90 protein-coding genes (1 of these 90 running past the window's edge) are annotated in these 115,343 nt (G+C 36.8%); 61 read left to right on the top strand and 29 right to left on the bottom strand.

Annotation, left to right across the window (positions count from 1 at the left end):
* The 5 genes from H5084_RS06190 to H5084_RS06170 form a co-directional block, all read left to right on the top strand.
* Positions 1 to 778, top strand: the 3' portion of a protein-coding gene (locus H5084_RS06190; protein WP_182689901.1) for a LysR family transcriptional regulator. The gene continues 149 nt to the left of window position 1, outside the view; 778 of the gene's 927 nt are visible here — the last part of the coding sequence; its start codon lies off the left edge, out of view; it ends in the stop codon at positions 776 to 778.
* A gap of 257 nt (positions 779 to 1,035) precedes the next feature.
* Complete coding sequence (gene moeA / locus H5084_RS06185; protein ID WP_182689900.1) at positions 1,036 to 2,283, top strand: molybdopterin molybdotransferase MoeA; 1,248 nt, start codon at positions 1,036 to 1,038, stop codon at positions 2,281 to 2,283.
* Positions 2,284 to 2,671: 388 nt separating this feature from the next.
* Complete coding sequence (gene aroG, locus H5084_RS06180; RefSeq protein ID WP_182689931.1) at positions 2,672 to 3,724, top strand: 3-deoxy-7-phosphoheptulonate synthase AroG; 1,053 nt, start codon at positions 2,672 to 2,674, stop codon at positions 3,722 to 3,724.
* A 156-nt stretch (positions 3,725 to 3,880) separates the two neighbouring features.
* Entirely contained in the window at positions 3,881 to 5,281 is a 1,401-nt protein-coding gene (locus H5084_RS06175) for a cobyric acid synthase (protein ID WP_259396689.1), read from the top strand.
* Positions 5,282 to 5,283: 2 nt separating this feature from the next.
* Complete coding sequence (locus H5084_RS06170; protein ID WP_182689899.1) at positions 5,284 to 6,261, top strand: Solitary outer membrane autotransporter beta-barrel domain; 978 nt, start codon at positions 5,284 to 5,286, stop codon at positions 6,259 to 6,261.
* Positions 6,262 to 6,360: 99 nt separating this feature from the next.
* Here the strand turns inward: H5084_RS06170 and pdxH are convergent, their stop codons facing one another.
* Positions 6,361 to 7,014 carry a pyridoxamine 5'-phosphate oxidase gene (gene pdxH / locus H5084_RS06165; RefSeq protein ID WP_182689898.1) on the bottom strand — a complete coding sequence of 218 codons (654 nt, stop codon included), beginning with the start codon at positions 7,012 to 7,014 and terminating at the stop codon, positions 6,361 to 6,363.
* A 224-nt stretch (positions 7,015 to 7,238) separates the two neighbouring features.
* Here pdxH and H5084_RS06160 point away from each other — a divergent pair, with 224 nt between their 5' ends.
* The 4 genes from H5084_RS06160 (at position 7,239) to H5084_RS06145 (ending at position 9,167) form a co-directional block, all read left to right on the top strand.
* Entirely contained in the window at positions 7,239 to 7,805 is a 567-nt protein-coding gene (locus tag H5084_RS06160) for an elongation factor P hydroxylase (RefSeq protein ID WP_028867745.1), read from the top strand.
* Between the two features lie 47 nt (positions 7,806 to 7,852).
* Positions 7,853 to 8,302, top strand: coding sequence for a low molecular weight protein-tyrosine-phosphatase (locus H5084_RS06155; RefSeq protein ID WP_182689897.1), 450 nt, complete (start codon positions 7,853 to 7,855; stop codon positions 8,300 to 8,302).
* Positions 8,303 to 8,309: 7 nt separating this feature from the next.
* Positions 8,310 to 8,714, top strand: a complete 405-nt coding sequence (locus H5084_RS06150; protein WP_182689896.1) for a thioesterase family protein — start codon at positions 8,310 to 8,312, stop codon at positions 8,712 to 8,714.
* Positions 8,715 to 8,873: 159 nt separating this feature from the next.
* The gene (locus tag H5084_RS06145) at positions 8,874 to 9,167 is read left to right on the top strand and encodes a PilZ domain-containing protein (protein ID WP_028867748.1); all 294 of its coding nucleotides are present in this window, start codon (positions 8,874 to 8,876) and stop codon (positions 9,165 to 9,167) included.
* A 106-nt stretch (positions 9,168 to 9,273) separates the two neighbouring features.
* Here H5084_RS06145 and H5084_RS19925 read toward each other — a convergent pair whose 3' ends face one another.
* Positions 9,274 to 10,083, bottom strand: coding sequence for a 4'-phosphopantetheinyl transferase superfamily protein (locus H5084_RS19925; RefSeq protein WP_182689895.1), 810 nt, complete (start codon positions 10,081 to 10,083; stop codon positions 9,274 to 9,276).
* A 239-nt stretch (positions 10,084 to 10,322) separates the two neighbouring features.
* Entirely contained in the window at positions 10,323 to 10,625 is a 303-nt protein-coding gene (locus H5084_RS06135; RefSeq protein WP_028867749.1) for a DUF496 family protein, read from the bottom strand.
* Between the two features lie 266 nt (positions 10,626 to 10,891).
* Between H5084_RS06135 and H5084_RS06130 the strand changes: the two genes are divergently transcribed.
* Positions 10,892 to 12,271: a PhoH family protein gene (locus H5084_RS06130; RefSeq protein ID WP_182689894.1), complete on the top strand. Its 1,380-nt coding sequence runs from the start codon at positions 10,892 to 10,894 to the stop codon at positions 12,269 to 12,271.
* A gap of 319 nt (positions 12,272 to 12,590) precedes the next feature.
* Here H5084_RS06130 and H5084_RS06125 read toward each other — a convergent pair whose 3' ends face one another.
* Complete coding sequence (locus H5084_RS06125; protein WP_182689893.1) at positions 12,591 to 14,141, bottom strand: hypothetical protein; 1,551 nt, start codon at positions 14,139 to 14,141, stop codon at positions 12,591 to 12,593.
* Positions 14,142 to 14,431: 290 nt separating this feature from the next.
* Positions 14,432 to 15,346: an AEC family transporter gene (locus H5084_RS06120; RefSeq protein ID WP_182689892.1), complete on the bottom strand. Its 915-nt coding sequence runs from the start codon at positions 15,344 to 15,346 to the stop codon at positions 14,432 to 14,434.
* Positions 15,347 to 15,904: 558 nt separating this feature from the next.
* Between H5084_RS06120 and H5084_RS06115 the strand changes: the two genes are divergently transcribed.
* Entirely contained in the window at positions 15,905 to 16,429 is a 525-nt protein-coding gene (locus H5084_RS06115) for a phosphoribosyltransferase (RefSeq protein WP_182689891.1), read from the top strand.
* Positions 16,430 to 16,658: 229 nt separating this feature from the next.
* On the opposite strand, the gene H5084_RS06110 is transcribed toward H5084_RS06115, so the two are convergent.
* The 3 genes from H5084_RS06110 to H5084_RS06100 all read right to left on the bottom strand — a co-directional run bounded on the left by H5084_RS06110 (position 16,659) and on the right by H5084_RS06100 (position 19,556).
* Positions 16,659 to 17,855, bottom strand: coding sequence for an MFS transporter (locus tag H5084_RS06110; protein ID WP_182689890.1), 1,197 nt, complete (start codon positions 17,853 to 17,855; stop codon positions 16,659 to 16,661).
* Between the two features lie 453 nt (positions 17,856 to 18,308).
* Positions 18,309 to 18,926 carry an RNA methyltransferase gene (locus H5084_RS06105; RefSeq protein WP_182689889.1) on the bottom strand — a complete coding sequence of 206 codons (618 nt, stop codon included), beginning with the start codon at positions 18,924 to 18,926 and terminating at the stop codon, positions 18,309 to 18,311.
* Positions 18,927 to 19,196: 270 nt separating this feature from the next.
* Positions 19,197 to 19,556 (bottom strand): DUF2750 domain-containing protein, encoded by a 360-nt coding sequence (locus tag H5084_RS06100; RefSeq protein WP_028867754.1) that lies wholly within the window; start codon positions 19,554 to 19,556, stop codon positions 19,197 to 19,199.
* 193 nt (positions 19,557 to 19,749) lie between these two features.
* Between H5084_RS06100 and H5084_RS06095 the strand changes: the two genes are divergently transcribed.
* The 6 genes from H5084_RS06095 (at position 19,750) to H5084_RS06070 (ending at position 27,212) form a co-directional block, all read left to right on the top strand.
* Positions 19,750 to 20,940, top strand: coding sequence for a site-2 protease family protein (locus H5084_RS06095; protein ID WP_182689888.1), 1,191 nt, complete (start codon positions 19,750 to 19,752; stop codon positions 20,938 to 20,940).
* Between the two features lie 412 nt (positions 20,941 to 21,352).
* Positions 21,353 to 22,264, top strand: a complete 912-nt coding sequence (cysD, locus tag H5084_RS06090; RefSeq protein ID WP_182689887.1) for a sulfate adenylyltransferase subunit CysD — start codon at positions 21,353 to 21,355, stop codon at positions 22,262 to 22,264.
* Between the two features lie 46 nt (positions 22,265 to 22,310).
* On the top strand, positions 22,311 to 23,720 hold the full coding sequence (cysN, locus tag H5084_RS06085; RefSeq protein WP_182689886.1) for a sulfate adenylyltransferase subunit CysN: 1,410 nt from the start codon (positions 22,311 to 22,313) through the stop codon (positions 23,718 to 23,720).
* A gap of 68 nt (positions 23,721 to 23,788) precedes the next feature.
* The gene (locus tag H5084_RS06080; protein ID WP_028867164.1) at positions 23,789 to 25,516 is read left to right on the top strand and encodes an SLC13 family permease; all 1,728 of its coding nucleotides are present in this window, start codon (positions 23,789 to 23,791) and stop codon (positions 25,514 to 25,516) included.
* 104 nt (positions 25,517 to 25,620) lie between these two features.
* On the top strand, positions 25,621 to 26,253 hold the full coding sequence (gene cysC, locus H5084_RS06075; protein ID WP_182689885.1) for an adenylyl-sulfate kinase: 633 nt from the start codon (positions 25,621 to 25,623) through the stop codon (positions 26,251 to 26,253).
* On the top strand, positions 26,253 to 27,212 hold the full coding sequence (locus H5084_RS06070; protein WP_182689884.1) for a DHH family phosphoesterase: 960 nt from the start codon (positions 26,253 to 26,255) through the stop codon (positions 27,210 to 27,212). The genes cysC and H5084_RS06070 overlap by 1 nt, the downstream gene beginning before the upstream one ends.
* A 107-nt stretch (positions 27,213 to 27,319) precedes the next feature.
* Here the strand turns inward: H5084_RS06070 and H5084_RS06065 are convergent, their stop codons facing one another.
* The 3 genes from H5084_RS06065 to H5084_RS06055 all read right to left on the bottom strand — a co-directional run bounded on the left by H5084_RS06065 (position 27,320) and on the right by H5084_RS06055 (position 30,106).
* Entirely contained in the window at positions 27,320 to 27,841 is a 522-nt protein-coding gene (locus tag H5084_RS06065) for a tellurite resistance protein (protein WP_182689883.1), read from the bottom strand.
* A gap of 87 nt (positions 27,842 to 27,928) precedes the next feature.
* Complete coding sequence (gene radA, locus H5084_RS06060) at positions 27,929 to 29,341, bottom strand: DNA repair protein RadA (protein WP_028867168.1); 1,413 nt, start codon at positions 29,339 to 29,341, stop codon at positions 27,929 to 27,931.
* Positions 29,342 to 29,443: 102 nt separating this feature from the next.
* A complete protein-coding gene (locus tag H5084_RS06055) occupies positions 29,444 to 30,106 on the bottom strand; it encodes a regulatory protein RecX (RefSeq protein ID WP_028867169.1) in 663 nt (220 codons plus the stop codon).
* A gap of 199 nt (positions 30,107 to 30,305) precedes the next feature.
* Here H5084_RS06055 and H5084_RS06050 point away from each other — a divergent pair, with 199 nt between their 5' ends.
* Both H5084_RS06050 and H5084_RS06045 read left to right on the top strand, forming a co-directional pair.
* Entirely contained in the window at positions 30,306 to 30,965 is a 660-nt protein-coding gene (locus H5084_RS06050; protein WP_028867170.1) for a 7-cyano-7-deazaguanine/7-aminomethyl-7-deazaguanine transporter, read from the top strand.
* Positions 30,966 to 31,054: 89 nt separating this feature from the next.
* Positions 31,055 to 31,264 carry a hypothetical protein gene (locus H5084_RS06045; RefSeq protein ID WP_028867171.1) on the top strand — a complete coding sequence of 70 codons (210 nt, stop codon included), beginning with the start codon at positions 31,055 to 31,057 and terminating at the stop codon, positions 31,262 to 31,264.
* Between the two features lie 21 nt (positions 31,265 to 31,285).
* Here H5084_RS06045 and H5084_RS06040 read toward each other — a convergent pair whose 3' ends face one another.
* Both H5084_RS06040 and H5084_RS06035 read right to left on the bottom strand, forming a co-directional pair.
* Positions 31,286 to 32,023: a hypothetical protein gene (locus tag H5084_RS06040; RefSeq protein WP_182689882.1), complete on the bottom strand. Its 738-nt coding sequence runs from the start codon at positions 32,021 to 32,023 to the stop codon at positions 31,286 to 31,288.
* A 47-nt stretch (positions 32,024 to 32,070) separates the two neighbouring features.
* Complete coding sequence (locus tag H5084_RS06035; protein WP_037070683.1) at positions 32,071 to 32,346, bottom strand: DUF2960 domain-containing protein; 276 nt, start codon at positions 32,344 to 32,346, stop codon at positions 32,071 to 32,073.
* Between the two features lie 251 nt (positions 32,347 to 32,597).
* Between H5084_RS06035 and H5084_RS06030 the strand changes: the two genes are divergently transcribed.
* The 5 genes from H5084_RS06030 to H5084_RS06010 all read left to right on the top strand — a co-directional run bounded on the left by H5084_RS06030 (position 32,598) and on the right by H5084_RS06010 (position 37,438).
* Positions 32,598 to 34,322, top strand: coding sequence for an AMP-binding protein (locus H5084_RS06030; RefSeq protein ID WP_182689881.1), 1,725 nt, complete (start codon positions 32,598 to 32,600; stop codon positions 34,320 to 34,322).
* Between the two features lie 326 nt (positions 34,323 to 34,648).
* Positions 34,649 to 34,786 (top strand): DUF3149 domain-containing protein, encoded by a 138-nt coding sequence (locus H5084_RS06025; protein ID WP_166369210.1) that lies wholly within the window; start codon positions 34,649 to 34,651, stop codon positions 34,784 to 34,786.
* Positions 34,787 to 35,262: 476 nt separating this feature from the next.
* Positions 35,263 to 35,541, top strand: coding sequence for a peptidylprolyl isomerase PpiC (gene ppiC / locus H5084_RS06020; RefSeq protein ID WP_166369212.1), 279 nt, complete (start codon positions 35,263 to 35,265; stop codon positions 35,539 to 35,541).
* A 460-nt stretch (positions 35,542 to 36,001) separates the two neighbouring features.
* Entirely contained in the window at positions 36,002 to 36,889 is an 888-nt protein-coding gene (locus tag H5084_RS06015; RefSeq protein ID WP_182689880.1) for a J domain-containing protein, read from the top strand.
* A 129-nt stretch (positions 36,890 to 37,018) separates the two neighbouring features.
* Positions 37,019 to 37,438, top strand: coding sequence for an isoprenylcysteine carboxylmethyltransferase family protein (locus tag H5084_RS06010; RefSeq protein ID WP_182689879.1), 420 nt, complete (start codon positions 37,019 to 37,021; stop codon positions 37,436 to 37,438).
* Positions 37,439 to 37,541: 103 nt separating this feature from the next.
* Here the strand turns inward: H5084_RS06010 and cydC are convergent, their stop codons facing one another.
* From cydC to H5084_RS05995, 3 genes are all read right to left on the bottom strand, one after another.
* Entirely contained in the window at positions 37,542 to 39,356 is a 1,815-nt protein-coding gene (cydC, locus tag H5084_RS06005; RefSeq protein WP_182689878.1) for a heme ABC transporter ATP-binding protein/permease CydC, read from the bottom strand.
* Positions 39,353 to 41,218, bottom strand: a complete 1,866-nt coding sequence (cydD, locus tag H5084_RS06000; RefSeq protein WP_182689877.1) for a heme ABC transporter permease/ATP-binding protein CydD — start codon at positions 41,216 to 41,218, stop codon at positions 39,353 to 39,355. The genes cydC and cydD overlap by 4 nt, the downstream gene beginning before the upstream one ends.
* A 90-nt stretch (positions 41,219 to 41,308) precedes the next feature.
* The gene (locus tag H5084_RS05995; protein ID WP_182689876.1) at positions 41,309 to 41,824 is read right to left on the bottom strand and encodes a MarR family winged helix-turn-helix transcriptional regulator; all 516 of its coding nucleotides are present in this window, start codon (positions 41,822 to 41,824) and stop codon (positions 41,309 to 41,311) included.
* A 160-nt stretch (positions 41,825 to 41,984) separates the two neighbouring features.
* Between H5084_RS05995 and H5084_RS05990 the strand changes: the two genes are divergently transcribed.
* The 3 genes from H5084_RS05990 (at position 41,985) to H5084_RS05980 (ending at position 45,269) form a co-directional block, all read left to right on the top strand.
* On the top strand, positions 41,985 to 43,445 hold the full coding sequence (locus tag H5084_RS05990; RefSeq protein ID WP_182689875.1) for a catalase: 1,461 nt from the start codon (positions 41,985 to 41,987) through the stop codon (positions 43,443 to 43,445).
* A 233-nt stretch (positions 43,446 to 43,678) separates the two neighbouring features.
* Positions 43,679 to 44,200 carry an ankyrin repeat domain-containing protein gene (locus tag H5084_RS05985; RefSeq protein WP_182689874.1) on the top strand — a complete coding sequence of 174 codons (522 nt, stop codon included), beginning with the start codon at positions 43,679 to 43,681 and terminating at the stop codon, positions 44,198 to 44,200.
* A 403-nt stretch (positions 44,201 to 44,603) separates the two neighbouring features.
* The gene (locus tag H5084_RS05980; protein ID WP_028867181.1) at positions 44,604 to 45,269 is read left to right on the top strand and encodes a cytochrome b/b6 domain-containing protein; all 666 of its coding nucleotides are present in this window, start codon (positions 44,604 to 44,606) and stop codon (positions 45,267 to 45,269) included.
* 234 nt (positions 45,270 to 45,503) lie between these two features.
* On the opposite strand, the gene H5084_RS05975 is transcribed toward H5084_RS05980, so the two are convergent.
* Complete coding sequence (locus H5084_RS05975) at positions 45,504 to 45,953, bottom strand: cytochrome c (RefSeq protein ID WP_182689873.1); 450 nt, start codon at positions 45,951 to 45,953, stop codon at positions 45,504 to 45,506.
* Positions 45,954 to 46,516: 563 nt separating this feature from the next.
* Here H5084_RS05975 and H5084_RS05970 point away from each other — a divergent pair.
* Complete coding sequence (locus tag H5084_RS05970; protein ID WP_037070685.1) at positions 46,517 to 47,164, top strand: hypothetical protein; 648 nt, start codon at positions 46,517 to 46,519, stop codon at positions 47,162 to 47,164.
* Positions 47,165 to 47,544: 380 nt separating this feature from the next.
* On the opposite strand, the gene H5084_RS05965 is transcribed toward H5084_RS05970, so the two are convergent.
* Positions 47,545 to 48,036, bottom strand: coding sequence for a MarR family winged helix-turn-helix transcriptional regulator (locus H5084_RS05965; RefSeq protein ID WP_028867184.1), 492 nt, complete (start codon positions 48,034 to 48,036; stop codon positions 47,545 to 47,547).
* A 342-nt stretch (positions 48,037 to 48,378) separates the two neighbouring features.
* On the opposite strand from H5084_RS05965, the gene H5084_RS05960 reads away from it, so the two are divergent.
* From H5084_RS05960 to H5084_RS05945, 4 genes are all read left to right on the top strand, one after another.
* Positions 48,379 to 49,269, top strand: a complete 891-nt coding sequence (locus H5084_RS05960; protein WP_182689872.1) for an EamA family transporter — start codon at positions 48,379 to 48,381, stop codon at positions 49,267 to 49,269.
* A 227-nt stretch (positions 49,270 to 49,496) separates the two neighbouring features.
* Positions 49,497 to 50,090: an NADPH-dependent FMN reductase gene (locus H5084_RS05955; RefSeq protein WP_028867186.1), complete on the top strand. Its 594-nt coding sequence runs from the start codon at positions 49,497 to 49,499 to the stop codon at positions 50,088 to 50,090.
* A gap of 368 nt (positions 50,091 to 50,458) precedes the next feature.
* Positions 50,459 to 51,124, top strand: a complete 666-nt coding sequence (locus tag H5084_RS05950) for a YceH family protein (RefSeq protein WP_028867187.1) — start codon at positions 50,459 to 50,461, stop codon at positions 51,122 to 51,124.
* Between the two features lie 622 nt (positions 51,125 to 51,746).
* Positions 51,747 to 51,911: a hypothetical protein gene (locus tag H5084_RS05945; RefSeq protein ID WP_245600347.1), complete on the top strand. Its 165-nt coding sequence runs from the start codon at positions 51,747 to 51,749 to the stop codon at positions 51,909 to 51,911.
* A 128-nt stretch (positions 51,912 to 52,039) separates the two neighbouring features.
* On the opposite strand, the gene H5084_RS05940 is transcribed toward H5084_RS05945, so the two are convergent.
* Complete coding sequence (locus tag H5084_RS05940; RefSeq protein ID WP_182689871.1) at positions 52,040 to 53,899, bottom strand: cation:proton antiporter; 1,860 nt, start codon at positions 53,897 to 53,899, stop codon at positions 52,040 to 52,042.
* A 532-nt stretch (positions 53,900 to 54,431) separates the two neighbouring features.
* Between H5084_RS05940 and H5084_RS05935 the strand changes: the two genes are divergently transcribed.
* Positions 54,432 to 55,910, top strand: coding sequence for a GGDEF domain-containing protein (locus H5084_RS05935; protein WP_182689870.1), 1,479 nt, complete (start codon positions 54,432 to 54,434; stop codon positions 55,908 to 55,910).
* Positions 55,911 to 56,209: 299 nt separating this feature from the next.
* On the opposite strand, the gene acnA is transcribed toward H5084_RS05935, so the two are convergent.
* Positions 56,210 to 58,942, bottom strand: a complete 2,733-nt coding sequence (gene acnA / locus H5084_RS05930; RefSeq protein WP_182689869.1) for an aconitate hydratase AcnA — start codon at positions 58,940 to 58,942, stop codon at positions 56,210 to 56,212.
* 557 nt (positions 58,943 to 59,499) lie between these two features.
* Between acnA and trxC the strand changes: the two genes are divergently transcribed.
* The 12 genes from trxC (at position 59,500) to H5084_RS05870 (ending at position 84,844) form a co-directional block, all read left to right on the top strand.
* The gene (trxC, locus tag H5084_RS05925) at positions 59,500 to 59,931 is read left to right on the top strand and encodes a thioredoxin TrxC (protein ID WP_028867189.1); all 432 of its coding nucleotides are present in this window, start codon (positions 59,500 to 59,502) and stop codon (positions 59,929 to 59,931) included.
* A 464-nt stretch (positions 59,932 to 60,395) separates the two neighbouring features.
* Positions 60,396 to 61,994, top strand: a complete 1,599-nt coding sequence (locus tag H5084_RS05920) for a CRTAC1 family protein (RefSeq protein ID WP_182689868.1) — start codon at positions 60,396 to 60,398, stop codon at positions 61,992 to 61,994.
* A 120-nt stretch (positions 61,995 to 62,114) separates the two neighbouring features.
* Positions 62,115 to 62,831 carry a DUF6796 family protein gene (locus H5084_RS05915; RefSeq protein ID WP_028867191.1) on the top strand — a complete coding sequence of 239 codons (717 nt, stop codon included), beginning with the start codon at positions 62,115 to 62,117 and terminating at the stop codon, positions 62,829 to 62,831.
* 1 nt (position 62,832) lies between these two features.
* Entirely contained in the window at positions 62,833 to 63,222 is a 390-nt protein-coding gene (locus tag H5084_RS05910) for a hypothetical protein (protein ID WP_028867192.1), read from the top strand.
* Positions 63,223 to 63,503: 281 nt separating this feature from the next.
* A complete protein-coding gene (locus H5084_RS05905; RefSeq protein WP_182689867.1) occupies positions 63,504 to 64,340 on the top strand; it encodes a helix-turn-helix domain-containing protein in 837 nt (278 codons plus the stop codon).
* Between the two features lie 39 nt (positions 64,341 to 64,379).
* Positions 64,380 to 72,590, top strand: coding sequence for a type I polyketide synthase (locus tag H5084_RS05900; protein WP_182689866.1), 8,211 nt, complete (start codon positions 64,380 to 64,382; stop codon positions 72,588 to 72,590).
* A 2-nt stretch (positions 72,591 to 72,592) separates the two neighbouring features.
* Positions 72,593 to 75,481: a PfaB family protein gene (locus H5084_RS05895; RefSeq protein WP_182689865.1), complete on the top strand. Its 2,889-nt coding sequence runs from the start codon at positions 72,593 to 72,595 to the stop codon at positions 75,479 to 75,481.
* Positions 75,482 to 75,490: 9 nt separating this feature from the next.
* Entirely contained in the window at positions 75,491 to 81,526 is a 6,036-nt protein-coding gene (locus tag H5084_RS05890) for a beta-ketoacyl synthase N-terminal-like domain-containing protein (RefSeq protein ID WP_182689864.1), read from the top strand.
* A gap of 11 nt (positions 81,527 to 81,537) precedes the next feature.
* Positions 81,538 to 83,193: a PfaD family polyunsaturated fatty acid/polyketide biosynthesis protein gene (locus tag H5084_RS05885; protein ID WP_182689863.1), complete on the top strand. Its 1,656-nt coding sequence runs from the start codon at positions 81,538 to 81,540 to the stop codon at positions 83,191 to 83,193.
* 68 nt (positions 83,194 to 83,261) lie between these two features.
* The gene (locus H5084_RS05880; RefSeq protein ID WP_182689862.1) at positions 83,262 to 83,690 is read left to right on the top strand and encodes a VF530 family DNA-binding protein; all 429 of its coding nucleotides are present in this window, start codon (positions 83,262 to 83,264) and stop codon (positions 83,688 to 83,690) included.
* A gap of 23 nt (positions 83,691 to 83,713) precedes the next feature.
* On the top strand, positions 83,714 to 84,178 hold the full coding sequence (locus H5084_RS05875) for a GNAT family N-acetyltransferase (RefSeq protein ID WP_182689861.1): 465 nt from the start codon (positions 83,714 to 83,716) through the stop codon (positions 84,176 to 84,178).
* 162 nt (positions 84,179 to 84,340) lie between these two features.
* A complete protein-coding gene (locus tag H5084_RS05870) occupies positions 84,341 to 84,844 on the top strand; it encodes a VF530 family DNA-binding protein (protein ID WP_182689860.1) in 504 nt (167 codons plus the stop codon).
* A gap of 115 nt (positions 84,845 to 84,959) precedes the next feature.
* Here the strand turns inward: H5084_RS05870 and H5084_RS05865 are convergent, their stop codons facing one another.
* Together H5084_RS05865 and H5084_RS05860 are read right to left on the bottom strand one after the other, a co-directional pair.
* On the bottom strand, positions 84,960 to 85,559 hold the full coding sequence (locus H5084_RS05865; protein WP_028867200.1) for a hypothetical protein: 600 nt from the start codon (positions 85,557 to 85,559) through the stop codon (positions 84,960 to 84,962).
* Between the two features lie 474 nt (positions 85,560 to 86,033).
* On the bottom strand, positions 86,034 to 86,609 hold the full coding sequence (locus tag H5084_RS05860) for a DUF2057 family protein (protein ID WP_028867201.1): 576 nt from the start codon (positions 86,607 to 86,609) through the stop codon (positions 86,034 to 86,036).
* A gap of 237 nt (positions 86,610 to 86,846) precedes the next feature.
* Between H5084_RS05860 and H5084_RS05855 the strand changes: the two genes are divergently transcribed.
* On the top strand, positions 86,847 to 88,100 hold the full coding sequence (locus H5084_RS05855) for a dicarboxylate/amino acid:cation symporter (protein WP_310735736.1): 1,254 nt from the start codon (positions 86,847 to 86,849) through the stop codon (positions 88,098 to 88,100).
* 257 nt (positions 88,101 to 88,357) lie between these two features.
* A complete protein-coding gene (locus H5084_RS05850; protein WP_028867203.1) occupies positions 88,358 to 88,543 on the top strand; it encodes a putative motility protein in 186 nt (61 codons plus the stop codon).
* Between the two features lie 177 nt (positions 88,544 to 88,720).
* Here H5084_RS05850 and fbp read toward each other — a convergent pair whose 3' ends face one another.
* A complete protein-coding gene (fbp, locus tag H5084_RS05845) occupies positions 88,721 to 89,725 on the bottom strand; it encodes a class 1 fructose-bisphosphatase (RefSeq protein WP_028867204.1) in 1,005 nt (334 codons plus the stop codon).
* A gap of 541 nt (positions 89,726 to 90,266) precedes the next feature.
* Positions 90,267 to 91,559 carry a DEAD/DEAH box helicase gene (locus H5084_RS05840; RefSeq protein ID WP_028867205.1) on the bottom strand — a complete coding sequence of 431 codons (1,293 nt, stop codon included), beginning with the start codon at positions 91,557 to 91,559 and terminating at the stop codon, positions 90,267 to 90,269.
* A gap of 520 nt (positions 91,560 to 92,079) precedes the next feature.
* Here H5084_RS05840 and H5084_RS05835 point away from each other — a divergent pair.
* The 7 genes from H5084_RS05835 to H5084_RS05805 all read left to right on the top strand — a co-directional run bounded on the left by H5084_RS05835 (position 92,080) and on the right by H5084_RS05805 (position 99,708).
* Positions 92,080 to 92,451 (top strand): periplasmic thioredoxin of cytochrome c-type biogenesis, encoded by a 372-nt coding sequence (locus H5084_RS05835; protein WP_182689859.1) that lies wholly within the window; start codon positions 92,080 to 92,082, stop codon positions 92,449 to 92,451.
* A gap of 222 nt (positions 92,452 to 92,673) precedes the next feature.
* The gene (locus tag H5084_RS05830; RefSeq protein ID WP_028867207.1) at positions 92,674 to 93,012 is read left to right on the top strand and encodes a hypothetical protein; all 339 of its coding nucleotides are present in this window, start codon (positions 92,674 to 92,676) and stop codon (positions 93,010 to 93,012) included.
* Positions 93,013 to 93,020: 8 nt separating this feature from the next.
* A complete protein-coding gene (locus H5084_RS05825; protein WP_182689858.1) occupies positions 93,021 to 94,181 on the top strand; it encodes an HD-GYP domain-containing protein in 1,161 nt (386 codons plus the stop codon).
* A 198-nt stretch (positions 94,182 to 94,379) separates the two neighbouring features.
* Positions 94,380 to 96,590 carry a Tex family protein gene (locus H5084_RS05820; protein ID WP_182689857.1) on the top strand — a complete coding sequence of 737 codons (2,211 nt, stop codon included), beginning with the start codon at positions 94,380 to 94,382 and terminating at the stop codon, positions 96,588 to 96,590.
* A gap of 14 nt (positions 96,591 to 96,604) precedes the next feature.
* Positions 96,605 to 97,390, top strand: a complete 786-nt coding sequence (locus tag H5084_RS05815) for a tRNA (adenine(22)-N(1))-methyltransferase TrmK (protein WP_182689856.1) — start codon at positions 96,605 to 96,607, stop codon at positions 97,388 to 97,390.
* Positions 97,391 to 97,595: 205 nt separating this feature from the next.
* Complete coding sequence (locus H5084_RS05810) at positions 97,596 to 98,765, top strand: sensor domain-containing diguanylate cyclase (protein WP_182689855.1); 1,170 nt, start codon at positions 97,596 to 97,598, stop codon at positions 98,763 to 98,765.
* Between the two features lie 343 nt (positions 98,766 to 99,108).
* The gene (locus tag H5084_RS05805) at positions 99,109 to 99,708 is read left to right on the top strand and encodes a DVUA0089 family protein (protein WP_028867211.1); all 600 of its coding nucleotides are present in this window, start codon (positions 99,109 to 99,111) and stop codon (positions 99,706 to 99,708) included.
* Between the two features lie 189 nt (positions 99,709 to 99,897).
* Here the strand turns inward: H5084_RS05805 and H5084_RS05800 are convergent, their stop codons facing one another.
* The 3 genes from H5084_RS05800 to H5084_RS05790 form a co-directional block, all read right to left on the bottom strand.
* The gene (locus H5084_RS05800; protein ID WP_182689854.1) at positions 99,898 to 100,653 is read right to left on the bottom strand and encodes an SDR family NAD(P)-dependent oxidoreductase; all 756 of its coding nucleotides are present in this window, start codon (positions 100,651 to 100,653) and stop codon (positions 99,898 to 99,900) included.
* Positions 100,654 to 101,227: 574 nt separating this feature from the next.
* Positions 101,228 to 102,253 carry a putative metalloprotease CJM1_0395 family protein gene (locus tag H5084_RS05795; protein ID WP_182689853.1) on the bottom strand — a complete coding sequence of 342 codons (1,026 nt, stop codon included), beginning with the start codon at positions 102,251 to 102,253 and terminating at the stop codon, positions 101,228 to 101,230.
* Positions 102,254 to 102,331: 78 nt separating this feature from the next.
* Positions 102,332 to 102,604: a hypothetical protein gene (locus tag H5084_RS05790; protein WP_182689852.1), complete on the bottom strand. Its 273-nt coding sequence runs from the start codon at positions 102,602 to 102,604 to the stop codon at positions 102,332 to 102,334.
* A 312-nt stretch (positions 102,605 to 102,916) separates the two neighbouring features.
* Between H5084_RS05790 and H5084_RS05785 the strand changes: the two genes are divergently transcribed.
* Positions 102,917 to 103,465, top strand: a complete 549-nt coding sequence (locus tag H5084_RS05785; RefSeq protein WP_182689851.1) for an NUDIX hydrolase — start codon at positions 102,917 to 102,919, stop codon at positions 103,463 to 103,465.
* Between the two features lie 122 nt (positions 103,466 to 103,587).
* Here the strand turns inward: H5084_RS05785 and H5084_RS05780 are convergent, their stop codons facing one another.
* Both H5084_RS05780 and H5084_RS05775 read right to left on the bottom strand, forming a co-directional pair.
* On the bottom strand, positions 103,588 to 105,618 hold the full coding sequence (locus H5084_RS05780) for a diguanylate cyclase (protein WP_182689850.1): 2,031 nt from the start codon (positions 105,616 to 105,618) through the stop codon (positions 103,588 to 103,590).
* 214 nt (positions 105,619 to 105,832) lie between these two features.
* Complete coding sequence (locus H5084_RS05775; RefSeq protein WP_182689849.1) at positions 105,833 to 106,477, bottom strand: DUF2913 family protein; 645 nt, start codon at positions 106,475 to 106,477, stop codon at positions 105,833 to 105,835.
* Positions 106,478 to 106,809: 332 nt separating this feature from the next.
* On the opposite strand from H5084_RS05775, the gene H5084_RS05770 reads away from it, so the two are divergent.
* The 6 genes from H5084_RS05770 to H5084_RS05745 all read left to right on the top strand — a co-directional run bounded on the left by H5084_RS05770 (position 106,810) and on the right by H5084_RS05745 (position 115,265).
* The gene (locus tag H5084_RS05770) at positions 106,810 to 107,739 is read left to right on the top strand and encodes a patatin-like phospholipase family protein (RefSeq protein ID WP_182689848.1); all 930 of its coding nucleotides are present in this window, start codon (positions 106,810 to 106,812) and stop codon (positions 107,737 to 107,739) included.
* A gap of 46 nt (positions 107,740 to 107,785) precedes the next feature.
* The gene (locus H5084_RS05765; RefSeq protein WP_028867219.1) at positions 107,786 to 108,328 is read left to right on the top strand and encodes a DUF1415 domain-containing protein; all 543 of its coding nucleotides are present in this window, start codon (positions 107,786 to 107,788) and stop codon (positions 108,326 to 108,328) included.
* A gap of 270 nt (positions 108,329 to 108,598) precedes the next feature.
* On the top strand, positions 108,599 to 112,426 hold the full coding sequence (locus tag H5084_RS05760) for an ATP-binding protein (protein ID WP_182689847.1): 3,828 nt from the start codon (positions 108,599 to 108,601) through the stop codon (positions 112,424 to 112,426).
* The gene (locus H5084_RS05755; RefSeq protein WP_028867221.1) at positions 112,419 to 113,042 is read left to right on the top strand and encodes a hypothetical protein; all 624 of its coding nucleotides are present in this window, start codon (positions 112,419 to 112,421) and stop codon (positions 113,040 to 113,042) included. Before H5084_RS05760 ends, H5084_RS05755 begins: the two co-directional genes overlap by 8 nt.
* On the top strand, positions 113,042 to 114,286 hold the full coding sequence (locus tag H5084_RS05750; protein WP_182689846.1) for a hypothetical protein: 1,245 nt from the start codon (positions 113,042 to 113,044) through the stop codon (positions 114,284 to 114,286). Before H5084_RS05755 ends, H5084_RS05750 begins: the two co-directional genes overlap by 1 nt.
* A 94-nt stretch (positions 114,287 to 114,380) precedes the next feature.
* Positions 114,381 to 115,265: a hypothetical protein gene (locus tag H5084_RS05745; RefSeq protein ID WP_182689845.1), complete on the top strand. Its 885-nt coding sequence runs from the start codon at positions 114,381 to 114,383 to the stop codon at positions 115,263 to 115,265.
* The last annotated feature ends 78 nt before the right edge of the window (positions 115,266 to 115,343 follow it).

Raw genomic sequence — 115,343 nt, 5'->3', positions numbered from 1 at the left:
TCGTAAATCGCGTCCGATCCGTTTTACTATTTCTGGGCTCCGTATATTAGAACTTGCAGACCAAGTGTTGCCTCAAATTCGTCAAGCAGAACGGGATCTTTCACGTTTCGCTTCCGGTGATGCAGGGCGTTTACACATGGCAATTGAGTGTCATTCCTGCTTTCAGTGGTTAATGCCCGCCATTGATAAGTTCAGGGATAGTTGGCCAGAGGTAGAATTAGACTTTTCCAGTGGTTTTAGTTTTTTACCATTACCGGCATTAAAGCGAGGTAATTTAGACTTAGTAGTAACCTCAGATCCACAACAAATTCCCGGCATCACTTATATTCCATTATTTAGTTACCAATGTATGTTGGCGTTAAGTCGCCACCATCGCTTGGCAAACAAAACCTACATCAACGCTGAAGATCTGAGCGAAGAAACATTAATTACTTACCCTGTTGAAAAAGAACGATTAGATATTTTTAATGGTTTCTTAATGCTGGAAGGCGTATCGCCAGCCAATATTCGTCATGCAGATATGACCTTGATGATGTTACAACTAGTGGCAAGTGGCCGTGGTGTTGCCGGTTTACCCGATTGGGCATTATTTGAGTATTTACAAAAAGATTACGTGGTTGCTCGTCGTTTAGGCAAAGAGGGCGTCTGGAAAACCTTATATGCAGCAGTACGAGAAGAACAACAGTCTTTGGCATTTATTGAGGATTTTATCTCAACGGCTATCGATAGTTGTTTTGAAAACTTGAAAGGAATAAAAATGCCTTGCTCAATTTACTAGGTGAACCATTATAGTTTTAGGGTTAAGAGCTTAGAGTTAAGCTAGTAGGTTTAAAATTAAAAACAAGGATATTACAGGGTTGGATTTGGCAGCGTTTTTTAACCTGTAAATAAATGAATAAAAAATAAACACTTAACATCCTTTATTCAGTTTAATTGATCTAAAAGGCATTTATTTCAGTTGTTCAATTGCACGGGACTGTAGAAAAAGACACAATAAAATTACTGCTATTTAACTAATTAAAAGAGTAACCCGATATGAGTTGTTGTGATGTAAAAGGCTTGATGCCGCTCTCTGATGCACTACAAAAGATGCAAGCGTCCCTCACTAATGTGTGTGAGAAAATCGTTTTACCTTTGCCTGAGGCGCTAGGTTTTACCCTGAGTGAAAATATAACTTCAGAAAAAAATGTCCCTGCATTTAATAATTCTGCAATGGATGGTTATGCATTACATGCTAGCGATTTAAAAAATTGTGATACGGATAATCCCGTGCACTTGACCCAAATTGGAAAATCGTTTGCGGGTGCACCTTTTGCCGGTAAAACGCCTAAAGGCAGCTGTATTAGAATAATGACCGGTGCCGTTGTGCCTGATGACCTAGATTGTGTGGTGATGCAAGAACGCACTGTGGCAGAAGGTAAACAAATCACCTTCAACCACGCACCTAAACAACATAATAATGTACGTTTTGCTGGAGAAGATTTAAGTATTGGTCAAGCAGTATTACAACAGGGACATAAATTAACGCCTCGTGACATTCCATTACTTGCTTCATTAGGTATTGCTACCGTTGCTGTATACCGTCAATTAAAAGTGGCGGTTTTATCCTCGGGTGACGAATTAACAAGTTTAGGTGAGCCATTACAACAAGGGCAGATATACGACACTAATCGTTATAGTATTATGGCTTTATTATCACGTTTAAATATTGAAATAATTGATTTTGGTATTATCAAAGATGATTATGAAGCCATTAAACAGGCGATGGTCAGTGCTGATCAACAAGCTGATGTTGTGATCACTAGCGGTGGTGTATCTGTTGGTGAAGCAGATTTCATTAAAGAAGTGCTCAATGAAATTGGTGAAATCGGTTTTTGGAAACTGGCTATTAAGCCCGGAAAACCATTTGCCTTTGGGAAGTTGAAAAACAGTGTCTTTTTTGGGTTGCCAGGAAATCCCGTTTCAGCTATCGTGACTCTATACCAATTAGCAGTGCCAGCAATGGCAAAAATGAGTGGTGAAGTCGTTAAACCCGCTATTCGCTTTAATGCAATCTGTACCGATACATTGTCTAAAGCACCAGGAAGAACTGATTTTCAGCGCGGGAACTATTCTGTCAATGAACAAGGCCAATTAGTTGTTAATACAACCGGTAATCAAGGCTCTGGTGTGTTTAGTTCAATGAGTCTGTCAAATTGCTTTATTGTGCTTGAGCAAGACCGTGGCAATATCAGCGTAGGTGAAACAGTGGTGATTGAACCGTATAGTCCTCTGATGGATTAATACGTTTAAAATGCCACCAATATAACGATAAAAAAGACCAACGCCATTAATCATGTGGAGCAAGTAGCATTGGGGGAGATAAGCAAGTTTTAAGGCTATATTTTATAGCTTTTGGTGGGGTAATACAGTTAACCCATGAAAAGAGGAACAATCATAAACAATGAAGTTTTTAGTGATTATGCCATTTATAAAAATGTTAGTAGCTTGCTTGTTTATTTACTCCGATAAAGTTGATTATTATAAACAACATCGTTGCTTGATTATTGATGGTATTGGTACAAAAAATACAAAGGCATAAAAGAGACTTATATCCGTAAATGCAACGGGTATATTTAATGAAAAATATATTAAATACTAACTATAAGCACAATGATGTGCCTCAGGAAAAATTATGATCAAAACAGATGACGTGAATATAACTGCAATTAAAGAACTATTACCCCCTATTGCGCTTTTAGAGAAATTTCCAGCTACATCTGCAATCAGCCATACGGTTTCTGATTCACGTAAAGCAATTAGCAAAATTTTAAGTAACCAAGATGACCGTTTATTAGTGATCATCGGACCATGTTCAATCCACGATACAGAAGCAGCGCTTGATTACGCAGCGAAATTAATGCCGTTACGTGAAAAATATAAAGACTCTTTAGAAGTAGTAATGCGCGTTTATTTTGAAAAACCACGTACGACTGTTGGTTGGAAAGGTTTGATCAATGATCCTGAAATAAACGGCACGTTTAATATTAATAAAGGCTTACGTAAAGGTCGTAAACTTTTATTGGATATCAATGCAATGGGCTTACCTGCTGCGACTGAATTTTTAGATATGATCACACCGCAATATGTTGCTGATTTAATGACATGGGGCGCAATCGGAGCGCGTACTACAGAGTCACAGGTTCACCGTGAATTAGCCTCTGGTTTATCTTGCCCAGTTGGCTTTAAAAATGGTACAGACGGCACTATTAAAGTGGCCGTTGATGCAATTGGTGCTGCTAATGCTTCTCACCACTTTTTGTCTGTTAATAAATTTGGTCATAGTGCAATTGTTGAAACAGCAGGTAACCCTGACTGTCACATTATTTTGCGTGGCGGTAAAGCGCCTAACTATAGCGCTGAAGACGTTGTCGCTATCAAAAAAGATCTTAAAAAATCAGGATTAACTGAAACATTAATGATTGATTTCAGCCATGCAAACTCAGAGAAAAAATTCGAAAATCAAATGAAAGTTTGTACCGATGTTTGTGGTCAAATTGCAGCGGGTGACCGTGCAATTTCAGGTGTTATGGTTGAAAGCCATTTAGTAGAAGGTCGTCAAGATCTATGTGAAGGTGTTACGCCTACTTACGGTCAGAGTATTACTGATGCATGTATTGGTTGGGATGCAACTGAGACGTTATTAGCACAATTATCTGAGGCTGTTATCGCTCGTCGTGGTTAAGGACGTGTTAACGCTTATTTAAAGCACTGTTTAGACAGTGCTTTTTTTTGTCTTTTAAACTTAATCCCAAGCAAATACCCACTTGGTTTTAGATAATTGACTGAGTCGTTTGTGATTTTTATTCTTAATTTATGAGACTATTTGCAAGTGAGTGAAATGACAGTACCACAAAAACCGATCATGATTTTAGGCTGTACCAGTGATGCGGGTAAGTCGTTGATCGTGACGGCTATTTGCCGATTATTAGCTAATAGAGGTATCAGTGTTGCGCCTTTTAAAGCACAAAATATGAGCAATAATGCCGCTATTACTGAAGACGGATTAGAAATAGGGCGAGCGCAATATCTGCAAGCATTGGCTGCAAAAGCGAAACCATCAGTATTAATGAATCCTATCCTATTAAAACCAAGTGCCGACACATTTAGCCAAGTGATTGTGAATGGCAAGGTCGATACTGAAATTTCCAATATGCCGTGGATGGCAAGAAAAAAACTATTATGGCCAAAAGTAATACAGTCACTTGAATCGTTACAATCACAATACCAACAGGTTGTGATTGAAGGGGCTGGTAGCCCCGCAGAAATAAACTTGCGCGAAGGCGATATCGTTAATATGAGTGTTGCATTAGCTTGCCAAGCAGATGTATACCTTGTTTCAGATATTGATCGCGGTGGATCTTTTGCTCATTTATTGGGTACTTGGGCATGTTTAGCTGAAGAAGAACAAAAACTGATCAAAGGGTTTGTATTGAATAAGTTTCGAGGTGACCCTAAGTTGTTAGGTAATGCAATGGACTGGTTAGAGGAAAAAACTGGTATTCCTACTGTCGCTAACTTGCCTTATCACCGCCATCAATTACCCGAAGAAGATAGCTTTAGGTTAGGCACAACTTGGCAACAGGGCGCAATTAATGTTGCACTGATATATTATCCCTATGCATCCAATATGGATGAGTTTGATGCGTTAATTTATCAAGATGATATTAACTTAGTTCCAATACAGTTAAATCAAGATTTATCCGTTTTTGATGCTGTTATTTTACCCGGTAGTAAAAATAGTGGTAAAAGTCTGCATTTTTTGCAACAAACAGGTCTAGACAAGACCATTAAGACATTTGCAGAGAGTGGTAAATTAGTACTTGGTATTTGTGGTGGTTTACAAATATTAGGGGATGAAATTAAAGATCCTTTGCAATTAGAAGATGGTGACAAAAGGGCACTTGGTTTAATTGGGCTAACAACAACCCTCGCACCTAATAAGGCAACACAGCAGAGAAATATAGATTGGTTAGGGCAAAGTATAGAAGCATATGAAATTCACCATGGTGCAAGCCAACTATTAAATGATGCAGTAACTCCTTTTATCAGTGATAATATTGGCTGGCAACAGGGTAATATTTATAGCTCTTATTTACATGGATTATTTGATAATGCTGTCTTTTATAATTGGTTTATGCAACAGCTCGGCGCAGCACAAAATGGTATTAGTTGGAAAGCACATGTTGATAAAGAATTGGATAAATTAGCATTAATGTTTGAACAGCATGGGTGGTTGTAGTCTTGTATTTTAATCGTTATTTAAAAATTATTTCCCCTTTAATATTTGCATCTAGCTTAACGGCGCCTGCTTATGGTGAATCATTAGGTGTTGCAGTGCGTTCAGTAGAGCAGGCATTGGCGATTGCTACGCTGATGTCCGATAGTGAAGCACTTACTTTTGGGTTTGCAAATGTAGATTTAGAAGTTGAAGATCCAGGCTTTGGGAACGAAAAAAGCACCAACCTTAAAAATAGCTTGGACGTGTTTGTGATCCCTTATACCTGGGATTTAGAGCCTAAAAGTAAAGCTTGGGATCATGCTATAACGATACGTGCTTTTTACATTGCTTCTAAACGAGACAGCCAGTTATTTAGTGAAGTGAGTGATAAATTAAAGCAAAATACCTATGGTATTTACGGTAATTATTCTCAGTTTTACCATGTTACTGATCAATGGTATGTCACTTCTGCCTTAGGCGCACACCTCAGTTATTATAAGAACTCTTACTCTTACGGCGATGGTTTTCCAGAAGAAATAAAAGCAGAATTGGATAATATTGCATTTAATGTCACCACCTTGGCCTTAATTGCTGAACCAGAAGTAGGCATTGGGTATGAAAGAGATGAGCAATGGGGAAAATGGCGAGCACATAATCAAATCAATTACATTTATGGTCATGGTCTCTCTGGTTCAATTGATAAACCAAGTAGTATTAATCCTGAAGGATGGCGTATTACCAACGGGGTTGAGTTTACAGTTAACGTACCTGAATTATGGGGGGTTAATGACTTTATCACGGTCGACTTTAAGCGAATTGATTTAATGGGCGACTTAGAGGCCATGGCTGATAATGGCTACTATTATGAAACCACTGTCGGTTGGGTAATAGATACCCAAGATAAAATTCCATTTTTGGACAACATCGGGATTGGACTATCAGTCAATTATGGCAGTTCAATCAGTGGTGCGACCTTAGTACTGTATTGGAATGAAGAATAACCTTATGCTTTGATCTTATTACTTTGCTCACAAATAATGATTGTAAGCAAAGCAACATGGCTAACAAACCTGTCTAAGGCTTGAGTTAGGAGCTAATGTTTATGGGTTAAGACGAGTAATAGCCCATTTACCATCTATATTTTTATATACAAAGCGATCATGTAAACGGTCCGCTTTACCTTGCCAAAATTCTATTGATTCTGGAATAACTCGGTAACCTCCCCAAAATTCAGGCAATGGTACTGGTTCACCTTTAAACTTTTCTTCATAATATTTAACGGTATCGACTAATGTTTGGCGCTCATTAAGTTCTTGGCTTTGTCTTGAAGCCCATGCACCTATTTGACTACCACGGCCACGAGAATGGAAATAATCTTCAGATTCTTGATGGCTAACTCGCTCAATTCGACCCTCTATGCGCACTTGGCGTTGTAGCATATTCCAATGAAATAACAGAGCTGCAAAGGGGTTTTGTTCTAATTCGCCTGCTTTTCTACTGCCGTAATTAGTAAAAAACACAAAACCATGTTGATCCACTTCTTTTAATAACACCATACGAGATGAAGGACGACCTTCGCTAGTAGCAGTTGAAACAGACATCGATTCAGGCAATACAATACCCGTTGATTCCGCTTCTTTTAACCACGCCTTAAAAAAAGCAATAGGGTCGTCAGTAGTGGTTAATGCTTTATTTTCAATTAAAACACCTTGCCCCAAGGTGAATGCACAACGAAGTTTAGTGAGTAATGACATAGCGTATCTTAATTAGTTAGATTGAAAGAGATCTGAAGTGTATAATTTGTATTTAACCTTGTCGAACTTAATGTCTTTTTCCTGATAACTAAGTTTGAACATTTATCTCTTTATTAATTAAACACATTAATGATAAGTAAATACTGGCGTTCATGATCTCACTTGCGCTTGTTTTTATTGCTCATTATTGAAGTCACATACAATTGAACGAGAATTTTTAGTGCATGCCTAAGTTTTTTAATGAAGCATTTTCAAGCGAAGATATTATTAATATCTTTAATCAAACCTTTTACACTTCTCACCAGACTAAATTAGTACTGGGTGGCAATGAACCACTATACCAACCCGCTAATGAACAATGCGATCACCACCAAATCATTTTTGCCCATGGTTACTTTTCCAGTGCTCTTCATGAAATAGCACATTGGTTAGTTGCTGGTGATAAACGCCGCTTACAACTTGATTATGGTTACTGGTATGAACCCGATGGGCGTGATCAACAACGGCAAGCTGAATTTGAAAAGGTTGAAATAATGCCTCAAGCTATTGAATGGGCATTATCAGTGAGCTGTGGGCTTGAGTTCGATGTCAGTAGTGATAACCTAAGTGGTATTGTTATCAACCGTTTAGCTTTTAAACAAAAAGTATATCAACAAGTATTAAAGCTATTAAGTAATGGCTTTTCAGCACGCACTAATACCTTATTATTAGCATGTCAGCAGCACTATAGAACACCTGATTTAAGTGTTGAAGATTTTGAATACCAAGGTATGTATCAATTAGTGAATTAAATAAGAATTTTTAAAATTAGTTATTACTTGAATTTTAGAGGCTCAACATGAAAATATTAATCGTTTGTCTAGGTAATATCTGTCGTTCCCCAACAGCTGAAGCAGTGCTAAGGGCAAAAGCTAAAATGCGTGAGATTGATATTGAAGTCGATTCTGCGGGCACTGCTGATTATCATCAAGGTAAAGGACCGGATAGTAGGGCCAAGAAGGCAGGTGAGAAGCGTGGATACAGTTTTCGAGGGATTACTTCTCGTCCTGTCACAATTGAAGACTTTGCCTACTTTGATTATATTTTGGCTGCAGATAAACAAAATAAATACGATTTATTAGCACGTTGTCCATTACAATTTAAAACCAAAGTGGATCTGTTCTTAAGCATGACCGAAGTTCAAGAAACTGAAATTCCAGATCCCTATTACGGTGGCGAGCAAGGTTTTGAATTAGTATTAGATCTGTTAGAAACCGCCAGTGACCAATTATTAGATAAAATAAGTTAATCAATCTATGAGCAATAAAACCTACCACCATGCTGTGCAAATTTATTATGAAGATACCGACCACTCTGGCGTGGTATATCACCCAAATTTTTTAAAGTATTTTGAACGTGCTCGTGAACACGTCATCGATAGTCAAGTACTTAATAAGTTATGGAATGAACAAGGGATCGGTTTTGCTGTTTACAAAGCAAATATGATTTTTCAAGATGGGGTGGAGTTCGCTGAAGTCTGTGATATTCGTACTCACTTTGAAATTGAAGGTAAATATAAAACAGTGTGGCGTCAGGAAGTTTGGCGACCTAATGCAGTTAGACCCGCTGTGATTGGTGATATTGAAATGGTCTGTCTGGATAAAAACAAACAACTTCAACCACTACCATTAGCTATTATTAATTTATTATACAAAGTGTGATCAAAGTTTCTAATACTGATTTAATGCTTAAACTTTTTCGTTGATCTCACTTTATAGGTAAAAATTTATATCAATGTTATCTTTCTCCCAAACAGCATGGATTATACTTGCGAAAATATTTTTTATAGGTAATTTTGTGATTTTATAAAGGAGAGGAATATGTATTTTGCACAAAATGATCAACGATCATTTCATAGAATGGAACTTAACTTACCTATTAAGATCATTAAAGGTGAGATTGAATATGCAGGAATTTGTATCGATTTAAGTAGTACCGGAATGCGTATTTCTTTTTCTGCTGACTTGCTAAAAACGGATGATACGGTTCATATTCAATTGAACACCGGTGATGAACGTTTTCCTCCCCTTGATGCAGAAGCTAAATTAATTCGTGTGACTGAAATTGGACCTAGTAATTATACTGCCGCTGTTGAGTTTTTATCATTAACTTAATAACGACCCATTGCCTATCGTATGTTTATTGCGGTTAGTATTGATGCTTATTAATAAGCTCTGGATCATAGTGATTGATTTATAGGTGCTTGTTTATAGGTATTCATTAAATGCCAAGTAAAGAAGTCGCATCGCGATAAACAATAGTTTGATTAAGTTTACTTGAACGACAGATAGACATGGTTTGTTGTTTAAAAGAAGTGTGATAAAACTGCCACGGTGCATCTTTACTCAAGGGATAATGTGAATTGAAATTTATTGCAATGTTATCCTTTAAACTCAATTGTTGAATATCGTTCGCCACGTATTCTGATGCTTCACTTTTGTCACTAGGCGCGATGCCAGTAAAGCTAAAATAAAACGTATCTAAACCTAAACTAATCCCTACACCCGTTGCTTTTACGAAGGCTTCTTTCAATGTCCAACATCTGAAAAATTGTTGCTGTTGTTCCATTCCAGTTAATTTACTTAACTGTTGATGTTCTTGTGCTGCAAAATAACGTTTAGTTATCGTCGGAATATTAACTTTACGCAGTGGATTTTCAATATCACAACCAACTTCATCGCCAATACATACTGCCATAATAATGAGCTGATTATTATGGCTTAGGTTAAAACGTATATCATTGTTGTTATTAATCAGTGCTGGTTTCCCCTGTGAATTACGGACAAATTGTAATGCAATGGGTGAACTATTTGTATAGTGAGATAAGACTAAGCGACATAATGAGCGTGTAATTAAGGCAGTATGTTGAGCCACTTTATGCTTATATTTTAATAATTTTTCATATTCTTCTGTTGTCAGCAGACTAGTTAAAAACGTGATTGATTGTTCAGACAACTGGGTAGGGTCAATAGACCATAAATCAATATGATCAGTTTTTAAGGTACGTAAATTTGAAGTAAAAGTATCCACGGAGTAGACCTGTTAGATAAAGGCAAGCGTTCTATAGCTTATTAACTCTTAGCTTAGCATAAAAAAATTCAGCTTAGGATAAACAACCTCAGCCCTCATTTTGAAATATACAGCTAACATGCCATGATTAATGACTAGAGAGCGGTAACACATTGGTCATTAAAACTAGTTAACTTACTTTACTAGAAATGAAAAAAGATAGCTAAGCTATCTTTTTTCCGGTCAAGCCAACAAGTTATTTATTTAGTTGGTTCTGGACGCTTGAATGAATTAATTTTCTTATTCACTTCACGACGTTCTTTAGATAATTCAGCACCTGTGATGATATGGTCATCAACACGATCTTCGTAATCTGACTGCATATTCTTGATGATATTAACGATATCTTCGTGCGTCATGCTAGGTGTGATGTATTCAGATAAGTTTGTTAATAGATCAACACGTTTGCGATTATCACGGATTTTCTTTTCATTATCAATGATTTCGCGTTTTAACTTATTTTTACGGCGTGTATTTTTTACTAATTCTAGAACGTTACTCATTTATGACACCTTTTGATTTATATACTTAATGACAGTTACATAATAACAAATAGATCTATTCGTTAAAATCAATTAAGAAATTAATGATTTATATTAATAACTTAATTATACGCAGCATAAACATTTACGAAACTGATTTTTTGATTTAAATGTCGAAAATTGCAAATTATTAGAAGTAACAATAATTTATTGTAATTAATTATTCTGTAATAAAAATGTCATCCTCAGCTGTTTATATGAAAGTTCACTTACCTGAGGAGCAAAATATGATGGACGTTGTACGTAAATACTATCTACTTGATACGAACGTTTTATTACATGAACCTTTAGCTATTTATTCCTTTCAAGAACACAATGTTGTTATTCCTATGACGGTTTTAGAAGAGTTAGATCGCATTAAAGATAGACAAAAAGATGTCAGTCGTGATGCTCGAGTGGCGATCCGCTGTTTAGAAAAAATATTCCAAGATGCAAGTTCTGAACAAATCTCACAAGGAGTAGCAATTGATCATAAAGGCATGCTCTTAGGGGGAATGATTTCTATTTTTGCTGACCACCATGCTTCTTTTATGCAAGAAGCTTTCTCTGAAGATGAGCCAGATAATCGAATTATTAATGCTGCTTTATATCTGCAACAAAGCAAAGCCCCTGCAAAAGTCGTATTAGTGACCAAAGATATTAATATGCGCTTAAAGGCAAAAGGAGCTGGGCTTAAATGTGTAGAGGATTACCGAACTGACCAACTGATTGATGATGTGCATTTATTGAGTAAAGGTTATCAAGAAGTGGAGGGGGCATTTTGGGAAAATATAAAGCAGTGTGAAACCTTCAATCGTGGTGAAGATACCTACCATCAATTGACCTCTGATAAAATAAACGATCCCTATCCGAACCAGTATATTGTGGATGATAAGTCTCAATTTGTTGGTAAAGTGACAGATCATCTTAAAGATAATATTGAGTTATTAGATATCGGTTTTGAACGTTTAATGGGACAGCAAGCTTGGGGAATTAGCCCTAAGAATATTTATCAAGGCATGGCGCTTAATGCACTCTTAGATCCAACCGTAGATTTAGTGATTTTAACTGGACCTGCCGGCTGTGGAAAGACATTATTAGCGGTGGCTGCTGCGTTAGAACTTGTTATTGAAAAGAAGCAATATGACAAAATAATTGTTACACGCAACACCCCCGATGTGGCTGAAAATATCGGTTTTTTACCTGGTACAGAAGAAGAAAAAATGATGCCATGGCTTGCTTCTGTTACCGACACTTTGGAAGTCTTACATAAAAATGATAATTGCAGTGCAAGTTCAGTCAACTACATCATGGATAAAGCGAATATACAATTTAAGTCGGTGAATTTTATGCGTGGGCGAAGTATTCAAAACAGTTTTGTTTTACTTGATGAGTGCCAAAACCTAACCGCCTCACAGCTTAAAACTATTATCACTCGCTGTGGAGAGGGCACTAAAATTGTATGCTCTGGTAATTTAGCACAAATAGACAGTAATTATTTAACCCCTGTCACTTCAGGTTTAACTTATATCGTTGAGCGTTTTAAACAATTCGAAGGCAGTGCAAATATCTACCTTAATGGTGTGATCCGTAGCCGTTTAGCAGAGTTTGCTGAAGAACATTTGTAGTAGGCATTTAGCTGTTGCCATATCGCTAAATGTACAAAAGGAATAATTTCGTATCTTGAATGTTAGTACGAAATTGTTCTGCTTATTTATATGGTTAAGGTTTTAGTTTGACATTTAACACATTGATTAAAGAATCTAGAACACTACTTTGAAATTAAACACGTCTTTGACGCATATCCGGACTTTAGCCCATAAAACTAGCCACGTAGGAGTAATTTAGTTAAGATTTTTGATAGCAGATTGAACCATAGATGAACAAAAAGTACATCGATGGTTCCATAAAAAGAAGGCTCAGATTTAGGTAGAGCGAAGGTTCTGATTATTTTTGAATATCTATTTTTTCCGAAGTTACTTTTGGTATCATCTTAAAAGATTTCTGCTTTATTTGTTCGACTACAATTTTCTTTATTTCTACAGGAAAAGTGTTGTTGACTGCTGGCGTACTGATAACCTGCAGTTTGTTACAGGGATGGTTGGTAATACTACCAATTTGAGGGTTTACGATAATCAAGCGTTCAATCAGAGCATCATAATAAGCTATGTCTTTAGTTTTACAGTTGATTCCATCCTTGACTCCCAGTTGGTCTAAGCGTCCCTTTATTGATCGTGTTTGTGTAAGTTGATTCTCACGTTCTGCAATCGGCATTACGCAATCATATGTAGGGCGTCGTAAATTAGAGTTGTTTGGAATTGACGCGTAATAATCTTCTTCTGTCCAATCTTTTTGCGCTAAATCAATTCGCCAACCTTTTGCTTCAATTCGTTCTGTCTGATTATTGGTTAGATATTTCAAATCAGCTTCTAGCTCTACAATCACCGATGGGTCGCTCATATATTGTGGGATATAGTTAGCACTGTTAGGGTTATTTTGCTCACAATAATTTGGGTTGGAGCCTCCACCTGCAAGTATAGGTTGAATGCTTTGGTCAACTTTCCTTGAGGTTGGCCACGATCCATTCGAAGGATAAAGTTTTGGTACTATAATCAACCGAAAGTCATCATCAACTTCTTCAGTAACTAACATGTCATAACTGGCTGTTTCCAGTTTTTTAAAAATAAATGCACCATCATCTAGATGAGGTGGACGAAGAGATTCGCGGATAGTATCAGAATTAATTATCCCAATGTTGTTCATTGCCCGAATCCATGAATATGTCAACCCGTCTAAATCTGATAGGTGTGTACCCCAATTTCGACCACGGAGAGCGTGATAAATGTCTTGGCCACTCATCTCAGACATCGCCAATTCGCTCATAGAAACACGTCTGCTATCAAGTTCATTCAAGGGAGTTTGATTATGATGTGCAGTAAAATCGCAAGCTAGATTAACGGTGGTACACCCATTTAATGGTAGAGGACCTGGATTGATCTGACGATTCAGAGTTCCTCGGTATTTTTCCAAAATATCGGAAGGGTTGAGACCAATTGTATTGGAAGCATTCACTTGAGCGTAGATTTGAGTATGTGACCAAGGGTTAGAATTATTTCTAGTAATGGATACGTACTTTTCACCAAATCCGATAATAAAGCCATCATTATCGCAAACCTTACCCAGGTTGGGTTTTGTACTATCTTCGACTATTTCAGGGTAATAGGTTGCACTTTCTCCTATGGCTTCATTTGGTGACCAGCTATTAGGTAGTTCATGGTGAATTTGGGTTATTTGGTGATGGCCAGTGAATATGACTACATCCTGTCCGCGGTCATATTCTTGAATTTTGATATCCCATCCATCGCTGTTGCACGTATATATTGTTTCTTTTTCAAGGATAGCAGAGGGATTGTTAGGGTCGACAGCATTTGCTGATTGCAGGGCTAAAAGAGGAAAAACTGAGAGTACGGTTAAACATTTTAGATATAATTTTATCATTATTTAATCCTTTAATTTACCATTTACTAATTGAATATATTTCATGGCAAAATAAAGTCAAATAAAAGTGCTGTAAAAAGCAGGGCCTGTATAAAAAAATTCAAATAGTAAACTGTCAGATACTATTTAATCAATTTAACGGATTAAACTATAGACACATGAACTTTAAAACTAACTAGCATTGGTGAATTAATGTATAGCCGTTAACATTGCTAGTTTTGAACACGCAGCAATTTTGATCGAATATCTATAGTTAGCCTCTTTCAATGAACCTGTCTACATCGCCTATTTTAAAGTAACAGCATACCTAACAGTGGCATGAGAATAAACGCGAGTAAGGTTTGCATAGTGATAATGGAAGCCATTGATTCGATATCTCCTCCTAATTGTCTAGCTAATATATAAGAAGAGGGAGCGGTAGGCGTTATAAACGCAATAAGTAAAACGGCTGCTGCAACGCCATTAAGGCCAGTATAGGTTATGAGCGCGACTGCGATTAATGGCTTAAACCCAAACTGTATAAGTGATGAGCATACAATCCCTTTGAAGTGGCCATTGATGGATTCTGGTTTTAAGGCCGCTCCAACAGCTAATAGTCCAAAAGGTAAGGCTGCACGTCCTACTATCTCTAGGATATCTCCAGCAATACTTGGTACGCCGATACCACTTAAACTTAAAAACCAACCAATAGTACAACCGATAATCAGTGGATTAAACATAATTGATTTTATAAATTGTAATGTGCCAGTAATTGAGGATTTTCCCCAAATAACAAAAATCGATATACACCAAAGATTAATCAATACGATCATAAACCCCGCGGCGACAGAGCTCATTGCCACGCCCGTTGCGCCATACAAACTTTGTGAAATGGCGAAGGCGATGTAGGTGTTAAAGCGAATACCACCTTGAAATATTGATGTAAAACTTGCATTGTCTTTTGTTAGTTTAGGACGCAACAGTATTAATAAAATGGCAGAGATGGTTAAGGTACCAAATATAACCAATAGCATTAGAGCCCAGGGCATACCTGAAATAGATTGCTGGCCAAGTGATCTAATCAGCAGGGCGGGAAACAGCACAAAATAGGTGAGCTTTTCTATACCAGGCCAAGTATCTTCAGGTAAGAACTTAGTGCGCTTTAAAACAAATCCAAGAATAATAAGCGCTATTACGGGAATTAGTGTGTAAATAAAAGTTATCATTGTTTGCTCATTATTAGTTTGATTTATAAATTATTACTTGAATTCAAGAAATAAAAAAACGACTAGGTAAGTTTTTTGGCTGTGGTGATGTCACGATATCTTCTGTTACTTTAGATTATTTATTTCACGCCAATTATTTGATTATACATTTCTCAGTTTACATTTTTTTTTGACATAAACGTTAGTTTATAAGCCATTTTAGTTACAAATTACGCCACTGTTTTTAAACGATAAGTTGAGGTTCATTTTCATAGTATCAGCACTGATGTTGTTCGTGAGATATTTACAATATTGCCCTGTAGCTGAATGATACTAAGGCGTATTCCAACATTTATAATTGAGCTTTTGAATCTTTCCTATCTTTTATGTTGATCTATGATCACTTATTAAATTTGTTTAGGGGGAATGTAATATGATCGACCAGTTACAACAAAATAAAAGCAATACTCAAACATTTTATGACATGATACAAACATAATTAATATTTTCTATAAATTTACTATTTGTATGGCTAGGTGTCATTACAAACAGTTGTTTAGGCATTGTGAAGGAAAAACAATGAACACATTACATATAGGTGAGTGCATACTTGATACTGAACAAATTAAACGGGGCGTGAGTGACGTTGCGTTGCAATTGAATCAAAAATTTAATAATGAAAGTGTGGTTGTGATCACCGTGGTACCAGGGGGAATATTATTCACTGCAGACTTAGTACGTGAATTAAAGTTTGATATTAGTATGGATTATATTTCCTGTTTACATACACCTGAAGATAGAAATAATAACTCAGAGATTATATTTAATCATAATATCGATCTACAAAACCAACATGTTGTATTGATTGATGATGCCATTGAATCTGGTGGCACCATGAAACGAATCTGCCAGTTTCTAACAGATAATTTTAGACTTAATTCTTTATCGATTGCTACACTTTTGGTTAAACCGGGGCGAGCCGTGATTCCGGTTGAACAATACTACGCAGTCGAAATGGACAATGATGATTTGCTGGTGGGGTATGGTTTACCTTGGCAGAATAAGTATCGTAATATTTCCTATATCTCAAAGTTAGTTAAATAACTCGGTAGCTGAAAAAATTCAAAACAAGCGTAAGTAAAGCTTAAGGCCAAAGGTCTTGTTGCTAATAGCTTTGTTGTTAATAACTTTCTTGCCAATTAAGATCGGGGATATGTTTGACAAGATTAAAACTAAAGTACAGAGAAGCAATGTTTACATAAAAACAGAGTCGGCAGATAAACCAACTCTGTTTTTGCGAAACCTTAATACTAAATAGCCCGAAGTATTAAGACTAAATAGAAACGGTTAGTTTGTTTTTGGTATTTAATTGCATATAACTTAATGCCCACATAATAAATCCACCAAAAAATAAGACAGCAGCAACATAACCAGTTTGGTTGGGGTGTGCACCTTGTGCAATGGCCATTCCACCAACCCAAGGTCCGATAGCATTTGCTACATTAAATGCACATTGTACTAGTGCGCCAATCATTGCATGCCCATCGGGTGAAACGTCCATTAATAAAGTCTGAATCAAAGTCGCTAAACCAATACTGCAACCAATTAAGAAAATAATGGCGTATAACTGCCAAATATTATGGCTCGCGTTGACGTAGGCAATAGCAAATATAATCGCGCAAATTAAGCTTAAGCCAGTGGCTTTGATAGCAGAAACATCAGCCGCTTTACCCAAGAAATAATTACCTAAAGTACAGCCTATACCAAACATCACCATTGCAATCGAAATAGTGTAAGCAGGTGTTTGAGTGACATCTAAGATAGTGTCAGCAATGTAGGTATAAATGCAAAATACGCCACCAAAACCAATGATCACAATGCCTAGAATCGACCATACTAATTTATCTTTTAATACACTGAATTCATTGATCAAGTTAGACGGTTTACTGTTGTCGATGTTAGGTACTACTTTATAAACAAACACTAATGCAATCAGTGATAAAACGGATGCGCCACCTAGGCAGTATCGCCAGCTTAGGTTTTGTCCAACTAAAGTGACTAATGGCACGCCAACTATAGTTGCAATGGTTAATCCCATAAATATTTTAGACATAAAAGAAGCGCGTTTCCCCTTTGGGGCAATATCGGCCGCTAATAGTATCGCAGCGCCAAAATATGCACCGTGCGGTAAACCACTGAGAAAACGGAAAATTATTAGTTGATTTAATGAGTTTGATAGGGCGCTTAATCCGTTGGCAATAAACATTAATGTTAAGAAAATAAGCAATGCTTTACGCTTGCGCATGTTGGCAGTGGTTAGCATTAAGATAGGGGCACCGACTACAACACCCATCGCATAAGCACTTATGGCGTATCCTGATTGTGTAGGGGTAACATTAAAGGTTTCACTGATTAAAGGCAGCATTGGCATCATAGAAAATTCGGTTAAGCCTAAAATAAAGGTGCCTAACGCCAATACGAACATAATTGCAGTTCGATTTAATGGTTGTGTTGTGTTAGAAAAAGTCATGAATATCCTTGCGGAGATGCTTACTTACGACATTCATCAATTTATAGAAGCACCGCTTGTGAACTCAATTGATAGAATGTTAAAAGTAATGATGTAATAAAGCACGTATGTTAAATCTTAATGTGATCTTAGTCACCTATAACCTGTATTTTATTGCAATCTTTTTTCTAGAAGAGTTGGCATTTGGCTGTTGTATATTTCAGTATTAGGGATTAGACGAAACAAGGCAATTAAACTATCAAACATTACTTAAAGGTATAAACGAGCTTAGAAGTTGTTAAGCCTTTAATCGCAGTGTTTCGAGTAACTAGATTTCACTTAATTGTTGAACTCAGTGTAAAGGACGATAAGCAGTTGATAGCGGAGTATCTTCTGCTCATTATATGATTGGTGAGCTTGCCAATCAGCCTGTCAATCATTTTGAAAATGACCTGTTAAAAGCATTAAGCTGTACTATTTACTGGCATTTAATTTTTCTAGCTCAAGCCTTTTTGCTTCCTTTATTGTATTCTTTTGATACTTTAATTCTTTTACTTTAATCTTATTGTTTCTATCACGACTTTTTTTAATTAAATCGTTATCTAACTGATGTTGCTGCGATTTGGCTAGTTTATCGTATAAGACCACATTGACCGAGGCTGCTAAATTCATACAGCCTATAGTGGGAATATAAACAACTGCATCGGCTTTATTAATCACCTGTTGTTTAATGGTGCCATCTTCAGGGCCAAATAAATACATCGCATTTTCTGGGTGTTCAAAGTTCGGTAACGGGATTGCACCTTCAATTAAATCCACGCAAACTAACTTCATGCCTGGTTCTAACGCGGTTAATAGATCTTCATAATGCACTAAAGGAACTATTTCATGTACTTTTTGCGTATCTGCGGCTAAACGTACTGCTCGATTAAATCGATCACCGGAATAAACTACTTTTTGTGCGTCATAACAACCTGCTGCGCGCATAGCGCCGCCAACATTGGATGAACTTTTGGGGTTCGTGAGGGCAATAATCGTGCGCGCTGTTGACTCTGTTGGCGATGTTACTGACGTTGTTTTATTTTCTGACATAACTTTATAACCATAACTTTTATGTAGTCACATTTGAACATGTTAAATGGGGATATAAGCGGAAACAATAGTCTGTTTGACTATTAAACCGCTAGTTTAATAGTGTTATTTACTGTCTCGGTTTATTTTAAATTGCAGTGTCTTGTCTAAGCGTGCTTGCTTATTATAAGGCACTGCATATATTTTTGACTAGTTGTCTCTTTAAAACTAAATGTTCAATATTAAATATTTTATGCGGCTTGCAACTGCTAAAACATCCAATACAAAAAACTATAGTGCTTCGATTTGACCAAGTGATTCTGTAAATTCAGATAAACCTAACTCGATATCATCTTCATCACCTACCCAGTTAAGACCAACAATCACATCGTCTTCAACTAAGTCTTCAAGCCAAAATTCGAACCACTCAGCTAGTGGAATCGAAGCTGGCACATAATCTTCCCATTCTTCAATACAATGTATTTTTGCAAGTGCTTCAGAAGACCACAGTGGCATTACTTCAGTTTCTTCGTAATTCATTGAGTCCATCACAACCCAATCACCACTCGCTTTGTCTTGCAGTGCCCATAAAAGTTGACTTTCTTTAACGTCATCTTGGAATTTTTCTAATGCGGCTGTGTTTTCGGTCATGGTACTTCTCTCTTATCATGAAATGGTGAAACTAAAAACGCTTAGTATACGGGTTAAGTCAATAATTGATAGTGACAAATAGTGACGTTTTTTTACCCTCTTAGCTTGTCTATTTTTGTTCAATGAAGGTTAACGGCTATAGGTTGTTGTTTTTATTTCTGGCATAATCGCGCTGACTTTAAAAGGAAAAATCATGGAATTATTGCAATTAACACATTTTGGAAAAACATTAAGACTCGAAGCATCGATGGCAGGGTGGCAACAATTGTATTGGGGCGACCAAATTGTTTCGCAAATTAGTGCCAGTGAATTTGCACAGGGTAAACGTTCGCATCAATTTGAAATGCGTCAACAGAGTATCCCTCAGGAAACAGTACAAGATCGGTTGTCTTTGGATAAAGCGGGTTCAAATAACGAAACATTTGATGATGCGCAATCAGACAATGACCTAGAGCAGTCTAATGTGCATATCATTATTTGTCAGTTAGATGTTGACGTTGTTTGGCAGCCTTTTTTAGTGAGTTATTCGTTTTATGTTGATCAACAGTTGGTCGCTCAAGCTTCACGTAATGAAAAAGATATTGAGCAACAAACACCGGTTAAAGTGGTTGCTGACCCTAAAAAATTAAGTCTGATAGGAATAGGCTCTTTAGCACTGAAGTTATTTAAGAGTGTAAAACTGATTAAAGTCGTGCTCGCTGGAGCGAGTATTGCTGCTTATAGTTGGTTCTTTTCTTTTCAATTTGCCGCTGCATTGATTGCTTGTTTAGTTTTCCATGAATATGGTCATATTCGTGCAATGCAATACTTTGGTATGAAAACTAAAGGCATCTATCTTATTCCTTTTGTTGGCGGGCTTGCGGTTTCCGATGAGAAAATTAATACCCGTTGGCAAGATGTTGTTATTTCAATCATGGGGCCCACCTTTGGTTTAATCATGTCGATAGTTTGTGTGATTATTTATTGGCTCACAGACAGTGAATTCTTTGCGGGATTAGCAGCGTTCAATGCACTGTTAAATTTGTTCAATTTATTACCTATTCTGCCGCTTGATGGAGGACATATTTTAAAAAGTATTAGTTTTTCAATGAACAGTAAAGTGGGATTGTTAGCGTGTGTGTTAGGTGCCGCCGCAGGTGTCTTTATTAGTTATGCATTGGGCTTAGCATTATTAGGTTTTATGCTATTAATAGGCAGTGTAGAAATAGTGTTTGAATGGAAAGCTAGATTTAATAGCCATCTATTACCTTTAGACCGTTACGGACAGATTTTTTCAACGGCTTGGTACTTGTTAACGGTTGCAGGGTTAATTGCTATTATTTTTTACTTTGCCCAAACTGGCGATCAATTATTATCATTACCTTTAATGATACTAGGTAGCTAACGTGTCTGCTATCAGCACAAACGTAAAGTTCTGCATAGGGAATATTCTATCAACTAGAATATTCCCACTCTTTTTAATCGAAGATAAAAGTAAGATAACGAGTACCACAGCGTTTAAAATAAACACAACTAATTTTCTTTCAACACAATTTCTTTGAACATAATAAACCATGCTTAAAACTATTATTCATAACATATAAGCTTTATGTTTTAAAAAACACAATCTTTACGCAATTTTAAGCTTAACAATCTACGTTAATAAAAAAACTAAAATAATTTCAATGAATTGCATCATTGTTCGCCCTTATAACTATTCTCTATATCCTATCCGAATTCGTTACTGCATATTTATAAAATAACCCTGCATAATACTTTCTAAATTATACATACCTTGTGACTTTGTAAGGAAACACATGAACAACAATAAAAGACTAACTCACCTTAAAGCGCTTGAGGCTGAATCAATTCAAATTATGCGTGAAGTAGCTGCTGAATTTGATAATCCTGTAATGTTGTACTCAATAGGTAAAGATTCATCTGTTTTATTACACCTTGCGCGTAAGGCATTTTATCCGGGAAAAATTCCTTTCCCGCTACTACATGTTGATACCGACTGGAAATTTAAAGAAATGATTCAGTTCCGCGATAATTTAGCGGAAAAGTATGATTTCGATTTATTAGTTCATAAAAACCCTGAAGGCATTGCAATGGGTATGGGGCCGTTTACACATGGTTCTGCAAAACATACTGATGTGATGAAAACACAAGGCCTAAAACAAGCATTAGACCATTACGGATTTGATGCTGCATTTGGTGGCGCGCGTCGTGACGAAGAAAAATCTCGTGCCAAAGAACGTGTTTATTCTTTCCGTGATAAAAAGCACCGTTGGGATCCTAAAAATCAGCGCCCTGAATTATGGAATATTTATAATTCAAAAGTAGACCGCGGTGAAAGTATTCGTGTATTCCCACTTTCTAACTGGACTGAACTTGATATTTGGCAATACATCTATCAAGAACAAATCGAGATGGTGCCTTTATATTTTTCTGCACCGCGTCCTGTTGTTGAGCGTGATGGTTCATTGATTATGGTTGATGATGAACGTATGCCACTTGAAGAAGGTGAAGTGCCTGAAATTAAAAATGTGCGTTTCCGTACATTAGGTTGTTACCCATTAACCGGTGCGATTGAGTCTGAAGCCAAAACATTACCTGAAATTATTCAAGAAATGTTGCTGACCACTACTTCAGAGCGTCAAGGTCGAGTTATCGATAACGATTCTGCAGGTTCAATGGAAAAGAAAAAAATGGAAGGTTACTTTTAGGCCAACGCTTAAATAACCCAGTCCTATAGAGAGTTAAGGAAAAAAAATGACTAACGATACAAATCTAATCGCATCAGATATCGAAGAATATTTACGAGTGCATGAAAATAAAGACATGATGCGTTTTATCACCTGTGGCAGTGTAGATGACGGTAAATCAACACTAATTGGCCGTTTATTATATGACAGTAAGATGATCTTTGAAGATCACATGGCCGCAATCGAAAAAGATTCAAAAAAATTCAATACAACTGATAACACGTTTGATTTAGCGTTATTAGTAGATGGTTTACAGTCAGAGCGTGAGCAGGGCATTACTATTGATGTTGCTTACCGTTATTTTGCAACAGAGCAACGTAAGTTCATTATTGCTGATACACCTGGGCATGAACAATATACGCGTAACATGGCAACAGGTGCGTCTACATGTGATTTAGCCATTATTTTGATCGACGCTCGTCACGGTGTCCAAGTGCAAACGCGTCGTCATTCATACATTTGTTCTTTATTGGGTATTAAGCATGTTGTTATTGCTATCAATAAAATGGATGCAGTGGGTTATGATCAAGAAATATACAGAAAAATTAAAGCGGACTACCGTGAATTTGCTAAGCAATTAAACATTGCTGATGTGCGTTTTGTGCCTATTTCTGCACTTAAAGGTGATAACGTCGTAAACCAAAGCGAAAATATGCCTTGGTACCCAGGTTCACCATTATTACGTTTACTAAACACAGTTGAAATTAACAGCAATGCAAATGATCAATTCCGTTTAGGCGTGCAATACGTTAACCGTCCAAACTTAGATTTCCGTGGTTTTGCTGGTACGATTGCATCAGGTGATATTCGTGTCGGTGATACGATTGAAGCATTACCATCGGGTAAGCAAAGTAAAGTGAAAGAGATTGTAACCTTTGACGGTAACATTGATGTTGCTTATCAAGGTATGGCGATTACATTAACACTTGAAGATGAAATCGATATCAGTCGTGGTGATATGATTGTTCGTCCACATGAAAAACCTCAGTCGACTAAGAGCTTTGAAGCTGACGTTGTTTGGATGGACGAAACACCATTAAATGTTGATCGTGAATACATCATTAAAGTGGGCAGTAATACTACTGTAGGTGCTGTTACGTCGATTAACTATCAAACTGATGTGAATACCATTGAACAAAAACCTGCAAATCAATTAGCATTGAATGAAATTGGTAGTTGTAATTTTGAAGTTGCAACGGAAGTACAGTTCGATGCCTATGCATCAAACCGTGCAACAGGTGCTTTCATCATTATTGATCGCCTTACTAACGGTACTGTGGGTGCGGGTATGATCAAACAGGCCGTTGACGCTAAAGCATCAACTAAACCAGCTTACAGTGATTTTGAAGTTGAGTTTAATGCATTAGTTCGTAAACATTTCCCACATTGGGAAGCAAAAGATATCCTAAAAGGATAGTTGCTCAATAGTGTGTGGTTGCCAGTTTATACTGGCAACTAAACGCGCAGTTAACTGACGGCTTATTCATGACACTTCAATCCTATTTTGTACTTGCTGTTTTCATCTCTACTATCATTGGGTTAATTAATTTCCAACAACGTCCAAGCTTTGTTTTTGGTGTTGCATTATTAACCTTATTTTCAACTCAGATGGTAACTACTGATCAAGTTATTAAAAGCCTTTCAAATGAAGGTTTATTGACGCTTATTTTATTAATGCTGTGTTCAATCGCGCTTGAAAAAACACGTTTGTTACGTTTGGTTGCTATGAAAGTGATCCGGCCTAGCTATAGTGCAACGTGGATGCGTTTATTTGGTTTTACCGTTATTTCTTCAGCGCTTCTGAATAACACCGCTGTTGTGTCTACAATGTTGGCGCCGATCCGTAACAACCCTAATCATTGTGCTAGTAAATTATTAATTCCTTTATCCTATGCGGCGATCCTTGGTGGTACGTTAACCCTAGTGGGCACATCAACTAACTTGATCGTTAATAGTCTAGTATTGGATGCTAATTTACCCTCACTCGGTTTTTTCGATTTTACCTTAGTTGGATTATGTCTTGTGGCTGCCTGTGGGGTTACCCTGTATTTATGCCGCAGTATTTTACCCGATAGAGATATGAAGCTTGGTAAAGCACAATCTTATTTTATTGAAGCTAAGGTAAATCCTGAATCAAGTTTGATAGGCAAAAGTATTGATCAAAATGGTCTGCGCCATTTGCAGTCCTTATTTTTAGTTGAAATTATGCGTGGCGAAGTGCTGCTCACTGCAATCACACCAAGTGAAGTGCTGCAAGCTAACGACAGGCTGATTTTTAGTGGTGATATTTCTAAAGTAAGTCAATTACGATCCTTTGATGGACTGTCTATCTTTGCCGAACACAGCGGGTTACCCATAGATAATTTACGAGAAGTAGTGGTACGACCTGAAAGTATTTTAAGAGGTAAAACCCTTAAGTCGGTTGGTTTTCGCTCGTTATTTGATGCTGCAGTGGTGGCGATTAAACGCGATGGTGAAAAAGTTTCTGGCAAAATTGGTAAGTTAAAAATAAAACCAGGTGATTTCTTAGTACTTGCGGTGGGTGAAGATTTTAAATCACGTAGAAATATTCGAAAGAATTTTATATTGTTATCCGATGTTGAATTAGACTCGAGCCTATCAGGTAAAAAAGAAATATTAGCGATTGCAGGTTTTTTTATTGCCATTACCTTAGCCGCGTTGGGTTTGGTGCCGCTGTTTAAATCGGTTTTATTATTATTAGGCGTATTGTTATTATCTGGCTGTTTAACCAGTAGTGAATTAGTGAGACGTTTCCCCACCGATATTTGGGTGATTATTTCGTCTGCGATTGCACTTTCTTATGCGTTACAAAATAGTGGGGTGATCGATAATTTTAATCAAATGATCAGTCATAATTCAATCTTACATAACCCGCTGATGGCGCTTATAGCCGTTTATATGATTACGTTATTATTGACAGAGTTAGTCACTAATAATGCAGCTGCGGCGTTAATATTTCCTATTGCCTATGGATTAGCTGTGAGTATTGATGCTAACCCCATTGCCTTTATTATGGCGGTTGCATTTGGAGCAAGTGCGAGTTTCATCAGCCCCTATGGTTACCAAACCAACTTGATGGTTTTTAATGCTGGGCAATATAAGTTACAAGATTTTATTAAAATAGGCGTGCCGGTCAGTCTAGTTTATAGCGTCACTTGTATTATTGCGATTGTGACTGTGTTTGGTCTGTAACTGTGTTTGGATTGTAAAATAACGTGTTTAAAAACATGCGGCCAAAGCATCATCAAGGACTGCCGTATTGAAATAATTGATATCGACTTTAAGAGAGAATTAATATGAACAACCCATATATAGAAAAAGATGTTGATGGCGAAAAATCATCGGATGTCGTTTGGCATCAAGCAAGTGTCTCTCATCAAGATCATTGTCACTTAAATGGACATAAGGCAGCAGTATTATGGTTTACCGGTTTAAGTGGATCAGGAAAATCGACGGTTGCTAATGCAGTGGATTTGATGTTGTTTCAGCACCAAGCCAAAACTTACGTATTAGATGGCGATAATGTACGCCATGGTTTGAACGGGGACCTGGGTTTTTCAGATGCTGATCGCGTTGAAAATATCCGTCGTGTAGGCGAAGTCGCTTCGTTATTTGCTGATGCGGGTTTATTAGTCTCGACGGCTTTTATTTCACCCTTTGTTGCCGACCGCGAAATGGTTCGTTCACAATTACCAGAAGGCCAGTTTATCGAAGTGTTTATCGATACGCCGCTAGCCGTGTGTGAATCTCGTGACCCAAAAGGTTTGTATAAAAAAGCACGTGCTGGTGAGATAAAAAACTTTACGGGTATTGATAGTGCCTATGAAAAACCGGTGAATCCTGAAATACATGTTCAAACTGATCGAAAATCTATTCAAGCATGTGCTCAACAAGTAATTGATTACCTGAAAGAAAATGAGTATTTATAATGCATTATGATGTCTTTAATGGTGATGCCGATGGCATTATATCTCTGATTCAATTGCGCCTAAGTAATCCTTTACAGGCAACCTTGGTAACTGGTGTTAAAAGAGATATTCAATTATTAAAAAAGATTGAAATAACCGCGCAGGATACTGTTACTGTATTAGATATTTCAATGGAAAAGAATAGTGCCTGTTTAATTGAAATGTTAAATAAAGGGCATGATGTATTTTATGCGGATCATCATCGTTGTGGCGATATTCCTAGTAATAAAAACTTAACCGCGTTAATAGATCTCGACGCAAATACTTGTACAGCATTGATTATTGATCAGCATCTAAACAGACAATTTCATAGTTGGGCGATTTGCGCAGCCTACGGGGACAACTTAATTGCCAAAGCAGATCAGCTTGCCAAAGCGGCAGGTTACGATCAGCAACAAAGAGCACAACTACAAGAGCTAGGCACGTTAATTAATTATAATGGTTATGGCAGCCAGCTATCGGATCTGCATTATGATCCTGCTGACCTATACCGTTTGTTGTTAAACTACGTCTCTCCCTTTGATGTGATCGCTGATCCAAATTCTCCATTTTCAAAGCTACAATTGGCTTACCAAGCCGATCTTAATAAAGCATTAGCGATTTCATCGCAATACAGCTCTGCATTATTAAGTATCTTTGAATTACCAGACCAGGCTTGGTCTCGCCGAATTAGCGGTGTTTATGGTAATTTATTAGCCAACCAACAACCTGATAGTGCGTTTGCAGTATTAACAGAAAATTCAGAAAATAATTATCTTGTTTCACTTAGAGCACCGCTTAATAATAAACAAGGTGCGGGTGATATTTGTAGTCAATTTGATACTGGAGGAGGTAGGGCCGCCGCTGCTGGGATTAATAATTTACCGAGGAATGAGTTATCACGGTTTATTGAATTAGTAGAATTGCAGTATAAAAGTTAACGTCATAAAGCATAGATAGTGTTAGGTATGTCTATTCATACCTAACTGTTTGTATTTGATTTAGCTATTTTAATTTTTAGTTTCATTAATTTAATACAATGTAAGCCTTAAGGTTTCTGACAGACAATCTGCGCAACCGCACGATCAGGGTTGTGCTTGATACCTTCAAAATAAAATAATATTTCCCAATCTTTAAAAAGTGATTTTAGTTCACTTTCTTTTAATAAAAATTGGTCGCGATTTGGACGCCCAAATTGTTTGTTTTGTTTAGTGAATGTTTCATAAATGACAAACCCACCGGGTTTAACCGATTTTTTTAACGCATCAAATAATGGTCGATGTAAATACCTAAAAACTATCACACCTTGCAACTGCATTTTACTGAGTTTGATTGCATCAATTTGTGTTTCAGATTCAAAATCAGCACACCACACATTGCTCTGTTCAACATCTTCATGTGTAACTAAATTAGCTAGATGCACTTGTTGAATATCGGCAAACAACAGATCAATGTTATGCTGTTTTAAATACAAACCATTTTGGCCTTTACCACAGGCTAAATCTAGCACTTGTCCTTGCTCTGCTTTGAATAGATGTTGATGGTCTTGTAACAATTGTGCACTTACCATTATTTAACCTTACTGCTGTTTATATATTTTTTGTTTGATAGATCTTATTTGATTGCATTTACTTTATCGCCATTTACATAGAATAAATCACTGTAGTGCTTCAATAAGTTCTTTTACGTTTTTAAGTGCGATAATTTTTTGGTCACCTTTAACAAATTGTTGCATGGATGCATGATAGGCAACCGAAGGGATAAATATTTGCTTTTTACCGTGACTTAATGCTTCTCTTACTCGTGGTACAATTTGTGGAATTTGACGTAATTCACCGGTTAATGCTAACTCTCCAATAAACACAGCATCGTTAGGCAAAGGTTTGGAGTTAATAGAACTGAGTAACGCAGCAGTAACTGCCATATCCGTTGATGTTTCAGAATCGGACATCTTTAAACCTCCCACTAAACTGATATTAATATCGTAATAGGTTGGGATGCCACCGTGTTTTTTTAATACGGCGGTAATTAATGATAAACGACTATAGGAAACACCAATACAGTTACGAATTGATTTTTCACCTTCAACTTCAGTGGCTAATGCTTGAATTTCGATGAGTAAATTTCGAGCGCCATCTTTAATTACTGAGATAGCAGAACCTTCAAAGTGTTCTTCACTACCCGATAAAAATAAACGACTTGGGTTATCAACAGAGCGCATGCCTTTTTCGGTCATTTGAAAAATACCAACTTGTTCTGTGTCTCCAAAGCGGTTTTTATCTGCACGTAAAATACGTACTGATGCATCATTAACCTCAATATGTATGGCAGTATCGATAATATGTTTAAGTGTTTGCGGTCCAGCCATTTGTGAGTTTTTATTTACCTGGCCCACTAAAATTAATGTTATGCCGTGCTGCTTACATAATCGGTTTAATATTTTTGCACAGGTTTTAACTTGTGTCACACCACCGGCTGAACCATCAACAGAATTAGATTCAAATGCTTGTATTGAATCAGCAATTAAAAATCGTACGTTATTCTCAATACATTGGTCTACGATATCTTCAATACTGTCGGTATCAGATAATAAAAAGTTAGCTTCATTAAAATTTAAGTTCAAACGTTCGATGCCACGCTTTGCCCATTGGCTTAAACTTTCCTCTGCAGTGACATATAACGTGGACATAGTTTGTGACATAACTGAGGCAACTTTAGTGAGGAGGGTGGTTTTACCTGAGCCCGGGTCACCACTTATTAATACTACTGACCCAAGGGTAATACCATCACCCAACACACGGTCTAACTCACTTAAGCCGGTAGATACTCGTTGTGCATTTTCGACTTGTACTGAAGAGATGCGTTTAACACCATTAGTGGTAACACCTGCATACCCTCCGACGTTATTACGGTTGATTGCCGCATTGACTGATTTAGTGGTGCTTGAGGCTTCTCGAAACTCGGTAATGGTGTTCCAAGCTTTACATTCCCCACATTGGCCTTGCCATTTGGTATAGTCAGCACCACAGTCACTACAAACATATGATATTTTTGTTTTTGCTTTAGCCATTATAGATTCCGTATTTTAAAGCGGGTGTTGTTAAATAGTCAGGGTTTAAAGTTGCTATTTATTTAAAGTCTGTTGTTCATCTAAGGTTTGCTTAGATAAGTACTATTTATCTAACGCTATATTTTCATTAAATAATTTAATCGCTTGGTTTGATTTAGCATAGTCATAACCATGAGAAGTTAAATGACGTAGCGCTTTACTCTTTTGTTTTTGATCGTCGATTGAGACTCTGAATTTTTTAGAAAGTAATAAACATGCTTCGTCGAGATCGTTAAAGCTTGGAGTTGGGAAGTTTTCATTATGTGATTCAATGGCTAATGCAATATCACTAAAATTATGTCCTTTAGCTTGTAAAAATCCCATCGCTTTTTGCTTTAGATGCTGAGTGACAATTGCTTCATTAAATTTATTCTCTAATAGTTGTTGCGCGGCATCTATGTAATTAAACTCATTTTCATCAAGGGTTTGTTTAATTAAACGCTCGCCGATCCCTTTTTGTTTAAGGTCTTGTTTAATGCGTGTTTCACCATAACCTTTATTGCGAGAGCTACGTAAAAAAGATTCAGTAAATCTCTGATCATTAAGATAGTTATAATCTAAGCATTCATTAATGACCGTATCAATCCACTCTTGATTGTCAGTTTTACGTTGCAACTTTTTTATTAATTCAGCTTCGCTATGATCTCGACGGGATAGGTGCCAAAAAGCACTACGACGAACGCCTTCAATATCCTTTGCTATCTTAATAGGTTTATTTGCAAACATAATTGACTCACTTAAGTGTGTTTATATACAGTATAACGTTATTGTGTGTAAAATTGCACGTGCTTGTTGAGACGAGATAAAATCAATGTTATCAAAGGACTTGTATTACCAAATGATCACCCTATAATATGCGACCCCATTTGGGATAAATAATAAGCGGGTTCCCTCACCCCGTTGTTGAATTTAAAAAGGTCAAAATATGTTATCACTTTCAAACACGCAAATTCGCCGTGCTGTAACGCTATTGGTTGGATTTCACATCATTATAGTTTGTGCTAGTAATTATCTAGTACAGCTCCCTTTTACGCTATTTGGTTGGCATACAACATGGGGGGCTTTTAGCTTTCCTTTTGTATACTTAGCAACTGACTTGACCGTAAGAATATTTGGTCAAAAAGATGCTCGACGCATTATTTTCAAAGCGATGTTACCTGCATTGATTGTTTCCTATGTGATTGGCGTTTTATTCCATCAAGGTGTATTTCAAGGTATGGATGCGCTCGCTGAATATAATAGCTTTGTATTGCGGATTGCAGGTGCAAGTTTTGCTGCGTATCTTTTTGGACAGCTATTAGATATTAAGGTATTTGCTAATCTGCGTTTAACTAAAAGATGGTGGGTTGCACCTACTGCATCAACTTTATTAGGTAACTTACTTGATACGCTAGTCTTCTTCTCATTAGCTTTCTATGCTTCAACGGATAGTTTTATGGCGGTAAACTGGCCTGAAATTGCAATGGTCGATTATGGCTTTAAACTATTGGTTAGTTTGTGTTTATTCCTACCTGCCTATGGTGTGCTATTAAAAGTATTAGAGAAGCGGATCATCAAAATACCAGCACAATCAGCTATTGCATAAAAATCGTTAAGGTTTAACAACGTTTAAGTCTGAATCTAGCAATTGATTGCAGAGTAAAACATCAATAAGTTCAAAGGGAGGACCTCTTGATGTTTAAACTCACTGTTATTTCCTACTTTACTGCAGGACTTAATAATATCAATTTCATTAAGTTTATGATCAATTATTGGCAAGTAAAAATACATCAATTTAAGGCTAAAATCGCGTCAAATAGCTGCTCTGTTCGCAAAATTTCTAATGCAGAAATGATCTGTTTTAAGCAACAAAAAATGATCAGCAATTTAGCGGAAGTGGTATAAATACAGCATTTAATTAACCCGTTAAGCAGAATAACTATTTTCTAGCTCCTGCCAATCTTCATCTAACCAACTATCTGGTTTTGGCCACTTTTCTGGTGGTAATGTCAAAGCAAAGTGTTTGATATCGGCCAATCGTTCACCCTCAAAAATATTATCGAGTACCAATAGTGACTGAGGAGCAGTAATAATCGTTATATTGTCGCTTGGTTTTAACAAGGTAGTAGGATCAATTTTCGCCTGTTGACTTTGATAATCATAAATGACTCTAATCATATTCGCTTTGCATTGAGTATCAGAACTTCCTGTGACTGAGTTCGTTTGTAGTAATAAACAATATAACACTCCGCCATGCTCCGGTTCTTTAAAACATTTAACCCCCATCACTTTAAATGATGCTTTGCACACTTGTTGTGCTTTTAAATCCGCTTTAACCAGCGTATATAAATTATCTGATTCAGCTAACCACTTTCTCGTCGAGTTAATCGCAAAGATAGCTGCTAATACAATAGCCGTTGGAAATATAAAGATGGCATACTGGCTGCTTATTCCAATATCTAAAGTACTGAAGCTAGCCACTAATAGGCTAGATATGAACCAAAGGATACAAAAAGCAGCAAGGGAAAACACCCAAAATACTGCTGTATTTAATGCCGCTTTCAAGTAACGTTTTTGTGGAACGGGTAAAGTAAGGAGAATGTCAGTTAATTGTTTGTGTTCGATTGTTGATATTTTTTGTAAGGTTTTATTTTGCGTTAGCACGTCATCTCTACCGTGAAAGTAGAGAGGCTATGAAGCCTCTCTTGAGTTTATTTATTGTCTTTATTATTTTTTTTATCTTTTGTCTCATCACGTACAAATTTAATCTCAGAAAAACCCATGCGTTCAAATTCATTAGCGCGATAATTTTTCATTATTCCCTGGCCACGCGAGCTCATTTCTAGCTGTTTTTCCATTGCCCAAAATGACTTTAAATCAACACCTTCAGCCGCTGCAACCGCTTCAAAAATATCAAAGTGTTGACTAAAAGAAAATGAGATTGTTTTTTTGGTGCCTTGGTAAAAATAGGTGACTTGACGTGCCATAGGATTGTTCCAATAAATAAAAAAGAGGATTTTAGCACAGCTTGAAGTGTTGCTATAACTACCTTTTTCGATTTAATTAAATTACTTTTTTTAATAAATTTGAGCTAACCCTCTGAAAAGCAGTTAATAACCCGTATTTTTGTCATTTTGTATTAATTTATTGGTGTAAAATTGAAGTAATAATAAAACTAATTTTTCAGAGAAGGGGTGTGCTAAGCAAATACACATTTCTTTCAACTTAAAGGTCAACTATGTCGCTTAACCTCTCACATAATAACTTAATGTCTTTAGCTGATTATACTTTTAAAAAGTATGCATCGAATACCTTTTTGACAAATGTAGGAGAAGAAGGGTTCACCTATCAGCAAGCAGGAGAAAAAGTCATTCAACTGCAAGCCATGTTTAAAGATTTAGGCATAAAACAAGGCGATAAGGTAGCGATATGCAGTGAAAATATGCCACATTGGGGCATAGTGTATCTTGCAATAACAGCAATGGGAGCTATCGCGGTTCCTATTTTGCCAGATTTTCATAGTAATGAAATTCATCACATTATTAAGCATTCGCAGGTGCAAGCTATTTTTGTTTCAAACAAAATATGTATACGGCTTAATGAAGATGACTTTAGCTCTAGCCTCTCTTATGTTTTTTCACTGGAAACATTAGATATAATAGAAGATAAAACGCCTAAACATTCGGATTTATTTATTAAAGGCGCACAAACTATTGCGCAGATGAAAGATAAAGCCATGCAGTTTGCAAAGCAGCAAAAGCTCTTGAAAATGAGTGAGATTGATAATTCATTAACCATCAATCCAAATGATGTTGCGGTCATTATTTACACCTCAGGCACAACGGGTCAATCAAAAGGTGTCATGTTAAGTCATTACAACTTAATGGCGCAGTTGTATCAAGCTAACACCTTAGCGGATATCATTGAGACGGACCGATTCTTATCAATACTACCATTAGCGCATACTTTTGAATGTTCAGTTGGCCTTTTAGTACCTTTTGCAAACGGTGCTTCGGTACATTACATCAACAAAGTCCCTTCACCAAAGATCATCTTAGCGGCAATGCAGCAAGTTAAACCAACTTGTATGTTGAGTGTGCCATTAGTGATTGAGAAAATTTATAAAAGCAAAGTTATCGCCGAAATTAACAAGAATAAAGTAACAAAATTTATGTATGAAAACATTAGCTTTGTTCGTAAACAATTAAATAAAGTGGCCGGTAAAAAATTGATGCAAAGCTTTGGCGGAGAAATTAAATTCTTTGGTATTGGCGGGGCTAAGTTATCAAAGTTTGTTGAGCAGTTTTTATTAGAAGCTGGTTTTCCTTATGCCATCGGTTACGGGTTGACTGAAACAGCACCTATTATCGCTGGTGCGGTGCCGGGTAAAACACGCATTGGTACAACCGGCGTTTTTGCGCCAGAAATAGAATATCGATTTGTAAAACAAAATGAACAGGATCGCGATGGCGAATTACATGTGCGTGGCCCTAATGTAATGCTCGGGTATTATAAAGAGAAAGAGCGAACTGAAGAGGTCTTAGATGCTGAAGGGTGGTTTAATACGGGTGATCTAGGTTATGTCGATTATATGGGCATTTTAACTATTAGTGGCCGTAGTAAAAATGTGATTATTGGATCGAGTGGTGAAAATATTTACCCTGAGTCGGTGGAGTCTGTGATTGAACAGCACCCGTTAGTTATTGACTCTATGGTCTACGAAGTAGATAAAAAATTAGTGGCTAAAATTTATATCGATTATGACCTGTTTGATGAACAGCATAATTTAAAAACACAAAGTGATTTTGATTTACATAAAGATATCGTGTCTTTATTAGAAAGTATTAGAAATGAGACAAATAAAAGCTTAGCTTCGTTCTCTAAAATTAGTTCAGTGGTTGAACAGGCTGAACCTTTTATTAAAACGCCGACAAAAAAAATTAAACGCTATTTACATATCTAACGTATTAGTTAGCTTCGGATATTTGAGCGTTAGATGTGGTTAATTTAAATTGTTGGATATTGTTGAAAGATTAATGCTGTTAACGCTTTTAAAAATAGCAAAATGATTACTTTATGAATTACAAAAAAGTAGTCTATTTAATTTGAACGGTATCCAGTTTAGATTGCTTTTTGGTTAAATAACCGCAATAAAGAGAGGTGTATAGCATCTTATCGAAGTAATTATTATAACAATCCTTAAACTGATTTAAATCAAAGTCTATTTTTAGCTTCTTAACTACATTAACTATTAAGGCGTTTACTTATTAGTTAATTTAGGAGGTAAGAATGGATTTTTTCTCGATGTTGTTGAATGACCCTATTGTCGGTGCTGGTGTTGCTGTTATCGCAGGTACTTGTTTAATTGTGGGCTATATTGCTTATTATTTTATTAAAAATATTATTAAAGCTGGTCCTCGGGAATAAGGCAATAAATATTTAATACGCTGTGAGTTTTGGTTAAGGGTTGTTAGGTGAAAGGTTTAATGGGGTAATTGAACGGTGAGCCTAGATCTTTGGCTATCGCTTTGGCAATAATCAAATTATATCTACTTGTAACTAGTTCAAATACTAAAATACTAAGCGAGTTGATTACATCAGTAATTGTTGGTTCACCTCGCAACATGCCTATAATAAGGTGACCTGATCATTCACTGCTAGTTAATAAATGTATCTTCAATTTTAATATCTAATATCTAATACCAGTACCTAATACTCATGAACAAAGTACTTGAGCATAATGCTTAAGCAAGTATTAGCATCTGTATTTTATTCAAATTAGTATTTTCCAACAAATGACTATAAAAAATATTTTAAAATAACTGTTTAACCTCAACATAAATGCGTTCATTTCGATCTGATTTGCTATCATAGCGACGTTTTAATAATCAGAGATAAATAACATGGCTAACACTGCATCCGCATTACATATTCTAGTAAAACACCAAGAGAAAGCAGAAGATATTCTTGCTCAATTAAAAAAAGGGGCAAAATTTCAAACTCTAGCAAAAAAATATTCTACTTGTCCTTCGGGTAAAAAAGGGGGGGATTTAGGTGAGTTTAAAAAAGGACAAATGGTACCTGCTTTCGATAAAGTTTGTTTTAGTGCCGAGTTGATCACTCCTCATTTAGTAAAAACAAAATTTGGCTGGCATATTATTAAAGTGCTATATCGAACGTGAATATTTAGGTTTCACTATGTCAATAATAAGTGGGGCTATTAAATATACCAGTACTCATAACCCTGTTAAATCTTATTATTATTGGTGTTACTTTTTATTTGTTTTGTTATTACTTTGGTATTAACAAAATAGTTAAAATATATGTTTTATATGCCTTTTATTTGTCTTCGCTCGATAATATAAACATAGTCGTATTTTTTACTATTCCTTTATGGGTGCTTTTTGGGGCCCGTTTTGATTGATATTTGCGACTAAATATCCAATAGCGTTTAAAAAATCACATTATTCATTATTTTATTAAGATATTGATTTGTTTTGTGGTTTTTTTTTTGATTTTGTTTAAAGTGGATGTCAAACTCTAGCCATTAAAGATGGAACTTTTTTATTAAGTGGTTAAATAAATAACGACATTTTAAGCGCATTATTTTTTCTTCTCCTAGTAGGTAAATACTTCATAGATATGAATAACCATGATATTTTAGGGACAAATGACTCTTGGTCACAAAAAGCGATTCGTAGACAATTTAAGCTACTATCATTAAAAATTCACCCTGATAAATCGGGCACAAGTGAATTATTTAAAATAGTGCATATAGCTTATAAAAATATCACCAGCGGGAAAGGTAATGAACATTTCGTTTATTTACCTTCAGAGGTGATTGTTGTTGATGAAGACAAACTAGACGCAGAGTCTTTACGTATAAAAGTCCATCAACTACTTGATGACATCAAAATAAAAACAGATTGTTTAACAGAAGCTAACGCTGAAATTCGAAAACTAACTGCGGATTCTGATGTTGCTAAAGTCGCAAAGCAACTTAAATTTGTATTAACAACGTTATTTATTGTGATGGTTTGTGGCTCGCTTCTGCTAATGACATCATTGAATGAAGAAGAAGATTCAATCTTACCTACGCCTCGATTCTTTATTAGCTCTATGCCCGAAACATTGCCGGTAAAACCTAAAATATTATTAAAAGCTAAAACTCGTAGCTGGAAGCATGTACCAGGGTATTCTAAGTCTAGTGACTTTGGTGAGTTTATTTTGATCACAGAGTTAGGCATTCCAACCTTGATGTTTCAAATTGATAAGTCACTTTATAATAGCGAGCAAAAAGCGAAGTTACGCAATGAAAAGCACGGTTCCTGTGAAGCAGCATTGAGCGTAAATAACTATCAACGTGTAGGATTAATTAACCCTTTTGCAAGGGCCACGATAGATGAGAACTTTATTTTTTCTATTTGGTTATTTGATAGTGTTGATGTAGCCATGTTTAAAGACTTTGAAGTATTAACGCTAATATGTGATGACATAAAATACAGCGCCCATTTAAAACTTGCTGAATAATAGTTAATAGTTAACAATTCGAAAAGTTATCATGTTATTTTTTCCTGGATGTCTGACTCAATGACTACAGAATGTCTCTTGATTCTTAACGCGGCTAGTCTGTATTTGCTATAGATTGAGGAAACTACAATGATTTATGTGATTACACAATTTATACTATTAGCTTTTATTGTGTGGCCTATCGCGAACTTAAAGCTATCTATGTTAGGATTACTGCTTGTTTTGTGTGCTATGTTAGTTGCATTGTCGGCTTTAATGACCAACCGTCCTGGAAACTTTAATGTTCGACCCGAACCAAAACCAACTGGCACTTTGATCGTTCATGGACCTTATCGATATATCCGTCATCCTATGTATACCTCTCTTTTTTTGGGCGGACTAGGAGTACTATTTTTTCAGTTTAGTGAATACAAACTGATTGCTTGGTTACTGTTGATTATTGTGTTGTGCCTTAAAGCGCGCTATGAAGAAAAAGCTTTATCTCTACATCATCCTGAATATCGTGCTTACCAACAAAAATCCAAGGCGTTCATCCCTTGGATTTGGTGATTGAAAGGAAATACTAATAGGCTATCTGCTTTGTAAGTCACCTGAATATAAGTTACTTACTATAACTTTATCGAACTTTCTCTTCGCATAACTTACAATAACCTCAGCTTAACTGTTGGTGTAAACTGGCGTAATACTGATCACTTGCCAATAGTTGGTTATGTTTTCCTGAAATACGCAATAAGCCATCTTCCATTAAATATATTCGATCCATTTTTTCTATTGCTGTTAGTCGATGACTAATCATTAATAGGGTTTTATCTTTAGCAAATTCAAATAAAAGCGATAAAATCTCTCGTTCTGTGCGTTTGTCTAAGCCTTCTGTCGGCTCATCCAGTAACAACAATGGTGCATTACGTAATAACACGCGTGCAACGCCAATTCTACGTTGTTCGCCGCCAGAGAGTTGCCTTCCTCCTTCACCTATCCATGCATCAAGTGGAGACTCTCCCTGGGTTAACGCAGATAAACCAACCTTTTCAAGAACCGCTATCAACTGTTTGTCGTTGTTTGTTTGCGCGGCAATCTGCTGTTTGTAGTTATCAAATTTAATAGCCTCTGCTTGTGCCAACGTTAAATTGTCTCTAAGGGTACCTGTAAATAAATAAATACGCTGGCTTACTATCGAAAGGCCGCTGCTTAAAGCGTGCTGACTGTATCGTTTAACATCGACACCATCGATCAATATTTGCCCTGAATTAGCTTCCCATTCACGTGTGATCAAAGCTAACAGGCTCGATTTTCCGCAACCTGTTTGGCCTAGTAATGCGACTTTTTCACCGGCATTAATGGTTAGTGTGATGCCTTTAAGTACAGCTTGATCTACACTTTTTACTTCACTTTGCCCAGTGTTATATTCAATCTTTTGATAGGAAAAAATAATATCTTTCAAATCTAAAGCACCTTTGTTGATAATGCTGGTATGTTGATCATTGAAAATGATATCAGGTGTTTGTTGCACTAAATCATTAACCCGTTTACCAGCATCAACACAGGAAGAAAGATGCTGAAAAGCACCGGCAATAGGCATTAACATTTCAATACAAGCTAAAACCATAAACGTTACCATCGCTAACATGGCTCCTGGTGGTTGATGTTCGCCAACACCGGAAGCAGCCACATAAAGTACCACTAACATAACAAAACCATGGCATAAGATTAACGCGGCCTGACTCAATGCAGTTATATTGGCCATCGCACGTTGGCTATCCAATAATGCGGCTTCTGATTGCGCTAATTTTTCTCGAAAACGCTGCTCTACTCCAAATAATGAAATCTCTGCAAGTCCTTGTACAAATTCAAGTATTTGAATGCGTAATAGGCGTTTGCTTTGTAGTAGTTTGATACCAGGTGCTCGACCCAGAAAATAAAAACACCAAGGTAATATTAAGCAGATTAATAATAAGCTACCACAGATCAAAAGTGCTAAATCTGCGTCTATCCAAGCCACAAAAAAGTATAAACAAAGTAGCATCAATAGGGCTGCAAAGAGAGGCGTTATTAAACGTAGGTAAAGGTGGTCAAGTGTATCAATATCCGCGACTAAGCGATTTAATAGTTCACCTTGTCGCAATCCCTGCATGTTTCTGGCACTAAGTGGTATCACTTTTTTCCAGGCCCAAACTCTAAGTTGAGTCAATAATTTAAAGGTTGCTTCATGAGTAGCCAATCGCTCACCATAGCGGCTTGCTGTTCTTGCTATAGAAAGAAAGCGAACTCCGCCACTCGGAGTTAAATAATTAAAGGTTTGTGTCGCAAGTAAGGTTAAACCTGCTACCGCCGAGGCAGACAAAAACCAACCTGAAAGTGACAACAAACCGATCCCTGCCATCAAAGAAGTAATACTTAATAGCAATCCGATTGCCATCATCAACCATTGGTGACGAAATAACTTTATAAAAGGGAGTAACGTTTTCATACATTTTGCTCCTCAGTTTTTGCACCGTTTGAATTAAATTGCTCACTTCGCATTTGTTTAAATAATCCATCCTTGAGTGTCAGTTTATCTACGTGACCTTGTTGCACAATCTTGCCTTTATCAAGTACCAAAATAGTATCCATTTTACTCAACTGATCGATTCGATGTGTGACCATCAAACAACTTACTCCTTGCATGGCTTCGGTTAAAGAAGCAAGTACTGCATTTTCGCTGGCTCTATCTAGACTAGCGGTCGGTTCGTCAAGTAAGAATAATGAAGCTTGTTGACCTAAAGCGCGTGCTAAGGCGATTCGTTGTGCTTGACCGACCGAGACACCGGCCATTTGTTCTCCAATAGGGTGATTTAAACCTAATGGTTGTTGTTCAACGAAGTCGAGTATTTTTGCTTTTGCTAGCAACGTATTTATCTTGTCATCACTCATATTGGGATCTGCTAAAGCAACATTATCACGTATACTGCCGTGAAATAGTTGAGGCTCTTGACCAAGCCAAGCGAGGTGTGTACGCCAATTTGTGATAGATAACTGATTTAATTCAATGCCATTGACTGTGAGTGAACCTTGGTAAGGTAAAAAACCCAGTAAAGCATTCAACAAACTACTTTTCCCTGCACCGCTAGGGCCAACCACTGCGATATGTTGACCTGTTTCGAGTTTAAATGAAATGGGACCAACTAGGATAGTGCCCGAGTGGCTTTTAATAATTAGATCAGAGGCAATTAATGTAATACCTTGTTGGCGCTCGACTGTCTTAATGCCGGTATTATTGAGTGACTTTGTCGTGATGCTTTGTTTAACATCATCGTGTGTGTTGTCAGTTGTTAATGTATTGCTATTATCTATTTCAACTTGATATTCAAGAAGTGCTTTTAACTCTTCCGCTGCGCCGATCGCTTGAGCCTTAGCATGATAATGTGTGCCCATGTCGCGAAGAGGTTGGTAAAATTCAGGTGCAAGCATTAATACAAACATACCTACAAATAAACTCACGCCACCGTTATAGTCGCCAAAATCGAGTTCACCTAAAAAGCTGAAGCCAAAGTAGATCGCTAATACTGCAATTGAAACGGCAGCAAAAAACTCTAACACTGCTGAACTCAAAAAAGCTAAGCGTAATACCGCCATGGTTTTTTTACGAAATGCTTCTGATGCTGCTTCTATCTCTTTACCCTCTGCATTACCTCTATTAAACAACTTTAACGTATTCAGTCCTTTTAAACGATCCATGAAATGGCCACTTAGTTGTGCCAATGCTTTAAAATTTTTACGGTTTGCATCTGCTGCTCCAGTCCCTACTAAAATCATAAAAATAGGAATTAAAGGCGCTGTACAGAATAAGATCAAACCTGCTGCCCAGTTTAATGGAAATACAACCACTAAAATGGTTAATGGGATAAAACCAGCAAGCAACATCTGTGGTAAGTAACGTGCATAAAAATCGTGTAAATCTTCAACTTGTTCAAGCACTATGCTTGCCCAGCTTCCGGCAGGTTTGCCTTTGATAAAAGCAGGGCCTAATTCGCTCATTTTATCTAACACTGCGGCTCGAACCTGTAAACGTAATCGTTTACCTGCTTCAAAACTACAACGCTCTCGGGCAAATGCTAATAATGCTCTAATTGGGATCAAAATAAATAAAAAGATAAATTCATTACTGAATGCCGACTTTGGTAAGTCATTGATAATAATGCCATGTAAGATAGTAGAGATGAGATAGGCTTGTATAATTAATGAAAATCCCGTTAATAAACCAAATAATACGGTTAACTTAAGGTAAAAACCGCACGCATACTTTTGTTTTTTTAACCATGTAATTAGCTGTTTTTCTAAGGGTTTATTCATCTTGTTCCTGATGTTTATAAATAATAGTAAGAGGGGGAGCGTTATTCGTTGTTGATTAAAGGTTCGTATAGTTTATCAACCAGTGTGTTTTCATGGTAGCGGTTGTGACTCTACATTATTCAATAATTTAGCAAGTAGTTTATCTAACATTGCTATCTCTTCTGGCGTAAAATCGGTTAATAACTGTTGATGTATACAGTGTAATTCAACAACCGACTGATCAACAATGCTGATCCCTAGATCGGTTAATCTGATCATACAAATGCGTTTGTCATCTTCACAATTAATTCGCGTAATAATGCCCTTAGCTTCTAAGCGTTTCATCACTTTAGTTAAACCACCCCAACTAAATAACATGTAGTTACATAAATCAGAGGGCTTTAGTTCGTAAGGTGGGGCACTTTTACTGCGCCTAATGGCGGTAATTAAATGGAAGTCACTGGATAATAAACCTCGTTCACTCATTAGTTTATCAATATGATCATCAAGGTTGTTGGCAATTCTTTCTACTCGAGGAAAAAGCAGGAAAAGGCCTTGATAGGCATTTGGCCAATTTGTTTTCATTAGGTTGATAAAGTTTTCAAATTGTAATTGTGTGTGAGGCATAAGATTTCCTATATTTGCTTGTACAATACCTTTCCAGAGAGGTATATTCAATAAATACCTTTCCAGGCAGATATGGCATAAAGATGATTCTCTTCATCGCAATGAAGCTAATTATTTACTTTATCTTTAACCCCCCAATTTTAAAGAAGTGGAGATAATCATGACCAATAAACATAAGCTTACGACAACAAATGGTGCACCAGTCGCAGATAACCAAAATGCACAAACAGCAGGTCCGCGAGGCCCTATGTTACTCCAGGATCTTTGGTTTCTGGAGAAATTAGCGCATTTTGACAGAGAAGTAATTCCTGAAAGACGTATGCATGCTAAAGGTTCTGGCGCTTATGGCACATTTACGGTGACGCATGATATCTCTCAATTTACTAAAGCAAATATTTTCTCTGAAGTTGGCAAGCAAACAGAACTTTTTGTTCGCTTCTCTACAGTCGCTGGCGAACGTGGCGCAGCGGATGCTGAGCGTGATATCCGTGGTTTTGCAATCAAGTTTTATACCGAAGAAGGTAATTGGGATCTAGTGGGGAACAATACCCCGGTTTTCTTTTTACGTGATCCCTTAAAATTCCCTGATTTAAATCATGCAGTAAAAAGAGACCCTCGTACGAATCTTCGTAATGCGAATACAAACTGGGATTTTTGGTCATTATTACCTGAAGCATTGCATCAAGTAACTGTTGTTATGAGTGACCGTGGGATCCCAAGCAGCTATCGCCATATGCATGGTTTTGGTAGTCATACTTTTAGCTTTATTAATGCAAATAATGAACGTTTTTGGGTGAAGTTTCATTTAGAAACACAACAAGGTATTAAAAACCTTACGGATCAGGAAGCTGAAGAATTAGTTGGTAAAAATCGTGAAAGTCATCAACAAGATTTATACGAAGCCATTGAAAATGCTGACTTCCCTAAATGGAATGTCAAAGTTCAAATTATGCCTGAAAAAGAAGCTGAAACTTATCAAGTTCATCCTTTTGACTTGACTAAAGTATGGCCACATGACGATTACCCATTGATTGATGTGGGGGTGATGGAGCTAAATCGTAACCCTGATAATTACTTTGCTGAAGTAGAGCAAGCAGCATTTAACCCTGCTAACTTTGTCCCTGGGATCAGTTATTCTCCAGACAAAATGCTACAAGGTCGTTTATTCTCTTACGGTGATGCTCAACGTTATCGCTTAGGCGTAAATCATGTCCATATTCCAGTTAATCAACCTCGTTGCCCGGTTAATTCATACCACCGCGATGGTGCGATGCGTGTTGACGGAAACTATGGTAGCACTAAAGGCTATGAGCCAAATAATTTAGGGTTATGGCAACAACAAGCCGACCAAAAAGAACCTAAATTAGCCATTAATGGTGATGCTTATAACTGGGATTTCCGTGAAGATGACAGTGATTATTATAGCCAACCGGGTAAGCTGTTTAATTTGATGTCAGATGCGCAACAACAAGTATTATTTGAAAACACAGCAAGAAGTATTAGCCCTGCTTTAATTGAAGTTAAGCACCGTCATATTTCCAATTGTTATAAAGCTGATCCTGCTTATGGTGAAGGTGTTGCTAAAGCATTAGATATTGATATAAAAACGATCGCTTTATAATGTTATACCATTAATTACATTAAATAAGTGATTTCACTTTTTACAGGTCTATGGGTTATGGGTTACTCGTTATTATTGCTAGTTACTGGCACTACCCTAGACCTGCATTGCTTTTAAGTGTTGAGATGAGTAGATTTTTAATGGTACGTTATTACTAATTACTAAATGACAATATTTACTGTTAAGTGAATATCGCGAGATTGAATGTACTGGCATTAAAAATAAAGGAAAAAATGAAAACTTGGAAAGCGTATAAGCAAACTTATCGAATCGAGCCGACCCTTTTTGATTTTGCTCGAATAGGCGACTTAAGAGGTTTTGCAGACCTTTTAATGAAAGACAATGGACTGGATATTAATGCCACCAATGAACGTGGTTATTCAGCATTGATGTTAGCCGTTTATAACGCTGAAAAAGATTTTTGCGAAGCGCTTTTACGTTCGGGGGCAGATGTAAATTCTACCGATCCTATGGGAAATACAGTATTAATGGGCGCGGCTTATAAAGGTGATCTTAATATCATCATGTTATTGCTGGATTTTGGTGCCGACATGTCGCTTGAAAATAAAACTAAAATGAAGGTCCGGGATTGGGCTACAATGTTTGGACGTGATCATGTTTTAACCTTCTTAGACCAGCATCATCCCTCCCAAAAAGCTTCATCGAGGCTGACTAATATTTGGCGATTTATCAAACTTGGTTTGATGCTCATGATCAGTAAACTTAAGAGTGTATCTCAACAACCTACACAGTAACTTAGTTAAAAACATACATAATAGCCACATCAATAGGCCTCATCAATAGACTGCAGTTGTTATCTTTTACGCTCGATGTTTATGATGATATGGCTAGAATACCGTTACTCACTTCGCTAATAATCCCTTAGTATAAAAGACTGTGTTATACCCTTAATTCTGCGAAATACTTGATCATTCTTGTCGGTCAAAACAGATCACTTGTGCGTAGGGATTTTACTAAGGGAACTAGCTTTTGACTCAATTTCTACCTTGTATTGATGTGTTTTTCTCTGCCAATCATTGCTCAAATACTTAATGAAATTAGTATTAGGTGAGATAGAGTAGTTTTATTTTTAATCGATATGCTTATAATTTATAAATAAAATTTATTCGTAGTTTGATCACCATAAGAGGGCGATAGATGAATTCACAATCAAATAAGATAAAGGTATGGGATTTCCCAACTCGGTTCTTTCATTGGGCAATGGTTTTACTATTAGTGAGTCTGTGGTGGACGGCTGAAAATGGAGAAATGCAATGGCATCAAGTTTGCGCTTATCTATTGATGGTCCTCGTTGTATTTAGATTGGTGTGGGGATTTCTTGGCAGTGAAACGTCTTTATTTAAACAGTTTTTGGTTTCGCCCAAGCGGGTGGTTCAATATACATTGCAGCAACCTAAACCTAACTCCATTGGACACAATCCGTTGGGTGGTTATATGGTGGTGCTATTGCTGACTTTAATCATTCTGCAGTTAGGGACTGGGTTATTTGCAACCGATGATGTTTTTACTGAAGGGCCTCTGATGTATTTGGTCTCTTCTGATACCGCTAGTTGGTTGACTTGGCTGCATAAGAATAACTTTAATCTTATCATTGCGATGTCCGCCGTTCATATTCTTGCCGTTGCTGTGCATTTATTAAAAGGAGAGAATTTAATCAAGGCTATGTTTAGTGGCTATAAAAATATGCAAGCTAGTATTGTGGCGCCTAAATTATGTTCGCCATTGTTAGCGTTGATTATCATTGCCATAATATTTTCGTTGGTATGGTTTTACTTATTAGCGCCTGTAGTGAGCTTTTTATAACTTTTCAAAGGTGTTTATAGTGCTAAATATTGCTTAATGTTTATATGAACGCTGAAGTTCGCTTGTTATGACCTTGTTATAATAAATCTCCGTTAGTTTTTATCGTAGTGAGTTTTTATTAAATAAAATTAAGCCCGTTATGACATCAATAACGGGCTTTATACTAAGTGCTTACTAGAATGTGGTTAATTGACGAGTTTAATGTAACGGCTTAAACGATTAGCTATATCTTGATTAATCTTCTCTAAAACCATCATGACAGGCTTTACAACTTTTACCTGTATTGACAAATGCTTTCTTAATGGTCCTTTGATCCGTTGTTTTAGCCGCAACAGCTAAGGCTGCCGCATTATCTATAAATGTCTTCATTTTGCTATCAAAGTCTGCTTTATCCTGCCATATTTTTGCCAGTGCACGAGTGTCTCCTTTGTCTGAACCTTCAATAAAACCTTCATGGGGTAATTTAGATAGGGCAGCTACATTATCAGCACGCATACTAAATGTAGCTTCATCAAAAGGTTTCTGGCCTTTTAGCATTGCACCCATATCTCCAAAGTTGTATGAAATTAAGGAAAAAGCAGCTTGTCGGTATTCAATCGAATCGTCTGTTTTCTCGAAATTATTCGCAAATACAGCAGGAATGATCATTGCAGTAGCTGCAACGGCAATTAGTATTTTTTTCATAGTCTTCCTTCACTTATGTTGGTGGGTGGGGCTTCCTAAACACTGATATTCATATACAAAAAAGCAATGTATTCAACTTTATCATTACTGAGTATCATTAAGTATGCAAATTATTCTACATAATTTAAATATGATTATTTGATAATTTTTGTTGCGATTGTGAAGTACATATAAAATAAATAATTTATTTTATATGTTTTTATTAATAACTTGAATGCAGGATAATTAAATCGATACAACACCACTAATTTTACATGTTTCTAAGTTAAATCATCTTCTAATCAGTAAATTATTTTAATCAAAAACGATTCTATAAAGATCAATAGCGTCAGTGTTACCACAATTAAGTTAACAAATAGTGGATGGGAAATGTGTATTAAGCGTATTAGTAAAAGATGATTTCTCTCTATTTAGTTCACGAATATTTTAATTTTTGTATCGATAGATTGATTAAAAACCAAAGCTTGTTATCGTTACGCTAATCGCTTTGAACAAGTTACTTTATTGACGAGTTTGAGTACACAATTTGGCTGCGATGCGGTCCCTCACATTTAAGGTTTATTATGAAATTATTTATACCATTACTGTTATGCTTTTTTTCTTTTAATGTTTCTGCTGCGCTACAAGGGATAACTGATGAAGGGGACGTGGTGGTATTGAATAGTGATGGAACTTGGTTCTATGCAGAGGATAAGCCGATAGAAGAATTTGAAATTAGTAATAACCCAGGTGTATTCAAAACGCCAGCTAGCGCCAATTTTGTGTTAAAAAGTAAAAAAAATAATGCCACTTTTGCTTTTAACACTAAGCAGTGGGTATTTGAAAAAAGCACAACTGATGACTCTGCTATAGAATATGCTTTAACGCTTAAAGCAGGTGATTTGTATGCAAGGGTGATCACTGAACGTATTCAGATTAATAATAAAGAATTAACTGAAATAGCACTTGATAACGCTAAGAATGTAGCTCCAAATGCTAAGGTGATCAAGAAAGAATATCGTATGGTCAACGGCAAGAAAATGATTTATATGGAAATGGTCGGCACCATGAAAGGCATTGAGTTTCAGTATTTAGGATATTATTACTCAGATGCTTCTGGCTCAACGCAGTATGTAACATTTACTGGCGCTAGTTTAGTTGAAAAATACAGAGCTGAAATTGATGATCTATTAAATGGTTTTGCCATCGCTGAATCAAAAGAATCAAAGTAGACACAAGCAACATCTTGATTTTTTGCTTTATCAACCCTAAAATCCTGAGTCCTTAAATAACATTGGAATAGCCCTAGCGCAGTGACTAAATGTTATTGATGCGGCTAAAGTGACAATAATCAGTGCTTATTTTGAATGCCTTATGACAGCTTTATTCAAATTGAATAAAGCTGTCATAAGGCATTGCTGATAGGAGTTACAAAACTCAACGCATTAATTAATCTTATAAATAGAGTGGAATTAGCATGAAACGCTAAGTTAAGTTAAATAAAGTTAAAATCAGTTCAGTTTTTATCTTTATATTCAATTAATTATAGGAACTATTGGCAATTAATTATCGTTTCTGACTAAGCATAAATTGTATCAGCCATATAGTCGCATCACTGCTGAGCAAGCAATAATTTTTTCAATAGCGCTGCTAGTTGATTTTTTTCATCGTTGTTCAGTGGCTTCAGTAAATTATCCATATTTTCCAGGTGTGCGTGTAAAGCCAGATCAATAATTGTTATACCTTGATCTGTTAGCATAACCTTACAACTTCGACGATCTTGTTCACTATACACTCTCTCTATAAGCCCCCGTTTTACTAACATCTCAATACGAGTGCTCATTGCTCCGGAAGATAACATTAGTGTTTTGTAAAGTTCTGTTGGCGTAAGTGGTATCTGACTTCGGCGTAATGTCGCCAATATATCGAATTCAATACTGCTCATCTCCTGCTTTTTAAATACGGTATCTAGCTGCTGTTTCCACTGATTATCGACTCGGCGTAAACGTCCTACCACGCCCATTGAACTACAGTCTAGTTCGGGTTTAATCTGTTTCCACTGCTGCAAAATTCCATCAACTTGATCTTTCATTTTTGTCCCCATAAAAAATTCATTTCATAAAGTAGTTAACATTTAAAATACAACTTTTCAAAAAGATACTTGATTAAAAACTAAAAAGCTATTACTTTACTTATGTCTTTTTTGAAAGTATCTTTTTTAAAAGCATCTTTTTTAAGGTCTAGGTGGCGTTATGCCCAAATAAAATAAGCACTCGCAATGACTGCAAAGTGTTGCTGTTAGCAATCGATAGCAAATGATAAAGCGCTAATGACAAGTAGTCAGTCAGCAAGTAATAGATTGTGACCATTAACAAGTAAAAGTAATAAGCAAGCAATACCAACAAACAGAGATTAACTCACGAAACATAAATAAAAAGAGGGCGCTATGAACAAAATACAACTTTTAATAACTCTCGCCATTACGGCGATAGCACCGATCGTTTGGGGAAGTACTTATATTGTGACCAGTGAATTACTGCCTGCTAATTCACCGTTACTCGCATCAACTTTACGTGCATTACCGGCGGGGTTGGTGTTAGTGATGATCACTCGTATTCTTCCTATTGGTATTTGGTGGTGGCGTTTAGTGGTATTAGCGTTCCTTAATATTGGCTTTTTCTTTTATTGTTTATTCTTTGCAGCAACCCATTTGCCAGGTGGTATGGCCGCTTTAGTCATGTCCATCCAGCCCATTTTAGTGATTGCTCTCAGCTATTTGCTACTGAGCAATAAGTTGAATGTGCAACAGGTACTAGCAAGCTTTGTTGCTATTGGCAGTATTGCTTTGTTATTAATCAATAATCAGGCCGAACTCAGTAGTCGTGGTTTAATCATGGGCTTACTAGGCACAATTAGCATGGCAACAGGGATTGTGATGACCAAACGCTGGGGACGCCCTCGTAATATGACCTTGTTAAATTTTACTGGATGGCAACTGCTTTTAGGAGGTGGAATGTTACTGCCTGTTGCTTGGTGGTTTGAAGGTTTCCCTGAACAATTTAGCACTGACAATATTATTGGTTATCTTTATTTATGTGTTGTTGGGGCAATGCTTGCTTACTCACTTTGGTTTAATGGCATCGATAAACTCCCTACGATCACGCTCTCTTTTTTAGGTTTTTTAAGTAGTGTCTCGGCGGTGGTACTTGGTTACATTTTCTTAGGGCAATCATTGACCTCATTACAGTGCTTGGGGGCAGCGGGGATTTTTATCGCCATTATATTAGCGACTCCTAAAACCGTAGCCTTATCTAAACAGTCTTCACCTCGACATTAAGCTCCTTTAACTAACCAGCTTTTTTGATCTTTGGGAGCATAATCCACGGGTCAACAATGCTTAGAACAACAATGTTGAAGTTAATCATTCAGGATAAAGCCGAATTGAAACGTCAGTCAAAACATGTATTACACTTTTTTAAACTAACTATTTAACTAGCAATTTAACCATTAATTTAACTCATTATTTAAACACACAGCAAAAACACCATTGAGAAAGGAACAGATATGAAATTAACAATAATAGCCGGTAGTCAGCGTGCAAATTCACAAACTTTAAAGGTTGCACATTACTTGAATAAAGTCGCCATGGAACATTTTGCAGGTATTGATATTATTGACTTACACGCCTTGAATTTGCCGCTATGGAATGAAGGAGTATGGAGTGGTAGTGAAGAATGGGATCCATGGCGTGAGGTTGCTGCACAACTTAACACCTCTGATGCATTTATTTTTATCACGCCAGAATGGCATGGTATGGCGACGCCGGCATTAAAAAACTTCTTATTATTGACCACTGCAAAGGAGTTGTCTCATAAACCTGCTTTAGCAGTCAGTGTTTCTGCTAGTGTTAATGGTGTGTACCCAATCAGTGAACTAAGAATGACTGCCAGTAAAAACAATCACGTTTGCTTGCTGCCTGATCACCTTATTTTTCGTGATATTGAAACAACGTTAGATCACCGCCTAAGCTGTAATAACGAACATATGCAACAACGAACGCAATATACAATGGAGCTATTAGCCACTTACGCTCAGGCGCTTAAACCCATTCATTTGGCCATGTTAGAAAAAGGAAAACCTTTTGTGTACGGTATGTGATTTTTAGGTTCGGACTTGGGTTAGATAATATCCTGACCCTTAAAAAAGTTGTATTAGTTAGTAGATGAGTTAATTATTTTGAAGTATTTTGAATTGCCAAGTCACTACTAACTGATTAACTACTCTGCATTAGCGCAACCTTTTAAAATATAGCCTGAAGCAGTGATAAATTATAATCATAAGAGATGTAGAAATGTTATTGATCCTGCATAAGTGAATATTTTTTTATAATAATACTTTTAATTTTAATAGCTTGGGGACATTATTCAAGTAATGCTCAAACATAAAATCGTTGTCAGGCTATCACCCACTCTATTAGCTACAACACTTTCATATCTTAAATTCTTACTCTTAAGGAATCTGAGTAGATGATGACATTAACTGCTTTGCAAATTCGTATTATTGGCGTGATGCTTGAAAAAGAGATCACTACCCCTGAACAATACCCTTTATCGTTAAATGCATTAACCAATGGTTGTAATCAAAAGAGTAACCGAGATCCTGTGATGTCATTGACTGAATCAGAAGTACAAAATGTGGTTGATGAGTTAATAGCACTAAATCAATTAATGGTAGATACAGGAGCACATGGGCGAGTCAATAAATACAAGCATCGCTTCTGTAATACTACTTTTGGTAATTTACAATTAACAGAACAACAAAAGGCGATTCTATGTGTGTTATTTCTACGAGGGCCACAAACTCCGGGAGAGTTAAGAACTCGAACTCAGCGTTTAGCTGAGTTTGATAATGTTACTGAAGTAGAAGCGGCGCTTGAACAATTACAAAACTTGAATGAACAACCTAAAGTGCAAAAATTATCGAGAGAAGCGGGTAAAAGAGAGTCTAGATATATCCATCTTTTTGCTGATATTGAGTCTCATGTAACGCTGGGTGAACGAACGTCTGTATCTGAGCATGCACCACAACCGATCTCACAGGATAAACTCGAAGCAAGAGTGACACAATTAGAGCAAGAGCTTGAACAATTAAAAGCACAATTTGCTCAACTATCCGTTTTATTAGATGATTAAAACTGACTGTCTGATTTATATGCTGAACTAATACCAACTCTATCTTAATGGCGTTGGTATCTTCTGCCTAATGGCTATGTTTGCTAGTGTGCGCTATTAAAATCAATTTTAGAAAGACAGCTGCAAAAATAGTCTGGTTTCGTATCTTTTTAATACTAAATTATATAATATTTAAGTTCCTGATTGTTGATTTTATGAAGCTCGAACACTGTGACTAAATGGGGAACCTATATCACTTAACCTGCGTTACGCGGCTTAAATCATAGCCTTAAACTATTGGACACTGTTAATAAAAATATCTTTTTGCATATAATTGCCTAAGGCGGTAGTAAATTTTTCAATGGCTTTTAATTTACTCACTTTAGGGTTGCGCTTAGTCACTTGATAACATGCATATTCAGGTGCGGGTACTGGCAATTCAGAAATTTTAACTCTCGCTTTTAAAACAATTCCTACAAATGCTTTTACCGTGGCGCTGTTGTTGTTTCACTTATTATTGAATCTGTACTGGAATATGTGTGCCAATATTTTCTAAAGTGATAAAATGGCAGCTTGTACTATATAACTTACACACACGTTTTTTTGTGCAGGTAATTGGTTTGTATTAATTTTCGGGATTATCTTGACCGACCTTGCCATTTTCAGTGCCCAAGTTGCAGTTCAGGTAAGTGTATTTAGTATTGATCCAAGTTTACAAAGTCGCATTAATGGTATTTATATGCTTGGCTATTATCTAGGTGGGGCGCTTGGTTTTATCGCAGGTGTTAATGCTTTTGATAAAAAGTAATCAGCTTATTTCAGTGTTATTAAAGTGCTTCTATTTTCCTTTTCTGAGCAATGTTCTTTCTTTAACAAAAGGCCGTTCATTTTCATTGATAGTAAATAACAATAAAAATGAACGGAATTTGGGTAATGTTACGACTCTTCTTTGTCGTTGTTAACCTGAGATGTCATTGCAGCTCTCATCTCATGCTCTAATGACACAAATAGTTCGATAAAGTTGTTGAACAGATAACTCTCTTTATTCGCATCACCCCAGGCTTTATAAAGGTCGTCATGATGTTCAAGCTCTGTTTGATAATAAAGCGATTTTGCTTTTTCAGCTTTTTTCTCATCAAACCCTAAGACTTGTAACGAGGTTTTACTCATTTCTAACGCCGTAAAGTAAGATTCAATAAACACATGATCTGCGCCAGCCTCTTCAAGTAGATAGCCATGGCCACGGTCATAAGCGCGCGCAACTATAGGTAGGTGTGGATGAAACTGTTTCACATGCTTTACCAAGTGCAGTATGTTCTCTTGCCCATCAATGGCAATTACCAGAAGTGATGCTTCTTCAAGGCCTGCGGTATAAAGCAGGCTGGAATCTGTTGCATCACCGTAATAAGCATGAATATCAATTTTTCTAACACGGTCAATCATATCTGTTGAGCGGTCAATGACTGTTGTTTCGAAGCCATTTGCCATTAACAAACGGTTGATCACTTGCCCGAATCGACCAATCCCAGCGATAACTACTTGGCCTTTTTTATCAATATTATCGGCTTTTTTTTTGGCTTGAACGACGATATATTTTTTTGTGATCACTTTGTCATAGAAGATAAACAGTAACGGAGTTAAAAACATAGAAAGCGTGATCACCGGTGACAGTATTGACACCCACTCTGGTGGTAATGCCTGACTCTGCGAGGAAAAACTCAATACCACAAATCCGAATTCACCCGCTTGCGCTAGGCTTAATGTTAATAACCAACCATCTGACTTTTTAATCTTAAAGATAATCGCTAAGCTTAATAATACCGCTGCTTTAACCGCAATCACGGCAATCGTTAAACCACTGATTAAGAAGAAGTGATCGCTAATCACCGCGAAGCTGATACCTGCACCCACAGTGATAAAAAATAAGCCCAATAATAACCCTTTAAAAGGTTGGATATTGCTTTCTAATTCATGACGGAACTCACTATTTGCTAATACTACACCGGCTAAAAAGGTGCCCAGAGCAGGCGATAAACCCACTACACTCATTAATGCAGAAATAGAGATAACTAAGAGCAATGCGGTAGCGGTGTAAAGTTCTCGAAGTCCTGTTTTAGCAATCAATGTAAACAAGGGTTTAGAGATGTAATGTCCCGCACCGACAATTAAGGTAATGGCAATGACGATTGCTCCTGCATATTGCCAACCTGACAAATTTTCAACCAGTGAAATATTGCCATGGTCTGAGACTAAGGAAACAGTTTCTGGCATGCCAAAATAAGCGGGAATAGCTAATAGTGGAATTACGGCGAGCATCGGTATGACGGCAATATCTTGAGATAACAAAATAGAAAAAGCTGCCTGCCCACCATCTGTTTTGTTAAGTGATTTTTCTGCAAAACTTTGCATAACAATCGCTGTGGATGACAATGAGAAAATAAGTCCGACCACAAGCGAAGGCTGCCATGGGAAATCAAAGGCAATACCCAATGAGGTGATAATCAACGTGGTTAAGCCAATTTGTAATCCACCTAAGCCAATCAACCTATTTTTCATATTCCACAAGGCTTTCGGTGAAAGCTCAAGGCCGACAATAAATAGCATCATGACTACACCAAATTCAGCAAAATGTTGGATAGTATTGGTTTCTTCTCCTGCTAACCCTGTGATCGGCCCAATGATCACACCTGCACTCAGGTAACCAAGGACGGAACCTAATCCAAACCGTTTGGCTAAAAGTACGCATATTACTGCGACCAAAAGGTACAGCGCTGCTTGAATAAAATAAGTCGTCATATTATTGATTCTTTATGTTGGGTGGTTAATTAGATGGATGAAATTGTAATTTGTTATATATATTGTAGCCATAAGAATAATAACGGACTGATCTATTGATTAGCTACTCATAAAACTAAATTTAACGATAATTAATTTTTAAATAATATTATCATTATCATAAAATTTATAAGGAGAAAATTTATATAAATTGACTTTACTTTGCTAAAAATAACTGCGGTTATTTTTTGTTATTTAATATGTTGTTATTCTTCCTCAAAGGCATTGAAGACAGTTAAAACAATTTACTAACAAGTAACTAGTTATCATTCGGCAGTAAGTAATTGATGTAATTAATTTTTATTTGACATAGTGTAATATACGTCAAGATTATAAGGTAATTCTCATAAGTTATGGCTTGGTCAATTTTTTGTACATTTAAATTGTTTTTTAAGTAAAAAGCATGATCAAAAATATAGTATTTAGCTATACTGTTTTTTAAAATTCAATTAACAATCAATAATTGAATCAATAATTTAAAGGATTTAAATTGATGGCCTCATCATTAGCACTGTTGGAACTGCTCCAACAATTATTCAAACGTCACTATCGACAGGATAAAGCGTTTGATAAATATCAGATAAAATTTTTGAAAAAATTCCAAAATATATCTAATGATGAAGAAGAAGCTGCACTTTTAAAAGAATGTAGTAAACAGTTATCAGCAATCCCTAATGCCTTAGAAGATAAGTTATCGGAAGGGCGATTCATTTCACGCCATTCCATAAGACAATTACGACAAGTCGCTTCTTTGTCTAACTCGATTAAAAGTAAGCTTAATGATATGCAGAATAGCGCTGCTTATAGTGTTATTGAGCATCAGGTTGAGTTAAATGATCTGATAAAAATTTATCAAAAGGCCGTAATTGAATTGAGTCAACGCTCTATGCAATCTGATTGTGATAATAAAAATGATGTCGCCTTCATCAACAAAGAGCTGCAACAAGTCATTCTTGAATTGGATATAGGTGAGTCTCACGTTAAAGATCTTGAAAAACTTAGAATTAAGATTTGCAATGAAGATGATCACTCCCAGTTGCCATATCATTGTTTACAAGTGATTAAACTGATCATTAAAAGTACACGTGAGGAGCGAACGGCTTCTCGCCATTTTTTGTATATGTTAAATGATAATTTAAGTGAGTTTTATTCAAACTTTAGTAAGACATTAAGTAGCACTGAGGCTGGGTTCGTTCAACAAAAAGAAACCTTTATCTCCATTGAGTCAAATGCTCAACTATTAAAACAACAAAGTGAAGAGATACAAGATCTCGCACAGTTGCGTGCTCACATTAAAAACTATGTAAGTGAAGTTCAACATGTTATTACCGCTCAAGAAAAAAAGAAGGAGCAAAAATTCCGGCATAAGTTTCAAAGTATGGTGAGACAAATTAAAAAATTGCAAAACGAAACGCAGAGTTATCAAAAAACGCTTAAGCAGCAAAATAAACAATTACACGTGGATTTTTTAACAAAAATCTCTAATCGGGCTGCTTGGAGTGAACGACTAGAAATAGAAATGCTACGTTTTAAAACTTACCAAAAACGTCTTAATATTGCGATTATTGATATTGATAACTTTAAACGAATTAATGATAATTTTGGTCACTTAGCGGGTGATAAAGTCCTTCATGTTATTGCACAAACGTTACAAAAATCAATTCGTAAAAACGACTATATTGCACGTTTTGGAGGCGAAGAGTTTACGCTATTACTACCAGAAATTACCGAGCAACAATCTGCTTATGTATTAAATAAATTACGAGAACGTATTAAAAATATTCCTTTTAAATTTAAAAATGATCAGCTATCGATCACCGTCTCAATTGGTTACACATCATTTTGTGAATCTGATGATACAGAGATCGCTTTTGAACGTGCTGATAATGCGTTATATCAAGCTAAGCATAAAGGCAGGGACCAAGTTGTATATGGAGAACCCAATATAAAAGTATTTGATAAGGTTCAATAAACTTGCTTCTAGTTTAGCAATACTCAGTGATTTCTTAAATTTCAATAATGCTTTCATAGAATAAAACAGGTAAATGATTTGCTCCGTCGGTATCTGTATTTTTATCAATCGATAAGCAAACCTTATGAGCGGGCGCTTATTTAAGTGGTTGATTATTAAGCTTTTAAATGCTCAACTGCTTAATCGTTTCACTAGTTAATAATTACCTAACTGGACAAGTGTTTAGCTGCTAAGCAACAAGCAGCTAAACACGCCATTTTCTAAATCACTTACAAACTGGCTACTTCAATAATAACCTGCTAAGCAGATAAGTTACGAAGCACGTAGTGTAAGATGCCACCGTGCTGGTAATAGCTAAACTCATTGGGTGTGTCTATTCGAATGCGTGCATCAAAGCTTCGTGTACTTCCATCCTCAGCAGTGACTGTTACTCGCACCGTTTTCTGTCCTGCACTGACCGCTGGAATAGTAAATTGCTCTTCTCCGGTTAACGCTAAAGAATCGGCGCTATCTTCTTCCATAAACTGTAATGGTAGAATACCCATACCCACAAGGTTTGAGCGATGAATTCGCTCGTAACTTTGTGCTATGACGGCTTTAACACCTAATAATGCAGGTCCTTTTGCCGCCCAGTCACGTGAGCTACCTGTACCGTATTCTTTACCCGCTAACACAATGGAAGCTATGTTATGTTGTTGATATTGCATCGCCGCATCAAATACACTCATTTGTTCTCCGGATGGCATCATGCGCGTCCAACAACCTTCGGTGCCCGGGGCCAATAAATTACGTAAACGTACATTCGCAAAAGTGCCTCGCATCATGACTTCGTGATTACCTCGTCTAGAGCCATAGGAGTTAAAATCTTTTGCCGCGACACCTTCACTTTCTAAGTAGGCTGCAGCAGGGCTATCAAGCGCAATAGAACCGGCTGGAGATATGTGGTCTGTTGTGACACTATCACCTAGTTTTAACAAACAGCGTGCATTCTTAATATCAGTAATTTCTGGTACTTCAGCAGTAATATTAGCAAAGAAAGGAGGGAGCTTAACGTAGGTCGAATCTGGCCAGTCATATTTTTGGCTTTGTACAACGTCCAATGCTTGCCAATCTTTATTACCGCTATAAACATCAGCATAACGGGATATAAACATTGAGCTATCAATAACTTTTTCCATCACCTGTTTTATTTCGTTATTATCTGGCCAAATATCTTGTAAGTATACAGGCTTACCTGTGCTATCATTTCCTAAGGGTTCGGTCGTAATATCTATTTCCATGTTACCTGCCAATGCGTAGGCAACCACTAAAGGCGGTGACGCTAAATAATTAGCTTGTATTTCGGGGTGGATACGTCCTTCAAAGTTACGGTTTCCTGATAATACGGAAGTAACGGACAAATTCCCTTGGTGTATTGCGTCACTAATTTCAGTCGGTAAAGGACCAGAGTTTCCAATACAGGTCGTACAGCCATAACCTACTAACTGAAATCCGAGCGCATCGAGATCTTCGTTTAAACCAGCTTTCGCTAAATAGTCAGTGACCACTTGTGAACCCGGTGCCAAACTAGTTTTAACCCAAGGTTTAACATTTAAGCCGAGTTGCCTCGCCTTTCTTGCTAATAAACCTGCTGCAATCAATACCGAGGGATTGGAAGTATTAGTACAGCTCGTGATTGCTGCAATGACAACAGAACCATGTTTTAAAATAAAGTCTTTACCGTTATATTGACAAGCAACTCCAGCACGACCATCGCTCGCGGGTAGTATAGTGGACGCTTGTCCTCCTTCACTTTCAAAACCACTTTTTGCTTGATCAGGCTCCGTTTGTTGTGGTCCTTTTTGTAATGCTAACCAATCACGATAGGCTGATCCTGCTTGGTCCAGTGATATTCTGTCTTGAGGTCGTTTAGGGCCTGCAATAGAAGGGACGACTTGATCAAGTTGTAATAATAATCGGCTGTGATAAACCGCATTCTTTTGCGACTCTATACCCCACATATCCATGGCTTTTAAATAACCCTCAACTTGTGCAATATCTTGACTGCTACGACCGGTTAATTGTAAATAATCAATGGTTTGATGATCGATAGGGAAAATACCACAGGTCGCTCCATATTCAGGCGCCATATTGGCAATGGTTGCTCTGTCTGCTAAAGTTAATTGATTGACTCCTTCACCAAAAAATTCGACAAATTTGCCCACAACACCTGCTGCACGTAGCTGTTCTGTTACCGTTAATACGAGATCCGTCGCAGTCGTCCCCGCGGGTAATTTTCCGATTAATTCAAACCCCACAATTTCAGGTAATAGCATGGTGACTGGTTGGCCTAACATAGCGGCTTCAGCTTCAATGCCCCCAACTCCCCAGCCTAAAACACCAAGACCATTGATCATGGTGGTATGTGAGTCTGTACCAACCAAAGTATCAGGATATAACAAATTGTTTTGTTCGGAATTTTTAAACACCACGCGTGCTAAATATTCGAGGTTGACTTGATGCACGATACCACGACCAGGAGGGACGACTTTAAAATTATCAAAGCTTTGTTGTCCCCAACGTAAGAACTTATAACGTTCACCATTACGTTGAAATTCAATGGCTGTATTTTGCTCTAAAGCATCGGCTTGGCCGAAGACATCTACCATTACAGAGTGATCAATAACGAGTTCAACAGGGTTTAGTGGATTGATCTTATCTGCTTCTCCGCCCATTTTTACAATAGCATCTCGCATCGCGGCTAAATCGACAACCGCAGGCACACCTGTAAAATCTTGAAGAACAACGCGAGAAGGAACAAAAGCGATTTCAGTATCTTGCCAGTTATCCACGTCCCATTTTGCTAACGTTTCAATATCCTCTGGCTGAACAAAATCTCGTTCTGCATGGCGTAGTAGGTTCTCTAATAATATTTTTGCGGAAAAGGGTAAGCGTGATAGGTCATACTTATCTTGTAATGCATCAAAACTATAATAGTTGTAAATGCTACCGTTAATTTGAAGTTGTTTTAAACATTGTGTCGTTGTGGCCATGAGTAGTTCTCCATTAAAATTACATTTGATGAATAACGCTAAGTACAAGATAAGTACACTATCATATTCCACAATAAAATTAAGGGGGTAGCAGAAATCTAATAAACATCAATGAAATACACTTCACAAAATGGCAATTAGATTACTCCTTGTCATTCAAAATAATAAATGAGTAAGTGGTAAAATGAATAAATTTAAATGCCACAGATCAAGGCTTAACGGATATACATAGGTAAGGTGAAGCTCGTTGCTAGTAATCTGTAGATTTTGCTTCTTAAATGTTGTAAATATTTTTGAATAAAGCGAGATAACACTTATTTTCGTATTAATTGTCTGCACTATTCTCTTCCTCTCTTTAAACCTCGCTGTATTTTAAGTAGCATTATCGTAAGGAGTAGTTTTAAACAAATGCTTTAATAAAGTACTTATCAGTAAAGTATTGAATGAACCAAGAAATTGAGAATAAGAGAAAGGCATAAAAAAATAATTCATCTATTTAAAAATAGTTCATTCAAGTAAATAAATTTTGAACCATCGACTTAAAAGAGAACATAATAATGAATATAATCACTTCTAGATGCCCTCATTGCCATTCAATGAATCGTTTACCCATTGATCGAATTGATGCGAACCCAAGCTGTGGACGTTGTAAAAAAGATTTATTGCAAGGTGCTCCTGTTGAAGGTACCGATGCCAATTTAGCTGCGTTGATTAATAGTGAAAAACCCGTAGTCGTTGACTTTTGGGCGCCGTGGTGTGGTCCATGCATTAACTTTGCGCCAACATTTACTGAAGTTGCAAAACAGCAAATGTCCGTTTTATTTGTGAAAGTAAATACCGAAGACCAACAACAATTAGGTGCAAAATATAATATTCGCAGTATTCCAACTCTAATGGTTTTTAAACAGGGTAAGATAGTTGATACAGTAAACGGTGCTTTACCCGCTGCGCAATTTAAATCATGGTTGGCGCAAGCCTTATTAAAATAAATTAATTTGCAAGGGCGTTAGGCACAGTCTACTTAGCTACTGCTAACAGTAATCCATTATAACGCTTTAATGGGGGGGGAATCATTTTGTATAGCAACAAACTAAGCCCTCAGGTTTGGTTTGTTGTTATTTTACTTTGTTTATTTACATCACTATATCCTAGTCAGCCTTTGTTTGTGTTTGCCTTCAATGGCGACAAGCCTTCGCCTATATTCGATAATCCGTACTCGACATCATAAACCTTTACCGTACCTCTTTAATTAATGCTGTATTGATTCTGCTTTATTCAATTTTTAACCTACTCTTTATTCCATACTATAAAAACTTAAGTTTACAAAGACCTCTATTTTACTCAACACTTTAATCAATTTTAAAAACTTGAATGATTAAAGTGTTTGCTCGGGTCTTATTGATAACAAGGCTTAAAGGGAAGCATAAAATGGTTAAATTAACCGGAGAGAGTTATGAATAAATGGATGAAAATATTGCTGATAGTGATTGGCCTTTTAATTTGTGTTGGATTCTTTTTTACAAAGATAGTCACCTACGTCATACAAGGTGCTGAACAAGAGCAAGGTGAAACGGACTTACGTTTTAGTGAAATTAGTACCGAATTCACACATCAATCTGACTTTGTTGCTGCGTTACCTTTTATGGCCTTATCTGCTATTGATATAGACAACGATAATGTCGATGAAATCTTTGTTGGTGGGGGGATTGGACAGCAAGATAGCTTACAAAAATATGTCAATAATACGTTAGTGCGTATCCCATCTGAAAACTGGTTCGACAAAGACGATAACGATCCTACCTATGGCGCATCATCGATCGATGCGAATAGCGATGGTTTAGTGGATCTGTTTGTTACAAGAAGTAGTGGTGTCTATTTTTATGAAAATACCGGAGCAGGTTTTACGGGAAAGAAAATAGACTTTCCTTTAGATAAAAAATCACTGCCATTATCGGTTTCATTTGCTGATATTAATAATGATGGTGCGGTGGATTTATATGTGTCTAACTATATTCGACCTGAATATGTTGAAGGTGAAACGATCTTTAATCAAGAATATGGCGGCATTAGTAACTTACTCTTAAATAACGGTGACAATACTTTTACTGATATTACAAAAGCTTCTGGTGTGTATGAACAACACAATACTTTTACCGCAGTTCTTGTGGATTTAAATAATAATGGGTTAAGCGATTTAGTCGTTGCTCAAGATACTGGCTTTGTTCGCATCTTTAAAAATAACGGCGACTTAACATTTGAAAGTATCAAACTGCCCGTTACTTACAGTTATCCAATGGGCATTGCGGTTAGTGATTATAATAATGATGGCTTAATGGATTTGTACTTTAGTAATGTTGGTAAAACCTTACCTGACTTTCTAGTACGAGGTGATTTAACGAAACAACAAACATTAAATAAAGATTACATTTTATTAGAGAATCAAGGCGACTTTAATTTTAAAGATACTGCGTTACAAAATAATGCTGCAAAATACGGGTTTGGTTGGGGGCTCGTCTCTTATGACTTTAATAACGATACATTGGCTGATTATTTAATTACTCAGAATTATATTCGTTTCCCAGGTGTTGAACATCTAGATATCTACCCCGGTAATCTATTACAACAATACGAATCAACCACATTTAAACCAGTTGAAAAGGTGGCTGGTATTAGTAATAAGCATTTTGGTGTTACTACTGTGGTATCAGATTTTAATCAAGATGGTTGGCCTGATGCAGTGATTGGTAATTTAAATGGAAAATTACGTGCATTTATTAACAAAGGAGGCACTCGGCATTGGCTTAAGGTTGCCTTTAAAGATGAGACAAACTCTATTGGAGCGTTGGTGATATTGACGATGAATAATGGTCAAACTTACACCAATCAATTTTATAGCAGCGAAGGCTTAGGATCGGATCAAACTAGTGATGTGTTTTTTGGTTTAGGAGAGCAGACACAAATTAAATCAGTACAAGTGAAGTATCAGAGTGGCAAGACCGTGAACATTGATTCACCCAAAGTTGACTCAACTATTAAGCTGTCAGAATATTAGTTTTAGAGCCCGCATTCTAGACCGCTAATTTTAGCGAGCTAGCTTAAGTTACTGATTTAGTTTGACAGTATCATCTTACTAATTATAGGCAATATACACACTTAAAAAGAGAGTTAAACGGTGGATAAAAAAACATATAACACATTATTGCTAACGGGAATTGCTGGATTTCTGGCTGCTTTGTTGGTTGGTATTGGAGAGTTTACATTACAGTTTTCTCCTCTCGGCGGTTATGAAACAGAAGGCTATGGTTATTTTGCAAATGTCACTAAAGATAAGTTAACCACAGGGCATTTTTTTAGTACTTTAGCGGCACCCTTGTATATTTTAGGTTATTGGCATCTTGGACAAATGTTTATCCATGGTGGGAGTAAAACACATGGTTGGATCATTACATTATTGGGTGGTTATGCCTTTATGGTAGGCAATGCTTGGTTAGGAGGTCGAATATATTTGGCGCTTACTGCCCATGAAATAGCCGAGACAACGGATCCTAGTATCGTACTTCAACTACAGTCATTGTTAAGTGAATTTGGTGTACATAATGAGCCGCTTGTTAATGCATTACGTCTCGCAATGGTGGTCGTGTCTATATTATGGATATGGCGGATTGTGATCGGTAAAACGCTTTACCCTCGTTGGGTCGCTTTGTTCAGTCCTGCTTTATTATTAGGGCTTATCTTTAGCACTTACTTTACTGGCTTAAGTATTGGTGTGTGGTTATTACCCGCGGCGATGAATGTAGTGCATTTGGTTGTTTTTTCTATCTCACTTTACGCATTACATCGTGCATATAAACACTCTAGGTCTAACTTAAAATATTTAAAAGATAATTAATATGCAGCGACTAATAAAAGTAATTTTAATGGTTTTGTTGAGCATCGGTTTATACGGTGCGTTAACTGTCTCTTATTTGACCGTAACTGATATTGCACCTTGTCCAACGGTTGTTAATATTCCCGCTTGTTATCTGGTGACGCTGGGTTATTTATTAATGTTTGGCGCAACGTTATTAGCACACAATAATAAGGCTAAATGGTTTTTCATCGCAGGGTGGACACCGGTTGTGTTACTGGCATTTGTGGGCAGTGTATTTGAATTGAACCAGGGTGATATCTGCCCTAAAGGTAGCATGGGCATTGCACTCTGTTATGTATCACTTAGTTTTGCGATGCTGGTGGCGGTACTTTTTGCATTGCTTAATAAAATAAATGCTTTAAAAGTTTAAAACTCATATTCTTAACTAAGCCTTTTTATATATAGAAGGGAGTTGTAAGTTGTTCCATTTCCACTGTTTAAAAGGAAAAGGAAAAGCAAAAACTTTTTAGATGACAAGTATTTTGGTTTTCTAGGCAATGCTGTGACTATCTTATTGCTATTTTATTTTAAGTTATATCCCTAAAAGTGCGTGTTTGACCAGACTATAAAAATATATAGGTATCGGTAGATTGTATAGGGCATGATACCTGTGTATATTAGACATACTTTTTCGTTTTAGTGAATCTTCTATTGACCGCCAAACAGCATAAAAACGCGACAACTACCCCAGAAATAAGAGCTTTTATTCGTGCATCTGAACTGCCTACGGCGGTATTAGCGCGTCTGTTAAAAATATCTGAATCTACGGTGCGTAAATGGCGTCAACGCGAAACACTAGAAGATGCCTCTCATGTTCCAAAAAATTCGAAAACAACACTGACCTTACAACAACAATACGTTGTCGTGCAATTACGTACAAGATTGATGTTGTCACTTGATGATTTACTACAAGTTTGTCGCCAATTTATTAACGCAAACACCTCTCGTGCTGGATTACAGCGTTGTTTAAAACGTCATGGTGTTTCAAAATTGGCAGATATCGATCCTGCTGGTGAATTGATCAAATTAGAGCAGCAGGTGTCGGTGGCGATTCAGGATAATAATTCCGATAAAGTTATGAGTTCAGTGGTGAATCCACAAGCCATGTTGGAAGTATTAAATCAATTACGTTTGGAAGATGCGAACACTCCTAAAAGCAGTAAACTTGCGGATCAAGCAAGAAATGCGAATACCCGTCATTTAACCTATTCTGACGTGGTGCAAGTGAGTGTAACAACTTTGCCTGAACTTGATAAAAAATTAAGTAACAAGCATAGCGATAATAAAATCAAGAAACATCGTTTATTGATTGCACATGACCTTGATAGCCAATGGGTTTATGTGGATTTATATCAAGACGATGAAGCCGATGCTGCTAGACGTTATATGCAATATGTTTTGAAGCACGCGCCGTTCCATATCCGCCGTTTATTAGCGGCAAATTATAATGAATTTTTAAGCAGATTTCATTTGTTAACTGAACAGTAAACAGTTAGCAAATTAATAGTAATGCCATTGGAGAAAATAATGTCAAAAAAGCAAACCACCAACCCTGCGTCAGATAAGCGACTCAACTCTCGCTTGCAAGAAACGCCGATTGCAATTGTTGGTATGGCTTCGGTTTTTGCTGAAAGTAAAAACCTGGGACAGTTTTGGGATACTATTGTCAATTCTGTGAATGGCATTCAAGATGTGCCTGAAGATAGATGGGCAATCGATGATTATTATTCTGCTGATAAAAAAGAAGCGGATAAAAGTTATTGTAAACGGGGTGCTTTTCTACCTGAAATTGATTTTGATCCAATGGAATTTGGCTTACCGCCTAACTTATTAGAACTAACAGACATTACTCAGTTAATGGCTTTGGTGGTGGCTCGAGATGTATTAGCAGATGCGGGCGTGAGTGATGAAAGTAGTTTTGATCGCGATAAAATGGGCATTGTGCTAGGCGTTGGTGGTGGCCAAAAACAAGGGGGACAATTGATGTCTCGCTTACAAGGGCCTGTGCTTGAAAAAGTATTAAAAGCATCGGGTCTGAGTGAAGATGATACGCAAGTTATCGTCGATAAATTTAAGAAAGCTTATATCCCTTGGGAGGAAAATTCATTTCCTGGTATGTTAGGTAATGTCATTGCTGGACGAATTGCCAATCGTTTTAACTTCGGCGGTACTAACTGCGTGGTTGATGCTGCTTGTGCGGGCTCTTTATCAGCCATTAAAATGGCCGTATCAGATCTATTAGAATATCGTTCAGACATGATGTTATCGGGCGGTATTTGTTGTGATAACTCGCCCTTTATGTACATGTCATTCTCTAAAACGCCCGCGTTTACTGACGGTGATTGTATTCGTCCTTTTGATGATAAATCAAATGGTATGATGATAGGTGAAGGTGTGGGAATGATCGCTTTAAAACGTTTGGAAGATGCTGAACGTGATGGTGACCGTATCTATTCGGTTATTAAAGGTATCGGTAGTTCATCGGATGGTAAATTTAAATCTATTTATGCGCCGCGACCTGAAGGCCAATTAAAAGCATTAAAACGTGCTTATCAAGATGCTGGGTTTGACCCAAAAACCTGTGGATTAATTGAAGCACATGGAACGGGCACCAAAGCCGGTGATGCAGCTGAATTTAGAGGGTTAGAGTTACTATTTAGTGAGAATAACGATCAAAAACAACATGTTGCTCTGGGGTCTGTTAAATCTCAAGTCGGTCATACCAAAGCAGCAGCAGGTGCGGCAGGCTTGATTAAAGCTTCATTAGCCTTACACCATAAAGTGTTACCTGCGACCATTAATGTTGATAAACCAAATCAAAATTTAGACATCGAAAATACACCGCTTTATATCAACACTGAAACCAGACCATGGATGCAACGTGCTGATGGTGCAAAACGTCAAGCAGGTGTTAGCTCATTTGGTTTTGGTGGGACTAATTTTCACTTAGTATTAGAAGAATACACACAAAGTCAACAAGGTGCATACCGCTTAAATGAGGTCGCACAAACGTTATTATTTACTGCAGATAATAAACAAGCATTGATTAATACCTTACAAACTGAGTTAGCGTTATTACAAGTAGACATTGAACTACAACCTTATGCGCTTAATCAGTTGATCCTTTCTTATCCTATTAAGAAAGTTGCTGATCAACAAGCTCGTTGTGGTTTTGTTGCAAAAGGGATTGAGCAAACCATCCAACTGTTGCAACAAATGATCCAGCAATTAAGCATTGACCAAGGTAGTGAATGGTCAGCACCTACTGGACTTTATTACCGAGAACAGGGCATGCAGACAACTGGAAAAGTAGTGGCTTTATTTTCTGGTCAAGGTTCTCAATATGTCAATATGGGGCGCGAGTTAGTTTGTCATTTCCCAAGCATGATGGCGAGTCAAGTATCGATAGACCAACAATTTTATCAAGCTGGTGAAAATAGCTTATCGCAGTTTGTATATCCTATCCCTGTTTTCGATGAGCAAAAGCGTGCTCAACAAGAGTTAGCGTTAAGAGCAACACAATATGCTCAACCTGCGATTGGTAGTTTCTCTGTTGGGTTATTCAATACTTTTAAACAAGCAGGATTTAAAGCTGATTTTGCCGCAGGCCATAGTTTTGGTGAGTTGACCGCTTTATGGGCTGCAGATGTATTATCTGAAACTGATTTCATGAAGCTTGCGATGGCTCGTGGGCAAGCGATGGCTGCACCTAACAGCGATGTGAATGTTGACACTGAAGCGAACAACAAAAAACTTAACAGTAACTATGATTCAGGAAAAATGGCGGCAGTCATTGGAGATGTAAGTGTCATTGAATCTCAAATTAAGCTTATTGATGGCGTGAGCATTGCTAATTACAATGCAAATAATCAAGCCGTTATTGCCGGTACAACGGCAGCAATTGAAACTGCAACAACGCAGTTAATGGACAGTGGATTTAAGGTGATTGCATTACCGGTTTCAGCTGCATTCCATACGCCATTAGTTGAGCATGCACAGCAACCTTTTGCTGAAGCGATTGACTCTGTTACTTTTAATAAACCTAAAATTGCCGTTTATTCCAACGCAACAGGTCAAGCACACAGCGAAGATCAGCAGCAGATTAAATCAGCATTAAAAGATCATATTTTACAATCAGTGCAGTTCAGTAAAGAAATAAATAGCTTGTACGATGCAGGTGGCCGAATCTTTGTTGAGTTTGGTCCCAAAAATATATTAACACGATTAGTTGATAATATTTTAGGTGATAAAAAAGATGTGGTGACCATTGCAACCAATAATAACGCTAAGCAGTGTTCTGATTTACAATTACGTTTAGCCGCTATTCAAATGGCAGTGCTTGGCCTTGAACTGGACAATATAGACCCTTATTCTGCAGTAGCTCGCCCAACATTTGCACCTAAAAAATCACCACTTGCAATGAAGCTTTCGGGTGCTTCTTATGTTAGTGAAAAAACTAAAAAAGCATTTCAAGATGAGCTAACTGATGATTGGAAAGTGGCACAAGCAACAGCGTCTGCAGATCCAGAAATTAAAGAAGTTATTGTTGAAAAAGTGGTTGAAAAAATAGTAGAGAGGGTGGTAGAAAAAATTGTTTATGTTGATAGTCAAGGTAAGCCTTTAGCTGATCAAACAGGCGCTAATATTCAAGGCCAAGATAGTCCTCAATTATCTACTAATACTCCTAATAATAACCAACAACTAGCTTCTAGTATTGAAACTAGCGTAGAGCAATTTGTTAAACATCAATCACAACTTTTATCTGTGCACCAAGCTTATTTAGAAGGGCCAAACCAGTACGCAGATACCTTTAAAACGGTACTTGCTGCACAAGCGGGCCAACAAAAATTGCCCGAAGGTTTAGATAGAACGTTAGCTATGTACCATGATTTCCAAACAGAAACATTACGAGTACATGAAACTTACTTGAATAACCAAACTGATAACATGCAACAAATGTTGAACAATGTCTCGGCTGTTGAATTAGGTTCTGAACAGTCAAATAATACGCTAGACAATAATGCTGTAAACACCACATCTAAGCGTTCATCGAACATTACATCAAGTATCGCATCAAGCATTACAGCAAATAATGCAGTGGAAAATTCATCGAACAATACAAATAGTTCTGCTGCAATAGCAGAGTCAAATGACGTTGCCCGTACGAGTCCATCTCAACTGGATGTTCTACAACAATTAAATGCAACACACCAAACTATTCAATCTCAGCAAACTAAGGCATCGGCTGACTTAGTTAAAGTGCCAGTTGCCTCTGTTGATGCTCAAGCGATTGCAACCATCATGCTCGAGGTCGTGGCTGATAAAACTGGTTATCCTACTGAAATGTTAGAACTAAGCATGGACATGGAAGCGGACCTAGGTATTGATTCGATTAAACGAGTTGAGATATTAGGGGCAGTTCAAGACCAAATTACTGATTTACCTGAACTAGATGCTGAGCAATTATCTCAAATGCGCACGTTAGCTGAAATTGTTACTTATATGAACGAAGTGATGACAACGGTTGCTGAGCCTATTAAGCAAAATTTTACCAACGCAACCGACACTACTGCGCATTTTGAAGCGGCAACATCTTCACCCCTTGTTGATATCAACACGATTGAAATAATCATGCTCGAGGTCGTGGCAGATAAAACAGGATATCCTACTGAGATGCTAGAACTTAGTATGGACATGGAAGCGGACTTGGGAATTGATTCAATCAAACGTGTTGAAATCTTAGGTGCAGTGCAAGATGAAATTAGTGACTTGCCCGAGTTAGATGCAGAGCAGTTATCTCAAATGCGCACGTTAGCAGAAATTGTCACTTACATGAATCAAGTAATGACATCGGTTACTGGCCAAGTTAGTCCTGTCATTCAGGTTGATATCGACGTGATTGAGAAAGTTATGTTGACGGTCGTTGCTGATAAAACCGGTTATCCAACAGAGATGTTGGAATTAGGCATGGATATGGAAGCTGATTTAGGCATTGATTCCATTAAACGAGTTGAGATATTAGGGGCTGTACAAGACGAAATTACCGATTTACCTGAATTAGACGCCGAGCAGTTATCGCAAATGCGCACGTTAGCGGAAATTGTTACTTATATGAATCAGGTGATGGCTTCTGTAAATGTTCATGCGAATAGCAACATAAAGACCAACGATGACGTATTGAATGCCTCAGTGTCAAATGTCGTAGATTCAACTGCTATATTTACACCTAATCATACCGATATCAATGCAATTGAACGTGTCATGTTATCGGTCGTAGCTGATAAAACAGGATACCCAACTGAAATGCTGGAATTAGGCATGGATATGGAAGCAGACTTAGGTATTGATTCCATTAAACGTGTTGAAATTTTAGGTGCAGTGCAAGATCAAATCACGGATTTACCCGAGTTAGATGCTGAGCAATTATCGCAAATGCGTACGTTAGCTGAAATCGTTAATTATATGCATTCAGTGACTACGCCTAATACAGTCAATACAATTGAACCTTTAGCGGTCAATAATAATGACAAAGTAACGCTGCAAAATAATGATAATAGTACTGCTTATTTGAGTATTGACTTGAATCATATTGAAAAAGTCATGTTCAATGTGGTGGCGGATAAAACCGGCTATCCAACTGAAATGCTTGAGCTAAGTATGGACATGGAAGCTGACTTAGGGATCGATTCAATCAAACGTGTTGAAATATTAGGCGCTGTGCAAGATGAAATTAGTGACTTGCCTGAGTTAGATGCAGAACAATTATCACAAATGCGTACTCTGGCTGAAATTGTTAACTATATGCATTCAGTGTTGATACCAAACCCTGCACCTGGCGCACACGGCAATGATAATGAGGTAAACGGTGCTGAAAATATTGTTAACCGTATAACCGTGGATCTTAATCATATTGAGAAAGTGATGCTGACTGTGGTGGCGGATAAAACCGGTTATCCAGTCGAAATGTTGGAATTAGGTATGGATATGGAAGCAGACTTGGGGATTGATTCAATCAAACGTGTTGAGATTTTAGGCGCAGTGCAAGATGAAATTACCGACCTTCCTGAATTAGATGCTGAGCAGTTATCGCAAATGCGTACATTAGACGAAATTATTCAATATATGCATACCGTTCAATCAAGCTCAATTGAGTTGCCGACTTTAACACCTTTACATACTATCAGCTATCCTTCAACGGCTGCAGACAATAACTTTGAACCCACTGTTGTGGCTAATCCTTCACCTAGTGCGACGGTAGAAATAAAAAAGCTTGCTGCACTTGAGTGTTTGGACTCAAGTGTTGAAAACAAAAATTTACTGCTGGTTAATGATGGTTTAGACAGCGGTGTATTAATCGCAAATGAATTATCTGCATTAGGTTGGAATGTAAGTGTACTTACCCCTACATGGGTGGAAGAAAGTATAACTAAATGTTTTGTTGATGATATTGAGCATTTAATCTTGGCTGATTTAATAGAAGATTCATTACAATCTTTATTAAAAAGCAAAAACGAATGGCAATCCATCATCTATTTGCACCCCAAAACGGTGATTGAGGGGATTACCTTTTCTACGGATAATAAGAAAGGGTTACAACTTGCTTTTCTATTAGCGAAGTTGAGTAAACTGAATCAAATAAATAATGGTGACCGTGCATCATTTTTGGTATTAACTCGACAAGGTGGCGATTTTGCTACCCATAATGTCGAGAAAAAAGCAGATCTTGTGCAAGGTGGTTTATCTGGTTTAGTGAAAACGTTAGCTCACGAATGGGATAATGTATTCTGTCGTATTCTTGATGTCCCTACCAAGTACGGCGCAGCGAAAGTAGCGAAAATAGTACTGGGTGAACTTAACGATAAACAGATGCTACCGGTTGAAGTCGGTTTTAATCAACAGGGGCGTTTATCATTAGTGGCTAAAACCACTGATAGTTATGCATTAGACAGCGATAGTAAGTTAGGTCATCATGCAGTTTTTCTGGTCAGTGGTGGCGCAAAAGGTGTCACGGCGCATTGTGTGATCGAAATTGCTAAGCAATATCAATGTAAATTTATCTTGCTAGGACGTTCAAGTTATCAAGCTAAGGAAGATGATTGGTCACTAAGTCATGCCACTGAAAGTGAGTTAAAGAAAGCTGCAATGCAATATTTACTCAATAACGGTGAAAAACCGAGTCCTAAATTGATAAAACAATTGATTGGGCCGGTATTAGCAAACCGTGAAATAACACAAACACTACAAAGTATTGAAGCGTTTGGTGGTATTGCTGAGTATGTTAGCGCAGATGTGTGTGATCAAGATAACCTTAAAAAAGTCGTTCAACCTATTTGTGACGTATGGGGACCTATCACTGGTGTTATACATGGTGCAGGCGTTTTGGCAGATAAGTTTATAGAGCAAAAAACACTGGCTGAGTTTGATCAAGTTTATAACACTAAAATACAAGGTTTAGATGCGTTATTAGCTTGTTGTGAGTTAAGTCAATTGCAACACTTAGTTTTATTTTCCTCTGCAGCTGGGTTCTATGGTAACCCTGGGCAATCAGACTATGCTATTGCCAATGAAATTCTTAATAAAGCTGCTTATCGCTTTAAAGCTTTATATCCAGCGGCACAAGTGCTTAGTTTTAACTGGGGACCTTGGGACGGCGGCATGGTAACACCTGAGCTGAAACGTATGTTTGATGAGCGTGGTGTGTACATTATTCCTATTCAATCAGGGGCGATGTTATTAGCCAGTGAATTGGCGGCAAACAGTAATCGTTGTGTACAGATCGTGGTGGGCACTGATATGTCGGGTAGTGGTGCTGAAGTTGATACTGAATCTGAGCATTTGCAGAACAGTGCAGTAGATAAAGTGAGTGAAACAGTGACTCCCTTAACGCATCGGGTTACAAAATCCTTCAATCACGGGGATAGTTTATTCATTGCTGACCATAAAATTGATGGACAGCAGGTATTACCGACTGTTTGTGCAATGGCGTGGATGCGCTCAACTTGCGAAGCGTTATATCCTGATTATTGTTATCAAAGTCTTGAGCACTTTAAATTATTAAAAGGTATTGTTTTTGATGGGCAAGAAGCTAAACAATATGTGCTCGATACTAAAATAGTTGCAGAGTCTGACGCATCTGTTGCGATTGAAGTGGTTGTGAGTAGTGAAAAAGAATCTGCTAAACCATTTTTTCATTATCGTGCTGTCATTAATTTACTTAAATCTGCCGTCAATACCAATGCAGAGCAAATAATGTATCAAGGCATTCTTCCGCAACGTGTTAAAAAACAATCTCCGGAAGCTAAAGCCTTATATTCAGATGGCAGTTTATTTCATGGTAAAAGTTTACAGGGTATTAAATACGTTCATCAATTAGATGAGTCTGGATTACTAATTGAATGTGCTATTGAATCTACTTCTGTTGCTGCCCAAGGGGAATTTACACTCGCCGATAATAACGTTTTAGCGAATGATTTGGTGTATCAAGCCCTATTAGTTTGGACGAGTAAAATAATGAATGCCGGTAGTTTGCCTACTAGCACGCAACAGTGGCAGTTATTCCGTGATGTTAAAGTAGGTGAAGACTTCTTTATCAAACTGAACATTATCAAGCAATCAGGACAATCTGTGCTTGGCGATGTTTTGTTAATTGATCAGGAAAATCGTATTATTAGTAAAATTACAGCGGCTGAAGTGACCTGTAGTGCAAGTTTACGTGATTTATTTAAGGCTAGCGCTTAATCATGCTTGCAGTGATCGGTTTATGGGTACGTTTTGCATCAGTTAATGATACTGATGCATTCGATTATCATCTTTACAATAATGAATCGATCTCGCTTTTACGGTCTGCTAATCCACAACAACTAGTGGATGATGCAAAGCAGGTGATTAAACAGTTAGTCACAGTTAATCATTTATTAGCGTCAGATGTTCATTTAGTGATAGTCGATGAGATTGATGGTAAGAATAGTGATCAAGTTCAGGAAACGTCGCAACAATCTTCTCTTGAACGCAAGCCATCACTCTCTGAGCAAATTGGCTTAGAGACCGATGTTTTTAGTGTAACCCCTGTTTTATCAACTACACAAGCATTACGAACAGCTCAACACATCTGCTCTGAAACAACGTCTGAAGATAGAGCATTAGAGCGAAAAGCCGTTATTATTCTCTCTGTGAATCAACAGGGTAATGATGGTGTAGCTGCGCTATTAGTGTGTGATAAAACCTCATATAGCACTCCTTTGTTGAGCGAGCCAGCAGTTAATAGCCCTTCACGGCAATTTTCTTCGTGTCATTGTTATGCGGAAATTAATGCAATCTCTTACAAGCCATTAACGGGTCAACAAGCTACCGTCGAGGAGGGGATGAGTCAGCATATACAAGATTTTATATCGACTCATCAGCTGCAGGACATTGAGTCTGTCTTTACTGGTCAGTCTTTTGCTGACTCTCAGTATCGCGTCACTCGAAGTGAACATCAACAAAGCTGGTTAAGTGCTTTTCAATCTTTATCTGTTGAAGATGATACATTCCATCTCAAAGGTATTAACAAACATAAAGATACTATTAGTAATAAAGCAGCAAGCCCTGAAAAATCGACTCAACTAACAACAGTAGAATGTGTTAACACCGATTCGGCTAATTTTGATGCGTTATTATCATTAGTTGCTGCTGTATTGTGTTTGGATCAACGTTATCGTTTGGGCTGTAAACAAAGTATTGTTCCGATGCCTGCTGATCGATCAGTTAAGGATGAAAACTCTGCTTCTAAAGCTGACAACGTTAAAGAAGAAAACTTTCTTAAAGAAAGTAGTGTTAAAGAAAACTGTGTTAAAGAAAGCAATATTGAGAATGATCGTTTTGTGGAATGGCAGCAATCGCCATTTTATTATTTACCTCACTCCACTAGTTATTTAAGCACACAACAGACTAATCCCCGTCAGATTATTGTTAGCCATATCCACCATATAAGTACAAGTGTAAGTAAGAATGTAAGTAATGTTGAGCATATTAAACAAGCTCAAACAAGTGACTCGTCAATACCGATGACGGCTAAATTAAACTCTATGCATGAGTTAATTAGTGTGTCTGCAGCGACTAATAAACAAAATGAAACATTAACAGTAGTTAACGGATTTTTGGCTCAACAGCCTTTGAAGCCTGTTATTTTTTGTGCGCCAAACATCAAACAATTAACATATCAGTTAAAGCAAGTATTACTACAGTCTACAGCTACTTTACCTTCAAAGAAGCGTGGCACTTTTACTGACTTTGTTACACAACAAAACAGTTTATCTTCTGATTTCAACACGCTCACCGATGCTAAAACTGACTATAACGCTAAGTCTTATTATTGTGTTGTATTATTAGCCTCTTCTTTTTCAACGTTAAACGAGCAAATTGAATTAGCGTTATCTGGAGTCGTAACTGCGCATCAAAATAATAAACCGTGGAAAACGCCAGTTGGCAGTTATTTTTGCGGACAAGCTATAACCGCATCGAAACAACTTAAACCAGCTAGTTTTATCTACCCAGGCGTAGGTGCTTTATATGTCAACATGGGCAAAGATCTATTGCGTTTATTTCCGCAGTGTTGGCAAACTTTGTCGATGATCAGTGATGATCTCGCACATAACCTGCAAGATAATTTAATGACACCTCGTTTAGTCCATGAAACAGATTTTAAGATGTCCGTAGCATTAGAAAAGTCGTTACGCGCAGAGTTGGCGAATATTGCTGAAGCAGGTGTTAGTTATGCTTGCTTATTAACGGCCATATTCCAACAGCAACTAGGTATAAAAGCGACCAGTGCAGCCGGTTATAGTATGGGGGAGGTGAGTATGTTTGCTGCCCTTGATTGCTGGCAAACCCCACAGTTAATGAGCCAACGATTTAGAGAAAGTCACATTTTCACTGAACAGTTATCTGGCCCTCTAAAACGACTACAAAGCATTTCACAAACAAGCTTCAATAATGACCAATGGGAATCGTATCATCTCAAAGCGGGGATCTTAGACGTTGAATCAGTGATTGATGGCTTCCCTGGCGTTTATATCACCATTATTAATACGCCTGAGAGTCTAGTAATTGCTGGTGATCCTAAACAATGTCTAGCATTAGCTAAATTTTTAAACTTACGCGCTATTGCATTGAATGTACCCAATATTATTCACTGTGAACTCGCTAAAAGTGAATATCAAAACATGCTGCGATTGTATTCATTAGCGATCAAACAAAAAGTAAGTTGCCAACTGTTCTCTAGTTCTTGTTATTTACCCGTACCTGTTACGGAGAAAGCGATTGCGGTGAGTATTAGTAAATGTTTAACCGAGTTGGTTGATTTTCCACGCTTGATAAACAAAATAGCCGCCACTGGTGAACATGTTTTTATTGAGATGGGGGCGGGGAAATCATTGAGTACTTGGATTGAACGTATTTTAAAAAACAATCCAAAGCCGATCACTTGTTTATCTGTTAATCAGAAAAATTTAGATGATTATAGTGCTATTTTAAAAACCATTGGCCCATTGTTAAGCCTTGGTTATCCTATTAATTTAGAGCCTTTTTTTAATGGGTCATTAATACGTCCGGTTAAAAAAGTGTCTGCTTCAGTACCAGTTTCAGTATTATAGAGAGTAATTATGGAAAACATCGCCATTGTGGGTATTGCTAATTTATTTCCAGGATCAAGTGCGCCTGAGGAATTTTGGCAACAGTTGCTTAAGCAGCAAGATAATAGAACCTCCATTACTGAAAATGAACTAGGGGTTAACCCACATGAATACCTAGGTAAAAAGGGTGAAAATGATAAATATTATTGCCTATATGGTGGTTATATTCGTGACTTTGAATTTGATGCTACTGAATATTTACCGGCTATGCCATCTACAGATTCATCATTTAATGGTCATCGATTAACAACAAATGATTTAAACCAACTTGATGATTTGCATCGATGGTCTCTGTACGTCACTAAACGTGCGTTACAAGATGCTGGGTACTGGCAAAGTGACAAGTTAAGTGATTGTGGTTTGATCTTAGGTAATTTGTCTTTCCCTACAAAACAATCAAATCATTTGTTTTTAGATTTATACCGTGATGTGGTCGCACTCGCATTACAACAAACAATTGATTCAAGATTTAACCTGCTTCCTTTTGCTAAGCCCAAAAATGTATCTCCTTATAATGCACTTGTTGCTGGTTATCCTGCTGCGTTATTAGCTGAAGTTAATGGCTTAGGTGGCAACTATTTTGCGTTGGATGCTGCTTGTGCCTCTTCATGCTATAGCGTTAAATTAGCCTGTGATTATTTACAAACGGGCAAAGCAAATATGATGTTAGCAGGGGCTGTCTCGGCTGCGGATTCTTTGTTTGTTAATATGGGTTTTTCAATTTTCCAAGCTTTCCCTGAAAATAATCGACATGCACCTTTTGACCAAGACTCTCAAGGCCTGTTTGCCGCTCAGGGGGCTGGCATGATGGTGCTTAAGCGACATAGTGATGCCATAAGTGATGGTGACCATGTTTATGCAGTGATCAAAGGTGGTGCTTTAACCAATGATGGCAAAGGAGAATTTGTACTAAGCCCGAACAGTAAAGGGCAAATACTCGCTTATCAAGAAGCCTATAAAGATGCGCAAATTGATCCACGTGAAATTGATTATATTGAATGTCATGCCACGGGAACGCCCAAAGGTGATAAAGTCGAATTAAGTTCAATGGAACAATTCTTTAGTCAATACGACCATAAACCGCTATTAGGCTCTGCAAAATCTAATCTAGGGCATTTGTTAACAGCTGCCGGTATGCCTGCAATGACTAAAGCTATTTATGCCCTCAATGAAAAAATGATCCCTGCAACCATTAATGTTGATAATGCTATTAATACTAAACAAGGTTATTTTTCAGCACAACAAATACCAACTCAGAATGTTGCGTGGCCGAAAAAGTCAGATTTCTTTGACGCTGAACATCAAAATACCGCTGGTGTGAGTGTATTTGGTTTTGGGGGCAGTAATGCGCATCTAGTTTTACAAGCAGGAGATACTCCCAAAGCAGAAAATACTAATCGACTTAATGATGTTCAAAGTCTTGCGATTGTTGGGTTAGATTGTCATTTTGGTTCGATTGATAGTGTTTTGAGTTATCAACAGCTTTTGAATAGTGAAAAAGATTGTTTTGTCGATTTACCAACGCAACGTTGGCAAGGTATTGAGAAGCAGTTACCGGTGTTAAACAAACTAGGGCTAACAAAAGCGCCGAAAGGTAATTATGTTAGTGAGTTTGAAATTGACTTCTTACGTTTTAAAATTCCTCCTAATGAACAAGACAGCTTAATTCCGCAGCAATTATTAATGATGAAAGTAGCCGATAATGCCGCAAAAGATGCGAATTTAACGCCAGGTAGTAATGTGGCCGTATTAGTTGCTATGGGATTAGAGCTTGACCTTCACCAATACCGCGGACGAGTTAATTTGCATAGCCAAATTCAGCAAAGCTTATTACAACAGGGTATCGAACTAACTGCACCGCAACTCGCAGAACTGACGGCAATCAGTAAACAGAGTATTAATGACCCCGCGCAACTTAATCAATACACCAGCTTTATTGGCAATATTATGGCATCAAGGATTTCTGCATTATGGGATTTCAGTGGTCCAGCCTTTACGGTCTCGAGTGAAGAAAATTCAGTCTATAAATGTGTAGATATTGCTGATAATTTATTAAAAACAACAGCAGTCGAAGCGGTTATTATAGCAAGCGTTGATTTAGCGGGCAGCGTCGAAAATATCTCTTTAAGACAGCGCTTTAGCAATCGTGGCTATCACTCGAACGCTAATTATGTTGCTAATGGTGTCGCAGAAAATGGTCAAGTACAATCTAGTCCAGAAAAACAGTTACAATGGTTAGTGGGTGAAGGTGCCGGTGCGATTGTTGTTAAAGCCTCGGAGAAAAAATCAGCTGAGCTGAGTCATCAGAATGACTCAAAGACTGGTGCGGAAAGTGCTGAACAAAGCAGTGTAAAAAGTAACTCGAAAAACGTGTATGCAAATATTGAGGCTTGTTTATTTACACCTAATAATAATCAACAAAGTAATCAGAATATTGTTGCTCGAGCTTTAGTAAAAGCGGGTATCAGCGCAGAGAGAATTAGCCAAGTGGAAGCTTTTGCTGCGGGCACTGAGCAGCAATTAAGCAATGAGCATAATACGCTAACTAACATATATCAGCAGGCAAGGGTTGTTTCTTCTAAACAAAAAGTCGGGCATTGTTACAATGCATCAGGTATGGCGAGCCTAATTGCCAGTGTTTTAGCACTTAAAGAAAGTGAACACAGTGAAACACCCCGCTATGTTGCTATTAATGGTTTAGGGCTAGACAACAGCATTGCACATCTTATTCTTTCAAACAATTATGCGACAAAACCGATCGCTGCATCTGCTGTAGTATCAACCAAACCTGGTTTAATTAAGACGGTAACCTTAGGAGGCAAATCAATCTTTGATGCGATTTGCCAACAAAAAACTAATCCTCTGATAAAACAAGTACAACGATCTTTTAATGAGCAGCTGAAAGTGCCTGAGCTGGCTTATTTAAACACGTCCATCAAGATAGCTGATAGCAGCAAGCATGTTGAAATAATGACTGAAAATAAACCAAAAATAACAATAAATGCTATTAATGCAGAAAATGCAGGTAATGAAATGGATAGAGAGCGTAAAAGCAACGTGTTGACTCAGGTGAGTAGTACGATAGAGCAACAAAATCAAACTCATCATGCTTTTTTGCGTGCACGATTTATGGCTGAAAAGCAGATTTCATCGTTAATAAAGCTACAGGCACAAGTTTCAACTGCAAGCCCACTCTCTTCTTCAACGCAAGCTCAGAATGTTACGCAAGCGCAACATCAAATAGAACCTTTGAACGAAACTAATGTTTCGGCTGCGGCTGCAACAAAAAGATTAGGTCTACTACCCATTCAAGGTCAGCATGGTTATCAATATCCAGATCTGCAGCTTGTGGCGCAATATAATAAACCTTCAAACGTTGTTTTTGATAATGCACAATTAGTTGAGTTCGCTGAAGGTAAAATAGGTAATGTATTTGGTGAACAATATCGTGTGATTGATAACTATAAACGTCGTGTCCGTTTACCAACAACGGATTATTTATTAGTTAGCCGAGTCACTGAATTAGACGCAGAAATACATCAATACAAAAAATCATCCATGTTCACTGAATACGATATTCCATTAGATGCTCCTTTTTTAATTGATGGGCAAATACCTTGGTCGGTTTCAGTTGAATCAGGACAATGTGATTTAATGTTAATTTCTTATATCGGCATTGATTTCCAGAACAAAGGGGAACGTGTTTATCGGTTATTAGATTGCGAATTAACATTCTTAGAAGAGATGGCTTTTGGTGGCGAAACACTACGTTACGAAATTCATATCGATTCTTATGCTAAAAATGGAGAGCAATTACTGTTTTTCTTCCATTACGATTGTTTTGTCGGTGATAAAAAAGTATTAATCATGCGTAATGGTTGTGCAGGATTTTTCACTGATGAAGAATTGGCCGATGGCAAAGGGGTTATTGCGACTGCGAGTGATAAAGCGCAATGCGATAGTGCAATCAAATCATCATTTAGTCCATTAATTGCTAATACTCAAACACAATACGATTATCAATCGATGTTAAAATTAGTGCATGGTGATATAAAAGGATGTTTTGGTGATGCTTATGATCAACAAGGTCGTAATCCTTCATTGAAATTTTCTTCTGAAAAATTCTTGATGATTGAACGCATCACTCACATTGATAAAAATGGTGGGCATTGGGGATTAGGTTTATTAGAAGGGCAAAAACAATTAGATCCTGAACATTGGTATTTCCCTTGCCACTTTAAAGATGATCAAGTCATGGCTGGATCGTTAATGTCCGAAGGCTGTGGTCAAATGGCAATGTTCTTTATGCTGTGGCTAGGCATGAATAGTAACGTTAATAATGCACGCTTCCAACCGATGGCGGGTGAAGCACAAACGGTTCGTTGCCGAGGGCAAGTAACGCCGCAAATAAATACCTTAACTTATCGAATGGAAGTGACTGCGATTGGTATGTCACCGCGTCCATTTATTAAAGCAAATATTGATATTATCTTGGATCGCAAAGTGGTCGTTGATTTTAAAAATTTATGCATGGAAATCAAAGAACAAGATGACACTAGTCCTTTTCCAGTGAGCTTACCTAACAATGTGACAAAGGTGAACGTTGCACTACAGGCTAATAAGTCCGCCACTATACCTGCGGCTAAGTCGACTACTTTTGCTAAGAATAGCGCAGTCGAAGATTCAGTGATAAACCAAAGTACTAATTATCAGATTATTGATGAGAGAGGAATTAAACCGTTCTTACATCCTAATCGTCCTCTAATGCGTGTTGAATCTGACTTTAATGCAGCCACTAATAAAGGGGTGGTACCCATTCAACATTTTGCAGCACCGTATATTAGTGGTCAAAACAGACAACCCGATACCGTGCCATTTTCACCTTGGCACATGTTTGAGTTTGCAACGGGTAATATAAGCCAATGCTTCGGGCACGATTTTGATGTTTACCAAGGTAGAACGCCTCCACGAACACCCTGCGGGGATTTACAGGTTGTTACTCAGGTCATTGACGTGCAGGGCAAGCGTATGGACTTTAAAACTCCAGCGAGCTGTACAGCGGAATATGTAGTACCTGACGATGCATGGTATTTTACTAAAAACAGCTGTAGCGATTGGATGCCTTATTCATTATTAATGGAAATTGCACTACAACCTAATGGATTCATTTCAGCCTATATGGGGACAACCTTAAAGTACCCAGAAAAAGATCTCTACTTTCGTAATTTAGATGGTCACGGAGAAATCCTTAAACAGCTCGATTTACGAGGTAAAACCATTGTCAATAAATCTGTTTTATTGTCGACGAGCATGGCTGGTGGCGCTATCATTCAAAGTTTTAGTTTTGATTTGAGTGTCGATGGTGACACGATTTACCGTGGTGGTGCTGTGTTTGGTTATTTTAGTGCCGAATCATTGACCAACCAACTAGGGATTGATAACGGTCAAGTGACTAAACCGTGGTTTGTTGATCATAATATTGCTGCAACCGATATCAAGCAGATAGATCTCACCGATGATAAGCTTAATTTATTCACAGACACAGCACAGAAACCAAATTATCGTCTAGCAGGTGGACAATTAAATTTTGTTGATAGCGTTAGTATTGTAGAAGGTGGCGGTGAACACAAATTAGCTTATATTTATGGAGAGCGTACTATCGATGCAAGCGATTGGTTCTTCCGTTATCATTTTCATCAAGATCCTGTGATGCCTGGCTCGTTAGGGGTTGAAGCCATTATCGAGTTGTTACAATGTTATGCGTTAACAAATGATTTAGGTAAACAGTTCACTACCCCTCGCTTTATCGCCCCGACGACAAAAGTAGTGTGGAAATATCGAGGACAAATTACACCACTTAATAAAAAAATGAACGTAGATGTTCACTTAAAAGAAATTATCACGACAACATCCGAAGTTCGCTTAATAGGGAATGCAAATCTATCCAAAGATGGATTACGAATTTATCAAGTGAAAGACATTGTCCTAAGTATCGTTGAAGCTTAAAGAGAAAAATAATGACACAATCAACTAATAAAGCAGCACTTATCGAGATCAATAAACAGCAAATTGATTGGAATTGGCAAGTCGCAGCCTCAACATTAAGCGATGACCCTGTTAGCCTAAAAAAAGCATTATTAGCCACTGATAAGCCGTTATATTTAGCTAAACTGAATAATGAGATTGCAGTAACTCATCAACTTATGAGCCATCAAGAGGATGTACAACCTGAGTCAGCTTCTGTTTTACCAGTACTGGCTTTTGCTCAATCGATTAAAGCAGAGGAACTTGGTTCTGCAGAGTTTAAAAAAGCACATGGCGTTAAATATGCCTATCACGGTGGGGCGATGGCGAATGGTATTGCCTCTGTGGAATTGGTAATTGCGCTAGGTAAAGCTGGCTTGCTATGTTCATTTGGCGCTGCTGGCCTTATTCCAGACGTCATTGAAGAGTCAATTAAACGCATTCAAGTCGCTTTACCTAACGGACCTTTTGCGGTTAATTTAATTCATTCCCCTAGCGAACCGGCATTAGAGTCTGGTGCTGTAGATCGATTTTTGAAACTAGGTGTTAACACCGTTGAAGCTTCCGCATTTTTAGCTTTAACAGAACACATTGTACATTATAGAGTCGCAGGTCTTTCACAAAATCCAGATGGCAGTATTGCGATTAAAAATAAAGTCATTGCAAAAGTGTCTCGTACTGAAGTTGCTGAACGTTTTATGTCACCTGCACCGCAAAAGTTTTTAACAAAACTACTTACTGCGGGGAAAATTACTGCATTACAAGCAGAGCTCGCACTGCAGGTACCAATGGCTGACGATATAACAGCTGAAGCTGATTCTGGTGGGCACACGGATAATCGCCCCTTTTTAACTTTGTTACCGACAATTCTAAAACAGCGAGATCAACTTCAAGCCAAGTATAACTATGTGACGCCACTGCGTGTTGGTGCGGGTGGAGGGATAGGAACCCCCGAGTCTGCGCTTGCTGCATTCAATATGGGCGCAGCTTATATTGTGTTAGGCTCTGTCAATCAAGCCTGTGTAGAAGCAGGGGCGTCAGAACATACCAGAAAGTTATTGGCGAATATAGAGATGGCCGATGTCACCATGGCACCCGCTGCAGATATGTTTGAAATGGGGGTTAAGCTTCAAGTTGTAAAACGTGGCTCAATGTTTGCCATGCGTGCGAATAAACTTTATGAGTTATACAGTAACTACCCTAGTATCGAAGCAATACCGGCACTTGAGCGAGAGAAAGTAGAGAAACAAATCTTCCGTCAAAACCTCGACCAAGTTTGGGATATTACCAAAGCCTTTTTCCATGAGCGTGACCCTGACATGTTAGCAAGAGCATTGAATGACCCAAAACGTAAAATGGCACTTATTTTTCGTTGGTATTTAGGATTGTCATCTCGTTGGTCTAATATTGGTGAAAAGGGGCGTGAAATGGACTATCAAATATGGGCTGGACCGAGTTTGGGCGCCTTTAACAGTTGGGTAAAAGACAGTTATTTAGTCGATTACCAACAACGTAATGCAGTCGATGTAGCACTACATTTATTAACTGGTGCGGCATATTTAGAACGTATCAATCAACTCAAATACCAAGGTGTGACAGTACACAACAGTTTATTAAATTATCATCCGGCACATTCTTTTTTATCTTAATAAAATAAACTATTAGCAATACCAAGTTATGCTGAAAGTATCAGACAAATATAAAAGTAGAGTAATACATGACCGTAAAAAAACAAAACAATCCATTATATGGATTAAAATTAGAAGTGTTATTAACTGAAATATCAGAACATTACACGTGGCCTGGTTTGAGTGATGCATTATTGATTGATCGCTTTAATTTTCACACTGGAATGAAATCAACCAGTAAGTTTTTACGTAACAATCAATGGGCTCGTGAAAAAGTGGAGACTTTTTATTTGTATGAATTTAAGGCTTATCCATATCCTGAACCAAAGTTATTAGCTAAACCACCTAGAGACCGAAATATTCCAGAAGATCATATGCCAGGTGAACCTAAACCGATCACCGATGCAATGATTGACCGTGTTGATATTGCCTGTAAATACCGTATTTATGAAAAATCAGCAGATATCATTAAAAAGGAACCTGTTTATGACCCAAGTAATCCTTGGGGTGTTAAATAGTGCAGATAGTGAAGGGATAGGGCATGTTAAGTTGGGAAATTAAATTCTTTTCAGAATTATCTGCGTTACGTTTATATCAAGTGTTAAAATTGCGACAAGACGTTTTTGTACTTGAACAGCAATGTTTGTATGCAGACACCGATAATTTAGACCAACAGGCATTACATTTCTTATTAATGTCTGAAGAAGATGATGATTTAGTAGCGTATTGCCGCGTACTGCCTGCAGATACAAGTTACCCAGAAGTTTCTATAGGGAGAGTAGTCGTTGCCCCTAATGCACGTAACAAAGGATTTGCTAAGCAACTAATGCAAAAGGCGATTCATTTCATAGAAGATGAAATGCAAGCATCCGCTATTAAAATATCAGCTCAATCTCATCTGCAAAATTTTTATCAGTCATTGGGTTTTATTATTTGCTCATCACCCTATGATGAAGATGGAATTGAACATGTAGAAATGACGCTAATCAACACGCAGTTGTCATAAAGCCAATGACGGTTACTTGAAATCACTGCTATAATGCGGTTGAAAAATAATAGTAGATGCTGTCATCGTTTAGCTTATTTAAAACCTGAACTAATCTAATACTTTGATTCATTAACTATTAATCTGTTTATTGAAATACCTTTAATACCCTTAGGAAAGAACATGTCTGCCGAATTACAACAAAACAACCCACTTCATGGTTTGAAAACAGAAACATTATTAACAGAACTAGTAGAGTTTTATGGTTGGAAAATTTTATTTGCAGCAACACGTTTCAAATGTTTTGACGTGAACCCAAGCATTAAAGGCAGTTTGAAGTTTTTACAAAAAACTGAATGGGCCCGTTTAAAGTTAGAGAGTTTCTACTTGTATCGTTTTAAACGTATGCCCAAACCTAATGATGCTGAGTTCCACTTAGATCCTCGTGAGCGAGGCTTTGAGCATGGTATTGTGCCTTTGTCCCCAATGAAACTAACCATTGAATCAATAGAGTTATCGCAAGCTAAAGCTGCATCGGCCTTTCAAGACCGACAAAATGAAAAGCGCCAAAGTCATCAATCACGCAGACAAGATAGTAAACATCCGATGCGCGATAATAAAGTGGCAAATAAAAAAGCTGATAAAGCGGAGCCTAAGTATGACCCAAGTAATCCTTGGAACGTTTAATTCGCGAGCTAATAATTAAGAAATAAATTATTAAGAGATAGAAATAGATAGCTAAGCCATAAATAGTTATGGCTTAGCTATATTATTATGCCCATTAGTAGTTAAACAACTATACCTATTTGTTTAACTTCCTCTTCAGTAATAAAATTTGTTTGATCAGCTGAGATTTTTCTAACTTTGCTAATTCAGCAACTTGTAAGTCATTTTTAATTAAAGACTCAAGGTTATTGATATCGCTGCCGTTTGATGCTTGGTTTTGTGTTTCGGATAGCTGCTGTTTTAATCTATCATTTTCCACACTTAAGCTATCAATTTTTTGCTGCATTTTATTTTCATCACGTGCAGATTCTTTAGCGGCAAAAATAAGGGACTCTAGGGTTTTATTTAACGCTTTGTTTTTGGCAACTTTTTTTAGCTGATCACCCGCTTTAATAGATAAGTTAAAGGTATATAGCTTTTTTCCATCATCACTATCACGTGATTTTTTACTTCGCCAAGCTTTAAACATTTTATTACGTAATTCACGACCTTCCGCCGTGGTTTCAAGTAACTGGCAAAGTTGTTTAAATTGTGTCTCAGACATATTATTAATATCGATTCCTAAACCCTGAGTTAAAGATAATAATAGGGGGGTTTTAGGTATTAAATAATTTTTTACCCACTGACTATTTGATTCGTTCCATTCAAAACTTGCAGGGGTTTCTACTGTGATCACATGAATCTCCTTATTTTATCGACACCTTAAATAAAAAACTAGATAAAGAAAAATAGTAAAGGGCAAACAATGATTATGTTTTGCTTTAAATTTTTTTGCTTGGTACAAAAAATAGCTTTCTAGATAACTGGCTCACCATAAAAGTAACAGTTATAAATTACTTCAAATCTAGATATGGAATTCGAGTCAGTGCCTTATTCTGCTCCAGGTTTATATCGATAACCGATACAAAAAACTAGACGTAGTAGGTAACCAAGGTATTGTTCACCCACTATGTCTTAACTATTATTACAGCGCTTATCACATGCATTGTCGCTATACCGCGGCATGCGGTGATACTAAGTGGTGCTGCATAAGGAGAGGTTAATTTGCCATGAACAGTATTATTAATGTTCAATATGCATTGTTTATAAACCATCTCCTGCAAAGCTATTGTTATAAAGCATTTTACAAAATATTTTTTTATCTAATTGTTTAGCGTGTTTCGTTGTTGATCAACCATATTTTAAATTGTTTCTTTTGCTCAACTGTTGCTGCTCTATATTCATCAATTAAGCTATTTGTGGTTACTTTTTTAACGGTGCCAGAACTAACATCTATATTGTTATCTCGATTTGTGTCAGCGATTAATGCTTCGATATCACTGTATGGCAACAAGCCATTACCATGTAATTCAGTGGGGTTTTCAACTTGGTACTTACCATTATCATTAGTAACATACCAGTTTAAACCTGCTTGAATTTTTTGACCTGCTTGTACAGCGCTATACATTTTATCAGTTGAAATAGTTGTTTTACCGTTCACATCTACATTTAACAAAAACGGTCTACTTTCTGTAAAACGATTATCGTCAATATCAAACTTCTTACTGAATCTCACGGCAATTTGTTGCTTGCCATCTTTCACTTCTATCGTGTTATCGCTTAAAAATGAGCTTTCCACTTTTACACCATTTACAGCTAGGACACTGATACCGTTATTGGCGATGATTTCACCTGAAAAAGCGAGAGGGCTAATTGCCAGGGATAATAATAATCCTGTGATTTTCATATGTTTTTTCCTAATAAAAAGAGACGAAATAAATAATTGAGTAAATATGGTCAATATGACAGATTCTGCTTCGCTTTGGTATATCAAGATGTGATCTATCACTATAAAATTGAGACAATGATCACTGGTAGCAGAAAGATTGATCGTTATCAGTTTCAATTACACTATTTAGGGTAGTTTGTTACTCAATATTAGAGCTAGTTTAATTTAGTTATCAAAACAATAAAAGGATTCAGCGTGGTTAAAATTAAGAAAAATGTGTTCTCTAACATAGGTACTCAAGTCGTTATTGCAATGGTAATAGGTACTGCTGTAGGTGCTTATATGGGACCAGGTGCAGAGGTGTTTGCTCCATTGGGCTCTATCTTTATTCATCTTATTAAAATGTTAGTGATACCACTTGTGGCAGTTGCCATCATTACCGGAGCCGCTAATTTAGGAGATAGCCCTGCGGCAGGTAAAATTGGGATCAGTACTTTTGCATTTTTTATGCTCACATCTGCTGTTGCAGTTGCGTTAGCAATCGGTTTAGGTGAGTTGTTTCAACCAGGTGTTGGGGTTGACTTAAGCAGCATGCATTCAATGTTCTCTAATGAATATGCAGATAAAGGTGAAGTACCTGGATTTTTTGCGACAGTATTAGGCATGATCCCTACCAATATTTTTCAATCTTTAAACGATGCAAATATTCTACAAGTTTTAGTTTTTTGTTTATTTCTTGGTATTGCGCTGTCTAAAGTAGATAAAAACAAGTCAGCGCCATTAATGTCTGCGTTATCGGCTTTAGTTGATGCTTTTGTTTGGATGATTAATGTAGTGATGCGTATTGCACCCATTGGTGTTTTTGGTCTAATGGCAGAAGCTGTGGGTACGTTTGGATTTGATGTACTTACCATGGTAATGAAGTTATTTGTCGTTTACGTAGTGGCAATCCTTATATTTGGTTTTGGTTTTTACCCATTATTAATCAAACTACTGTCTAAAGTTTCTGTACGTCATTTTTTATCGGTAATGAAAGCCCCACAAGCCGTTGCATTATCCACTGCTTCTTCTATGGCAACCCTACCAGTGACAATGGATGTGGTTGAGAAAGAACTTAATATCAATAACTCTACAGCCTCTTTTGTGTTACCCCTAGGGGCGACTATTAACATGAGCGGTAACGCTATTTACTACGGCCTAGTAGCTGTGTTTTTTGCGCAGGTATTTAATGTCGATTTAACCTTTGGAGCCTATGCCGCTATTATCTTTACTGCCACTATTGGTGCTATTGGTCAAGCTGGTGTTCCTGGCCCGTCATTTTTAGTCGTTGCCGTTTTATTAGCAGCAGGGATCCCGATAGAAGGGTTACCATTGTTGTTTGCATTGGACCGTATTTTTGACATGATTCGAACTGCATTGAATATTACCGGTGACGCGGCTTGTGCTGTTATTGTTGATGGATTAAACCCAAACCATGAGCAACAAGAAAATGAAGCAACAGTACGTTAATGACATTAAGAGTTAATTGCTTTTTTCTTGAATTAAGTTAATGCTGAAGTTCAGCTACTAAAAAGGAGCCTAGCTCCTTTTTTTATCTTTAAAACTCAAGAAATATGAGTTTTTGTCGATAACATATCATGCCGCTACATTTTTAATTACTTTTTAGCTGCTTGTTACAAGTCAATATGAAAAATAAGCTGCATAGAAGTTAACAGATTTCGACATAAAAAATGAAGCTATCAAAGGTACAGATAAGGAGAATATTGATGGATATGAGTGTCGTTGGCAGTGTGCTAACAGAACAAACTAAAATAAATACGCTGGAAACGGTCAATGTTAATTTATTAAAAAAGAGCAATGACCAAGCCGAGCAACAGGCAACTCAATTATTAGAGTCAATTCCGCCTATGCCGGAAGGTAGTAAAGGTAATAATATTGATACGCATGTATAGCTTCTCCTATTAAGGATCGCTTATGTCTACTACTACAGTGTACTTTAATTGTTATTAGGCATTTTAATGAAGGTTAAAAGACTGAATCTATTAGCTCAAAAGTCTTAATATAGATACTAAAATGCCAAACATAAGTTTGGCATTTTTACGGTGTTTATATAGTTAGATCAAAACCGTTTATACTTCAGGATAATCAGCTATCATTTTTTCAGCATCTTTTACCATACCAGCACTACCACAAATAAATGGTACACGTTGATGTAATTCAGACGGCTCAATTTCCATAATTCTTTTCGTACCTGTGCTTGCAATACCACCTGACTGTTCTGCAAGGAATGCAATTGGATTACACTCATATAACAATCTTAACTTACCTAGTGGAGCTTGTGCCGTAGATGGGTACATAAATATACCACCTTTCAATAGATTACGATGGAAGTCAGCAACTAATGAACCAATGTAGCGAGAGGTATAAGGGCGGTTATCTTCTGGTACAATTTCTTGACAGAATTTAATATACTTTTTAATACCCAATGGGAATTTCAAGTAATTACCTTCATTGATTGAATAACACTTACCTGTTTCAGGCGTCTTCATATTTTCATGTGATAGGTAAAATACACCTAGAGATGGATCACAAGTAAAGCCGTGAACACCGTTACCGGTGGTATAAACAAGCATGGTAGATGAACCATAAATGACATATCCTGCAGCGACTTGCTTAACACCTGGTTGTAAAAAATCTTCTAGTGTCACAGGCGTCCCAACAGGGCTAACACGACGGTAGATTGAGAAAATAGTACCAACAGAAACATTCACATCAATATTACTAGAGCCATCTAGTGGGTCCATCAATACAACGTATTTACTATTTATACCTCGCTCACTGTCAAAACTTACGAAGTCATCTTCTTCTTCAGAAGCAACACCACAAACTTCGCCGCGAGCTTCTAGTGCACATTTAAATTTATCATTAGCGTATAAATCTAGTTTTTGTTGTGTTTCACCTTGGACATTTTCAATACCTGTGGCACCAATAATGTCAGCAATACCGGCTTTGTTAATTTCTCGGTTAACAATTTTGGCTGCTAAACGAATTGCGCCTAATAACCCCGTTAACTCCCCACTAGCTTCTGGGAAATCATGTTGTTTTTCAATAATGTACTCGCCTAAAGTGATCATATTCTCTCCAATAAGTGTTGGAATTTTATTATAAGTATAAATAATAAAATTTGCTCATAAAAAGGTGTGAGCTAGTTCTAATAAATTAAAATTCTAGGTATATTGTATTACAAATAAGGGGTTTCTTATAATTAATTCCATGCAATAAGGTATTTCAATAATGTTACAACCCTATATCTTTGAATTACAGGGATATCACATTTCTTTTACCTTTTATGTGAAGAAGGAATGACTTAGCGTTATAGGTTTAATTAACACTTACAAATTTTCATTAAAGCTGTTAAAGAGGGGGGCAAGGGCTTGTCGACGTTATTTCTATAATTCAAATTTGTAAATTATCTGTTTTAAATTCAGATGGGTTTGTGTCATTAAACACTAAGTTGTCCTGTAAACAGTTTTTTGAATTTAATCTATTTACTGATCCTTGATAAAGAATAATTACGCATAGTTTTTAATAGGAGGGGATTGAAAATTAAATTATTCAATTGTGTTACTACCTCACTTCTTTAATAAGGTAGTACAGTGTTATCAATAGTGCTTATTAACGTGCTTTTCTGGCTTTGTTTTTTGCACGACGTACGGCAGACGGTTTATTTTCTGCTTTACGCTTTTCTACCATCTGATTACGTTCTTGAGTTGCTTTATAACGACTTTTCTTGAACGATTTACCATCTTGTTGTACTTCCGTTGTACTGTTAAATTCGTAGCCTGGATATACAATTCGTTCAAATTTTCGACCAATTAATGTTTCAATATTATCTAAAAATTGTTCATCTTTAGGGCTTACTAGCGATACTGCATTACCACTTTTACCTGCTCGTCCTGTTCGACCAATACGGTGCACATAGTCTTCAGACAAAAATGGAAGGTGAAAGTTAACAACGTAAGGTAAGTCTGGAATATCTAAACCACGTGCTGCCACATCCGTAGCGACCAAAACACGAACACTGCCTTCTACAAATTGTTGAATTGCTTTATTACGAGCACCTTGTGTTTTGTCACCATGACATAATGCGGCTTTGATGCCATCTAACTTCAATTCTTGTGCGAGTATATTGGCACTTTCTTTGGTGCCCGCGAAAACTAATACTTGCTTCCAGTTCTTAACACCTATCAACTCAGATAATAACTCACGTTTACGCGCTTCACTGACCCAGTAAACTTGCTGCTTAACCTTGCCAGATGTTGAGTTTTGCTTAGCTGTTTCAATATTTTTTGGGGTATTTAAAATTTTATTAGCTAGAGTTTTTACTTTATTAGAAAAAGTCGCAGAAAACATGAGTGTTTGATGTTTTTGTTTAATAATATTAGTAATTTGTTGAATATCAGTTAGGAACCCCATATCCAGCATTCGATCTGCTTCATCTAAAACTAGATGTTTAATATGTGCTAAATCTACTTGGCGTGCGTTAACGTGTTCTATCAAACGCCCAGGTGTTGCGATCAGCACATCTACACCTTGTTTAAGCATTTGTTTTTGAGGTGATACATTTGCACCACCTGTTACCACTCCTGATGTAAGAGGCAGAAATTGACTGTATTGTTTAACATTCTCTGCTACTTGCAATGCCAATTCACGTGTCGGTGTTAAAATAAGTACTTTGATAGTACGTGAAGTGCCAATATTATCAGGTTGGTTTTTAGCTAAAATATCCAATAAAGGAAGGGTGAATGCAGCTGTTTTGCCGGTACCTGTTTGTGCACTTGCTAAAACATCATGTCCTGCTTTGATGATTGGAATTGCTTGTTGTTGGATTGGGGTTAGCTTTGAATAACCACAGGCTTTCACTGCCTTTAAAAGATTCGCAGATAGACCTGCTGCATCAACACTCATATTGTTACCTAATTTATACGCTTAAAATCAACGCGCAGTATAACAAAATCCATTTATAATGTATGAAAAACATAGCTGCTAATAAATGTGTTTTATTTATTAACGGTGTTTATTCGTTCCTATTGTTATTTTTGCTATTTGTTGTTTGCATCAGTCTAATATTTTTTTAATCAAAAAGACTGTGTTTTACGCTTTTCATTGACTATATTGTTGGTTTTTATGTGCTATTAAATATTGCTTTACGCTTTTTTTATTTAAGTAAATACTATTTTGTTATTATAGAATGAGTGAATATTATTTACTTGTTATTAGTTTGGTTATTTCAGCATGCTATTTTTACTATTGAATGTCTCGCTGTGATCCTTATTTATTCAGTGTGATCCGTAAATTACTTTACTGATCAAAGCACTGTTCTCGCATTCAACTGTTTTTGTTAATGAATGCACACTCACAAGTAATTATTACTTCTATTCAATACTTAAAACCGCATAAAAAACAACAATAAAATAGGAAATACAAAATGTCTCTCCAACTCGCAACCCTCAGCGTTCGTGAATTTGAACAAAAAATATTAAATAAAAATTCATTCATTTTAAATGTAGTTGCCACTTGGTGCTCTGATTGCACAGATCAACGTCTTAATCTTGAGTCATTTGTTGCTGCTGTTGCAGAATATAATTTGTCGGTATTTGAGTTGATTGCTCAAGAAACTAAAGGGGAATATATCAGCCCTGAAATAGGTGGGTTAATTGAGCAATTTGGAGGACATGGTTTTCCTCGCACTGTGCTCATTAACAAAGGTAATATAATCAGTGCAGACAATGTTGAAATAATTAGTGAAAAGGCATTATTACAACTAGCAAATAAATTTAAACAGCATTCAATCATTTAACTTAACCATTTGTATCTACTCTGTACTCAATAAAACTAGTGTAGTTTATGCGAATAAAGACTATTAACTCTTAAAATTATTATTTTCTCAATAATTGATCTGAAACAAAATTTAATTTGTTAAGGGCCACAAAAATCTAAAAGTTATGCTAATTTTATACTCTTAAATCATTAATTTTTTTATATGATTTATTTTTGTAACACTACTAATGAAAGGTCGATAATGTCATTGCTTAATAATCTTACTCCAGAAAAAAAAATGACGGTCATTTTTAGAATGGAACCTGGATCGCTAGGACCAGAAGGAAAAGAATATGTTAATGAGTTCTGTGAATTTGCTCAAACGCAATTACAAGCTAGTGCATCGCATTATTTAAATTGGTTTATTGTACCTAGATTTGACAAAACATTAAGTGAAATGAAGTTTCAACTCGGCAATAAAACAATGACTCAAGAGCAGGCTACAAAATATTTATCTCTATTTGGTGAAAGTTATACGCATTTTGAAGAGCAGCTTGAAGATAACCTAGAAGCTATTATTAACCAATATTTTGGTCGTTAAGGATTACAATGATAAAAAAAATAGCTACAGACCAACTACAAGTTGGTATGTATATTAATCACCTTGTGGTTGGTTGGTTAAACAATCCCTTTACCTCGACTAAGTTCTTACTTAAATCTAAAAATGATATTTCAAAAATACGTGATGCGGGCATAAAATGGGTTGAAATTGATACGACTAAAGGGTCAGGCGTTTCACTTGATAAAACCGTACAATCAAAAGCCGAAGCCTCGGTAAAACAACAAACTAAAAGTGCTAAAGAAGAATTGGAATCTGCTAAAGTTGCCTTCGAAGATGCAAGACAGTTTATTAGTGGTGTGATGAATAGTGCAAAAATGGGGCAATGTGTTGAATTAGAACAAGTTGAACCCGTCATTAGAAAACTAAGCGAATCGGTTTTACGTAACGAAAATGCCTTGCTTGGACTGACTCATATTCGCAATATGGATTATTATACTTTTGAACATTCGGTCAGTTTTTCTGTGCTTATGATGTCTTTCGCAAAAGGCATGGGCAAATCTGATGAGTTTATTTGTGCAGTAGGAGTAGGTGGGTTATTACATGATATCGGTAAAACGATCACGCCAGATCATATACTAAATAAACCAGGAAAATTAACGCCTGAAGAATTTGTGATCATGAAAGAGCACGTAGTACATAGCCGTATCATTCTTGAAAAAACCGAAGGTTTGTCACAAATATCAATGGATGTTGCGGCGATGCACCATGAAAAATACGATGGTAACGGTTATCCACTTGGTCTAGATAAAGACCAAATAAGCTTGGCAGGTCAAATGTCGGCGATTGTTGATGTTTACGATGCACTAACCGCAGACCGTTGTTACCACAAAGGCAAAAAGCCTTCTGAAGCGATTCAATTTTTATTAAAAGGATCAGGCAGTCATTTTAATCCGCAATTAGTACAACAATTTATACAGTCGGTAGGTATCTATCCCGCGGGATCGATTGTGTTATTAAACAATGATTATTTAGCAACCGTGATTGAAATAAAAGATAATATGTTAAAACCAATTGTAGAGATTTTCTTTAATACTAAGACAAAACAACACGTGCAAACAGAGTTGATTGACCTGAGTACGTCAACTGACCTTAAAGTGAAAAATGTAGATAGCTATGCGAACTGGAATATTAAACCTTCAATTGCTTAGCACCCCTTATTAGCCCACAATAAAAGCCTTAAAATAATGTAATTTTAAGGCTTTTATTGTTTTAAAATTCACATGGAAAATGTGCTAACCGTGGTAGAGAAAATCCTTTTTCATAGAAAGTAAAATAAAAGTAAGTCGAAAACATCATGCAAGTATGCTAAAAATAGCCGCTATTTATTTGATTATAAGATCGTTAATATGCCCAATTCTGTTACTCAACTCTCTGAACTCAAAGAGCAATTAGCAAAAGAATGTCAGATTTTACCCTCTCAAGTAGAAGCTGCCATTCATTTATTAGATGATGGTAATACAGTGCCATTCATTGCTCGTTATCGAAAACACCTAACACAATCCTTAGATGATAATCAATTACGCTTATTAGAGACAAAGCTAATTTATTTTAGAGAATTAGCTTTGCGTAAACAAAGCATTTTAAAAGCAATTGATAAAGCAGGTAAATTAACCAGTAAACTAAAAAATGAAATTCAAGCAATACAAGATAAAGTCAGTCTTGAACATTGTTATGCGCCCTTTAAGACTACCCGTATCACCAAAGCAAAATTAGCCGAAGAAGCAGGATTAAATGCGTTAGCCGATCAACTTTGGACTTCACCTAAGCAACCATTAACTAAGGCCGCACAACGTTATATTAATAGTGCAAAAGGCTTTACCACTAGTGCACAAGTATTAGAAGGTGCATTAGCGATTGCAGTTGATAAATTAGCTCAAGATATTGCATTAACAAATTTATTAAAACTGCATTTATTTGAACAAGGCGAAGTGTCTTCAGTGGTGGTAAAATCTAAACGTGATGAAGCAATTAAGTTTAAAGACTATTTTGACTTTAATTCACGTTTAAATAGACTACCAGCACATCGTGTACTCGCGATGTTACGCGGTAAAGCAGAAGGTTATCTTCGTCTTAAAATCAATGCAGATCCATTTCAAAAAGATAAAAAAGCTTATAGTTATTGCCAAACCTTAATAGCCAAACATCTCAATATATACCTTGCTAAAGATGACCATGACTCATGGACCCGACAAGTCATTGACCAGGCATGGCGAACAAAGTTATCAGTGAGTTTAGAAAAGCAAATTTTTGTTCAATTAAAAGAACAAGCTGACCATGACGCGATTGAACAATTCGCTAGTAATTTAAGTGCATTATTAATGGCATCACCGGCAGGTGAAAAGGTGACATTGGGGTTAGATCCAGGCTTTAGAAGTGGTTGTAAAATAGCTGTTGTAGGTAAAACCGGTCAATTAATTGCAACTAATACTATTTATCCACATCAACCTCAATTGCAAACAAAGCAAGCGAAACATGTTGTTGAACTGATGATTAAGCAACATAATGTCGAACTAATTGCTATCGGAAACGGTACCGCTTCACGTGAAAGCGAGCAATTTATAGCACAAATATTAACGACTTTGAACAGTGATATTCAAGCTATATCAGTCAGTGAAGCTGGTGCATCGGTTTATTCTGCTTCGGCATTAGCTGCAGACGAGTTTCCTGAACTGGATGTTACCTTAAGGGGAGCAGTATCTATTGCTCGTCGCTTACAAGATCCTTTATCAGAGCTAGTCAAAATTGAAGCTAAGGCAATCGGTGTTGGCCTTTATCAACATGATGTTCAACAAACTTTATTAGCAAAGCGTTTACAAGCGGTGGTCGAAGATTGTGTAAATAAAGTAGGGGTCGATTTAAACACTGCCTCTCCGAATGTACTGACACACGTAGCGGGTTTAAATGCAGGGCTAGCACAAAATATTGTTGAATATAGACAGCAACATGGCCGTTTCAAATCACGTCAGGCATTAACTAAAGTGCCACGTTTAGGGACTAAAGCGTTTCAACAAGCAGCAGGATTCTTGACTGTTAATGGAGGGGATGAATGCTTAGATGAAACCATACTTCACCCTGAACAGTACCCATTAGCAAAACAATTAATTGCGCTTAATAATAAAACAATTCAAGACGTTGTACTTAATAATGGTGCAGAAGCATTGTCACTTTCGGCAATAAATCAGCTCCCAAATAGCCATCAACAATCAAATATGCCGGCTTATCAAGAAATTTTAGCCGTGTTGACTCTGTCACGCCGTGATCCAAGGGAACAATTTAAAGTTGCAGAATTTGATCAAAGTATTGGAAAAATCAGTGATTTAGAAGTGGATATGTCGTTACAAGGTGTGGTGACGAATGTAGCAAACTTTGGCGCTTTCATAGACGTCGGGGTGCATCAAGATGGATTGGTGCATATATCCATGTTGTCTGACTGTTTTGTTGATGATCCTCATAAAGTCGTTAAAGTTGGGCAAATAGTTAATGTGGAAGTGGTGAGTGTTGATCAAGACCGTAAACGGATTGCATTGACCATGAAAAACATTAAACAACCTAGCTGATAAAGATTTTTAAAATGAAATTAAACAAACGTTTATTAGCCTTGTCAAAAATGGCCAATCAACCTTATCAGGTTGTTTGGGATTGTTGCTGTGATCATGGATTATTAGGCTTTAAAATCTTAGCAAATGGATTAACCAAACAGGTTAATTTTGTAGATGTTGTACCTGAGCTGATTGAGTCATTATCACAAAAATTAGCTAAATATGCTCATCACCTTCCCGCGGGAAGCCAATGGCAAGCCTTGTGTCAGGATGTTGCAGAGTTAAAATTGGAGCCCATAAGGAAGCTTGAATCATACGTGTTACAAAGCGAAAAGCGTTCAGACTTAAACGATGAGTATGATGAAATGGATAATCGCGATATCCCATCTGATAAAATTTTGCCTGCAAATTTAGTCATTATCAGTGGCGTCGGTGGGGAATTGATGATTGATATAATAACTCGATTAATGCAACGCTATTCAGGAGAAAATATAGATTTTCTTTTGTGCCCTGTACAACACACCTACAAGCTTCGACTGACGCTAATTGAGCTAGGCTTTAATTTGAAACAAGAACAATTGATTATTGAAAATAATCGAGGCTACGAACTTATGTTGATTAATCAACTGCAAGGTGAGCCGCTATCAGTAACGGGTAATAAGCTTTGGAAGTCAGAAGCTAGTCATGAAGCTTATTTAAGTAAATTGATTAACCATTATAAAAAAATGAATAAAAGTAATAGAAGGGAACTAAAACTGGAAAGCCTGGCCTTAAAAGATTACTTGAGCTTACAAAATCGATTATATAAAAATATATAATCGAGCATGAGGTCATAATTCATTTTTTGCATAGATAGTATGTGTCGATTGATATAATTGATGTAAAATTTGATTGATTCTATAGCTTCCTTATTTTGAACGCTTTTTTATATTCGATGCAAGGCTTACATTAGTTTAGCCAATTAGCATTTTTCTGTTGATGCGTTAAACCTAATAATTAAATATTAATGATAAAGTATTCCCTATGAGTAAAAGTAATCCAAGTCGTCATCCTCATGCATATTCTCATTCATCACCACCTGATCCTTTAGATACAAAATCAATTGATCTAAGCTCATCTCATATAACTTATCAGCACAAAACAATTGCTGATGCAGATAAAACCTTGAATTGTATTTTAGATATTATTGCAGAAGGTTCTTGGGATTGGGATGGTAAAACGGGAAGGGTAGTTAGAAGTACTGCTTGGTTTAAGATGCTAGGTTATGACGTCGGGACATTTCAACAAAATGTATATACTTGGGAAAATGTAATCCACAAAGAGGATTATGATAAAGTGATGCAGAGCTTTGAAAAAATAATTACTCGGAAAACTGATTCATATTGTATAGATTATCGCTGCCGAAAATCTGACGGTAGTTACCTATGGATCACCGATAGATCTAAAGTAGTTGAATACAACCCCGATGGTTCTGTTGCCAGAATTATTGGGGCTCATCAAGATATTCATCAACAAAAAATAGCACAACTTTCACTATTTGAACAAAACCAACAGTTAGCTTTAGGTAATGTCACTCTCGAGAAATTAATCTCAATCAAAACAGAGCAATTAGAAGCAAAAAACAAACTACTTGAAGAAAAGATCCTTGAAATAGAGCGCTTAGCTAATACTGATTCTTTAACCAACATTGCAAACCGTAAAAAATTCGAGGAAGCATTAAACAGCGAAATCTCCCGCGCTAACAGATACGAACACGCATTAAGCTTGGTCATTCTCGATATTGACCATTTTAAACTCATTAATGATTCATTTGGCCACAAAATTGGAGATCAAGTGTTACAAAATATGGTTTCAGCAGTGGTTAATAATATCAGAGATGTAGATATTTTTGCACGATGGGGCGGTGAAGAGTTTGTTTTAATATTACCGTGTATAGCCATTGAAGCAGCATTAAATTTCAGCGAAAGACTTCGTCAATTAATTAGCCAGACAGAATTATCAAAAGGAGTCTATATAACCTGTAGTTTTGGTGTTAGTGAGTATCATAATACAGATACGGTTGAAGACTTATTTCATCGAGCAGATCAAGCACTTTACCGCGTTAAAAATAATGGACGCAATAGTGTGCAATGTGAAAAAAAGGAATGTCGCAACTGCAAACTCTCCTGGTCAACTAATACAAATATGGTATAAAAACACAATTTATTACTTTATTACTTTATTACTTTATTACTTCATTACTTCAAATCGATAACTTATTGTTTCTCTTTTTTTATTATTAGGAAGTAGCCATTATTGAGTATTTATTTTATCTTATCAAAAAATTAGTTTACAATAATTGAATATAATACCAATCTAAGTAATCATCTAGTTACTTATTCTTGTTAAAATGAATCCTAGCTTCCTTGTTGATTTTGCAATAACAATAACTAGTTACTGCAATCAACGTCTTGCTATCATCCATTTTCCCTAACGCCTCAATAGACAATTTATTACCCAGATTGGTATAACAGTTAATTTTATGAAGGAAAATGCAATGAAAAAATCAATAATCGGTATTCTATTTTTTTTACTGCTGCCTAATATTACATATGCAGGGCTGATAACCGAGACTGGTACTTTAAAATATGGTGAAGCAGATTGGTATGATTTTTCTACCTTCGATACGGGAAAGGTAACTATATCTGCAGCAGAAAAAAATAATAATTATTATTGGTGGAATAGCAAATACAACAAATATAACCAATTCGATAGTATTTTATATTTGTTTAAAGACGATGGGGATTTAAGTTGGGCGGACCTTATTAAATACGATGATGATAGTGGATACGGTCTTGATAGTTTTATAACTGTTAATCTTGCTGCGGGTGATTACTCCGTTGCTATTACCGCTTCTCAAAATAACAAATTTGGTTATCGCAATAATTGGTATAGTGCTAATAATGTAACGGATTATGCGCTAAATATTAGTGGAAACTTTGTGAGTACGGGTGAAGCTGTTGTACCTACAAGTGTTGCAGAACCTGTATCTATTATTTTGTTAGCGGTGGGGTTATTTGGGATTGCTTATTCTCGCCAAAGAAAATTTTCTCTTACATTACCTGCAGCATCTAATTTAGCTTGTGTACCTAAATAACTGATACTTGTTTCGTTAAATGTTAGTCATCATTTCCTGGCATAACAGAGCAGGTTTTTAGACTAATGTGCTAAGCGGCATTCAGAAATTGTTATGCCTAGCGTTGTCAGCATTAACATTAAAAACCTCTGGGCCCTTTGAAGGGGATATGAGGTTTTTAATGCTTTAAATAATGTTATTAAATTAAGGCTAAATTCCTAGAGCTTGACCCCCACCAATTTGGATTGTTTCAGCGGTGATAAACGCTGCATCTTTACTGACTAAGAATGAGATCACGCCAGATACATCTTCAGGTTGCCCTAGACGACCTAACATAATGTTATCTTTCCATGATGCAAATACTTCGGGTTTTGTATCTTTAATTTGTTGATGGAATGGTGTATCGATGGTTCCTGGAGAAACTGCATTAACACGAATACCCGCTGGTGCTAATTCTTTAGCCAGGGCACGAGTTAAGGTGTGAACAGCAGCTTTTGATGTGCCATAAATGCCAGCACCAGGTCCGCCTGCATTCCAAGCAGCATTTGAAGTGTAGTTAATAATTGAGCCACCTTCGGTTTTTTTCATAAATGGGATGGCAGCACGAGAGACAAAGAAAGCACTATCCAAGTTTAATGCCATTACAAAACGAAAGAATTCAGTCGTCATTTCTTCGATAGAACTTCGACCACCAAGGCCACCTGCATTATTAACTACAACATCAATTTGACCGTATTTGTTTCCAATCGCATTAACATTTTCAGTAACAGCGATATCATTAGTGACATCAAAGCCGTAGTATTCAGCTTCGATACCTTCAGCTTTAAGTTCTGCAACACGTGCTGCACCAACTTCATCTTCAATACCATTTAGCACGACAGTGTAACCATCTTGACCAAGACGTTTAGCTACTTGGAAACCAATACCACCAGTTGCACCAGTGATTAAAGCAATTTTTTTAGACATATTATTTTCTCACTACTTGTTAAGTTTATGCTGCAATAAATGTGAAGCATTATTCATTGATAAAATGTAGATTAAAGTTGATTGATAGTTAATTTATACTCAAAATACCTACGCATCAATTATTTTATTGTAATACAAATTGATTTTTTGTAAATAGTCACTATCAACACTTATCTCTGTATTTAAAAAATGAAGCGCACATTTATATTGTTTTATAAAAATTACGAGTAAATCTTTAATAAGAATTAGATGGACAGCAATGTAATTATTTAATAAAGAGCATAAATGACATTTAAAAATGGCTTTGTTTTTAAAGGGTTAGTTTGGTGGCTTGTACTGTTTTTTTATTAAACTGCACGTAGTTGAAAGCATAACGAGAGAGCCATTTATTTCCAATAATGATTAAACACTTAAAATAGATACGAATTTTTAGTACAATATTTGTGAGGATGTACACAAATCTAAGTTTGATTTGTAATACAAAATGAAGTGTTCTTTTCTATAACTGTTTTCTATAATGCTTTTCTAAATGTAGACTGGAATTGTATAGTGAAATTTAAAATCTGTTACGTCTTTATACTTGGACATTGAAGCTGGCATAGGGCTTAGAACTAATGCTGCTACTTTGATATACATTATTAATCTGTAAACGCCGCGCAATCATATTATTATTTGTTGCTATTTCCTGGCTTTTATCTTCAAGCTCATTATTATTTTTTCTTTGATTACTGGAAACTGTCGCTTCTATATTCTGAGAATTGCTCAGGTTTTGTTGTGTATCTGTGTTATCAGCTGAAGAATCGCTTGCAGAGCCCGTTGACGAATGCTCATGAGTGGTATCACTAGAGGCATCAGGGCGGTTTTCTGCTAAGATATCACTGCGTGCTTGGGTCGCCATTTGATCTGCTTCAGCCGCCACTTTTATATCTTGAGATGAGGGTTGTGCAGGCGCAAGAGCTGCTGCTTTAACTTGTTGCGCTTTTTTTAATGTTGCGTCAGGATCGCCTTCAATAGGCGATGTATCAATAGAAACTTCACCTGACACTGCATACTTTACGCCATCAGGCCCCGTTTGATAGCTATAATTTGGTGAGCCAGCATACTGGCCTCCTGCAGCAGCATGCGCTTGTTCATGGGTATTTACTTCATCATGACTTGTCTTTAAAGAGCTTATTACGGCTAACTCAGCTTCGCTATATGTCTGACTTTGGTCGTTACTTGAATGACTATTTGAATAGCTAGTTGAATCGATCTCGGAGACTTCTTTATTAGTTTTTTGTTTGCTATCTTCAACTCGCTCTGTTTCTGCAATTATTTCTGAATCAGACTGTGATGATCCTTTGTTTTCTTGAGGTGTTGCGATTTGATTAGCATTTTTAATACTGCCATCAATAGTTGGTCTTTGGTAAGTCGGCGTTTGAATTGTTGATATTGAGGGGGAGAGCCCTTGTAAGTTTGGCTGTATTGGCACTGATTTAGAGTTTATTACTTGAGCGTTCACTGTCTCTGATGAAATATTGGCAGAGGAAACGACAGTATCTGCTATTTTTGAGTTTGTTGTAATACTGATAGGAAGTGGGAGAGCTGTTGATATATCCATAAATTTGCTATTCCTATTTATATGCCGATTTATCACTAAACTTTATTACTGCACAAATTTCCTGCTGTAAATATGAATTTAAATTTTTATGTCTAATAAACTGCCTATCGATTTATCATCTTGCAGTTGATTATTCGCTGTAAGCGATTGATATTCAGAAACTCTTGAACTGATCAAATCCTCACTGGGCGCTTGCGCCTGTAATATTGGTTGCTGTGTTGTTACTTCATCAACACTTTGTGTTTGTTTTTGAGTCTCTACTGCTAGGTATTTAAGATCAGAGGTTTCAGGCGCATTTCTTAAGATGGTGATTGGTTGACTATGTAGGTTAATACTGCCGTTAATGTCCATATATTTCCTCCACTGCCTAAATTTTAATATAAAATAATCGTATGATTATGATACACATGAGGGTTAAATACGAATTATTCGGTCAAAAAATGCATCATCACCTGCTTTAGGCTTGATTATTGAGCTGTGATGACGCTCTATGTTAGATGTCCTATCGATATTTTAAGGGCACTCGTGTAGTTAGGTATATTTTTTAAGCGAATGATATAAATAATTAATCATTATATTGTTTTAGGTCGTTCATTTTTTGTTTAATTAAACATTACTCATTAAAATAGGCGCCATTGAATTTAAATATATTTAGAGAGTGTAATGCGTTTACTGCAACGAGTGGTTCATCCTTCGATACAAATTGATAACTTGTCCGTCTGTCATCATCAAAGTTTTACTCGTATCGCAACAAGAGCGATAGTGATAAAAGACAACAAAATTTTGTTAATGTTTACTAAGCGCTATAACGACTACTCCTTGCCTGGTGGAGGTGTCGATGAAGGCGAAGATTTATTGACTGGCTTTAAAAGGGAACTGGCAGAAGAAACCGGTGCCGTTGCAATAAGGAGTGTTCAAGCTTTTGGGTTATATGAAGAGTATCGGCCACATAAGAGTGATAAACATAACCCCGAATGTTCTATCATGCATATGCTCTCGTATTGCTACAGCTGCGAAATAGGAGAACAACTTGGTGCCAATAAACTGGAAGACTATGAAGTTAATAATGGGATGCAAGTGTGTTGGGTTAACATCGACGATGCTATTCAACATAATATTAACACCATGCTAAACGACAAAAAGCAGGGTTTATCAATTCAAAGAGAAACCTATTTAATGCAACAAATAAAAGTGCAATTTAGCTTAGACTGATGACTTATTATACGAATCTAAGTTATTGACTGAAGAAAGGTTTATGAAGGTAGATTTTTGAGGGTGTATAACTGAAGTTACATTAATAACTTCAGTTTAAGATCTCTTTTTAGACCTAAGTATTAGGCTTCAGTTTCTTCTGTGGATTGGACTGCTTTATTTCGTCCTGTTGTTTTTGCGAAATACAGTGCAACGTCAGCGCGTTTAAGTAGATCATTTAAATCTTCGTTAGCGTTAATACGTTGAGTAATCCCGATTGATAACGTTACTTCAATCGTTAGTTGATCATCTATTTTTATCTTGCTATTCGCTAATAGCTCGCAAATATTATTTGCTACTTCGAAAGCGTCTTTTTTATCTATCCCTGTCGTCAGCATGGCAAACTCTTCGCCGCCTATTCGAGCCAAAATAGCCTCCTCAGGTAATGTTTTTTGTAGTGATGCGGCAATAAACTTTAAGACTATATCACCGATATCATGTCCGAAATTGTCATTAATACTTTTAAAATGATCGGCATCTATCATTAGTAAAGAAACATGATCTTCGGCTTCTAAAATTTGACTCGCTTGCATGAAAAAGTGCCTACGATTACTGATTTCTGTGAGCACATCGGTATTAGCAATGTGGTCAAGACGCTTTTCCAATTCAATCCGTTCTGTAATATCAAATGCAGAGGTGCGGGCGATAGCAAAATAACCTTTTTCTAGAATTGAAGTGGCCGACGTAGAGACGAAAAAGGTATGGCCATCTTTACATTGAACTTCTAATACGACACCTTCTATGGTTTTATCAAAGTGTAGATTTTTCAAAAACTGTTTAAATACAGGGACACTATCTTTGGTTAAAAAATCAGTAAAAGATGATCCAATAACTTCATCACGTGTGTAACCTAACCAATTTAACTCAGTTTGGTTCATTTTTATCACTGAGCCATTTTTATCTAAACTGTGGTAACCACAGGGCGCGTTCTCATATAAATCAATTAATTCATTTTTGATGAATAAGTCGTAACGTAGGCGTCTACGTTTTTGTTCTGACATGATCAAAAGCAGTAACAAAATAGCAGCGGAACCAATGAATAATGAAGCTAGGATCACACGGCCTACAGGCTTATAAAAAAAAGAACTTTGATTCATTACATCATAGGGTAAGAAAATAATTAATTTCCAATTATTTTGTTGCCTAGATTGTTCACTTACAGAAAGGTTAATTGCTTGTTCTGCTTGATATTTACCGATGCTATCTAAACTAAAAGGATTGATCGACACGTAGCGAAATATTCCTCGATCAGAGTGAAAGATACCATCGTCATTTTTTTGAATTGTAGGCCATGCCTGTGGATATTGATCTTGAAATTTCTGAGTGACCGTATCAAGGCTTCCTCCCCACTCATTGCTTCTATCATGATTACTTATCCAGTAACCTTCAGGGTCTATTAACATACCTTGACCGTTAATACGTAGCTCCATTTGGTCTCTAAAGTTTTGTAATAATTCAGTGGCGAGATAATTCATCACCATTAAACCAACTGTCTCACCTGCTTTATTGATAACCGGTGTCGCAAAGCGGATAACAGGTTTATAGGGAACTTCGATTTCACCATGCTCTACATTAAGCTCCATCGGAGATACATAAACTTTACCTTTTGGTTGTTTAATACCTTCTTGGAAATAATGCGTATGTTTTTTATTTTGTAAGTTAGCAGGTTTGACTATTTCTAGTGAAGGGCTGATATAGTTTATTCGAATACGTTCGTTACCTTCAATATCCAGCAGTCTTACTTGATCGTAACGAAGAAATGTAGATGCTAAATTAGCAAATAGAGACTCTAATCCTTTTTTGCTTGCAAGGGTGCCATTTTCAAGAAAATCAACGAGTGCTTTAGAGCGCGTGCTCATTTGTAACACCATTAATTGAATTTGCATTTCTTTTTGTAGTGCTTGAGTGGTAGAAGTCACAAATGCTTCTTCTTGAGCAAGCATTGTTTTTTCTAAGTTTTGAGTGTATTGGAATTGGATGTATGCCAAGGATAGTGCCAAAGCTGTTGCTATCAATAAATAGATCCAGATAAAACGACGCAATACAGACACGGTAAAAGAGTGAGATTCGATATCAATATCAATATTGGTATCGTTGGCAGCATTTTTTGTCATTATTATTGATCTTATTTTTGTTGATTGAAGATAAAAGAGTCATGGCGTCTGTGATATTTTGAAGTTAACCTATAACGATTATGAAGGCCTTAAATTAATCATGTTGATAAATTTTTATGTTGATATTTGTATTTAAAGCACATTTTTAATCTGCAGTTAAACAGAAAGCGATAAAGTGTTTGCACAGTGATACCAAGCAAACACTTTAAAATTACTAAGCTATCAATAATTCAGGTAAAAATTCACCTTCGTTATTGTTGTAAATAATATATTCGCCATGATATTTAACCTTAGATTTATAATCAGTCACTTTGTAAAGTAACAATGATTGTTCAAAAGCGGCTTGTAATGCTTCTGGTAAATCACCACGTATATATAAACTAATAGGTTTAACTAATAAACCATCTTCAAAATATTGTTCGAATTGTTGGCTGCAAATAATCATTGATGCTTGTCCTGCACTATGACGATTTAACTTTTCGCCCACTTCAAGGTCAGTATTGACCATCCATTGTAGGCCAGTTAATTTGTCACAAAAATCAATTATTTGTTGTTTATAAACAGGTTTTGCTTTTAAATCTTGGTCAAAAACGTGTTCGTAGTGTGCTTTAATTGCCTGAAAAGTTTCAACTAAAGCCGCGTTTTTTCCTAAACTACGAGCTTTACGTTGCCAAATTTTTAACGTCGGCAACACATCACTTTCAAAACGTTTTTTCTTCATCGCATTGGTTGTCCATGCCGCTAGAAAATGCGTTTCACTGAGTGGATTTTTAGGGATTTTCCCTTTTAATTGTGCTTCATGCAAATCCGCTAAAGCAGTAGTGACCACTTGATGAATTGATGTTGAGAAACTAGTCATGATTATCCTGATGATTAAAAAAATAGTAAGCTAAAAGTATGACAGGCTAAGTACTTACGGACAAGCAAAGATAGGCAATTGTTGTTTGTTGTTGTTAAATAAGGCCTGAACACTTTATATGCTGACAAAAACTAAGTACTAGGACCATCATTAAATGTCATTGGTTCAAATAAAGCAATGTTAATAGCTGACGTTAGTAAAGGTAGAGTGTTAGATAAATAAAAACAATAATATAAATGGTTGTTCACTTTGTAAAGTTCCTAATGCAGAATTGCTACAAAACATTAAAAGGTGGTTAATATGCCAAGGTTCATAACGACAGGGATTTTAATATGGTAACTGAAAATCATGTACTTGAAATAAGTCCCGAACAAAAAAAATGTATATCACTGGTGCTAGGTAGCGGTGGTGCAAGGGGGTTGGCTCATATTGGTATTATTAAGTGGTTAGTTGAAAACAACTATCAAATAAAGTCTATATCAGGTTGCTCAATCGGAGCCCTGATTGGCGGTGTATTTGCTGCGGGAAAATTAGATGAATTTGAACAATGGGTTTGTGGGCTAAGTAAATTAGATATTATTTCATTATTAGACCTTTCTTGGAGTACTAGTGGATTATTACGTGGCGATAAAATCATTGATACGCTATTCAAGTTATTAGGAGATCAAACCATCGAAGCCCTGCCGCTCCAATTTACAGCTGTTGCCGCAGATATTAAGAACGAGAAAGAAGTGTGGATTAATTCAGGCTGCTTATTTGATGCAATACGCGCATCTATTTCATTGCCTTTATTTTTTACGCCGGTTGAGCGCAAAGGTGTGCAGTTGATTGATGGCGGTGTGTTAAACCCGGTGCCTATTGCCCCTACATTTAGCGATAATACGGATTTTACTGTTGCAGTTAATCTGGGCGGCGTTATTGATCTAGATAGAGTCGAACCAGACACCTTAATAGATGTTGTAGACAGTATTGAAGATTTACCATTGCAGCAAAAAATTGGTCACTATATCAAGCAGTTTGGGGATAATTTAGCGTTAACAAGTAGTAAACCTCCGACATGGAAAGCTTATGATGTTGCAGACCAAGCCTTTGATGCGATGCAAAGTACTATTGCACGTTTGAAGTTGGCGGCTTATCCTGCCGATTATAATATAGTGATCCCTAGAAATGCCTGCGGCACTTTAGAATTTGACCGTGCAAAAGAGATGATTGCCTTAGGTTATCAAAGCGCACATAAAGCGTTACACTTAGACACTATTTAAGAATCAAGCATTCAAGTTAAGTGCAACATTGTAAAAAGGGAAACACGTGGACGTAATTAGTAGTACGCAATCTTGGGTTAACAACGTCATTGTTAAATATAATATTTGTCCATTTGCTAAAAGAGAAGTGGAGCGAGGGAGTATTCGTTACTGTGAAGAAGCCAGTACTGAAATTGAAGGTGTATTAGATAGATTAACGGTTGAATGTGAATTTTTAGATACACATCCAGAGACTGAAACTACATTATTAATTTTGAGTGAAGCCTGTAGTGATTTCGAACACTTTTTAGATCTGGTGTATTTATCCAACCATCTTCTACAAATGAGCCATTATGAAGGCGTTTATCAATTAGCTCATTTTCATCCTGATTATTGTTTTGCTGGTGATGATGAAAGTGCAGCGTCTAATTATAGCAATCGTTCACCACATCCCACACTACATCTCATTCGTGAGAGTAGTATGGAGAAAGCCATTGCCGCTCATCCGGATGTGGAAGGGATCCCGGATAGAAATATTGCTTTTTTAAATAAAAAGGGCAGCCCTTTTTTTGCTGATCTTCTAGCGAGTTGTTTGTTAGTTAATAAGTAATTGGTATTTTAAATAAGTCTATTTTTGGGGACTTATGTTTTTAAGTGTTTTTATAATTAGCTTGAATAAACCAGATTATTAATCTAGTAACAATCGTATTGGTTACATATTCTGCATTTACAGAGATTAATACGAAGTGTTGCTTGAAACTGGTCGACAAACCTTATTAAGCAAGATAAGTTTCACTGTTTTTTCGGTTGTATTTATTCATTTAAATATGACTGCTTCATAAACAAACGTTTTTATAATTAAAGTTAACAAGGATTTTCCATGGCAGAACAGGCCTATCAATTATTACGCATTATTATTATCGATAGCTTTTGGAAAGGGCAGGTTAACGAATTAGACTTATCTGGTCATACACAACTTGAAGGTACCAATGGTGCTGGTAAAACATCTTTGATGCGTTTACTGCCACTTTTTTATGGTATGAGACCCAGTGAAATAGTTAGTAAAGTGGATCAAGCTAAAAACTTTGCTGATTATTATTTGCCAAGAGACTCCAGTATGTTGGTTTATGAATACCAACGACCTGGTGGTCAAACATGTATGGCACTTGCCAGTTCAGATGGGCGCGGAGTGCAATTTAAATTCATTGATAGTGGTTTTGAAAGTGGATTATTTATTGGTGAAAATCATTTCCCGTTGACCGTCTCTGAAGTTGAAAGAGCTTATCGAAATTTAGGTGTTGAATGCTCTAACTATTTAGGCGTTGATAAATACCGACAAGTAATTCAAAACTTACGTAGTGGTCGTAAAGTTAAAGAGGTTCGTCAATTACAAAATCGTTTCTCATTCAGTGATTTAGCGACTCCTCATCTAGACAAAGTAGTGAACGGTACGATTGAAAAAAATCTAGACTTTGATGCGGTTAAACAAATGCTGGTGGCTATTGCTAGTGATCACATTGCGCGCAGCGTGGGGCAAGAAAAAGAACAAATCACCCTTAATAAACAAGATATTAGTTTATGGTTAGCTGACATCCAAGCTAGCCGCTCTATTCAAAAAGTAAGTGAAAAAATTGCGTTATGGCAAACAGATTTTACGCAGTTAGACAGTTTATTGATTAAGCTGCAGCATTTGCATGCGGAAATGCTAGCGCACCAGCAAAATATCACTGAGTTACAACAACAACGTAGTGATCAAAAAGTACGCTTTAGAGATCAAATAACGGTCCTAGATAAACAGTTAAAAGAACAAAGCCTGCTACTGCAAACTGAAATAAGCCAAATAGCGGCAAAGATAGAAGCAGATCAAAGCCGTATTGATTTGTTAGATGACGATAAATTAAAGTTTGATGAAAATGACGCAGCGAGTTATCAATTACAAGCCGATAATGCACCGCGTTACCAACAAGCATTAAATGATGTAAATGAAATTATTGAAGCATTTGAAGGTAATTTAAATAAAGTCCAAGCTAAGTTTGAGTCATTGTTACAATCGTTAACCTTGCAAAAAGTACAAGATGAAGCGCGTAATAATGAGCAAGCCTCACATATTAAAGAGCAATCTAACCTACAACTATCGGTCGTGTCCGAAAACTATCAAGGTCAGTTAAGTAAACTAAATGAACAACTTAACGAGTCATTTTTAAAAATAAATATGGACCTGCAAACGCTACAAAACCAGCTGAAAATGGAACAGTTAGCGAAGAAAAATATTACCGTTGAAGCAAGCTTACGGGCTGAGATTGAAGTAAACCAAGTCAGTATGTCAGAAGTTAAAGATAACTTGAGTGACTGCTTACAGGTCTTAAGCTCTGATAATGATCAGTTAAATACGCTAGAAAAACAACGAATTCAACTCTTAGAGCAACATAAACAACATAATCGCCAGCTTGAAGATGTCAAAAAGTCACGTCAGCAATTGCAGCTACAACTCTTACCTGAAGTTAACTCGCTTCAACATTTTTTAAGCAATGAGCCAAACGCGGTAGGTTGGAAAAACAATATTGGACGAGTGCTATCTGCTCAACAGTTAGCACGTAAAGATCTTAATCCTCAATGGGTTCCACAGGCGGATAGCGCAGAAACCTTATTTGGATTGAAAATAGATTTAGATCAGCTGCAAGACAATGATTTACAACTTAATGAAAACGAACTTAGAGAAAAATTAAGTGATGCAGAGCAAAAAATTGCAACGTTGATTAAAAAGGTAACAGATCTAGAGTCTCAACTTAATGAATTGACGAAGCAAATAGCTAATCAACAGGTTTTAATCAGCGAACGTAAACAAAATTTACAAAAAGTAGAATTAAAACGCCAACAATTCAAAGTACAACAAGAAAATCTTGAGCTTAAAAAGCAACATTATTTAAAACAAGCGGCATTAGCGTTTGAAGACAATATTAAAAAGCTCACGACACAAATTAAGAATCAACATACTAAGCTTGAAGAGTTTAAAGAATTGCAGCAAGAGCAACGCTTTGAGTTGAGTAATCAAATGCTTGATCAACGGATGGTCATTGAATCCGATAGAGATAGCCAGTTAGAGCAATTAGCAGAGCAGTTAGCATCTATTAAAGATAGCGCTAAAACACGACAAAAAGATTATAAGCAACAACGCGATCGGGCATTAGAAGAGTTAGATCCTGATGGTGAAGTCGATAAGCGCATTAAACAACGTGTAGAGTTAATTGAAAAACTAGAACAGTGTGCTGTGTGGGCGCGTAAAGCCCGTGAATACCAGCAGTTTATGAATGAACGTTATGTGCATCGTGACCAATTAGTTGAAAAAAACCAAAACCGAGAAGTCCAAAAGCGTGGTTTAGAAAATAGCTTAGCGGATTTAAAAATTGAAAAAAACAATTTAATCAGTGAGCAACAGAAACAATTTAAGAAAGTATCGCAACAATTAAATGACGATGCCGATCTGTTATTACAATTAGGGTTAGCGCAACGAGAGTGTGAGCAATACGGTATCGAAGCGTCGTTAAGTGAATCTGAACCGCATAACAGTGCCGATTTAACCGTGACATTCTGTGGCGATTGGATAAAACAATTTAAAACCATTGATAAACGACTACAAAGTCAAATTACCCAGTTTAATACTGCCTTTGCTAAGCATAATGCCAACAGTGAATTGTATGAAAACTGGATCAAATTAGTGTCCGATAATGATATTTATGAAGGCGCTCGTAGTCTATTTAAGTACCAGCATCCAATTGCTGATTTATTAAGCAGTGCCGCTCAAAAGCAAAAGAATACTTATCAATTAGTCACAGTCAATGCGAATATGATCAATGAGTTTTATCAGCATATAGAAAACTTTGCGCGCCGTATCAAAAGTATTGGCAAACAGTTATCAAGCAACGTAACTAAGCTGGCTCACTTCGAAGCATTAGCGGACATTAATGTTAATACTGTGATGAAACAAGAAGAACTTGATTATTGGGGCCCATTACAACAATTTGCAAAGTTGTTTGAAAAGTATCGTGATGATTTACGAGAAGGGGTGGGTGATATTCCCGATGACTTAATTGTCGCGATGCAAAAATTATCTACTTATCTACCCAGCGATGGTTTTGCATTAGCACATCACCAATTGTTTGATATAGAGTTTACTATCTCAGAAAAAGGGCAACTAAAACATGCTCGTAATGCGCGACAATTGAAAAAAATCAGTTCTACTGGCTTATCCTACTTAGCAATGCTTTCTTTATATGCGGGTATTTTGGGTATGTTACGAGGTGAAAGTGATGCAAAAACACAAATTATTTTACCGGTGGATGAATTAGGTGAGCTTGCTGCAGAAAATATCGACCTATTATTGACCATGTTTAACGATAATGCGATCACTATGCTATCAGCTTCACCTTCTACAGATAGGCATATTTTGTCTTTATATCAACGTCATTATAAGATTAAAGATAATAAGATTTTTCATGCGCATATTCCAACTTCTCGTTTAGATGAATTGTTGCTACAACGTAAAAAAGTAGCCGAACAGCTCAATAGCCAAGTACATAACAATGCAAGTACAGACGTAAGCGTTAATGTCAGTACACAAGAAAAACGTGAGCAAACTAATACAGAGAGTAAACAGCCGGCATCAAGCACTGATATAGATATGATCACAAAGGAGCCACAAAATGTTTAAGCAAACTGTTCAGCAACTACTAACAGGAGCGGTCATTTGTGAAACAGGGTTTGCCGATGAATACCTATTTTTACAGGCTCAATCTAATCAGGATCGTGTCTCAGATTTTTTGTCTAATTTAGATCGTGATTTAACGTACTTAGACAGTGCCGATGCCTATTATTGTACTTTTAACGAAGTGGATACCAATAATAGTGCCGAACTGACTACTTTATTTACTGATATTAGAGGTATGTTTCGTCCTTTAGTGGAATTCTTAGAGCTTATCCTGACTGCCAGCCAAACTGATTTACCGATCCACGCTAAATCAATTATTAATATTAATGAACTGTTTGATCCCTTTGAACATGATCAAACGTTACGTGAGCAACTGCGTCATTTAACTGCTATACGCCCTTTTAAAACCAATAAGTTAGAAAGCCGCGAACAGCTAGTGTTTGTTTTTCATAAGCTTGAAGAGTTAGGGTATTTTGTGCGTAAGAATGCTGGAAGTAGTCGTTATTTTGCGACGGCTCGTTTTGATTTGATCTATTTGTTGATTGAGTTTTTGAATGACTCCGAGCGTATAGAGTTACCCGAAACGGAACAGCAACAACAAGAAGAGTTATTGTTTTAATGGCTGGTTACGATACTAAAGATGTTGCGGAGTTATTACGTCAACTTGGTTCAAACGACCAATTGCTTGCTGAAGCCTATGTATTCGGTTCGATACAAGGCGATGGCGGTGATGCACGTAAAATAGCTGCCTTACATAAAAAATCTTTATTAAGGCCGGACGATGAACCCGGTGATTATCGTGTTAGTGCTGAACTAAAACGCATGTTAAACCGATTAATGCGCAAACAAAGTAGTTATCGTCAACTTACTGATATGGGTAAAGTGATTGATGTATTGGAAGATACTGTCAACGACTACCGTTTATCAGTGATTGGTGATCAACAAGAGGACGCAGAATATTACTTAGATCAACTTGATGATCTACTTTATGAAGCAAAAGATAACTTAAATGTTAGCTTAGATAATATGCATTATGCCATTTCTAGTCAGTTTGGTTTTGTCTCTACTATTAGCGCCAAGGTTCGTGAAAACGAACGTGCTTTAACCTATGCACAAAAGCTATTAACTGAGTTGCAACAGATTGACCCTGAAACCTGTTATGAATGGATGAATTGGGCTTGCCCGGTTGAACTGGCTCGTAAAATTAGTGGTTTCATCTATTGGTTTAATCAGACCCTTCCAAGGTTACGTTACATCATTGATAGCATGCGCTTAAGTTTATTTAAATTAAGACGCGATGAAAAACAGGCAAGCCTATTACGCAATATGGCACGGTATCTTCACAAACACCCTGAATTTGAAATTAATGAACAGGTGTTTGAAGACAAAACGTTACCGAAACCATTGCGTTTTGCTGCGCCTATGCCGATTAAGTCGTATATCAATGTTAAAGAGACAGCGCATGAAACTGCATTAATTGAAATTGTGCAATCACTGCGTAAATTGAGTTCAGTAGTTAAGCCTAATGCACGTGAAACATCAGAAGTTGAATTGATTGCTAATGTTGCAATGAGTTTCAGTTACGATTATTTCGAAGAGCAAACAGAACGTTTATTTGAGCAAGCAATTACCACAGGTAACCCCGTTTCTGCTATAAAATATTGGCAACAAGCGTTACCGGAATGGCACAACGAACAGCAGCATATCGACCCGACACCCTGGGTTGAATTAGTGTTTAGTAGTTATTGCAAATTAACTAATATACAACAAGCATTGATAGATATTCGCCCTAAGGGTCAGCAATTACAGGGTATTTCCCATAATTGGTCGTACAGTGATATTGTTGTAAAGGTAAACAATTAAATTCCATATGAATCGAAGTTCTCAAGCTAATAATTAGTGACATTGCTTGAACCAAAGAGCTAAGCGCAATAACGATAATGAATAGCTGAATAGAATGAGTCATTCCCATTTCAATAAAATACAATATGATTTTTTTGCAAGGCATCTTCGCGCCGATCTCGGTGCCGTGAAAGCAACCCAAAGCTGCCGTTGGATGGTTGATACTCATCGTCTTGGGCGTATTCAAGATGGGTGGTGGTTTTATACTGAACAAGATAGGGCAGCTATCATTGAATTAGTGCAACGAGAGTTACACATTGATTTGCTTTTTGAGCACTATCCGGATAAAAGTGCGCGTGTCGATAACGCTCTGAGCCATAATAATGAAAAATTTAATGCCTTCTCCGTCAGTAATGACTTTGTGTTGGTTAACGCTTTACAAACACTACAGCTCAATGGTCGGGAGATAGAGGTAGGTTCGATTTCTTCATTGGGTTTATATGTTAATGCCTCTAAAATTAACAGTGTAGAACATCAATATATTGTGCTGGTTGAAAACCTAGCGGTAATGGCTAATTTAAAATATTTAGTTTTCTTGGATAATGCAGCACATTTAAAAAATGCTTTATGGCTGTATCGCGGTGATCAAAAAGCAATACAAAGCACCCATAAAGCCTATGCGTTTTTTCGATCATTTACAGCTTCACATCAGCTATTATGTTTTGCGGATATAGACCCTAAAGGATTAGAAATTGCTTTAAGTAGCGGTGCGAATAAAATCTTGACGGTTCAAGCAAAGTCGCTTGAAACCTTCAACATTAGCGGCATTGAAAAAGATTTTTATAATCAAATTCAATCAGTTAATTACCTGAAAAGTAAAACGTTATCAGAAGATTGTCAAACTTTGTTTGCTACAATTTGTGCACATAAAAAAACCATTAAGCAAGAGCATATTTTAGCCCACCAAATTCCTGTGGCCGTGGTTGAACTATTCAATTAAACCTATTAAGTGTTATTAGCAGAACAACTATTACTTAGTAAAAAATGTTTAGTAAAAAATGTTTAGTAAAAAATGTTT

Origin of the sequence: Psychromonas sp. SR45-3 (assembly GCF_014163575.1) — a bacterium.
In the GTDB taxonomy this organism is placed as follows: Bacteria; Pseudomonadota; Gammaproteobacteria; order Enterobacterales; family Psychromonadaceae; genus Psychromonas; species Psychromonas arctica.
This window is presented reverse-complemented; position numbering and strand designations above follow the sequence as displayed.

What these genes read in the sequence shown, in the direction of transcription:
- H5084_RS05950 (WP_028867187.1), top strand. Translation starts at nt 50,459, where the DNA reads ATGATGACATTAACTGCTTTGCAAATTCGTATTATTGGCGTGATGCTT.
- H5084_RS05785 (WP_182689851.1), top strand. Translation starts at nt 102,917, where the DNA reads ATGCGTTTACTGCAACGAGTGGTTCATCCTTCGATACAAATTGATAAC.
- H5084_RS05890 (WP_182689864.1), top strand. Translation starts at nt 75,491, where the DNA reads ATGGAAAACATCGCCATTGTGGGTATTGCTAATTTATTTCCAGGATCA.
- H5084_RS06100 (WP_028867754.1), bottom strand. Translation starts at nt 19,556, where the DNA reads ATGACCGAAAACACAGCCGCATTAGAAAAATTCCAAGATGACGTTAAA.
- H5084_RS06125 (WP_182689893.1), bottom strand. Translation starts at nt 14,141, where the DNA reads ATGATAAAATTATATCTAAAATGTTTAACCGTACTCTCAGTTTTTCCT.
- H5084_RS06010 (WP_182689879.1), top strand. Translation starts at nt 37,019, where the DNA reads ATGATTTATGTGATTACACAATTTATACTATTAGCTTTTATTGTGTGG.
- H5084_RS06120 (WP_182689892.1), bottom strand. Translation starts at nt 15,346, where the DNA reads ATGATAACTTTTATTTACACACTAATTCCCGTAATAGCGCTTATTATT.
- H5084_RS05790 (WP_182689852.1), bottom strand. Translation starts at nt 102,604, where the DNA reads ATGGACATTAACGGCAGTATTAACCTACATAGTCAACCAATCACCATC.
- H5084_RS05780 (WP_182689850.1), bottom strand. Translation starts at nt 105,618, where the DNA reads ATGACAAAAAATGCTGCCAACGATACCAATATTGATATTGATATCGAA.
- H5084_RS06135 (WP_028867749.1), bottom strand. Translation starts at nt 10,625, where the DNA reads ATGAGTAACGTTCTAGAATTAGTAAAAAATACACGCCGTAAAAATAAG.
- H5084_RS05935 (WP_182689870.1), top strand. Translation starts at nt 54,432, where the DNA reads ATGGCCTCATCATTAGCACTGTTGGAACTGCTCCAACAATTATTCAAA.
- H5084_RS05825 (WP_182689858.1), top strand. Translation starts at nt 93,021, where the DNA reads ATGATAAAAAAAATAGCTACAGACCAACTACAAGTTGGTATGTATATT.
- ppiC (WP_166369212.1), top strand. Translation starts at nt 35,263, where the DNA reads ATGGCTAACACTGCATCCGCATTACATATTCTAGTAAAACACCAAGAG.
- H5084_RS05815 (WP_182689856.1), top strand. Translation starts at nt 96,605, where the DNA reads ATGAAATTAAACAAACGTTTATTAGCCTTGTCAAAAATGGCCAATCAA.
- H5084_RS05875 (WP_182689861.1), top strand. Translation starts at nt 83,714, where the DNA reads ATGTTAAGTTGGGAAATTAAATTCTTTTCAGAATTATCTGCGTTACGT.
- H5084_RS05820 (WP_182689857.1), top strand. Translation starts at nt 94,380, where the DNA reads ATGCCCAATTCTGTTACTCAACTCTCTGAACTCAAAGAGCAATTAGCA.
- H5084_RS05750 (WP_182689846.1), top strand. Translation starts at nt 113,042, where the DNA reads ATGGCTGGTTACGATACTAAAGATGTTGCGGAGTTATTACGTCAACTT.
- H5084_RS05800 (WP_182689854.1), bottom strand. Translation starts at nt 100,653, where the DNA reads ATGTCTAAAAAAATTGCTTTAATCACTGGTGCAACTGGTGGTATTGGT.
- H5084_RS05810 (WP_182689855.1), top strand. Translation starts at nt 97,596, where the DNA reads ATGAGTAAAAGTAATCCAAGTCGTCATCCTCATGCATATTCTCATTCA.
- H5084_RS05840 (WP_028867205.1), bottom strand. Translation starts at nt 91,559, where the DNA reads ATGAGTGTTGATGCAGCAGGTCTATCTGCGAATCTTTTAAAGGCAGTG.
- trxC (WP_028867189.1), top strand. Translation starts at nt 59,500, where the DNA reads ATGAATATAATCACTTCTAGATGCCCTCATTGCCATTCAATGAATCGT.
- cysD (WP_182689887.1), top strand. Translation starts at nt 21,353, where the DNA reads ATGAACAACAATAAAAGACTAACTCACCTTAAAGCGCTTGAGGCTGAA.
- H5084_RS06080 (WP_028867164.1), top strand. Translation starts at nt 23,789, where the DNA reads ATGACACTTCAATCCTATTTTGTACTTGCTGTTTTCATCTCTACTATC.
- H5084_RS05910 (WP_028867192.1), top strand. Translation starts at nt 62,833, where the DNA reads ATGCAGCGACTAATAAAAGTAATTTTAATGGTTTTGTTGAGCATCGGT.
- H5084_RS05860 (WP_028867201.1), bottom strand. Translation starts at nt 86,609, where the DNA reads ATGAAAATCACAGGATTATTATTATCCCTGGCAATTAGCCCTCTCGCT.
- acnA (WP_182689869.1), bottom strand. Translation starts at nt 58,942, where the DNA reads ATGGCCACAACGACACAATGTTTAAAACAACTTCAAATTAACGGTAGC.
- H5084_RS05970 (WP_037070685.1), top strand. Translation starts at nt 46,517, where the DNA reads ATGAAATTATTTATACCATTACTGTTATGCTTTTTTTCTTTTAATGTT.
- H5084_RS05980 (WP_028867181.1), top strand. Translation starts at nt 44,604, where the DNA reads ATGAATTCACAATCAAATAAGATAAAGGTATGGGATTTCCCAACTCGG.
- H5084_RS06025 (WP_166369210.1), top strand. Translation starts at nt 34,649, where the DNA reads ATGGATTTTTTCTCGATGTTGTTGAATGACCCTATTGTCGGTGCTGGT.
- H5084_RS06030 (WP_182689881.1), top strand. Translation starts at nt 32,598, where the DNA reads ATGTCGCTTAACCTCTCACATAATAACTTAATGTCTTTAGCTGATTAT.
- H5084_RS05870 (WP_182689860.1), top strand. Translation starts at nt 84,341, where the DNA reads ATGTCTGCCGAATTACAACAAAACAACCCACTTCATGGTTTGAAAACA.
- H5084_RS06105 (WP_182689889.1), bottom strand. Translation starts at nt 18,926, where the DNA reads ATGTCAGAAAATAAAACAACGTCAGTAACATCGCCAACAGAGTCAACA.
- H5084_RS05990 (WP_182689875.1), top strand. Translation starts at nt 41,985, where the DNA reads ATGACCAATAAACATAAGCTTACGACAACAAATGGTGCACCAGTCGCA.
- H5084_RS06155 (WP_182689897.1), top strand. Translation starts at nt 7,853, where the DNA reads ATGAAAATATTAATCGTTTGTCTAGGTAATATCTGTCGTTCCCCAACA.
- H5084_RS06065 (WP_182689883.1), bottom strand. Translation starts at nt 27,841, where the DNA reads ATGGTAAGTGCACAATTGTTACAAGACCATCAACATCTATTCAAAGCA.
- fbp (WP_028867204.1), bottom strand. Translation starts at nt 89,725, where the DNA reads ATGATCACTTTAGGCGAGTACATTATTGAAAAACAACATGATTTCCCA.
- H5084_RS05755 (WP_028867221.1), top strand. Translation starts at nt 112,419, where the DNA reads ATGTTTAAGCAAACTGTTCAGCAACTACTAACAGGAGCGGTCATTTGT.
- H5084_RS06130 (WP_182689894.1), top strand. Translation starts at nt 10,892, where the DNA reads ATGATGGACGTTGTACGTAAATACTATCTACTTGATACGAACGTTTTA.
- H5084_RS05830 (WP_028867207.1), top strand. Translation starts at nt 92,674, where the DNA reads ATGTCATTGCTTAATAATCTTACTCCAGAAAAAAAAATGACGGTCATT.
- H5084_RS05885 (WP_182689863.1), top strand. Translation starts at nt 81,538, where the DNA reads ATGACACAATCAACTAATAAAGCAGCACTTATCGAGATCAATAAACAG.
- cydD (WP_182689877.1), bottom strand. Translation starts at nt 41,218, where the DNA reads ATGAATAAACCCTTAGAAAAACAGCTAATTACATGGTTAAAAAAACAA.
- H5084_RS06150 (WP_182689896.1), top strand. Translation starts at nt 8,310, where the DNA reads ATGAGCAATAAAACCTACCACCATGCTGTGCAAATTTATTATGAAGAT.
- cysN (WP_182689886.1), top strand. Translation starts at nt 22,311, where the DNA reads ATGACTAACGATACAAATCTAATCGCATCAGATATCGAAGAATATTTA.
- H5084_RS05745 (WP_182689845.1), top strand. Translation starts at nt 114,381, where the DNA reads ATGAGTCATTCCCATTTCAATAAAATACAATATGATTTTTTTGCAAGG.
- H5084_RS05805 (WP_028867211.1), top strand. Translation starts at nt 99,109, where the DNA reads ATGAAAAAATCAATAATCGGTATTCTATTTTTTTTACTGCTGCCTAAT.
- H5084_RS05835 (WP_182689859.1), top strand. Translation starts at nt 92,080, where the DNA reads ATGTCTCTCCAACTCGCAACCCTCAGCGTTCGTGAATTTGAACAAAAA.
- H5084_RS05795 (WP_182689853.1), bottom strand. Translation starts at nt 102,253, where the DNA reads ATGGATATATCAACAGCTCTCCCACTTCCTATCAGTATTACAACAAAC.
- H5084_RS05975 (WP_182689873.1), bottom strand. Translation starts at nt 45,953, where the DNA reads ATGAAAAAAATACTAATTGCCGTTGCAGCTACTGCAATGATCATTCCT.
- H5084_RS05850 (WP_028867203.1), top strand. Translation starts at nt 88,358, where the DNA reads ATGGATATGAGTGTCGTTGGCAGTGTGCTAACAGAACAAACTAAAATA.
- H5084_RS05880 (WP_182689862.1), top strand. Translation starts at nt 83,262, where the DNA reads ATGACCGTAAAAAAACAAAACAATCCATTATATGGATTAAAATTAGAA.
- H5084_RS05955 (WP_028867186.1), top strand. Translation starts at nt 49,497, where the DNA reads ATGAAATTAACAATAATAGCCGGTAGTCAGCGTGCAAATTCACAAACT.
- radA (WP_028867168.1), bottom strand. Translation starts at nt 29,341, where the DNA reads ATGGCTAAAGCAAAAACAAAAATATCATATGTTTGTAGTGACTGTGGT.
- H5084_RS05960 (WP_182689872.1), top strand. Translation starts at nt 48,379, where the DNA reads ATGAACAAAATACAACTTTTAATAACTCTCGCCATTACGGCGATAGCA.
- H5084_RS06160 (WP_028867745.1), top strand. Translation starts at nt 7,239, where the DNA reads ATGCCTAAGTTTTTTAATGAAGCATTTTCAAGCGAAGATATTATTAAT.
- H5084_RS06145 (WP_028867748.1), top strand. Translation starts at nt 8,874, where the DNA reads ATGTATTTTGCACAAAATGATCAACGATCATTTCATAGAATGGAACTT.
- moeA (WP_182689900.1), top strand. Translation starts at nt 1,036, where the DNA reads ATGAGTTGTTGTGATGTAAAAGGCTTGATGCCGCTCTCTGATGCACTA.
- H5084_RS06035 (WP_037070683.1), bottom strand. Translation starts at nt 32,346, where the DNA reads ATGGCACGTCAAGTCACCTATTTTTACCAAGGCACCAAAAAAACAATC.
- cydC (WP_182689878.1), bottom strand. Translation starts at nt 39,356, where the DNA reads ATGAAAACGTTACTCCCTTTTATAAAGTTATTTCGTCACCAATGGTTG.
- H5084_RS06070 (WP_182689884.1), top strand. Translation starts at nt 26,253, where the DNA reads ATGCATTATGATGTCTTTAATGGTGATGCCGATGGCATTATATCTCTG.
- H5084_RS05940 (WP_182689871.1), bottom strand. Translation starts at nt 53,899, where the DNA reads ATGACGACTTATTTTATTCAAGCAGCGCTGTACCTTTTGGTCGCAGTA.
- cysC (WP_182689885.1), top strand. Translation starts at nt 25,621, where the DNA reads ATGAACAACCCATATATAGAAAAAGATGTTGATGGCGAAAAATCATCG.
- H5084_RS06015 (WP_182689880.1), top strand. Translation starts at nt 36,002, where the DNA reads ATGAATAACCATGATATTTTAGGGACAAATGACTCTTGGTCACAAAAA.
- H5084_RS05965 (WP_028867184.1), bottom strand. Translation starts at nt 48,036, where the DNA reads ATGGGGACAAAAATGAAAGATCAAGTTGATGGAATTTTGCAGCAGTGG.
- H5084_RS05920 (WP_182689868.1), top strand. Translation starts at nt 60,396, where the DNA reads ATGAATAAATGGATGAAAATATTGCTGATAGTGATTGGCCTTTTAATT.
- H5084_RS06115 (WP_182689891.1), top strand. Translation starts at nt 15,905, where the DNA reads ATGAACACATTACATATAGGTGAGTGCATACTTGATACTGAACAAATT.
- H5084_RS06050 (WP_028867170.1), top strand. Translation starts at nt 30,306, where the DNA reads ATGTTATCACTTTCAAACACGCAAATTCGCCGTGCTGTAACGCTATTG.
- H5084_RS05995 (WP_182689876.1), bottom strand. Translation starts at nt 41,824, where the DNA reads ATGCCTCACACACAATTACAATTTGAAAACTTTATCAACCTAATGAAA.
- pdxH (WP_182689898.1), bottom strand. Translation starts at nt 7,014, where the DNA reads ATGTCATTACTCACTAAACTTCGTTGTGCATTCACCTTGGGGCAAGGT.
- H5084_RS05985 (WP_182689874.1), top strand. Translation starts at nt 43,679, where the DNA reads ATGAAAACTTGGAAAGCGTATAAGCAAACTTATCGAATCGAGCCGACC.
- H5084_RS05760 (WP_182689847.1), top strand. Translation starts at nt 108,599, where the DNA reads ATGGCAGAACAGGCCTATCAATTATTACGCATTATTATTATCGATAGC.
- H5084_RS06045 (WP_028867171.1), top strand. Translation starts at nt 31,055, where the DNA reads ATGTTTAAACTCACTGTTATTTCCTACTTTACTGCAGGACTTAATAAT.
- H5084_RS05895 (WP_182689865.1), top strand. Translation starts at nt 72,593, where the DNA reads ATGCTTGCAGTGATCGGTTTATGGGTACGTTTTGCATCAGTTAATGAT.
- H5084_RS05775 (WP_182689849.1), bottom strand. Translation starts at nt 106,477, where the DNA reads ATGACTAGTTTCTCAACATCAATTCATCAAGTGGTCACTACTGCTTTA.
- H5084_RS05770 (WP_182689848.1), top strand. Translation starts at nt 106,810, where the DNA reads ATGGTAACTGAAAATCATGTACTTGAAATAAGTCCCGAACAAAAAAAA.
- H5084_RS06110 (WP_182689890.1), bottom strand. Translation starts at nt 17,855, where the DNA reads ATGACTTTTTCTAACACAACACAACCATTAAATCGAACTGCAATTATG.
- H5084_RS05900 (WP_182689866.1), top strand. Translation starts at nt 64,380, where the DNA reads ATGTCAAAAAAGCAAACCACCAACCCTGCGTCAGATAAGCGACTCAAC.
- H5084_RS06095 (WP_182689888.1), top strand. Translation starts at nt 19,750, where the DNA reads ATGGAATTATTGCAATTAACACATTTTGGAAAAACATTAAGACTCGAA.
- H5084_RS06175 (WP_259396689.1), top strand. Translation starts at nt 3,881, where the DNA reads ATGACAGTACCACAAAAACCGATCATGATTTTAGGCTGTACCAGTGAT.
- H5084_RS06055 (WP_028867169.1), bottom strand. Translation starts at nt 30,106, where the DNA reads ATGTTTGCAAATAAACCTATTAAGATAGCAAAGGATATTGAAGGCGTT.